The 83,146-nt window shown below is 69.5% G+C and carries 69 protein-coding genes and 5 pseudogenes; 37 read left to right on the forward strand and 37 right to left on the reverse strand.

All coding sequences use genetic code 11. The annotated features are described in order from the left end of the window. Positions 1-447, reverse strand: a pseudogene (locus tag E6W39_RS00865) (hypothetical protein); the annotation flags it as partial. Continuing rightward, on the reverse strand, positions 369-923 hold the full coding sequence (locus E6W39_RS00870; protein ID WP_141631789.1) for a hypothetical protein: 555 nt from the start codon (positions 921-923) through the stop codon (positions 369-371). The pseudogene E6W39_RS00865 and the gene E6W39_RS00870, both read right to left, overlap by 79 nt. Positions 924-977: 54 nt before the next feature. Between E6W39_RS00870 and E6W39_RS00875 the strand changes: the two are divergent. After that, positions 978-1,547 (forward strand): annotated as a pseudogene (locus tag E6W39_RS00875) (transposase); the annotation flags it as partial. Between the two features lie 219 nt (positions 1,548-1,766). On the opposite strand, the gene E6W39_RS00880 reads toward E6W39_RS00875, so the two are convergent. Continuing rightward, entirely contained in the window at positions 1,767-2,591 is an 825-nt protein-coding gene (locus E6W39_RS00880) for a CPBP family intramembrane glutamic endopeptidase (protein ID WP_141631790.1), read from the reverse strand. Between the two features lie 223 nt (positions 2,592-2,814). On the opposite strand from E6W39_RS00880, the gene E6W39_RS38925 reads away from it, so the two are divergent. Both E6W39_RS38925 and E6W39_RS00885 read left to right on the forward strand, forming a co-directional pair. After that, on the forward strand, positions 2,815-2,952 hold the full coding sequence (locus E6W39_RS38925) for a hypothetical protein (protein WP_181799020.1): 138 nt from the start codon (positions 2,815-2,817) through the stop codon (positions 2,950-2,952). Between the two features lie 155 nt (positions 2,953-3,107). After that, positions 3,108-3,512: a hypothetical protein gene (locus E6W39_RS00885; RefSeq protein WP_141631791.1), complete on the forward strand. Its 405-nt coding sequence runs from the start codon at positions 3,108-3,110 to the stop codon at positions 3,510-3,512. Positions 3,513-3,737: 225 nt separating this feature from the next. Here the strand turns inward: E6W39_RS00885 and E6W39_RS00890 are convergent. Next, positions 3,738-5,209, reverse strand: a pseudogene (locus E6W39_RS00890) (MFS transporter). A gap of 422 nt (positions 5,210-5,631) precedes the next feature. Then, positions 5,632-5,898, reverse strand: a complete 267-nt coding sequence (locus tag E6W39_RS00895; RefSeq protein ID WP_141631792.1) for a hypothetical protein — start codon at positions 5,896-5,898, stop codon at positions 5,632-5,634. Positions 5,899-6,016: 118 nt separating this feature from the next. Here E6W39_RS00895 and E6W39_RS00900 point away from each other — a divergent pair, with 118 nt between their 5' ends. Further along, positions 6,017-6,697: a hypothetical protein gene (locus E6W39_RS00900; RefSeq protein ID WP_141631793.1), complete on the forward strand. Its 681-nt coding sequence runs from the start codon at positions 6,017-6,019 to the stop codon at positions 6,695-6,697. A gap of 479 nt (positions 6,698-7,176) precedes the next feature. After that, positions 7,177-7,482, forward strand: a complete 306-nt coding sequence (locus E6W39_RS00905; protein ID WP_141631794.1) for a DUF4193 domain-containing protein — start codon at positions 7,177-7,179, stop codon at positions 7,480-7,482. A gap of 699 nt (positions 7,483-8,181) precedes the next feature. On the opposite strand, the gene E6W39_RS00910 is transcribed toward E6W39_RS00905, so the two are convergent. Continuing rightward, positions 8,182-9,435, reverse strand: a complete 1,254-nt coding sequence (locus tag E6W39_RS00910; protein ID WP_141631795.1) for a ParB/RepB/Spo0J family partition protein — start codon at positions 9,433-9,435, stop codon at positions 8,182-8,184. After that, complete coding sequence (locus E6W39_RS00915) at positions 9,432-10,580, reverse strand: ParA family protein (protein WP_141631796.1); 1,149 nt, start codon at positions 10,578-10,580, stop codon at positions 9,432-9,434. Before E6W39_RS00915 ends, E6W39_RS00910 begins: the two co-directional genes overlap by 4 nt. Positions 10,581-11,419: 839 nt before the next feature. Between E6W39_RS00915 and E6W39_RS00920 the strand changes: the two genes are divergently transcribed. Both E6W39_RS00920 and E6W39_RS00925 read left to right on the forward strand, forming a co-directional pair. Beyond that, positions 11,420-11,728: a hypothetical protein gene (locus E6W39_RS00920; protein WP_141631797.1), complete on the forward strand. Its 309-nt coding sequence runs from the start codon at positions 11,420-11,422 to the stop codon at positions 11,726-11,728. 322 nt (positions 11,729-12,050) lie between these two features. Further along, entirely contained in the window at positions 12,051-13,403 is a 1,353-nt protein-coding gene (locus E6W39_RS00925; RefSeq protein ID WP_141631798.1) for a hypothetical protein, read from the forward strand. A 68-nt stretch (positions 13,404-13,471) separates the two neighbouring features. On the opposite strand, the gene E6W39_RS38930 is transcribed toward E6W39_RS00925, so the two are convergent. Beyond that, positions 13,472-13,684: a hypothetical protein gene (locus E6W39_RS38930; protein ID WP_181799021.1), complete on the reverse strand. Its 213-nt coding sequence runs from the start codon at positions 13,682-13,684 to the stop codon at positions 13,472-13,474. Between the two features lie 624 nt (positions 13,685-14,308). Between E6W39_RS38930 and E6W39_RS00935 the strand changes: the two genes are divergently transcribed. Both E6W39_RS00935 and E6W39_RS38935 read left to right on the forward strand, forming a co-directional pair. Continuing rightward, positions 14,309-14,770, forward strand: a complete 462-nt coding sequence (locus tag E6W39_RS00935) for a serine hydrolase (RefSeq protein ID WP_228717874.1) — start codon at positions 14,309-14,311, stop codon at positions 14,768-14,770. Next, entirely contained in the window at positions 14,761-14,901 is a 141-nt protein-coding gene (locus E6W39_RS38935; protein WP_181799022.1) for a hypothetical protein, read from the forward strand. Before E6W39_RS00935 ends, E6W39_RS38935 begins: the two co-directional genes overlap by 10 nt. A 199-nt stretch (positions 14,902-15,100) precedes the next feature. Here the strand turns inward: E6W39_RS38935 and E6W39_RS42575 are convergent, their stop codons facing one another. From E6W39_RS42575 to E6W39_RS00945, 3 genes are all read right to left on the reverse strand, one after another. After that, positions 15,101-15,232, reverse strand: coding sequence for a hypothetical protein (locus E6W39_RS42575; RefSeq protein ID WP_267286662.1), 132 nt, complete (start codon positions 15,230-15,232; stop codon positions 15,101-15,103). Continuing rightward, positions 15,223-15,555, reverse strand: coding sequence for a hypothetical protein (locus E6W39_RS00940; RefSeq protein WP_141631800.1), 333 nt, complete (start codon positions 15,553-15,555; stop codon positions 15,223-15,225). Before E6W39_RS00940 ends, E6W39_RS42575 begins: the two co-directional genes overlap by 10 nt. Before the next feature lie 111 nt (positions 15,556-15,666). After that, entirely contained in the window at positions 15,667-16,107 is a 441-nt protein-coding gene (locus tag E6W39_RS00945) for a hypothetical protein (protein WP_141631801.1), read from the reverse strand. Positions 16,108-16,435: 328 nt separating this feature from the next. On the opposite strand from E6W39_RS00945, the gene E6W39_RS00950 reads away from it, so the two are divergent. Together E6W39_RS00950 and E6W39_RS00955 are read left to right on the forward strand one after the other, a co-directional pair. After that, positions 16,436-17,476, forward strand: a complete 1,041-nt coding sequence (locus E6W39_RS00950; RefSeq protein ID WP_228717876.1) for a hypothetical protein — start codon at positions 16,436-16,438, stop codon at positions 17,474-17,476. Between the two features lie 145 nt (positions 17,477-17,621). Then, positions 17,622-18,725 carry a hypothetical protein gene (locus E6W39_RS00955; RefSeq protein ID WP_141631803.1) on the forward strand — a complete coding sequence of 368 codons (1,104 nt, stop codon included), beginning with the start codon at positions 17,622-17,624 and terminating at the stop codon, positions 18,723-18,725. A 136-nt stretch (positions 18,726-18,861) separates the two neighbouring features. On the opposite strand, the gene E6W39_RS00960 is transcribed toward E6W39_RS00955, so the two are convergent. From E6W39_RS00960 to E6W39_RS01005, 10 genes are all read right to left on the reverse strand, one after another. Continuing rightward, positions 18,862-19,266, reverse strand: coding sequence for a DUF6009 family protein (locus E6W39_RS00960; protein ID WP_141631804.1), 405 nt, complete (start codon positions 19,264-19,266; stop codon positions 18,862-18,864). After that, positions 19,263-20,873 (reverse strand): DNA primase family protein, encoded by a 1,611-nt coding sequence (locus tag E6W39_RS00965; RefSeq protein ID WP_141631805.1) that lies wholly within the window; start codon positions 20,871-20,873, stop codon positions 19,263-19,265. Before E6W39_RS00965 ends, E6W39_RS00960 begins: the two co-directional genes overlap by 4 nt. After that, on the reverse strand, positions 20,870-21,910 hold the full coding sequence (locus E6W39_RS00970; RefSeq protein ID WP_228717888.1) for a bifunctional DNA primase/polymerase: 1,041 nt from the start codon (positions 21,908-21,910) through the stop codon (positions 20,870-20,872). Before E6W39_RS00970 ends, E6W39_RS00965 begins: the two co-directional genes overlap by 4 nt. Before the next feature lie 1,170 nt (positions 21,911-23,080). Further along, positions 23,081-23,539, reverse strand: a complete 459-nt coding sequence (locus E6W39_RS38940) for a hypothetical protein (RefSeq protein WP_181799024.1) — start codon at positions 23,537-23,539, stop codon at positions 23,081-23,083. A gap of 483 nt (positions 23,540-24,022) precedes the next feature. Beyond that, complete coding sequence (locus E6W39_RS00980; protein WP_228717889.1) at positions 24,023-25,804, reverse strand: DUF6895 family protein; 1,782 nt, start codon at positions 25,802-25,804, stop codon at positions 24,023-24,025. Between the two features lie 87 nt (positions 25,805-25,891). Further along, positions 25,892-26,089 (reverse strand): hypothetical protein, encoded by a 198-nt coding sequence (locus E6W39_RS00985; protein WP_141631807.1) that lies wholly within the window; start codon positions 26,087-26,089, stop codon positions 25,892-25,894. A gap of 529 nt (positions 26,090-26,618) precedes the next feature. Continuing rightward, a complete protein-coding gene (locus E6W39_RS00990; RefSeq protein WP_323808967.1) occupies positions 26,619-27,098 on the reverse strand; it encodes a ferric iron reductase in 480 nt (159 codons plus the stop codon). 73 nt (positions 27,099-27,171) lie between these two features. Next, entirely contained in the window at positions 27,172-27,594 is a 423-nt protein-coding gene (locus tag E6W39_RS00995) for a hypothetical protein (protein WP_141631809.1), read from the reverse strand. A 1,577-nt stretch (positions 27,595-29,171) separates the two neighbouring features. Next, positions 29,172-29,462: a hypothetical protein gene (locus tag E6W39_RS01000; protein WP_141631810.1), complete on the reverse strand. Its 291-nt coding sequence runs from the start codon at positions 29,460-29,462 to the stop codon at positions 29,172-29,174. Further along, positions 29,459-29,740 (reverse strand): hypothetical protein, encoded by a 282-nt coding sequence (locus tag E6W39_RS01005; protein WP_141631811.1) that lies wholly within the window; start codon positions 29,738-29,740, stop codon positions 29,459-29,461. The genes E6W39_RS01000 and E6W39_RS01005 overlap by 4 nt, the downstream gene beginning before the upstream one ends. Positions 29,741-30,145: 405 nt before the next feature. Between E6W39_RS01005 and E6W39_RS40225 the strand changes: the two genes are divergently transcribed. Together E6W39_RS40225 and E6W39_RS40230 are read left to right on the forward strand one after the other, a co-directional pair. Further along, entirely contained in the window at positions 30,146-31,213 is a 1,068-nt protein-coding gene (locus E6W39_RS40225) for an ANTAR domain-containing protein (protein WP_220140141.1), read from the forward strand. Then, on the forward strand, positions 31,189-31,344 hold the full coding sequence (locus E6W39_RS40230; RefSeq protein WP_220140142.1) for a helix-turn-helix domain-containing protein: 156 nt from the start codon (positions 31,189-31,191) through the stop codon (positions 31,342-31,344). The genes E6W39_RS40225 and E6W39_RS40230 overlap by 25 nt, the downstream gene beginning before the upstream one ends. A 99-nt stretch (positions 31,345-31,443) precedes the next feature. Here the strand turns inward: E6W39_RS40230 and E6W39_RS01015 are convergent, their stop codons facing one another. The 8 genes and pseudogenes from E6W39_RS01015 to E6W39_RS01050 form a co-directional block, all read right to left on the reverse strand. Then, positions 31,444-32,937 carry a beta strand repeat-containing protein gene (locus E6W39_RS01015; protein WP_228717878.1) on the reverse strand — a complete coding sequence of 498 codons (1,494 nt, stop codon included), beginning with the start codon at positions 32,935-32,937 and terminating at the stop codon, positions 31,444-31,446. Positions 32,938-33,099: 162 nt separating this feature from the next. Continuing rightward, positions 33,100-33,924, reverse strand: coding sequence for an IPT/TIG domain-containing protein (locus E6W39_RS01020; protein WP_141631812.1), 825 nt, complete (start codon positions 33,922-33,924; stop codon positions 33,100-33,102). A gap of 134 nt (positions 33,925-34,058) precedes the next feature. Continuing rightward, positions 34,059-34,730, reverse strand: coding sequence for a hypothetical protein (locus E6W39_RS01025; RefSeq protein ID WP_228717880.1), 672 nt, complete (start codon positions 34,728-34,730; stop codon positions 34,059-34,061). Between the two features lie 675 nt (positions 34,731-35,405). Beyond that, positions 35,406-36,862 (reverse strand): annotated as a pseudogene (locus E6W39_RS01030) (NF041680 family putative transposase). Between the two features lie 189 nt (positions 36,863-37,051). Further along, positions 37,052-37,324 carry a hypothetical protein gene (locus E6W39_RS01035; RefSeq protein ID WP_141631813.1) on the reverse strand — a complete coding sequence of 91 codons (273 nt, stop codon included), beginning with the start codon at positions 37,322-37,324 and terminating at the stop codon, positions 37,052-37,054. Further along, on the reverse strand, positions 37,321-37,926 hold the full coding sequence (locus tag E6W39_RS01040) for a hypothetical protein (RefSeq protein WP_141631814.1): 606 nt from the start codon (positions 37,924-37,926) through the stop codon (positions 37,321-37,323). The genes E6W39_RS01035 and E6W39_RS01040 overlap by 4 nt, the downstream gene beginning before the upstream one ends. Positions 37,927-37,965: 39 nt before the next feature. Beyond that, complete coding sequence (locus E6W39_RS01045) at positions 37,966-38,781, reverse strand: IPT/TIG domain-containing protein (protein WP_323808968.1); 816 nt, start codon at positions 38,779-38,781, stop codon at positions 37,966-37,968. Then, positions 38,745-39,566, reverse strand: coding sequence for a beta-propeller fold lactonase family protein (locus E6W39_RS01050; protein ID WP_220140143.1), 822 nt, complete (start codon positions 39,564-39,566; stop codon positions 38,745-38,747). The genes E6W39_RS01045 and E6W39_RS01050 overlap by 37 nt, the downstream gene beginning before the upstream one ends. A 1,712-nt stretch (positions 39,567-41,278) precedes the next feature. Between E6W39_RS01050 and E6W39_RS01055 the strand changes: the two genes are divergently transcribed. The 5 genes from E6W39_RS01055 (at position 41,279) to E6W39_RS01075 (ending at position 48,289) form a co-directional block, all read left to right on the forward strand. Beyond that, positions 41,279-41,890, forward strand: coding sequence for a hypothetical protein (locus tag E6W39_RS01055; protein ID WP_141631816.1), 612 nt, complete (start codon positions 41,279-41,281; stop codon positions 41,888-41,890). A 124-nt stretch (positions 41,891-42,014) separates the two neighbouring features. Beyond that, positions 42,015-42,533, forward strand: a complete 519-nt coding sequence (locus E6W39_RS01060) for a hypothetical protein (protein ID WP_141631817.1) — start codon at positions 42,015-42,017, stop codon at positions 42,531-42,533. Beyond that, positions 42,530-43,945 (forward strand): replicative DNA helicase, encoded by a 1,416-nt coding sequence (locus E6W39_RS01065; RefSeq protein ID WP_228717882.1) that lies wholly within the window; start codon positions 42,530-42,532, stop codon positions 43,943-43,945. Before E6W39_RS01060 ends, E6W39_RS01065 begins: the two co-directional genes overlap by 4 nt. A 1,596-nt stretch (positions 43,946-45,541) precedes the next feature. Continuing rightward, positions 45,542-46,285: an IPT/TIG domain-containing protein gene (locus tag E6W39_RS01070; RefSeq protein ID WP_141631818.1), complete on the forward strand. Its 744-nt coding sequence runs from the start codon at positions 45,542-45,544 to the stop codon at positions 46,283-46,285. A 273-nt stretch (positions 46,286-46,558) separates the two neighbouring features. Continuing rightward, positions 46,559-48,289 (forward strand): IPT/TIG domain-containing protein, encoded by a 1,731-nt coding sequence (locus tag E6W39_RS01075; protein ID WP_141631819.1) that lies wholly within the window; start codon positions 46,559-46,561, stop codon positions 48,287-48,289. 172 nt (positions 48,290-48,461) lie between these two features. On the opposite strand, the gene E6W39_RS01080 is transcribed toward E6W39_RS01075, so the two are convergent. Then, positions 48,462-48,965 carry an IPT/TIG domain-containing protein gene (locus E6W39_RS01080; protein ID WP_141631820.1) on the reverse strand — a complete coding sequence of 168 codons (504 nt, stop codon included), beginning with the start codon at positions 48,963-48,965 and terminating at the stop codon, positions 48,462-48,464. 772 nt (positions 48,966-49,737) lie between these two features. On the opposite strand from E6W39_RS01080, the gene E6W39_RS01085 reads away from it, so the two are divergent. The 7 genes from E6W39_RS01085 (at position 49,738) to E6W39_RS01110 (ending at position 61,321) form a co-directional block, all read left to right on the forward strand. Next, positions 49,738-49,947 (forward strand): DUF5988 family protein, encoded by a 210-nt coding sequence (locus tag E6W39_RS01085; RefSeq protein WP_141631843.1) that lies wholly within the window; start codon positions 49,738-49,740, stop codon positions 49,945-49,947. 318 nt (positions 49,948-50,265) lie between these two features. Continuing rightward, complete coding sequence (locus tag E6W39_RS43380; RefSeq protein ID WP_323808969.1) at positions 50,266-50,715, forward strand: hypothetical protein; 450 nt, start codon at positions 50,266-50,268, stop codon at positions 50,713-50,715. Beyond that, positions 50,715-51,551 (forward strand): beta-ketoacyl synthase N-terminal-like domain-containing protein, encoded by an 837-nt coding sequence (locus tag E6W39_RS01090; RefSeq protein ID WP_323808970.1) that lies wholly within the window; start codon positions 50,715-50,717, stop codon positions 51,549-51,551. Before E6W39_RS43380 ends, E6W39_RS01090 begins: the two co-directional genes overlap by 1 nt. Before the next feature lie 59 nt (positions 51,552-51,610). Continuing rightward, entirely contained in the window at positions 51,611-58,090 is a 6,480-nt protein-coding gene (locus tag E6W39_RS01095) for a type I polyketide synthase (protein WP_141631821.1), read from the forward strand. Between the two features lie 115 nt (positions 58,091-58,205). Continuing rightward, positions 58,206-58,604 carry an ATP-binding protein gene (locus tag E6W39_RS38945; RefSeq protein ID WP_181799025.1) on the forward strand — a complete coding sequence of 133 codons (399 nt, stop codon included), beginning with the start codon at positions 58,206-58,208 and terminating at the stop codon, positions 58,602-58,604. Between the two features lie 516 nt (positions 58,605-59,120). After that, positions 59,121-60,347, forward strand: a complete 1,227-nt coding sequence (locus E6W39_RS01105; protein ID WP_181799026.1) for a Mu transposase domain-containing protein — start codon at positions 59,121-59,123, stop codon at positions 60,345-60,347. Between the two features lie 506 nt (positions 60,348-60,853). After that, positions 60,854-61,321, forward strand: a complete 468-nt coding sequence (locus tag E6W39_RS01110) for a hypothetical protein (RefSeq protein ID WP_141631823.1) — start codon at positions 60,854-60,856, stop codon at positions 61,319-61,321. A gap of 65 nt (positions 61,322-61,386) precedes the next feature. On the opposite strand, the gene E6W39_RS01115 is transcribed toward E6W39_RS01110, so the two are convergent. Next, positions 61,387-61,728, reverse strand: a complete 342-nt coding sequence (locus tag E6W39_RS01115) for an NAD-dependent epimerase/dehydratase family protein (protein ID WP_141631824.1) — start codon at positions 61,726-61,728, stop codon at positions 61,387-61,389. Positions 61,729-62,296: 568 nt separating this feature from the next. Next, on the reverse strand, positions 62,297-64,021 hold the full coding sequence (locus E6W39_RS01120; RefSeq protein ID WP_228717884.1) for an arylsulfotransferase family protein: 1,725 nt from the start codon (positions 64,019-64,021) through the stop codon (positions 62,297-62,299). 858 nt (positions 64,022-64,879) lie between these two features. On the opposite strand from E6W39_RS01120, the gene E6W39_RS43385 reads away from it, so the two are divergent. The 5 genes from E6W39_RS43385 (at position 64,880) to E6W39_RS01150 (ending at position 71,997) form a co-directional block, all read left to right on the forward strand. Continuing rightward, complete coding sequence (locus tag E6W39_RS43385) at positions 64,880-67,069, forward strand: multicopper oxidase family protein (protein WP_181799028.1); 2,190 nt, start codon at positions 64,880-64,882, stop codon at positions 67,067-67,069. A 705-nt stretch (positions 67,070-67,774) separates the two neighbouring features. Next, positions 67,775-68,227: a hypothetical protein gene (locus tag E6W39_RS01135; RefSeq protein WP_141631826.1), complete on the forward strand. Its 453-nt coding sequence runs from the start codon at positions 67,775-67,777 to the stop codon at positions 68,225-68,227. A gap of 194 nt (positions 68,228-68,421) precedes the next feature. Next, positions 68,422-69,303, forward strand: a complete 882-nt coding sequence (locus E6W39_RS01140; protein ID WP_141631827.1) for a hypothetical protein — start codon at positions 68,422-68,424, stop codon at positions 69,301-69,303. Positions 69,304-70,009: 706 nt separating this feature from the next. Further along, entirely contained in the window at positions 70,010-71,425 is a 1,416-nt protein-coding gene (locus E6W39_RS01145) for a multicopper oxidase family protein (RefSeq protein ID WP_141631828.1), read from the forward strand. 266 nt (positions 71,426-71,691) lie between these two features. Then, entirely contained in the window at positions 71,692-71,997 is a 306-nt protein-coding gene (locus tag E6W39_RS01150; RefSeq protein WP_141631829.1) for a hypothetical protein, read from the forward strand. A 203-nt stretch (positions 71,998-72,200) separates the two neighbouring features. On the opposite strand, the gene E6W39_RS38950 is transcribed toward E6W39_RS01150, so the two are convergent. Next, complete coding sequence (locus E6W39_RS38950) at positions 72,201-72,338, reverse strand: hypothetical protein (protein WP_181799029.1); 138 nt, start codon at positions 72,336-72,338, stop codon at positions 72,201-72,203. Between the two features lie 294 nt (positions 72,339-72,632). Here E6W39_RS38950 and E6W39_RS01155 point away from each other — a divergent pair, with 294 nt between their 5' ends. Then, positions 72,633-73,070 (forward strand): ATP-binding protein, encoded by a 438-nt coding sequence (locus tag E6W39_RS01155; protein WP_141631830.1) that lies wholly within the window; start codon positions 72,633-72,635, stop codon positions 73,068-73,070. A gap of 152 nt (positions 73,071-73,222) precedes the next feature. On the opposite strand, the pseudogene E6W39_RS40770 reads toward E6W39_RS01155, so the two are convergent. Then, positions 73,223-73,859 (reverse strand): annotated as a pseudogene (locus E6W39_RS40770) (hypothetical protein). A gap of 168 nt (positions 73,860-74,027) precedes the next feature. On the opposite strand from E6W39_RS40770, the gene E6W39_RS40775 reads away from it, so the two are divergent. Continuing rightward, positions 74,028-74,927, forward strand: a complete 900-nt coding sequence (locus tag E6W39_RS40775; protein WP_141631831.1) for a tetratricopeptide repeat protein — start codon at positions 74,028-74,030, stop codon at positions 74,925-74,927. A 1,251-nt stretch (positions 74,928-76,178) separates the two neighbouring features. Here the strand turns inward: E6W39_RS40775 and E6W39_RS01175 are convergent. Continuing rightward, positions 76,179-76,361, reverse strand: a complete 183-nt coding sequence (locus E6W39_RS01175; protein ID WP_141631832.1) for a hypothetical protein — start codon at positions 76,359-76,361, stop codon at positions 76,179-76,181. 1,470 nt (positions 76,362-77,831) lie between these two features. On the opposite strand from E6W39_RS01175, the gene E6W39_RS40780 reads away from it, so the two are divergent. The 3 genes from E6W39_RS40780 (at position 77,832) to E6W39_RS01205 (ending at position 80,361) form a co-directional block, all read left to right on the forward strand. Next, positions 77,832-78,788 carry a hypothetical protein gene (locus tag E6W39_RS40780; RefSeq protein ID WP_228717885.1) on the forward strand — a complete coding sequence of 319 codons (957 nt, stop codon included), beginning with the start codon at positions 77,832-77,834 and terminating at the stop codon, positions 78,786-78,788. Positions 78,789-79,274: 486 nt separating this feature from the next. Then, positions 79,275-79,739, forward strand: a complete 465-nt coding sequence (locus tag E6W39_RS40785) for a hypothetical protein (protein ID WP_228717886.1) — start codon at positions 79,275-79,277, stop codon at positions 79,737-79,739. 1 nt (position 79,740) lies between these two features. Further along, on the forward strand, positions 79,741-80,361 hold the full coding sequence (locus E6W39_RS01205; protein WP_141631834.1) for a hypothetical protein: 621 nt from the start codon (positions 79,741-79,743) through the stop codon (positions 80,359-80,361). 100 nt (positions 80,362-80,461) lie between these two features. Here the strand turns inward: E6W39_RS01205 and E6W39_RS01210 are convergent. Beyond that, positions 80,462-81,279, reverse strand: a protein-coding gene (locus E6W39_RS01210) for an IS5 family transposase (RefSeq protein WP_141631835.1) whose coding sequence is annotated in 2 segments (ribosomal slippage) — positions 80,462-80,931 and positions 80,931-81,279 — 819 coding nt in all. Because the reading frame shifts where the segments join, the coding sequence is not laid out codon by codon here. A 427-nt stretch (positions 81,280-81,706) separates the two neighbouring features. Between E6W39_RS01210 and E6W39_RS01215 the strand changes: the two genes are divergently transcribed. Beyond that, on the forward strand, positions 81,707-82,117 hold the full coding sequence (locus tag E6W39_RS01215) for a hypothetical protein (protein WP_141631836.1): 411 nt from the start codon (positions 81,707-81,709) through the stop codon (positions 82,115-82,117). Positions 82,118-82,276: 159 nt separating this feature from the next. Continuing rightward, positions 82,277-82,690 (forward strand): hypothetical protein, encoded by a 414-nt coding sequence (locus E6W39_RS01220; RefSeq protein WP_141631837.1) that lies wholly within the window; start codon positions 82,277-82,279, stop codon positions 82,688-82,690. Positions 82,691-82,923: 233 nt separating this feature from the next. Here E6W39_RS01220 and E6W39_RS40235 read toward each other — a convergent pair. Next, on the reverse strand, positions 82,924-83,146 hold a 223-nt coding region (locus tag E6W39_RS40235), incomplete at its 5' end, for a hypothetical protein (RefSeq protein WP_220140144.1).

The following is an 83,146-nucleotide window of genomic DNA, read 5'->3' on the forward strand; positions in this document are numbered from 1 at the left end:
GCCGCTCTCGGCTGCCGCGACGAACCACGGGTCGTCCGCCTGCGCTATCTCGCGCAGGACGGCGAGCATGCCGTCAAAGTCGCCGGCGTGGCGCAGCTCCTCCGCGTGCAGGAGGTCGGCCATGAGGTCGCGGTCCAGGTCGGGACCGTATGTTCGGGCGGCCTGCACGCCCAACTCGCCTGCCGGATCGTCTTCAAGGCGGGCGGCGAGTTGTTCCAATTCGTCGCGTACGGCCAAGAGCCGGGCGGCGAGGTCCGGGTCGGCTACGGCGACCTCGCGCAGGTCCGAACGCGAGGCGAGGGCGCGCGACCACAGCACGGCACGGCCCTGTTCCAGGAACTCCACCGCCGCTTCTGGCTCACCCGCGTCTAGGGCGAGTCGGGCGGTCTCCGCGGTGATGCCGCCCTCTTGCGCGAGCCAGGACTCCTGCGCCTCGCGCTCGGGCACCACCAGATGCGGTTCGAGGCTGCCGCCTCCAGCACCGGTTCGGCGATGGTGTCCCAAAGCCAGCGCAGGTCGTCCAGCAGGCAAACGTCCAGCTCCTCCTCGGCCGTACGCAGTTCCTGCTTGGCGGTGCGGTGGTCCTGGAAGGCGGCGAAGGAGGGCCGGTCCTGGGCTCGCTGAGCGGTGCGCTGGACCCGTGCGCTCGCCGCCTCCACGCTGCGGAGGCGGCGGATGTGGGCGAGGACGCGCTCCGCCGTCTCGTCGGCGGACAACCGAGGAAGCGGTAGGGCGTGCACGCCGGACGCCTCAACCAGCAGGGCGTCGCAGCGCGTGCTGGTGACGTTGACCAGCACCATGGTGCCCGTGCCGACGGCGGGTATCAGCGAGCTCAGCCGCGGCGGCCGGAGGAAGTCCGCAAATCCGGGCCCGAGCGAGCGCACATGCCCCACCAGGTCGTCCCACTCGCGCGACAGCACCATCTGCCGGTCGACGATCTTACTGCGGCGGGTAGATGACTCACCTGACATAGCGTCCTCGGCTTGCGCCTGCACCGACTGGTGCGCGAGAAGGAGGGCCGGGCACCCGAGCCGACCGCGTGCGTGATCGACGCCCAGAGCGTCAAGACCGCACCCAGCGTGCCGACCGAGACTCAGGGCATCGATGCCGGCAAGAAGATCGTGGGCCGCAAGCGCAGCATCGTGACCGACACGCTCGGCCTCCTTCTGCTCGTCATGGTCACCGCGGCCAGCGTCTCCGACAACGATGCCGGCGAACAGCTCCTGACCCGGCTCGCCGAATCGCATCCCACAGTCACCAAGGCCTGGGTCGACACCGGCTACAAGACCCAGGCCGTCGAACACGGGGCAAGGCTCGGCATCGACGTCGACATCGTCCCGAGAAACACGCAGGTCAAGGGCTTCTCTGTCGTTCCGAGGAGATGGGCGGTCGAGCGAAGTTTCGGCTGGATCATGATGCACCGTCGACTCGCCCGCGACTACGAGACCAAGCCCGAGCACTCCGAAAGCATGATCCGCCTCGCGATGATCTCTAACTTCGCCAAGAGAGCGACGGGCGAAACCACCATAACCTGGCACAATCCGTGAACTATCCCGCATTCGAGCAGGACGTCCTCTCAGCCCACAACTTGCTCCGCCTTGGCGGTACCGGGGCTACTGACCTTGGTGCTTCAAGGCGATTGGCCTGCTTGTGTAGCTGACTGACCATCATTGGCGCGCTACGAGATTCAAACTCGTGAGGGTTGCCCCCAACACGCTTTCCAAGCGGCCGTCGGCCCCAGGCGCCGCACCGCAAGCAGCCGGGCCCTACCCGGCAGCAGGGGCGGCCGCCGAACGCCGCAGGCCGCGCGTCGTCGCGTAGGCGCACAGGGCCAGGGCGGGAACCGGGAGCAGTGTGAGCGCGAGGTCGCCCAGTCCGGTGCCGCTCAGCAGCTGGCTGACCAGCAGCGAAAGCACCATGTTGTTGCCCGCGTGAGCCAGTGCGGGCGGCCAGATGCTCCCGCTGCGGGCCCGCAGCCAGGCGAGCAGGCACTCCTGGCAGAGGAAGGTCGCGGTCCAGAGCGGCAACCCGGCGGCGAGGCTGCCGAGGTGGAGGTAGCCGAGCATCGCCAGCGGATAGTGCCAGCAGGCCCAGAGCAGCCCGGTGACCAGGACCGAGAGCATCGGCCGGCCGGGTAGTAGCCGCAGCCGCAGGTAGCCGCTCCAGCCGAACTCCTCGCCCCAGTACAGCGGAGTCAGCACGGTGGCGACCACGGCCAGCAGCAGTGGGGCCGACCAACTGGGCAGACCCGGTGCCAGCCCGGCGAGCCGGGTGAAGTCGGGACGGTGGCCCAGCAGCGCCGCCAGCCCGAGGGCCGCCGCGGTGAGCAGCAACGGGCCGAACCAGGCGGCCAGGTAGGACGGCCAGGCCCGGCGCCACCGCAGCGCCAGCCCGGCGTCCCGGAACCCCTCCCGGGTGACCCACCGGCGCACCACCACCGCGGCCACCGCCGGCAGCATCGCGAACGGCAGCTGCACCAGCGGGTTCACCAGCGAGAGCCGCAGCACCAGCCGTGCCAGCAGCAACCACCCCCAGCCGAAGCCGAAGGCCATGGCCAGGAAGACCGTTATGCCCTTGGTCCGATCATTCATCAACTGTCCTTCCACCACACGGTCGTTGCGGCACGATCATGGGTGTCCGGAGCCCGGCTCGGCATCGCGGGAAAGCGGGAGAATCCGGTCCCCCGATCGGGGGAGGTGGGTGGTGGGCGGCGTGGCGATACTGGTCCGCGGTCGCGGGGACCCCACCTCACGAGCCCCGGGCAGCCCGGGTCGCCTCTCAATGCCTGGCGACGGGTGACGCTACGGTACGCGCATGCAACTCATCAGTGCCGGTTTCCGCACGCTCATGTACGCGCTCATCAACGGAGATCCGCTGTGGCCGACGGTGACCATCTTCCTGGCGTCCATCCTGATCGCGATCGTCATCGCCACGGTTCGGGCGTCCCGGTAGGTACCGCGGCAGACCCGCTGAGCGGCCCCGCTGCCCGCCAGGCGTTGCGGCGGGCGAACTCGTGCCGAAGCCACAGCTGCCTCCCGGGCCCGGTCTGTGCAGGGGGATGAGCTGGTCCTCGGGGGATGTCGGCCGCCCGTGGCAGACTGCCCGCCGTGATCTCGACAGCTGAAGTGACCAGGCGCGCCGGCGAGTCGGGCGTGATGCCGCTCCTCACGCTGGAGGAGTTCTTCGAAGGCAACAACGACGAGGGGTCAATCGCCCCCAACCAGTGGGAGTTCGGCCGCCCACCGGTGGCCGACCTGGCCGCCCGGCTGTACGAGATCGAGCAGCGCCCCGACGTTGTCTGGGTCCGCGTGCAGCTGCACCCCGAGACGCTGGAGCTGGGGGAGAGACTCTGCGGCGAGGCCGTCGCCATCTGTACTACGGCGGACGCACCGACCTGCGAGTCGTGGATCAGCGGGTTCGAGTCCGACGGCGTGCTGGCGGGGCTCGTCGACGAGTACATCGACATCCCGGGACAGGCCGGGGGCAAGGTGTGGTCCGTCGTCTGGGACTAAGGGGTCGGCTCCGGAAGTCCCTCGGGGGTTGACTGGGGAGCCGACCATGCTCTGAGCGCTGGTCAGAGGTCGGAGCCGGCGCGGGGGTGACATCGCGCGAAGGCTTTGTCCGGCTGGGCCGGAAAGGCGGACGCTGAGCTGGACTTGAGCCCCCATCGGGTCCAAGTCCGGCCCGGCGTCAGTACGGTGTGACCTCAGCGGCAGCCTGGTCCGGCCGGCGGGCCGTCAGTCCAAGGTGCGCGGCAGTCGGGTCGACAGGGTGGCGACCACGGCGGCGCCCAGGACCTGGATCCCCAGCACCACCGCCAGCCCGTGCGCCATCCCGATGCTGGGCACCAGGGCCAGGAACAGCGTGCCCCAGGTCGCCACGCCCAGCGCCAGGCTGGACTGTTGGGCGGTGGCCAGGACCCCGCTGCCGACCCCGGCGCGCTCCAGTGGCACGGTGGACAGCACCGTCCGGAACAGGGCGTGCTAACCAGGCCGTTGCCACCGCCGATCAGCGCCATCGCGGGCAGCAGCGAGAGGACATCCAGGTGCTTGAAGTCCGTCAGCACGGTCACGATCAGCACGATCACGCCCAGCGGCTGGACCACCGATCCCGCCGTGATCACCCGGCTGCCGAAGCGGCTGATCAGGCGCGGGCTGGCGAGCGAGGAGCTGAAGTAGCCGACGGCGAGCGGAACCAGGGCACATCCGGAGCTGACGGGGCTCAGGTGCAGCCCCTGCTGCAGGGTGATCGCCAGGATGAACATCAGGGCGCCGGAGTTGCTGAAGTAGGCCAGGGCAATGCCCAGTCCACTGCGCATCTCGCGGATCCGCAGCAGGCTCGGCGGCACCAGCGGCACCCGCCCGGCGGCCTCCGCGCGCAGCTCGACGGCGATGAACGCCCAGGCGAAGAAGGGGAACAGGGCCATCGAGACCCAGGTCCACAGCGGCCAGCCGACCGCGCGCCCCTCCATCAGCGGCACGAACAGGCTGAGCAGCCCCGCGCACAGCAGCAGGGTGCCGGGCAGGTCGACGCGGTTGGCGGCGTCCGAACGGGTCTCGGGCATGGTCCGGGCCGCCAGCAGCGCGGCGGCCAGCGCGAGCGGCACGTTGAGCAGGAAGACCGAACGCCAGCTGCTGCCGAACAGGTCGGCCTGCACCAGCATGCCGCCGAGCACCTGGCCGATCACCACGGCGATGCCGCCGGCCGCACCGTAGACGCTGAGCGCACGGGCCCGGTGCGGGCCGCTGGTGGACGCGGTGATGGTGGCCAGCACCTGGGGAATCAGCAGCGCGGCCGCGCCACCCTGCGCGACCCGGGCGGCGACCAGGGCCCATGCGGTGGGCGCGAGGCCGCAGGCCAGTGAGGTCAGGGCGAACAGGGCCGCGCCCGCGATGAACAGCTTGCGACGGCCGAGGCTGTCGCCGAGTCGGCCACCGAGCACCAGCAGCACGGCGAAGGCGATGCCGTAGCCGGCGGCCACCAGTTCCAGCACGGCCGGACCGCCGGTCAGGTCGCGGTCGATGGTCGGCAGCGCGACATTGACGACGAAGAAGTCGAGCATCGACAGGAACGCGCCGAGCAGGATGGTGACCAGGCCGATGACCGAGAGCTTGCGGTGCTCGGTGACGGGGGCCGTGGTCGGTGAGGAGGGACGATCGGTGCGGACTGCCTGCGGACGTTCCAGTTGCTTGGTCACGACAGTGACCATCGACCTCGCAACAGCCTGGTACCAGAGTGTCTTTGTCCTGGTATCAGAACTACCCGGCACCAGGGTCGAGGGGAGGGCCTGGGTCGCTCGCGCGGTGGCTTCACCACCAAGGTTCATCTGAGCGCGGATCGCTCCGGTGTGAGAAGCGCGCGCCCTCGGGATGAGCCAGATCGTCGTCGCATCGCCGGCACAGACCTGGATCACTGCGGTGGCATCTGGCACGACGGGGCCGCCGCCAACCGGCGCCCCCGCCTCCCCCGCGCGTCTGCGACACGACACCGACTGCGACAACTTGACGATGATCGGGCGGAGCCGGTCGAGTTCGTGCTGTCCGCGCGCGTGGCGGATGGCTGGGGTGACCGCGGGCTCATCGGCGGAGCCTCTGAGCTGGCAGACGGCGGTGGCGGGGTTGAGGACGCAGGTCATGCCCTTGCTGTGGTGGATCTGCAGGAGGGGTTGCCGAGCAGGTCTCTGGCGTGGCGTTCGCTGGCGAGGACGCGGCCGGCGAACTCGCGGCCGGCTGCTTGGACGCGGTAGCGGTAGGCGTCCGCGGCAGGTCCGCTGACGTGCTCGCCAGCGAGGAGGCGTTGTTCGTCCTCGGCGATGCCCTCCAAGCGGAAGAGCCAGTCCTCGAACGCGTAGTCGTCCAGGAACCTGGCTTCGTAGGAGCCCGCGTAGCCCTGGAGCATCTGGGTGTAGGTGTGTTCGTATTGGATGGAGGCGGTGATCAGCCCGCGGGGCTGGCGTCGGATAAACCAGGCCAGGGTTCTACGGAAGCGACTGGGGGCGATCGGCCCGCCAGGCGGCATGCGCCGCACGGCGGGGCCCGAGGTCCGCCGCCTCTGCGGTGCGGCGCCCTCGTCGACCAACGGGCATGCCGACCATGGCGGTGTGGCCGTGCGCGCCGACCGCGCCCACGAGTGCCATGAGCTGGGCGGGGTCCTCGGGTATTTCGGTGGCGTTGCCGCGGCGCAGACCCGGCTCGGGCTGCCGGTTCGGTACGCGGCGACCTACGGTGGGGGCAGGTGGGGCTGGTCTCTCGAGGGCGGTGCTGCGATGGACAAGGAACGTGCCGAGCGGCTGGTGGCCGCGCTGCGGGCTCGAGAGGTGATGGCGCACCTGGCCGAGCTTGGTGTGTACGAGTACGCGGTACGTGTCGTGCTCCCCGATGACGGGGGTGAGGCGGTCTGGGACAGCAGCGATGCGCTCGGTCTGGAGGCGGAGGTCCTGCAGGACGGGGTGCTGATGGGGCTGGTTCCCCACGTGCCCGGGTCGGAGCGGATGACCGAGGACGAATGCGTCGAGGCGATCGCCACCACTGAGTACGACCGCGCGGGCCTGCACCCGCCAACCGACAGCGGTTCCCCTTCGTCCCCCGCCCCCGTACGGCCGTCCTCCCCGGTCCCCATCCGGCCGACCGCCGACGCCTCGACCTCGCAGGCCGGCCCCAAACCGAGGCGGCACTGGTGGTCGCGCCGATCCTCGTAACCCTGGGACGGCGCGGCGCCCCATCACGTCATGGTCCTCGACCCGCCAGCCGGCCTCGCCGACGCTCACGCTCCCAAGTGAACTCCAGTGCCTGACCGCCCATCAGCGCGGACCCGGGGTCAGCTTCTCTCAAGTGGCACTACCGCGACGCGAGGGCCTGACGCGCCCCCGAATGTCGATCGCCACGCCGACTCCCGCGTAGTCCGCCTCCGCCAGCTGCTCAGGGATCGCCGCTGGCGGGCCTCGGCTCCTTCCTGTGTCAGGCCGGACTGTGCGTCCTCGCCGACTCCCAGTTCGGCGGCGTGATCGTCACCGGCACCATGCCCCTGGAAGACGTCGAAGTCTCTTCTTGTGACAGGACGCCAGGACCGAACGGGAGCAGGGTGACAAGAGCGGACCCGCAGGTGCCGATACCGCGCCGACGAGGCATGCTGACGCTGTTCCTCTCCCCCGACCGCCCCTGACGAGAAGGCACCGCCTTGGCAACCGACTACGACGCTCCGCGCAACACCGGCGACGACTCCAACGACGACAGCATCGAAGAACTGAAGAGCCGGCGCGACGACAAGACAGGCTCTGCGGTCGACGTCGATACCGAAGCCGTCGAAGGCATCGAGCTTCCTGGCGCTGACCTGTCGGGTGAAGAACTCACCGTGCGGGTCGTGCCGCTCCAACAGGACGAGTTCACTTGTGCGACCTGCTTCCTGGTCCACCACCGCAGCCAGCTCGCCGGGGAGGACAAGAAGGGGCAGCCCAAATGCCGCGACTGCGCCTCCACGCTCTGACAGCGAGCCGAGCAGCCGGAGCGCGAGCCACGCACTGGCCGGGCCGCGGTCGCTGACGCCCGCGCGGCGAGGTGTTACGGCAGGAACGCGGCCGCGTTGTGGCTTGCGATGGCCCGGCCTCGATGCTGCAGGTCGGCGGTGTCGGATGTAGCCCATCGCAGATCGCGCACCACCAGGTTCTGGAAGCCGTCTGCGGAAACGACGCGGCATGGCCCTGGCCCACCACCTCAACGGCGGCCAGTGGGGCGCCGATCGCTGGAATCGGTCAGGCTACCCCAGTGGGTGTCCGGGTGACCGGGGCTGCTGCAAGCCTGTTCTGTCTCTGCGGCGGGCGCAGCTGGCTGGTGTGTTGTCCGCGGACAACAATCCGGCTAGGACCTCACCGGCCGTGGCTGACCTCTGATCAGCTACCACGGGTGGTGCCCGTCCGGCGCACCATCAGCAGTGCTCCGGACCTTGCGCGTTAGGCGGTTGGTGTGTTGTCCGCGGACAACACACCCCCTCCACGATCGGTTGGAGACTCTGAGGGGACGAGACGGTCATCCCGGGCTCAGAGCAGGCGGCCTCCAACCCAGCGATGGCCGTTCCCCGCCTCACGGGCACCTCCAACTCGTCGGTCACTCTCTGTCGCGGTGTCACGTCCCGTTCCGACGCCGCTGCCCGAGTTGGCGGGCAGGGTGCGGCTGCATTCCTAGCCGGTCAGCCCGCAGGTGTCGCGCTTGCACGCTGCTCAGCATCGGGGACCTTGAGCAGTACAGCCTCAGCCTCGGCAACCTTGGCCAGAACAGCCTCGGCCACAGCCTTGGCTTCCACAGGCGACAGGAACTTGCAGATCCAGCCGGCAACGCCATTCGGGTCTCGCCAGTCAGGGGTGTCCGGTGCGATCCGCTGTGGCTCTACGGCCGGGACACGAGGTGTCGGCAACTCAGCAGGCTCTTCCGTGGAAGTCCGGATGCTGCCCGCATCACCTCGACTCTCGGGAGGAGCTGTCGGGGCCGCACTCCCCCGGTTGTTGTCCGCGGACAACAACCGGGCCTGTGCCGCCTCGCTGACCGCGGGTGTCCGCTGCTCGGTTACTGCTGGAGTGCCATGGCTGTCCGGCACACCATCAGCTGGGCTCTGGGCCTGAGCTGCTGGGGCGGCTGGTGTGTTGTCCGCGGACAACACACCAGCCTTCGCGAGAGCACGCAGCTTGCGGTCCTCGTCGCGGCGGGCGCGCTCCTCTTCCTGGAGCTGGTCGGCCAGGGCGAGGAGGTCGTCGGTGCCAAGGCTCGGGTCGTCCTTGAGGGCACGGGCGAGGCGCCGGGCCCACCGCTCGGCAAGCTGGCCGCTGACGAGTCGTTCCTGGATGGCGCCGGGGAGGGTGAGGAGGGCCACCTGGTTGCCGACCCAGGAGCGGTCCTTTCCGCGGCGGCGGGCGACTTCGGCGGCGTTGCCCGCGCAGGCTTCGAGGAGCTGCTTGATGCCTTGGGCTCGCTCGATGATGTCGAAGTCGGTGCGGTCCTCGTTCTCCAGGAGGAGGTTGTCGAGGAAGTCTTCCGGGCTGCCCGCCAGATCGTCGCGGACGACGAAGTCGAGCGTGTCCAGGCCGACGTGGAGTGCCGAGCGGTAGCGGCGCTCACCGTTTAGGAGGACGTACTCGGCGCCGGCGGGGTCGAGGATCTGGTCGTGGTCGGGCCACAGCTTGAGGTAGGCGGCCCGGGTGACGGCGACGCACGCGGTGGTCTGGCGGGCGGCAAGGCTGGTGCCGAGGGTGTTCTTGTCCTCGTCGGTGCCGAAGTTCCGGCGGGGGTTCACCGGGCACGGCGCGACCGTGGCCAGGGGCAGGCGCACAAGATCGTATGCGGGAATGGTGCCTTCGGTGACGGCCTTTGCCCGGCCACGCTCGCTACGCGGGGGCCGGGCCGCGCCGAAGCTCCCGGCTCCAAGTCGGTCGGCTACGCGGCTGCTCATGCGATCCTCCGGGCGATGTCGCGCATCGCGTCGGCCTGCTCGCCGTCGGGGGCCCACACGAGCAGGGGCGTCTTGGTGCGGACGGCTTCCCGCTGGTCCTTGAGGTCGTTGACGACGGCGATTACCTCGGGCTTGCCGATACTCCTCCAGCTCTCGAGCGAGGACGTCAGGACATAGCCCTTGCGGACGTCGTAGAGGTTGACAATGAACCCGAGGTCGCAGATGTCGACGTCCAGGTCGTCGCACAGTGCGTCGATCTGCTCGCGCAGCAGAGCGTAGGCGTCGGCTGAGGAGTCCTCTGCCTGCACGGGGATGACCAGACCAGAGCTGCCGTCTTCCTCGCCCTCGCGGGTGCGCACGTAGTAGAGGGCGTTGTCCATGGCGTAGCCGAGGGACGGCGGGCAGTCGATCAGCATGAAGTCGAAGTCGCCGGCGAGGGGCTCGAGTGCCTTCTCGAGGGCGGTCTCCTTGATGCGGATCTCGCGGTAGGTCGCCAGCTTGGCGTCCAGGAGGAAGCCGTCGGTGCAGGCCGGCAAGAGGAAGAGCCGGCCTCCGAAGGCATCGCCGTTGACTGGAAGGACGAGGTCCGCGAGTTCCCCGTTCTTCTCGCCGGTCATGTGCTTGACGAGGCTGTCGCCCTTGAGGGCCAGGTGCTCGTGGCCGAGCTGCTTGGTGAGGTGGCCCTGAGGGTCGAAGTCGACCATGAGGACGCGGAAGCCCATTTCGGCGAGGGCCTGGCCGATCCCGGCGGTCAGCGCGGTCTTGCCGACGCCGCCCTTCTGGTTGCCGATCGCGATCCGGCGGGCCCCGGTGGCGCGGCGGGCGCGCTCGGGGAGGGGGTGGGCGTCCAACCAGAGCCGGATGGACTGGGCCACTCCCTGGTTGTAGGCGAGCTTCAACGCGGAGCAGTCGGCTCGGAAGTCCGCCAGCAAGGCGCTAGGGACGTAGGTCGAGAAGGACGTCGCGCCGGAGACGTCGATTGTGGGGAGAGGCTTGGTGGCTTCCTTCCATGCCTTGATGCCTTCGGTGACGGCGTCTTGGATGTCGACGCCTACGGTGGCGGCTCGAATCTTCAACTCGCGCCGCAGCTGCTGGGGGAGCTTGGTAACTACCTTGTCCCGCTCATCGGTGTCAGGGGTGGCCATGCGGGGAGTTTACTAACCGCTATGCATTGTTGAGTCACCGACACCCCGTGAGACTGCCTCAGGCCACCCGAATAGTGCCGGTGTTGTCCGCGGACAACACAACCTCGTTGGCTCCTCTCCTCAAGACCAGCTGACAAAGGCTCGTCCCGCAGGACCACTGGACACGAGCCCCTCGCATGCACCGTCGTGTTGTCCGCGGACAACATCCGCTCCCCCATCGTTGGAGCCACGGCCGGCGGACGCTGGCAGGAACGACGCACGGCTCGTGCCTCGGTAGCCCTGCCGAGGAACGAGCCCTGCGTCGAAGAGCGTCGAGGCGTGTTGTCCGCGGACAACATCCGCTCCCCCATCGTTGGAGCCACGGCCGGCGGACGCTGGCAGGAACGACGCACGGCTCGTGCCTCGGTAGCCCTGCCGAGGAACGAGCCCTGCGTCGAAGAGCGTCGAGGCGTGTTGTCCGCGGACAACACGTCCGGGCGAGTGACCACCACTACCTTCGTCACTGCCCAGCAGGAGCTGCCGTGCCGGATGTTGTCCGCGGACAACATCCGGCACGGCAGCCGGGGGCGGCAATAGTCGACGCGGGCCACTTCCCGCATGTGTTGTCCGCGGACAACATCGGGCCGGGCCCGCTGGCGTGCGGGCTGAGCCCAGGCGGGTCAAAGCGGGTTCCGGGGCTCGGACCTGGCGGGTGGTGAGGGCGCGGTAGGTGGTGAGGCCGGCGGCCGCGGCGGTGCGGGCCAGGCGGGTGCGCAGGGAGTCGCGAGGCGGCGTATCAATGGCACCGGACAGGGAAGTGTGTAGCTGTCGGCAGTATGTCCGCGAGGGGGGAGAGGTTTGTGGCAGTGGGAAGGGCAGCGCGTCAGGCAGCCCGCAGGCCGAGGGTCGAGGCGGTATTCGGAAAGGACGCGACCCCCGCGGCGCTCGACCTGCTTGAACTGGTCGAGTACGCGTGGCACGACGCCTATCACGAGATCACGCCGTCCGAGGCGCTGATCGACGACATCCTGACGTGCTCTCAGGGCGATCTCGGCCGGCTGATCCGTTTCGGCCTATTGGCAGTCGTGGACGCGCGGGACCTCTGGATGGCCGTCGAAGCTATAAGAGCTGCCGAGAGCGACTCCGGGACCGGTGAGCGAACCGGCTGAGGTGCCGTGATCGAGCGGTGCACGCCAGGTGAACCCGAGCCCACCGGCCCGTCCGCTGGTCATTCCAGTAGGCGCCCGGATCGATACATACGAACACGTCAGTCCCTGCTCGGCGTGATCGTGTTTCGTGCGACGATCCCGGCATGATCAACCTCGCTGCTGCCTCTCCATGGCGCCGTATAGGTACGGGTCGGCTGCGTGGGGCGGCGCCGGTCCAGCGGGGTTCCGCAGTCGCGGTGCTGGGGCACTGCTGGACCGCTCGCTGGTACAGATCGCCGACGCTTCCTCGGATGCCCGCTGCTTCGACCGGGAGAGCATCCGCGTGGCGGCGGACGTGTGGGACAACAACACCATCCCGCTGTTTCGGGCGGCGACAGCCAGCACTCGATGCGGGCGCGAACGTCGTGCGCGGGCGGCGTTGGAGTGGATGGCCGGCCTCGGCGAAGAGAGACGGGCCTGGATGCTGGACCAGGCCGCGGCCGCCGGACACTCGTTGGACGAGCTGCTTGCGACCACGAAGCCATACGTGCCAGGCCGTGACTATCTGGGACATGTGATGGCCCCGGTGATGGCGGTGACGCCGCAGATCGCAGAGAGCCTCGCCACCGACTACGACCTGCCGTCGGCAGAAGTCCGCTGTCTGCAGGTCGAGCGGACCGGTAGCCGTCTCATCGGCTATCTCGAACTCGCTGTCGCCCGTTCCTATCCCGTCGACGAGGGCACGTCTCCCGAGACCGCCACGCTGGGCATACGGCTGCGCGACATCACCGAGGTCCGCTTCGATTGCCAGAACACCCGGGGCGCCGCCCTTCGACCGGAAGCTGACGGAGTGTCGATCGGCATCGGATCCCACGGCACCCTCCGCGCGGCGACGGCCGACCTCCGCCCGGACGACCGCTGCTGGCACCTGTCCGCCGCAGGACACCTGGCCGACGCGACCACACCGCCCCGCGACAGCCAACCTGCCTGGCCCGCCCCTCCGCAGGAGGGACACCTAGGCACCAACGCCATGGCCGCCGCGACCCTCCTCCACCGCGCCATGCTGCACATCCGCATGGTCCGCTCTGCCGCAATCGCACACCGGGTCCCGGTGCGCGACTTCCACCGGGCCTTCGCCGGAGCGGGCGAGGCGATCCTCGCCGCCGGCGCCCACCACCTTCCCCACCGCCGTGAAGCCGCCTTCCGCCGACTGATCGAGACCTGGGCCCGACGCGGCGGCGCGGCCCTCGCCGAGTGGTTCGCCACGGTGCTGCCCGAGACGGCCCACCAACCGGACTTCCTCGCTGGGCTCCGCGACCAGGCCGGAGCACACCCGGCCGCCGACCCAGTGCTCCAGCCCGCTCCAGAACCCTCCGCGGTCCCCGGCCCGCCGCAGGCCGAGCTCCGCTTGGCCACGTACACCTCGGCACACACGCGCTACGGCACCCACCACAAGGCCTCCGCCCTTCTGCACCTGGCCGTGCCGCCTCACCCCGAGAGCGCTGACGGCGCCCCCTGGTGCCTGCGCGTCGTGCGGGGCGCCAGCCCCGCCCGCTTCCAGGTGCAGACCGAGGCGTTCCAGGGCGCCAGCCATCCCCGCGTCACCGTTGACGACAATGCGGCCCGTCACTTCGTCCTGCGCGATGGAGCCCTCACCATCACGAGCGGGGAAGACTGGCGCGACGATCAGTCGTGAGCACGTTCGTTTGCACGGGCCTGAGCACTTTGACCTTTACGCCGACATGGAGCCCGCGCTGGTGTAGTTCACGGTCCTGACTCCTCGACAACCCGTCCGTACGGGGGCTTGAAGAGATCGGTTGTTCGCCTGCTCTCGGAGACGGCCTGCATCGCCGCCAGATTCTCCATGGCCGAGGACAGGCTGACTTCGAGGCCGGCAACTTCACCGGTCCAGCCTTCACGTCGGGCCTCGGCGATGCGGGCATCGAGGTTGGTGATGATCTCGGTGAGGCGGGGCATCTGGGCGGCGGTGTCGGCGTCCTGCCGGAGCGTGGTAGGGCAGTAGTCGCGGCGAGCCGGGTCTTGCCGCCCCCGCCCGTCCCGGTCAGCACCTGGCACAGCACCGCCGTGCCCCCCGCCCCGTACGGCCGTGCGCAACCGGTCCGCCTCGGTGCGGAGCTGGAGGGACTGCGCGCGGGGCGGGATCGCGCCGACCTGATGCGGCCACGCGGCCGGCGCCTGCGGCCCGCTCTGATGCACGATCAGATTCCTGCCGGCGGCGCTCGCGCCGGACCGGTTCGCGATCGCCCGCGGTGTGCCGCTACACGAGGCGTTCAGCGACGACCGGCCGGACGTGGTGGTGGCCGCCCACCACGAGGACGACTTCTGTCCAGTGGGCCGAAGAGGTTCACCGGGCGGCGAGCGTGGGCCCAGCGCCACCGTGCACAAAGGGCGGCAAGGGACAGGACCGTTGAGGGACGGGGGACAACCCCCGCATCAACCCAGGTGCCAGCAGGACGGGCGACCAAAGCGTGGCCTTGGCACGCTGGGCGTGAACGGGGACGAACACCTGAAGAAGCAGGAGAGATTGATGAGGGCACCTGCGGGGCGGCAGCACTGTGGGCGGGAATGTGCGTAGTGGCCGTGTCGGGGTTCCTCCCGGCGGCGGCCGTTGCCGAGCGGGTGCCAGCCTCGCCGCCCGGCAGCGTCATGGAGGGCATCGAGCAGGCGGTCGCGGACGGATTCCCGGGTGCCGTGGCGTATGCCAGGCGCGGAGAGTCGCAGTCGCGGATGGCGGCCGGGCTCGCGGACACGGCGACCGGCGAGCGAGTCCGGCCAGACCAGCGGTTCCGGATCGCCGGCAACACCAAATCATTCGTGTCGACAGTGCTTCTGCAGTTGGAGGGCGAAGGACGGCTCTCGCTGGACGACAGCGTGGAGAAGTGGCTGCCCGGCACAGTTCAAGCGCCGCCAGCCGGGACGGCCAGAACGTGGTCGACGCAGCGGACGGTGGTCTCGCGGCGGGTCCAGGTGGCCACGGTGATCTCCTCAGGGGTTGGCCGGCCGCCCCGGTGGGCGGCCGGTAGGGTGCGCGCGTGCGATTGATCGGTTCGGGGTTGCGGGTCGTTGTGCTGGTGCTGGTCAACGGCGATCCGGTGTGGCCAGCAGTCGGGGTTGCTGCGGTGTCCGTGGTGGCGGCTGTCGTGGTGGGTGTGCTGCGGTATCGCAGCCGCTGACGGGCGTCAGGTGGTGGTCGACGGGGCGTCAGCGGCCCGGTCAAGGGCAGCGCGGAGTCGTCGCGCGTACTCGCCGGCCACACCGTCGCGGGCCTGTTCTGCGTCACTCCACGGGTTCGCGCTCGGCGGGCCGATGCTCCGCGGCGGGAGCGGGGTCGGCCGCGAGCAGGAGCAGGCCGCGCCGGAGCGCGGCGGCGGTTCACAGTGCATCGGTGAAGTCGAGCTCGACGCCGTCTCGGGCGGCGTCGGTGACCAGGCCGGCGGCGGTGGCGGTGTCGTGGGCCAGGTCTGTGTGGCCACGCTGGGGGCGGTAGTTCGGGGTCAGTCGCACTGATCGCCGTACTCCACGACCATCCAGCCCGCCGGCACCTTGCGGACCTCCCACCCGGGCACCAGCACCTGGTGGACGTAGGAGCGGTCGTCCCAGCTGACCAGGGTGTCGTGGACGGTCGAAATGATCGGCTCCTGCACGTTGTCGAAGAGCACCACCGGCTCCAGCGCCGAGCCAATGATCGAGCCGGTGCCCTCCGGGATCGACCGCCACCCGACCAGGGGCACCAGCATGATCAGACTCTCCCCTGGCGAGCCGATCGCCACCCGCCAACCGTTCGGGGCCGCCACGAACGGGGCCGACCCGCTGCTGTCATTCGTCATGGCCACCACCCTCGCCCGGCCACCCACGCGCCGTCAGGCCCTTGCCCACATTCACCCCGACCTCTACCCTCCCCCGACTGGCCGTGGCCTTCCTAGAGCAGGAGTGCGGCGTCACGCCCGCCAGCTGGCGGGTTTCGGCGTGGTGGTGGGGAACACCGCAGCGGCGAGGAGGCTGATGTCGTCCCTCGGCCGGTCGACACCATGGATCGCCGGTCCTGACCCGGCCCGCCGCACCCGCTGGGAGACTGTTCGCGCCGGTCGGTGGGCGAATGCCTCGGTGAGGCGCACGCTGTAGCCCTCGGACTCCATGTAGGCGGCGGTCGCGGCGAACGGGTCTGGATGGTTGAGCTGGAGCGGGGTGAAGGAGAACTCCACAGCGGCCTGGATGGGCGGGACCAGTTCACCACCGGGCTGCGGAGCGAGCGGAGCCTGCCAACGCAGCTCCACCGAGGCCCGGCCCTGCGCGTCACGGCTCAGCAGGTGCTCGGTGTAGGGGAACTGGTGGAGAACGTGCTCCTCTGCGGTGGCGCTGGCAGCCGGCCGCCCTGGCAAAAACGCAGGCCACCCGCCAACACGACGGTGCCCCCGGAGGGGGACTGTTTGCCGAGGCCGCTCAACTCGCATGGACGCACCACCGTTTTGGGACTCGGAGGCGGGCCTGCGCCGGCCGACCGCCGCCGTCGAGGGACTACTCCAGACGGAAGCAGGCAGTGACGTTGTGCCTGGGGCGAGCGTTGGACGTGGCGTGCCCTATCCCGCATCCAGCCCCAGCCATGCCAGCGCCGCCCCGCTGGGGAGCCCAGAGCCGTTGCCGTACCTGCTGACCGGCGCTCAAGGCCAGGCGGGTCGGAGGCTGTTGAGCTACGTGGTGTCGCTGCCCTTGCCCAACACCGATGCGCAGCTGCTGGCCGCGGTGCTGGCCATTCGGGCGGCGCGGGGCGGAGTCGGCAACGTCACCGGGACGGATCTGTCCACGCTGCGCCTCGAAGACGCCCGTGCGGCCGCCGCTGCCCTGCGCGGTCTGGGCTGGCAGATCGACGGGGTGCTGTTCGACGGCGACCCGACAGCTGCGGTCGCCGTCACGATCCCGGACCTGGCACGGGAGACGGGCCACCCGCTGCCGGTCGGGGAGAAGCTACGTTCGCGGGTGTCCGGGTGGGTCGCGAGGACCTTGACCGCCAAGCCGGTCAAGAAGCTCCCGCCCGCCGCACGCCTGGCCGGCCTGTTCCTCGCCGCCCACGGCACCTGCGACTCGGCCGGGCAGATCCCGGCCGACCTCCCCGAGGCGTGCCGGGCGGCGCTACCCGACCTACTGGCCAAGGGCTTCCTCGCCGAGCTGTCCCAGGACCGGTATCGTCTGGACGAGGCGGTGCGCCACCTGTCGGGTGTGCGCCCTCCCACCGGCGGGCAGGCGACGCGCCCCGGGGCCGTTCCATCGTCGTGGCCCCAGTTCAATGCCGACGCGTGGGCGCGGTGGAAGAGCGAAGCCACGCCCGCGCTGCGACGGCATGTGGAGGCCGTCGAGCACTGTGCCCTGTGCGCGCTGCCCGTTGACCGGGTCGCGCAGGCATTCATGGTTGCGCCGCGCCCCATGGTCATCGCCAAGGCGACCATGGGCGCCTACGGGAAGTGGAAGGGGCTGCACCCGGACCGCGGCTCGCTGGCGGCCGAGTTCACCGTGGCCTTCCGGGCCGAGCACGGCCACGGCCCCTCCTACTACCAGCTGACCTCAGGTCTGGGCTGGGGCCTGGACCGGTCGCTGGGCGCTTACGTTGTCACGCGCTTGGTGAAGAACGAGTGGCTCGTGACCACGGGGGCGGTGCCCTGGACCTTGCGGCCCGGACCGGCCGCCCAGGCCCAAGGCATCGCCCTGCCGAAGGCGCGCACTGAGGCGCCCGGCGACGTGCCGGCGGCGGTGTAGCCGGTCATCTGTCGCCGGTGCGCGTCAACCGGGCACCTGTAAGTGCGCCCATCGGGCTGCCGTCGCGCGTCCGGCCATGCCCTGGCCCGTGCCCGCTCGTTGGACGCCGGTGGTTGCGCTGCGTGGTGCGGCGCCGCGACGTTGCGTGGGGCCCGTATGCCTGGCATCTTCAGGCTGGTCCAGCAAGGAGTTCCAGATCGACGGGGTCTGGGACGGCCGCAGCCATGACGCGGTGCTGCGGCAGTTCAGGGCGGGCATCGGAGCAGGGCGCAGCACGGCAGCGGAGTCGGCGTTCGCGGCCCTGGGCGCGCTCGCGCCGGTGCTGACCGAGGTGATCATCGACCAGGTCCAGGCGATCCGGGACACTGTGGAGACCAACTCCGAGGCCTGGACCGTCACCCTCGACCTGGCCGCCAAGGAGGTCACCTTCCTCAACGCGGCATCCGGCGAGATCCGGGAGCTGCCGGTGAAGCCGGAAGGCGGCGAGCAGAGTGCCGGGGCCTTCACGCTGGAGCTGATGGGCATCCCCGCCGTGGAGACGGCCCAAGGCCGCGTCACCATCGACAGCGTCATGGCGCTGCTCTACCTCCAGCAAGCCCACGCGGGCCGGCGGCCCTTCGCTGCGGTGAACAGCCAGGACCTGGCCGTCACCATTGAGGTCGTCTTCGGGCTCCTGGACGACAAGGCCGTCAAGCTGAAGGCGCAGGCGTCGGCCGCCGGCCGGCGGGCGACCCGCGCGACGAGCCAGCTGGCCAAAGCGAACGAGCAGCGCCTGTCCTACGGGCTGCCCACTGCCGCCGACCTGGATGCCCAGGCCGCCGTGCACGCCAAGGCCGCGGACGAGGCATCAGCGCAGGTGCGGCGGTTCAACAGTGAGCTTGAGCAGCACCGCGCGGTGCTGGCCTGCCGGGAGACGGAGGCGGAACGGGCCCGGACGGGCATGATCTGTCGTTCGCCCAGTGCAGAGCGCACGGCGTCCATGTCCCGGGCGACGGTCTCGGTGTTCAGGTACCCGAACAGGGCACCGCCGCCCCGGGCGCAGGCGGTCCCGAGCCGTCGGTTGCTCCGTACGAGATTGGCGGCCGCCGTCCGGTCGGCAGGGAACCTGCTCACCGATAAGTCGATCGGCAACGGGCAGTTGAGCGGCGGATTGAGGCCCGTCCCGTGCGGCTGCACAGCGACGATGTCGAACCGGTCGCGCAGGCGGGCCGGAAATCAGTGCTCCCGCGCCTGCCGGTCGAGCAGATAGCCCACCTCGCCGTCTCCCGGGCCGCCGGAGTTGAAGAGAAGCGTGCCCACCCGGTGTCCTGGGTCCGCTCCGAGCTCCCGGGCCTGGACCAGTCGAGCGGCAAGGAGATCCGCCCGCACCGCACGGAGTGCGGCGGTCAGCTCTTCGGCAGCGTTATGCCCAGTTCGAGCATGGCGGGGGAGGCGGGACCGCCCTGGGAGCGCTCGGTCTTGTCGCCCTTCACCGTGGGCGCGATGGTGCGCGGGTCGACGGCCTCGGACGGCGAGCCGGTGGCGTACAGGCCGTCAGGCTCTTGGTCGCGGTCGTGGGGGAGCAGCCAGAAGACGCGGCGGCGGAAGGTGCCGGAGGCGCGGGAGGAGGGTGCTGCCGGGCCGAGGATGGCGTAGCCGACCATGCGGCCGTCGCGATGGTAGGGGGGTCTGCCCTTGCGGGAGTTGAGTCGTTCCAGGCTCTGGCGGACGTAGTCGAGTGGTTCTGGGTCCTCGAGCCAGCGGATCTCGATCTCGTGGGCGAGGTCGGCGGGGTCGATCAGGGCGCTCACGGCTGCGGCTCCTCGTCGGCCAGCAGGCCGATCCCTGGGTAGTACTTGCGGGAGTTGGACAGGACCATGTCCTTGGGGGAGGTCATACCCAGTGTTTCGCGCACGCGCGCGGCGAAGGCGCGGGCGGTGACGGGGTTGGCGCCTTCACCGCCGCACCAGCGGGTGTAGGCGCCGTACAGCAGAGCCTGTTCGGCGCGCAGACCGTCGGCGATCTTGCAGGCTTCGGTGAGGAAGCGTCCCACGCTGTCTTCGGTCTCGGCGTACGCGCTCGTGGCGGTCTGCACGCTCTGCGGTCCGGTGAGGTCCTTGTGCCCGTTGAAGTACCTGCTGGCGCCCGTGATGAGCCAGTTGAGGATGCCGGGGCCCTCCTCGGCGACCAGGACGTGGGCGAGGTTGTCGATCTTCCGGTCCTCGGCGACGACCCGCTCGAAGGGGATCAGCCGCATGCGTCGCCAGAATGCGGGGCCTCCGGTGCCGACCTCGGGGCGGTGGTTGCCCAGCAGCCAGAGCTTGTGGGTCGGGTTGAAGCTGAAGAAGTCCTGGCGCATCCGGCGGGCCTTGACCCTGTCGCCGCCGGTCAGCAGCTTCACCCGGGCCTCGTCGAAACGGTCGCCGGGCTTGAGTTCGGAGCACATGATGATCCGTCGGCCGTGCAGTTCGGCCAGGTCCGTGGGGTGGCCGTCGAAGGCCCGGGCCATGAGGAAGCCGGGCGGGGCCGCGTCGGCGTAGTCGCCGAGCAGCTGCAGCATCACGTCCAGCAGGACGGACTTGCCGTTCTTCCCGGTGCCGTACAGGAACGGCATGATCTGCGCCCCCACGTCCCCGGAGATCGAGTACCCCAGGCACAGGTGGAGGAAGTTGATCATCTCCTGGCCTTCGGGGCCTTCTCCGAAGGTGTCCTCCAGGAAGCGGAACCAGCGCGGTGTGGGCATGGCCTGCGGGGCGACCGTGGTGGAGCGCGAGTGGCTGTGGCGGGTGGGGTCCGGCGGGATGAGGAGTCCGGTGCGCAGGTCGACGACGCCGGCGGTGGTGCACAGGGCGTACGGGTCGGCGTCGAGTGTGGAGGCGTGCATCACCATGCCGGGGGCGGCCTTGGCTTGTTCCAGCATCGCGGTCATGCCGCTGGTGGACAGCGCACGGCGGCGGTGGCGCTTCAGCTCGCTGGTGGTGTAGGTGCCGCTCGGATCGTGGAGGACCAGGTGCTCGGCCATCTCGCCGGCGGCCCAGAGCACGGTGTCGGTTTCGTCGATCTGCCACCGGTGGCCGGCCCAGCTGTACCAGCCCAGGCCGGGCACGTAGCGGTAGTCGGCGCCGTACAGGCGCACGAACAGCTTGGCGTTGCCGCGGTCGCTGAGCGAGTCCGGCAGCAGCCCCTGCCGGGTGACGGCCGGTGACGGCTGCACCTCATGCACCATCACGGGCTGAGGGGCTTGGGGCGCCGCCGACGGTGTCAGGGTGAGCATGCTCTCCTGGACCGGCGTGAAGGGGCGGGCCGCCTGCCCGGGCACGGCGACCGTACCGGGTGTCGGTGTGTTGGCGGCGGTCAGGATCTGCCGCGCGGCGGCCAAGGCATCGAAGCCTCCTTCCGGTCCGTGCTCAGTGGTCATGCGCGTCCTCGCAGATGCAGGGGGCGGCGGGCGCCTGCGGCAAGGCCCGCGCGAACGATCGGTGCCCAACGGCGTTCTTGGCCCGGGCGAGCGGTGGAGGCGGCGTCCAACAGGACGGCTGCGGCGTCGGCCTCGCTGAGGTAGCCGGCTGCGGCCAATCCGCCGGCGGTGAACGCCGCGCGGTTGAGCTTGTCGCTGAAACCCATTCCTTCCGGGGCGGCCGTGCAGGCGACGACCTCAGCCAGCAGGCCCGCCAGGACGGCGGGCGTGCCGTCCTGGGCACCACCGGCTGCGATGACCGCCTGCCGGGCGCGGGACGGGGGACGGCGCGGTTCGAGCCGGTCCTGCGGGGGTTCCGCGTGGTGGGTGCGCTGCAGTTCTGCGGCCAGCCAGGACGGCAGGGGAGCGGGCCGCCGCACCGCGCCGACGGGCGTGTAGGAGCCGTCCGCGGTGACGGTCCCCGGCGCGATGATGAAGCCGCCGCGGGCGCGGACGTCCACCTGCCAAGCCAGCGCCCGGTTCTTCCCCGCCCCAGTGGAAGAGCGCAGCGGCAGGCTTGGGTGTGCTTGGTACCAGACGTGCAGGCCACCGGAGGGGGTTCTCACCCGCAAGGTGGTGGTGTCGTCGGCCGGGCTGGCGTGCCCGCGCAGGGCGGCCAGCAGGGCGAGGGTGTCGAACCCAGTGGCCAGACCTGCCAGGTCGACCGCGTCCGGGATCACGATGCCGGGGAGCAGCCGGTCTCGGGCGGGCAGGGGCTTGGCGTGCGCGTCGACGTCGATGACGACCAGGTGAGCAGGCCCGCAGGAGATGCCGACGCCCAGCTGCGAGTTGGCTTCCCACCAGGAGCGCAGCCTGTCGTGGTCGGTGGTCGCGGCCAGGTGCCCGTGACACCAGCGGCCGGTCACCAGGCAGCGGCACCCGGAGGCGCGGTGCCCGGTGGCCGCGCAGTCGGCGCAGTTGGCCACTGGGTGCTTGGTACCCGGGGCCAGCGGGTGCACCGGCCATCCCTGCGCGGCACACCACCTGGCGACCTGCAGCGGAGGCGCGGACGTAGTGGGGACGCCGACAGAGCTTGCCACCTTGATGTCCCTCCCGCTGTCTGCCTGCCGGCTCCGTCGTACGTCGCTGCCGAGTATGCGCAGGTCACAGCCCTGACAGCGACTGAAGCGACTCAGTTTCCAATATGGAGCCCACAGACTAGCGGAGTCGCCGTGGCACGGGTGTGCCGTGGCTGCGGTGGCTACAGCGACCGAGATGTGCTGGAAGCGACTGTGCAGTCTTCAGTCGCTCACCCCTGTAAGCAACGTTTTCCCAGGTCAGGGCTGTGGTGGTGGGGAATCAGCGACTGAAGCGACTGAAGGTCGGGTCTATGAACGCGTACGCGCACGCATGAATGTCGTTATAAGCCCAACCCAGAGTCGCTCCAGTCGCTGCCAGCGTCCTATAGGTGCTCTGACCTGGGAAAACACCAGCGACCGAACACCAGCGACCCAAGCGACCAACCACAACCGCCGGCACCTCCTGCGATGGGCGGCCGACCGGACCGATCGTTTGAGCGGGCTTCAGTGGGCTTCCTCGGTCGGGCGTGTCGCCCGCCTGCCCCAGCGACTCTGACTCCAGCCGCAGCGACCGAATGCGTTCAGTCGCTGATTCAGTCACTGTCACATCCCTGCTGGTCAGGGCTGTGGTGGTGGGGAATCAGCGACTGAAGCGACTGAAGGTCGGGTCTATGAACGCGTACGCGCACGCACGAATGTCGTTATAAGCCCAACCCAGAGTCGCTCCAGTCGCTGCCAGCGTCCTATAGGTGCTCTGACCTGGGAAAACACCAGCGACCGAACACCAGCGACCCAAGCGACCAACCACAACCCCTCCCGGGGATGCGACTGTGTTCGGCGTCGCTGGGCCGAACGGTGCCCACCCGCACTCCGCCATGACGCCACCGATCATCAGCAGCAGTGGACGCGCGACGGGGCTCCCAGGCCAGGAATGCCTCCAGCGCCGGCCCTACGTTGAAACCTGGCGCCTTGCAGCTGCCGAGGTGCGCAGCGCCCCATGCTTCACCTGCGGTGCCTTCCAGAAGGCCGCCGCGCGCCGGTTCGCCCCGTGCTGAGCCCAGCGGGATGGCAGAGGCGGCCCTCATGAGCGGGGCGGAAGCCTCCCCGTCGCAGTTTGTCGGTCAGGCCCCGCCTAAGCCAGGACGTGCATCATGCACACGGGACGGCCTGGGCCCGAATCCGGGCCGCATTGACAGGGTCGACCAGGTCAATGGCATCGATGAGTAGCGTCGGGAACATCATCTGCTCACCGAGCTGTACGCACATGATGTCCTCGTCGTCATCGCTGCTGGGCAGGTTGAGCCGCTTCTCCAGGAGGGCCCGACTTACCGTCTTCGGTACCAGGACCACGCCAACGCACCCGCCGCTTGGCCGCAACGACCGCGCGATCACGTCCACTGCCCGCGCTACGTCGGCTGATGACGTGGCCAGGATCGCATCGAGCCCCTGGTCCAGCAGCATCCGACACGGCAGTCCCTTCAGTTGCCGGCTGAGGACAGCCAGCGTTCCAGGGGGCAGGCAGACCAGGTAGTGCGACCTGTCCCTGTAGCCGGCGGCGATCTCGCGAACGGCTGTCTCGCGGTCAACGAACCCGTCGCCCGACTTCACTCTCGGCTTCTTCGCCTTCTCACGTCCCACACAGCGCCTAACGATCCCTACCCGGGGTGGTCGCGGACCTGCGTTGAGCATTCGGGCGCCGGCGCCCGGGTCCTTTGCCCAGGACGGTACGAGTCGGCACCCGACAGCTCTATCACCCAGCTGCCTGACCCGTTCGGCACAGCGATATGGATCGACGGCCCGTAGCGCCGGCCAGAACGCCGAGGCCCCCGCTGACGAACCGTGGGCGGTGCGGCGGGCGCCGACCACGTCACTCGTCTCGGTCACCACAGCGGGCGGCACCAGAGCTGCCACCAACGGCTTCACGTCCATCTGATCCGCCCTCCGGCCTCCCGCAGCCATCGCCGGGGACAGCCGCGCCTTGGCTGACTCGGCAGCGCGCAGGGCGCCCGGAAATGCGACCCGCTGCCCGGTCAGGTTCCAGTAGGCGCGGGGCAGGACGGTGCCGGTCAGAGGTTCAGTCCGGCTGGATGTTCAGGTGGCTGCGTGGCAGCGCAGGTGGGGTGCTCGCCCGTCGTACGAGCCGTACAGGCATGAGAGGGCGACGACACAACTCTGGGTCCAGATGCGTTGCGCCGTCGCCCGCTCCTGGTGGTCGTCGCGCGCCGGGTAGCCGAAGGCTCCGGTGGGGTGCTGCTGACAGAGCAGGAAGTCGACCCCGTCGCGGGTGATCCGGTGATCGGCCCAGCCGAGCAGCCCCAGCCCTTGAACGAGCGCGGCGGCTTCTTCGAGCCGATAGTTCTGGCAGGCGGCTGGCAGCGCGGCTGCGAACCGCTCCGCGACGGAATGCCAGGCGGAGGCGTCGCTGCCGAGGTGGAGCGGTTGGCCGTCGGCATACTGCGCCAAGGCCACGGCAGTGACCGCGGGCGCATGGTTCCCGGCGAACAGGTTCGCAGCGGTCGTGGAGGCGAGGAGGGAATCCGCCTGCTGCTCGGTGAGCCGGCCCAGGTCGCGCAGTCGTCTGACTCCGCCGGCGGCGGCCGTGGGAACGGCGGTGAGCCCGGTGAGTGCTGCTGCCGTGTCCGTCAGGAACTGGTCGAGGGATTCGCAGACCAGTCCGCAGGCCGACAGGCCTCGCGCGCACTCGGCTACCGCGTCGACGCCCTGCCCGCCCCAGGCCACCGGCTGGGAGAGGGTGTTGTCGGCACGCCGCACGAGACTGGTGAGGGCCCGGGCGGCGAGTCGTGGCTCTCCCACCGAGCGTGCGGCTCGCGCGGCTGCGCCCGCTGCCGGGACCGCGTCGTCGAACGGCACATCGAGGGCGGCCTCGGTCAGCCAGGCGGTGGCACACCGGATCGCGGCTTCAAGTCGTTCCTTGCCGGCGGACCGGGGAGGTGAGGGGCGCGGCTGCCGGATCACGGCCTCGTCACGGGCCAGGTGACCGGCCAGCGCTGCGACGATCGTGGTGTGATAGCCGGTGGCCCAGTCGCGGTAGTCCGCGTCGCCGTTCTCGAGTTCCGGGGGGAGGATGCCGTCCGGCCCGGCGACCCGCCCGTCGGGCTCCTGTGCATCGGCGAGGAAGGCCCAGGCCCGTTCCATCTCGGGTGAGTCCTGGATCCCCAGGCACAGCAGGCAGCAGAGCAGTTCGGCGACCAGGTCGGCGTTCTCCTTCTGGCGGCACAGAAGGCAGAGCGCCTCCAGTAGTTCTACGGCCTGGGGCAGACCGAATCCGGTGGGCCACCGGGGGATACGCCGGCCGAAATCGGTGGCGTAGAACACGGTATGCGTGACCGCGTAAATGTCGCTGTCGCTCAGCTTCACGACGGATGGATCAGCACAGAGCAGGGAGAAGGGCAGTACCGCACTGTCTGCCGGCATTCCGTGATCGACTCCGGCCAACTCCAGCGTGTGCAGCAGATCCAGCTGCCGGAATGGGACGCGCTCGAAGCAGGCCGCATAACGTCCGGCGACCGCTCGGCCGATGAGGCGCTCGAATTCGCTGTCGCGCCGCCCGCACAGCCGCTGTGACGCGTAGGTGCCCGCGTACAGGAGCAGGGCCCGCTCATCACGTGCGACGAGCTCACGGTAGGAAGCCCGGGCCGCTACGGCGCTGACCTGGTCGTACAGCATCCGATAGTCGGGGTCGCCGTCGAAGGACCCGAGCTCCGCCCGAGCACGGAGTCCGACCAGCAACGCGACCTCGACGAACGCCTTGCGGACGAACAGCGTACGCCGCTTGTCGGCGGCGTCGGGATCGAAGCGGGTGCGGTGCGCGGCCAGCCAGGCGACAGCTCCGCGTTCCACCGTGCGCCGCATGTCGGCCACAGCCGCCCTCCTGATGAGTCGATCCAACCCGGCCGTGCGTCCCGCCTGGCGCAGCCCCCCGTACGGCGCAGTCCGAAGCTAGGCCTGCGCGGCGTCCTCGGTCACGGACGGGACAACGAGCACGTACTTGTCCCACGCCAGCACATAGCCGGAGATTTCTCCGAGCGTGGTGGTCGCACCGACCAACTGCTCCAGTGTGGTGTTCATGTTTATCAGCCCGCTGTTCTGGAGGAAGGCGAGAGCGGCCCGGGCGTCGACAGCGGGGCAACTGGTCATGGCAAAACCTCCATCGAGGGCACGATTTCCGCGGATTCGCATCCCGCGAAATACTTGCCCGCGATTATGTCAGCGGTTTGCATGAGTGTCATCGGCGAATATTCATATTCACCCGAATGGACCATCTTAAATACAATATTTCTTTTGCTTCGGTTGTGGCGGATCCCCGTCCTCTTCTCGATCATTCTGCGGTCCAACGCCCAGCGGCTCGGGCCCCGGTACGCAGGAGCTGAGCGCGGGTGCGACACAATCCGCTACAGCGAGAGATCGGCGCCGACGGGCCCCTCCTGCCGACAGACGCCTCTGGCAGCGACGCGGGCCGCGCAGCTGCGGTCGGTCCTCACCGCACTGCAGGAATCGCGAACCAAGTACCCGAGGTGACCGCCGGATCAGCGCGCGGTGCTGTGCGGAGCACCCGGGCTGCCCGGACGGGCGGGGCGGCCAGGACCTCGGTGGCGGCCCGCTCGCCGGAGCGGACCGCGCCCTCCATGAGGCTAGTGACCCACGCTCCTGGTCCGGGCAGGATCGATCAGCCGCCCGCCGTCACCGGATTGGGCAGCAACGCCCACTGATCGGCGCCCGGAACCAGCCGCATCAGCGTCAGCGCCCTGGCCGGCAGCGGCTGCGTCCGAAGCGCGCTCAGATCGGCGGTCGGGGTGAGCTCCCGGGTGGCGGCCTCCAGCACTGTGCCCAGGGTCGGAGCGTCTCCGGCCAACGGACCCAGCGCGCCCGTGATCAGGCAGCTGAAGACTTGTCGGCGCAGGGCGGATGGGTCGTCGTCCAGCAGTTCGCGGGCCGGCGCCGGTACTGGCCGGCTGTGCCGGGCCAGCCTGGCCGGGCTGAAGCGGATGTCGTCGAGGTCGCGGTAGACGAGCCGTCGGACGCGGTCGTCCGCATCGATGACGGCAAGGAGGTTCTGCCCGTGTGTCTCCAGGGCCACCCCCAGGTCGAGCAGGTCCAGGCAGACACCCCCCGCCAGGGATGTGTTCTCGGCTGAGGAGTTGAGCACCTGCGGTCTCGCTCGGCGAAGCCCTCCGCGGCCGATTGCCGATCGTCTTCGGATTCTCGGGTGTTCACGGCCCTCAGGACTGATCGGCGGCGAGTTCGGTGAAGCCGACCATGCCGACTGCGGCGACGATCCCAATCAGCATGGACATCGGCACGGTACCGGTGCCCATCAGCGAGGCAGCGCCCTGGAGGCCGGCGAGGACGGCTCCGGTGACCCACAGGACGCCCATCGGCAGCAGGCTGGCGGTGAACTCCCACTCCATCAGCAGGCGCAGGGTCGCGATCACCAGGGCGATGGCAGCCATCAGCAGGGCCGACAGGAACCCCGCCGGTGCCGGCCAGTGCCGGTAGTGGACGAGCGTGAAGGTCATGGAGCCGAGGTAGAGCAGAGCGGCGCCGAGGACGGCGGCGAGCGCGATGACAGCGGCCATGCCCTCGGCGGATGGTGGTGTGGCCGCGGCCCTGCTGTCGGCCTGGGTGTGCGTCTCGGTGGTCATGGGCCACTCCGTCGACTGGTCGGGGACAAACGACCCGACCGTAGAGGACCCGCCGGCCTTTGCGCAGCCCGCTCCGGCTGCCGGTAGATGAGCCGCGCAGGTAGTGGAGGCACGGTTGTCCCTCCTTCGAGGCTCGACGGCCGCAGTGCGGCGTTGACGGCCGGCGGTGCGACGCCTCTTCCGCTGTTGCCCATGGCCGAGCGGCCGGACGGGCAGTTGCACGGCATGACGACCCCTCGGCTGTTCTCAAGGTCATCGTGAGTGCCGTCCGGCGCGGCCAGCAGCGACAGGCTGCGCACGAGGACCCGCCGACGGGAGGATGAGCGGACCGGATCCACCGCCGATGGCAGGGTAGGAGATGGAGGCCGGCCGCGGAGTCGCCTGCTCCCGGCGAAGCGAGGCACCGGCGGTGCGGAAACTCGGCGGTGTCGCGGCCGAGCTCTTCGAACAGGCCGCCAGGCAGGGAGTACCGGTGGCCAGGCGGGCACTAACGGTGGATCAGGCAGACCCGGCCGTCGTGAACCAGGACCACGCACACCCGGACCACGATGCCGTGCCGTCGGTGGTCACCGCTGGGCCCAGGTCGGGCAGGCGGGCTCGTGCCAGGTCGTACGGACGACCAGGCCGCCCTGGGTGACGTGCTCGCTGGACCAGGTTCGGCAGCACCCGCCGCCGCCCGACGGGACCGGGCCCGGCTGCCTCGCGACGCGGAGCCGAGCGGCGGGAGCGGGATGGGTGGGCGCGGCCGCACGGCGGCGACGATAACGGCGCCTGGTCATGGGAGTCGTCATGTCGCAAGCTCTGCCCGCCACGCCATCCCGCCGAACCCCGCCGCCCCCGGACGGAGCAGTCCCGGCCACCACCACCGGGCACTGAGCTGCACTGACACCCGAAAGGCACCAGCAGCCAACGCATCAGGTGGCCTCTCCGGGCCGGGAAGTGGGGCCGACATACGCAGCAGCCAGACTGCTCCGGCTGAAACGGGTGCGCGGAATGGGGCTGGGCGGGCGCCGGCATGCCCACGATCAGCCCGGAGAACTGAAATGACCCGCCAGCCGGGCTCCGGGGCGTCACGAAAAAGCAACCTTAATTCGGATGAAAGTTCGACCCCTAACTCATTCGAGTGAATCTGCACACGATCGAGTGATATTAGGTTTAGTCGGGGCAGTTAACCGGTCGGGGCTTTCGTGGGCTGCAGACCGCGACTGTTCCACTGGCCGGAGTTACTCCAGTCAGACCGTGGATCACCGTCCTACGATTGAAAGGAGAATCAGATGATCCTCAATCTGCTCGGTAATCTCGTCGCCGTTCTCGGCTGGGTGCTTTAGCCCGTGCCTTTCACCTGCGCAGGTGTCCGGAGCATGATCGGCAACACGAAAGTGCCTTCCAACCGGGATGATGAGGCTTGTCCAAGGTCTTTGTCAGTCCAGCAGGAAGGCACTTTCCATGTGCCTACTACCGGGCCAGGTCCCCGGCTGGCGGATCTCGCTGACGTGACTGCCGCTACCCGAGAGTGATCACCGCAGAGGACCGCCGCCGCCAGCCCCGAAAGCCCCGGGGCAGAGCTCCGTCCGACCTCAGTCCGCGCGCAGGATCCGGGAGACGTAGATGGCCGACGGCTCGGTGGCCTCGTCCACCACGTACTCCACCAGCCCGAGATCCCGGCGCAGCGGCGCCGAGTGCATGCCAGGACGGCCCGGGACCGGCATGCTCAGATGAGGAAAGGGATTCTCACGCAGCTCGACGACGAACGCGACGACGGCGGAGAACACGTCGGCCGACGTCCCCGGGTCGCCGAGGAACTCCTCCACCACCGGGGAGAAGGTGATCGGGTCGTCCTCATCCGGGTAGTCGATGTACTCGCTCACAGGGCCCCGAGACGCCGCAGGACGGCAGAAGCCGGGGTGCCGGGGGCGGTACCGGCCTGGACCGCGGCATGGATGCGGTCACCCTCCGGATCCCGGTAGAGCTCGGCCCGCAACCACCAGCGCCGCAGGACACCACCGATCGCCGCGTCGTCCGCCTCACCCATCTCCCGGTAGAACTCCATGCGCTGAGCCGACGGCAGCGCGGCCGCGACGGCGTCCTGCGTGCGCGGGATGGGCTGGCTGCCGTCGTGGTGGCCGTGCAGGGATGCGGCGCTCACCGTTCCTCCGGAAGTCTCGTGCGGGCGGGACCGATGCCAGTGTCCTCTCCCAGCGGCCCCAGCCGGTACCCGGGGCTGCGGTAGTCCGCGTTGCCATGGGTAATAGGGCGCTGTCTGCGGCAAGACTTCGAGCGGGCCCGGCCGCCGACTCTCCGTCAGCCGCCCAGCAGCACCGGCGCGGGCTTGGCGCCGGGGCGAAGGCGTGGGAGCAGGTGGTGTGGGCGTCGCGGGCGAGCATGCCCTCGGCGTGTCGCCGCCCGTGTGTCGGGTTGACGCCCCCACCAGGGGAAACCGCCCTCGACGGGTGACCGTCCAAGCGGACGGGGGCGTCAGCCGGCACCTGCCCGCATACGGTGGAACAGGCCCCGAGCAACAGGGCACGGGCAAGCAGCGGAGAAGGAGACCGTGGCCGAACAGGACACCTCACCCGCGTACTCGCACGCGCAACGCCCGCGCCGCCAACTGGCGGACACCAGGGTGGTCGAGCGCGCCACCGGCGTGGTCATGCACCAGACCGGCGCCACCGCGGACGCGGCACGCGCCCAACTAGCCCGCGACGCCGCCCGCACCGGCCGTACCCTGTCCCAGCACTGCGCCCACGTCCTGGCCGAAGTCACCGGCACCAGCGTGCGTACCGGCACGGCCGTCACCGGGCCCCCAGCCCGCCACCACCTGGTCACCACCGACCCCGAACACGCCCGCCACGAGCTCGCCGCCGCCTACCGCACCCCGATCCACATGACCGCACCTGAGCCCGGCACGGTGTTCCGCGTGGAGCAGACCGACGCCCACCTGTTCCAGGTCGGCGAGATCCAACTGCCAGGCAAGCTCTCGTTCACCTCCGAGCCACCACCCCAGGTCGTCGTCGCCCGCCTCATCGCCGGAACCATGAACCTGCCCACACCGGACGGCGAGGAACGCCTGGCAGCCGGAGACATCACCCTGATCGGCCCGGCCGCAACCGTGCACGTCACCACCACCGACGCCCGCGTGCGCACCACCACACTGCCGCTACCCCTGCTCCACAAGGTGGCAGGCCAACTCCCCAGGCAAGGCCGCCCCTTGCGGTTCACCGACCCGCGACCGGCCAGCCAGGCGCTGGCCGACCACTGGCGCGCCACCCGCGTCTACATCAACAACCTCCTCGACCACCCCGACCTCGACGCCGCAGCCCCCCTGCTGGTCGCCAATACCGCCCACCTGCTGGCCGCCACCGTCCTGGCCGTCTTCCCCAACACCGTCACCGCGGCACCGGACACGCCGGTCGACCGCACCGACGCCACCTCCGGCACCGTCCGCCGCGCCGCTGCGTTCATCAACGACCACGCCCACCGGGACATCACCCTCGCCGACATCGCCGCCGTCGCCTACGTCACCCCCCGCGCCCTGCAGTACGCCTTCCGCAACCACCTCGACACCACCCCCTGGCCTACCTGCGCGACGTACGGTTGCGCCGCGCACATCGCGACCTGATCGAGGCCGACCCCGCAATCGAGACCGTCGCCCGGATCGCCGCCCGCTGGGGATTCCTACGCCCCACCCGCTTCGCCGACCAGTACGAGCGCCTCTACCGATGCCCGCCCAGTACCACCCTCCATGCCTGAGCACCCCACCGCGCACGTCCCCACCGGGCGGCCTACAACTACTCGGTAGGGCGCCCCGGCTGCATGGAACTTCCGACCGGGTCCAGTGTCGGACATGTGCTACGGCTGGTATTGGAAGGCGGCGCCGTTGCTGGTGCCGCCCGGGGAGTGGACGGTGACGGTGACAGGGCCGACAGGGCCGGCTGGTGAGGTGGCGACGACCATGGTGTCGGAGAGCGCGGCGAAGGATGCCGGGGTGGTGCCGAAGAACACGGCGTCGGTGTAGGTCAGGTTGCTCCCTCTGATCAGGACGTCGTCGCCGCCGGATGCCGAACCCTGGGCGGGGCTGAGGGAGTTGATGACGGGCACTGCGACGTAGGTGTAGTAGGCGCTGCCCACCCCGATGGTGCTGGTGCCGCCTGGCGTGGTGGCCGTGACCAGGACGGTACCCGCGTTCGGGGGAGCCGTGACGGTGATCTGGCTGTCGGAGTTGACGGTGATGCTGGTGGCCGCGGCGGACGCGAAGTGCACCGCGCCGGTGAGGGCCAGCCCGGAGCCGAAGATGGTGACGGTGTTCCCGCCGCTGGTCGGCCCCTGGTTCGGGCTCAGGCCGGTGATGGCGGGGGCCGCGACGTAGAAGTACGGCAGCGGGTTGCTGGTACCCGCTCCGGTGGTGACCGTGACGTTGACCGACTGCGCGGCTCCCGCGGGTGCCGTGACGGTGATCTGCGTGCTGGTGTTGCCGGTGATGGTGGCGGCGTGGGCGCCGAACAGCACGGATATCGCGCCGGACAGGCCGCTGCCGGAGATGGTGACGGTGTTCCCGCCGCTGGTCGGCCCCTGGTTCGGGCTCAGGCCGGTGATCAACGGTGCGGTGACGTTGATGTAGCTGTAGGTGACGCTGCTGCTGGTGCCCGCCGATGTGGTGACGGTGACCGGGACCGAACCTGTGCCCGCAGGCGCTGTCGCCGTGATCTGGGTGTCGCTGACCACCGTGAACACGGCTGAGGCGGTGCCGAACTCCACTGCCGTCGCAGCGGTGAAGCCCGAGCCGCTGATCGTCACGGTGTTGCCGCCGCTCGTCGGTCCCGAGACCGGGTTCAGACCGGTGATCACCGGAGCCGCACTGTAGGTGTATGTGGTGCCGTTGCTGGTACCCACCGATGTGGTGACCGTGACCAGGACCGTTCCGGAGCCCGCCGGAGCCGTGGCCTGGACCTGCGAATCGCTCAGGACGACGAACGACGCCGAGGCGGTCCCGAAGTGCAGCGACGAGGCCCCGGTGAAGCCCGAGCCGCTGATCGTCACGGTGTTGCCGCCGCTCGTCGGTCCCGAGACCGGGTTCAGACCGGTGATCACCGGACCGGCGCTGTAGGTGTAGGTGACGCCGTTGCTGGTGCCGAGCGGTGAGGTGACGGTGACGGCGACCGACCCGGTGCCCGCGGGGGCGGTGGTGGTGATCTGACTGTTGCTGACCAGCATGAAGGAGGCCACCGGCACGGTTCCGAACTTCACGGAGGTGACACCGGTGAAGCCGCTGCCGTTGATCGTGACGGCGGTGCCTCCCGCAGCTGGCCCGTGGGTGGGGTTGAGACTGCTGATGACCGGAGCCATCGCGTAACTCCTTCATGAGAGTGGACCCGCTGTGCCCCGGCTGCCGACGAGAGGCCAGGGCACAGCGGGTCCACGGTCGCGGCCCGTCCACTCCCCGCCGGTGGCCGCGGTGACGGGCCGACCACGCCGCCTGCTCCTTGGGGCCCGGGCTCGGCCCGAGGCTCAGACGGTGACGGCGAACTGGTCGGCGGCGACGGCCGCGCTGGTGCCGCCGGTGGTGGTGACCTGGATGTCGTAGGTGGTGCCCGCCGTCAGGCCCGCGGGGACGTCGAGGGTGAGCGCGCCCAGTCCCGTGACGCTGACGCTGGCGGCCGGCACGGCCGTGCCACCGCCGACCGGGGTGAACGTCACGGCGCTGACGTCCACGAAGCAGGTACCAGCGACGATGACACCGGTGGGAGGGATGCTCGCCGATCCCGTGGCGGGGGTCACGCTGGTGACCGTCGGCAGCTGGTAGTAGGTGAACTGACCGGCCGCGCCGATAGGGCTGCTGGTGCCGCCGGTGGCGGTGACGCTCACGTTCGCCGAGTCGGTGCAGGTGGCGAAAGGTGCGGTGTGGGCCGGCGGGGTGACGGTCAGGTGGCTGTCGGAGAGCACGGTCGGCGTGACGGTGGCGCTGCCGGCCGACGAGGTGAAGACCACCCCGGTCGCGGTCGAGAAACCGCTGCCGAAGACGTCGATGGGGCCTGTGGGCGTGGCCGGGCCCGTGTTGGGGCTCACCGACGTGCACGTGGGGGCGGCGACGTAGAAGAAGGCGCTGCTGTTGCTGTTCACGCCGGAGACGGTCACGCTGACGTTGGCCTGACCGGCGCACCCTGACGGGATGGTGAAGGTGACGGAGGTGCTGCTGGCGGCGGTGGGGGTGACCGTCTTGCTGCCGATGTTCACCTTGGTGGTGCTCAGGTTGCCCAGACCAGTGCCGGTGATGGTCATGGTCTGGCCCGCGGTGCCTGAGGTCGGTGAGATGGAGCTGATCGAGGGTGCCACGGTTGCTCTCCTTTGCTGTGGCTGAGCGGTTGGATGCCACAGAGCTGCGGGGGTTGAGGCCGGCGATGTGGAGCAGCTCGCCGTCAACCTGCGGCTCTGTGGTCGAGTTGGGCGCGGAGGGTCGCTCGCAGACGTCAACAGGGCGTGGTCAGCGGCGGCGTGGCGGCGCAGTTGTCCGGAGTGTTGCCGGTCACGTTGCCGGCCAGCAGCGTGACCGAGCCCGCGTTGTTGAAGATGCCGCCGCCGTCAGAAGTGGCCGTGTTGCCGGTGACGCTGCTGGCGATCATCGTCAGCGCGGTGTCGGTGTAGATACCGCCGCCGAACGAGGCGCGGCTACCCCGGACCCCCCCGGCGGTCATGGTGACCGACCCACCGAGGTTGGCGATGCCACCGCCCACACCGATACCGGCGTCACCATTGCTGACGGTAATCGCGGTCAAGGTGAGCTGGCCGTTGTCAGCGGGGAGTTGAGAAGGCCCGTCCACCTCGATGATGCGGAAGGCAGGCGCGTTCGACGCACGGGTGATCTCGGTGGCCAGTCCGGTCATGGTGATCGGCGTGATGATGTTCGGCAGCCCCGCCGGTCCCCCAGCGCCCCCCGAACTGTGAGCGCTGGTGAGGGTGTAGGTGCAAAACGGTGACAGGATCAGGTCACCGCCCCCGGCGGCGTTGGCCCAGTTGACCGCGTTGACCAACGCGGTTTCACTGCACGGCACGATCACCGCCAGCGTCGGACCCACGGAATGCGCGTGCCCCACCGAAACCGTGAGCACGAGGGCTCCGACGGCACCGGTCCCGAGCAGCACTCGAAGCATGGTGATGGCTCGCAAGACGCCCCCTCGGACGCATGAGCCACCCTCGTCAGCTCTGACCGAACGAACACATCGGCCAACGGCTTCCTCCGATGGGCGCCCTCGCGAACCCTGCGGCAGGCACCCACCCACCAACGCGAATGGGCTGCCTTTCCCAACGGAGGGGATGGGCAGCCCACCTGATCGGACGCCACAAGTAAGTCATCTGAGTCGCCAAGCAGACAAGAGGGTTGACGGCAACTCACCCATCTGGCGGAGCGCACCATTTGGCGTGCGCCTGGGTGCCGGCTGGCTTCGCGTAAGGGGTCTAATTCGAAGCCGTCCGCGGCTGAATCGATGACGGTCAAACGGTGGCGGGGAACGTCGCGGTACCAGACCTCGACATCCTGCACGATATCGCGGAGCCTGTGGGCGAGTGCCCCGGCGACGGCAGGTGATGGGTGGACAGCTGCGCGCAGTCGTCGACGTGCGGCTGCGGGCTCAGCAACCCGCCCTCATCCAGCGGTGCCACCCCAAGACGTTCGTGCGGTCATCGGCCGCTCGACGACGTCGGTCTGCCAGCCGCCCATCGGTCGGCTCGACGACCGGCCTTTCCGTCTCGCCCATGGCCTGGCCGTTCCGGTCCGCCAGAGCCCAGCCGGGATCCCGGCCAGCCTCTCAGCTTGGCGTTTAACCTCGCTGGGCCTGGTGCTCCTTGATCGACTCGGCCCGTTTGACGGTCTTGCCGACGTCGTGGCGCTTGGCCCGGTGCTTGTTCTTCGAGCCGGGTGGCCGTCCCGGTCCGGGACGGGACGGTTTCGGTGCGGCGGCCGGGCGGGCCGTCATCGCGCGGACGTTGCGAAACCCCCGCCTCACCCGGGCGGGGGTGAGACGGCGCGGCTCGGCCGGGCGTTCCCAAGGGCGGCGAAGGTCCTCGGCGAGCGGTCGGGCGAGGCGGAGCTGGGTGTGGGCGGCGATGATGAGCCAGGTCCACAGGTCGGCACTATCCGCGTGGCGGACCTTCGGGGCGGTCCAACCGAGTGTCTGCTTCATCAGCCGGAACGTGTGCTCCAGGTCGAAGCGTCGAAGGAACGACTGCCACCAGCGGTCCACGGCCACGGCCGTCGCGCCGGCGGCCGAGCACCACAGCCAGACCGGCTTCGGTTCGCGGTCGCCCGGCAGGTACTCGACTTTCAGGCGGATCAACGTGCCGTGCAGGACGGGTAGTTCCTCCTCCGCGTGGTCGAGCCACGGGCCACGGTGGGCGAGCCTGGGGTGCATCCGGTCCCAGGCTGTCGCCTCGGCCTTGCCGTAGCGGGTGGTGTCCGTGGCCGTGGTGACGTCGGGTTCGTGCCAGGTGTCGGGCTTGGCGAAGGTGAGGACGCCGCCGTGCTTGCGGGGCCGGCCGCCCTTCGGGCCGGAGCGGGCGGGGCCGGCGTCGCGGAGCATGACGCGGTCCGAGCGCAGGCGTCCGACCAGCACCACGGGCAGGTCGGCCAGGGCGTGGGAGAGGTAGGCGACGTCGTAGCCGGCGTCCATCGTGATCAGGATCTCGGGATCGCCGTTGTGCCACTGCTTGCTTTCCATCAATCGCCCGACCACGTCGCGCAGTTGAATAGCGGTGACGCCGGTGGCGTCGTCTGCGGGACCAAGGCGAACGGCGTCCAGCAGCGCGACCCAGGAGGTGCGGCCGGACTCCAGGGCGGCGACGAAGGAGTACGGCCAGCCCGGCACGAACTGGTCCGTCGAGCGGTCGCCGCGGCCGTAGACATGGCAGAACAGCCGCTCGTTGCTGGTGGGGGCGTCGGGGCGCAGCCAGTTGCTGACGTCGACGGCCAGGACGATCCGCCCGTCGGCGGCCTTCGGCAGCGGCAAGTCGGTCAGGGCGCGGCGCAGGCGGGCCGGCTCGGCCCAGCCCCGGTCCAGCCCCGGTCCAGGGCCTGGTACAGGGCGCCGTGCCCGCGTCGGTGCTCTGCCGCGAGCGACAGCTCGACCAGTGTCTTCACCGGCCCGTCCGTGCACAGGACCGCGTCCGTGAGCTCGAAGAGCGCGTCCGGGCGGGCGTACAGGGATTCGTAGAACTCAACCCGAAAGCGGGACAGGACGTCCAATGCCTCGCCTGTGGCCGCGTGGACGGGGAGACTCATAGGCAGCGGCCGTTCTCTCGTGCTTCGTGACTCGACATCTCGAAGCGTGAAGAACGGCCGCGTCGCGTGCCCGCAGAACCCATGGATCTCAGCCGGTCGAGTGACCAGCGAGGTTAAACGCCAAGCTCAGGTCACGGACTTGCACGAACTGTAAGACATGCTCGGGCGAGCCGTGCGGGCTGGAGCGGATCAGTTCACGCAGTGGGCGACGGCCGTGGGGCTGCCCGCGCAGTTGGTGGGCTGGTTGGCGACGACGGTGGTGCGGTGGAGCAGGACGCGGGCGGTGTCGTCGTAGATGCCGCCGGGCGCGTTGGTTGCCGTGTTGTTGATGACGATGCTCTCGCGGAGCTCCGCCAGACCGCCGGCCGAGTTCGCGATCCCGCCGCCGACGCCGGACGGTCCGGAGGCGGTGTTCGATTCGATGGCGGTGCGGCTCACCGTCAGCGTCCCGTCATTGGTCACCCCACCCCCTGGTTCGCCGCGTCGTTGCCGGTGATGAAGCTCTCGCTGACGGTCATGGTGCCCTCGTTGGCCAGAGCGCCGCCTTCGAGGAGCGCCGTGTTGCCGCTGATGTAGCTGTGGCTGATCCGGGTGGTGGAGCCGGTGTTGCCGCCGATGCCGCCACCGTAGTCGGCCTGGCTGTCCCGGATGACGGAGCGTGTGACGGTGAGCGTGCCGTCGTTGCGGATGCCGCCGCCGAAGTCCCCGCTCACGTGGCCGTTGCTGACGATGGCTCGGTGCAACGAGAGGTTCCCGGTGTTGTCGACGGTGAGGATGCGGAAGGAGGGTGCAGCGAGCGCCCGGGTGATGGTGGCACCGTCGCCCTGGATGGCGATCGTGTTCTGGATGTGCGGCAGCGCGGTGGACAGCGAGTAGACGCAGGCGGGCGCGAGGACCAGCCTGCCGCCCGTGACGTTCGCGGTCGTGATGGCGTTCGCGAGCGCGGTCGGGTCGCAGGGGACGAAGCTCTGGGCGGCCGCGGGCGTGGCGGCCAGACCGGTGACCAGGAGGGCGGATCCGGCGGCGGTTCCCAGGACACGGACGGCCAGCTGGTTGAGTCGCATGATTGCTCCTTCGAGACGAGGGTGAGGCGGTGTCATCGCCTAGGTGTTGGGCGTGGGCAGGTAGGTGTAGGTGGCCGTGGCCGCGCCGGCGGAGGTGATGACGGTCAGGGTCGCGGCACCTGCCGTCCCAGGCGGGGCCTGGAGAGCGAGGGTGGTGTCCGAGATGACCTCGAACGCTGCGGGCACGCCGCCCAGGGTCACCTGGTCGGTGGTGGTGAGGCCGGTGCCGGTGAGGGTGATCGATGTACCGCCGGTGACCGGTCCGGAGCCGGGGCTGAGGGCCGTCACGGAGGGAGCGTCCAGATAGGTGTAGGTGAGGGTGCGGGCCGTCCCGCCGGCGGTGGTGACGCCGACGGGGACGGACCCTGCGGCGGTGCCGGGCGGGGCGGTGACGGTCAGTTGGGTGTCGGAGACCACGGTGGGACGCACCGTGCTTGCCCCGTAGGTGACCGAGGCGGCGGTCTGCAGGCCGATGCCGGAGATGGTCATGCTGGTGCCGCCGGCGGTCGGCCCGGATATCGGGTCGATGCCCGTCACTGTCGGAGGAGTGACGTACTGGAACAGCGCCTGGTTGCTGGTGCCCCCGGGCGTCACGACCGTGACCGGCACCGTGCCGGAACCAGGTGGGCTGATGACGGTGAGCTGGTTGGCCGTGTCAGCGATGGTGGTCGCCCGCCGGGGACCGAAGTTCACGGCGGTGGCGCCCGTCAGGTTGACCCCGGTGATGGTCACCACGGTGCCGCCATCGGTGGGGCCGGCATTCGGGCTGATGGCACGGAGCTTCTCGACCACGGTGACGGCGTTCGCGCCGTTGTCGGTCACATAACCGGACAGCCCGTTGGGAGTGATGGCCACCCGGGAGGGGAGGCGCCCACAGGGATGGTGGCAGTCACGGTGTTGGTGGCCGTGTCGATCACGCTCACCGAGTTCGAGGCGAAGTTGACCACCCAGATCTGGGAGCCGTCCGGGCTGCTCGCCGCACCGGCCGGGTTGGTGCCCACCGGGATGGGGGAGCCGACCACGGTATCGGTGGCCGTGTCGATCACACTCACGGTGCCGTCGGCGTTGTTCGCCACATAGACACGGCTCCCGTCCGGGGTGACCGCCACCCCGATCGGGTTGGTACCGACCGTGATGGTGGTGGTGACCGTGTTGGTGGCGGTGTCGATGACGCTGACGGTGCCGGAGCCTTGGTTGCTGATGTAGACCCGGCGCCCGTCGGGTGCGACGCCGACCCCGTTGGGGCTGTTGCCCAGCCCGATGGTGGTGGTGACCGTGTTGGTGGCGGTGTTGATGACGCTGGCGGTGCCGGAGCCGTGGTTGGCGACGTAGCCGAGCGTCCCGTCGGGTGTGATTGCCACCTCGAACGGACTGCTTCCCACCGTGACGGTGGCGGTGACCGTGTTGGTGCCGGTGCTGATGACGCTGACGGTGCCGGAGCCGGCGTTGGTCACGTAAGCGTTGGTTCCGCTGGGACCTATGGCCACACCTACCGGGCCGGCGAGACCGGGGATGGTGGCGACCGTGGTGAAGAACGCGGTGTCGATCACGCTCACGGTGCTGTCGCCGTTGTTGGCGACATACGCGTGCCGCCCGTTCGGTGTGACGGCGATTCCGATGGGACCAGCTCCCACACGCACGGTGGGATCTTCCACCAGGGGTCCCCGACTGAGGATCGCAGGCATGACGTTCCCCTTCGTTAACGGGGCCGTCGACCGCCGTCGACCGCCGCAGACGCGGCAGCCGACAACAGACCAGAAATCCTCACCGGGGGGCGCCCTCAGCTGCCGAACCGGGAATACCGACGTCTCCGGATGGTTCGACCATGTCCCCCGGCAAGGGATGGGCGGCCCACCGGGATGTACTTGCCCCAAGTAGCGCACCGGTGGCGACAGGTGGCTAGCAGAATGGTCGTACCTCATCCGTTTGGCCGAGGGCGCGCGTCCACCGCACGCTGTCCGTGCGCAACCGTGACATTCCTTCAGCTCCATCGGCTGCCCTACCCGCCTGCCGGTGCCGCTTCTTTGGTGGACTACGAAGAGTCCGTCAGTGAAAGGAATCCGGGCATCACCTCCCGACCGCCTCCAGCGTGAGCACTTTCCAGTGGATTGAGAATCCGGGCGGACGCAAACGGTGCGCAAGAGTCAAAGATAAATAACGTATTGCATATAACAACTCATCAGATAGTCTCTATGCGCCGGAGTGTGTACCCGCTTCGCGCCCCTGGGATGACGCAATGCGCGGACAAGGAGACTCGAGAAGCCCAACTGTGCTGTCATCAACTGGCAGTCCAGTACTGCCAGTGCGCCAATACCTCAAACCTACTGCTTCCGGCCGCCGGCCGGCTCGGGTGCAAACACCAAGGTGCGACTGCCGGGCCGGACAAGCCTCGCGCGCCTCGCTCAATGAGTTTCCCCACTTGCTCCAATTTCCAACTATCTGAGGAGGAAAGCTAAGCATGCTGTTGCGAATCAAACAGACTGGAGAGACGTTGAAAGGGGAGGTCGAGTCCGGTAAGGAGGCCGCGCGGAAAGGGACCTGCCACTGTCAGGCACCTCACCGCGTGGCCTCTCCGCTGCCTGGAGGCCCCGCTGAGGCCTGGACCGGGCGACGACGCGATCGGTGCGCAGCGCGTGACGCCTATCGCCCAACTGCTCGCTGTCACGGGGAGAGTGATGGCCGACGGCACGGTGATCGGCTCGCTGTCACTCCGGCAGTTCGGTCGGACCCCACCGGGTTGACGAAGACGTCGGCCGGTGTTACCAAACTTGCTGAATCGTCCAGCCGACACGCTGAAACGGAACGAAGCGAGAACTCCAAGAGACGAATAAGCTGAGCCGGTCGCCCATACGGGCGGCGTAGTACCCCGGAAAACAGCGAAGCGGCCCCCAGTCGCCAAACTTGGGCCGCTCGCTACGCATACTTCTTCCCCGAAGGTACCAGGCGTACCCGGTGCGGGCGAGGGACCCACGCCCAGTCGCTCTACATGAGTGATCACCCTGACGCGGCTGGACCGAGAAAGGCACGACTCCGCGTTGCGCGCCACCAGCATCCAGCCCGGTCTGTCCGCTGCGGACGCCGCAGGTCCGACCAGTTCTGTCCCCCAACCCCGCTGCCGACAGCGTCGGTTCACAGGCAGGCCGTCCCACCATGGGAGCCGTACCTCGCGCCCAGTCCCGAAGGGTGATCCGTGCGATCACGGGAATATCGAGACCGTCCTCGCTACCACAATCGGCAAGGCGTCACCCTTTGCTTCCGCAAAGACTCCTGAGGAACCAACCGGTTCGAATCGTGTCGCCCTGCCCTGCACAGGGCTGCTCCTGGTGCCCGGCGCCGGATCGGAGGTAGTCCGGTGAAGCAGATGACCGACGCCGAGTTCGGCAGCTCCTCGATCGAGCGGGCCTGGGAACCCCCGGAGGAGGTGGTGGTCCCGTACGCCTTGGCGTGCTCCCCTCACCTTCAGCCCGAGGACTACGGGGTGCTGATCCGGCTGCTGCTGCGAGACCCGGAGCAGCCGTCCGGCGTCCTCGCCCTGGCGGAGGAGTTCCAGGCGTCCGGCTGGCGGATGGGCGCCAGCCGCCTGCGGGGCGTCCTCGGGCGACTGCAGAAGGCCGGCCACGTCAGCCACGAGCGGGACGGCTACGACCAGGAGACCAGCCGCCCGAAGTGGCGGTTCCGGGTCTACCGGAACCCCGCCAACAACAGCGCCTACGTCAACCAGGGCACCGCAGCTGCGTCGCAGGTCAGCCCGATGGTGCGAAATCCAACACGTCAGGGTGCGCAGGTCGGTGCCGATGGTGCGATTTCCAACGTCTATGCAGGTCGGGCCGATGGTGCGGTTTCCGACACGTCGGGCTCCGACGGTGCGGTTTCCGACACGTCGGAAACCAACATCTATGCAGGTCAGGCCGATGGTGCGATTTCCAGCGCGTCGGCCCCGTCCCCCCACACCCCCCGGTGGTAGGAACTACCCCCCCTATCCCCCGCTCCCGTCGGGCCCGGCCGCCTCGGCTGATGCCGGGACGGGGGCCACGGGGACCGACTCCGCGAGGAAGTCCGGCCCTGCAGAGTTGCCGGAGGAGCTCCGGGTGGTGCTGCAGTTCCTGATGGAGCTGCCGGCGCCGTACGCGTGTGGGCTGCGGGACGCGCGCAGGTTCGCGCCGAAGCTGCTGGAGGCGTTGCCGCTACTGGGCTACACGTCGCCGGACGAGGTGCTGGTGTACGACCTGACGCACCGTCCGGCCAGCGGCCTCAACGATCCGGCGGCCGCGATCGGCGCCCGGATCGACAGGTTGCGGCCGAGGCACATCGTGCTGCGCGACCGTGACACCCCGAGCGTTGCGCGCCCGCGCACCGCACCGGACATGCTCGCCCCGACCCCGCACTGCGGCGACGCGGACTGCGACCCGATCTCGCGGATGCGCGAAAGACGGGACGGTGCGGGCTTCCTACGGCTCCAGCCGTGCTCGCAGTGCAGCCCGTTGGCGGCCCGCAAGAAAACCGGTTGCCGGCTGACTCGACAGCGAAGCGGGCAACCAGACCATGCCGGCTCCAACCACCCTGCGGAACCGCACCACCCATTGAGCGACGAGGAGTTCCCTACTTGACCATCGCAGGCACCGGCATCGCCACCGAGTACGGTCCAGAACCCGAGGACGACCACCTGCCGCTGCCGGTGGCCCGCCAGGCCCTGGAGCGCGAGCAGCCGCACGACCTGGACGCCGAGCAGGCCGTACTGGGCGCGATGATGCTGTCCACCGCGGCGATCAGCGACGTCGTCGCCGCGCTGAACGGCCCTGGCGACTTCTACCGCCCGGCGCACCAGGTGATCTACCGGGCGATCCTCGACCTGCACGACCGCTCCGGCGGCGAGACCACCCCGGACCCGATCCTGGTGACCGGCGAGCTGGCCACCCGTGGCGAGCTCCAGAAGGCCGGCGGTCCCACCTACCTGCACACCTGCGTCAACGCCGTTCCGACGGCCGTCAACGCCGAGCACTACGCCGAGGCGGTCCGCGATCTGGCCGCGTTCCGCAAGGTCGTCGAGACCGGCACCCGGCTCACCTCCCAGGGCTACGCCGCCGTCGGCGAGGCCCGCGAGGTCGTCCAGGTCGCCATGGCCCAGCTGCAGGCGCTGGTGGCCGGCACCGCGGAGGCCGCCCCGAAGCTGTCGGTCGCCGACCGGTGGCAGGAGTTCATCGACGACCAGGAGCACGGCATCGACCCGCGCGCCCTGGACACCCCGTGGCCGGACATCAACGAGGTGGTCCAGCTGCTGCCCGGCCACCTGGTGACGGTCGGCGCGGCGACCGCCGGCGGCAAGTCGCTGTTCGGCATGAACCTGGCCGCGCACGTCGCCCTGCACCGCAACCGGCCGGTGCTCGTGGCCAGCATGGAGATGGGCGGCAAGGAGCTGATGGCCCGTCTGACCGCTGCCGAGTCAGGGGTTTACCTGGAACGCCTGGTCAAACACAAGCTCGACGACAACGACTGGGACAAGATCGCCCGCGTCTCCGACGTGATGCGCAACGCCCACAACTTCTACCTGGACGACTCCGCCACCCAGACGCTGTCCAGGCTGCGGGCGCGGCTGCGCTGTATGGCCTCGCGCGGTCACCCGCCCGCGATGCTCGTGTGCGACTACCTGCAGCTGGTGACCCCGGAGAACACCAAGGCCAACGCCAACCGTGCCCAGGAGGTCGGTGAGATCAGCCGCGGGTTGAAGAGGCTCGCGGGCGAGTTCGGGATCCCGGTGGTGGCGCTCGCCCAGTTCAACCGCGGGGCGGCGGGCCGGCGCCCGCTCGTCAGCGACTTCAAGGAGTCGTCCGCGATCGAGCAGGACAGCAATGTGATCATCCTGCTGTACCGCGAGCTCGCCGAGGACGGTAACGACACCGGACCGGTCGCCGGCACGGTCGAGGCCATCATCAGCAAGAACCGGTCGGGCCCCAGCGGCCGGGTCGTGCCGCTGGCATTCCAAGGACACATGGCGCGCCTGTCCTCCATGGCCTGGCTCTAGAACACCCCGAGAACGGCCCTGACGGCCCCTCAGACGGCCTCGCACGCCTCTGGACTATCCGGCCCGCCGGTCCCTTCCCCTCGATGCCATGTCACACGACGTCACACGACGCACCGCCTCCGACGGACAGACATGATCGCGAGCGGTGGCCGGATGATCGGGTCGGTGAGGGCAGGGCGGTCGGTCCTGCTCCGCGATCGTGCGGAATCCATGGCGGACCGTGTGCGCTCCGATCGGCTCCCCAGGACGGTCAGGGAATTGCACGGAGATCTTCGTGGGGAAATCTTGTGAGCGAGGACGGTGATATGCGCGGCGAGCGGGTGGGGAATTCTGGAAGCAGGCTCAGGGGAGCCAATCGGTATCGGAACTTCGGGGTGAGCGGAGAGCGACTGGACTTGCGATTCTGAGCGTTCGGCCATGCGGGTGAGACCCCGTGTCCTTGAATGGCTCCGGTGGATTACTGATTCAGGTTGCCGGCACGGTCACCGCACTGGGGGCGGCAACTTTCGAGGGAGGCCTCCTCCTCGCGCCGACTCCTGGCGCGATCGCGGTTCCGCCGGGCATGAGGCACGCGAGGAGGAGCGCCCCGTCCGCGGCGCGGGGGAGTAGCACGGGCCCTGCGGGTCGACCCTGAGCATGGTCGGCAGGCCGCGTGGCACGGCCTCGCCAGTCCTGCACTTCAGTCGGCCCAGTGGAGCCCGCTGTGCTGGGGAATTTTGGATCCTCGAGATGGGGAATTAGCGAGAAAATTCCCCAACGGACCGATCTGTTTCGGCTGGCTGGCCCCGGTCCGCTTTCGCTGCGCTGGCCGTTTTGAGTGATCCCGGAGCCCGGGCACGGCATTCCGCCAAGCGGGTGAAACGCTGTCGGGGGCCTTGTCATCGATTTCGACCATCTGGGTTACTTCTCTGTATCCAACCGGTGGGCCGCCCATCCCTCCTGGGGGAATGAGCAGCCCGTGCCCGCTGGTTTCTGGTGGCGGTCAGGCACGGACTTGCGATGGGCGCCCCTGCGGAGGATTTGGATCCATTGGGTGGTGCCGCTATAGCGGCACCACCCAATGCGGCGGCTCACATACGCCAGGAGGCGTCATGCGAGCAATCCAGAAGGCATGCAACGCGTGGATCCGTGCGATGGCCACCTGGTCCGCCCGACACGTTCCACCGCACTCCCAGATAGGCAGCGCGATGTTGGCCTGGGCGTTCCCCCTGACGTGGTACGTGCCGCGGTTGCGAGCGAACGGGCAGCACCCGAGCGGAGCTTCGACGCAGGCTCTGGCAACTGCGCCACCTGTTGAGCCTTCCGTTCCGCCGCCGAGGCGTGCGCGCTGTGCGCTGGGCTCCTCGCCGGCCGTGCGCGGACGGCACAAGCGGCGCCGCAAGCGGATCGGCCGGGGAAAGCGCTGCAACTCGGCGGACGACTGAGCCGCACGGCAAACGGCGGCCGACGGGCCCGGGCGTGGCCGGCTTCGCCTCGGAGGAAGCCGGCCGGGCTCCGCCTCCGCAGCCGCAGGCTCGGCCGACCGCGGGCCCGCTGTGCGCCAAGGCGCCAGGGTCCTTGCACCACGGCCACCCACCAAGTCGAAAGGAAAGCACCGTGCCCATCAGTCCGAACCAGGGTTCCACCGCAGGCGGAACGACGGTGACCATCACCGGCGTCAACCTCGCCGGCGCCACTGCCGTGCACTTCGGCTCCAAGACCGCCACGATTACCGCCAACACGCCCACATCGGTCACCGTCACCTCCCCGTCCGGCACCGGCGTGGTGAACGTGACCGTCACCACCGCGGGAGGCACCAGCAACCCGCTGTCGTTCTACTACATCGGTCCCCCGTTCAAGTTCTCGATCAGCAGCACCTCCGGCGCCACTGCGGGCGGCAACACCGTGACGATCCAGGGGACCGGCCTGTCCACGGCGACCGCCGTGAACTTCGGTGCCAACAGCGCCACGCCGACCGTGATCAACGACGGCCAGCTGAGCGTCGTCGTGCCCGCCGGCACGGCAGCCGGCCCCGTCAGCGTGAGCGTCACCACCGCGGGAGGCACCAACAACGGCCTGACGTACACCTACGTCGACGCCCCCACCGCCGTCAGCGTGTCGCCGACTTCGGGCCCGACTTCGGGAGGCACCGTGGTCACGCTGACCGGGACGAACCTGACGACCACCCAGTCGGTGACGGTCGGCGGCACGGTCGCACCGTTCTCGGTCGACTCCGACACCCAGGTGGTCTTCACCACCCCGCCCGGCACCGCCGGCGCGGCGGACGTCGTGGTGGTCACCACCGGCGGCACCGCCACGCTGGTGGGTGGCTTCACCTACGTCGCCGGGCCCGGTATCTGATCCACAGCGGCTCGCGCTGTAGCACCGGGGTCGGGTGACCGCGAGCCGATCCGATCCGTCCGGCGGGCGCGGGCCCCCGCCGGACGTGACGAGCCCCGGTCGGCGCCCCAACTTTCGCCGACCGGGGCTCACTTCGCTCGGCCGGGCGGCGTGCCTGCTACGGCACGCCGCCCGGCCGAGCGCCCTGGCATGGTGGCGGGTCACCCCGCCACCATGCAGGCGCATCCCATCAGTCGCAGCCTCCGAGGCTGCCCCATCGCACGGGATAGGTCCATGGACGAGCACAACAGTTCCCTGATCTTCTCGATCAGTCCGGCGTCGGGCCCGGTCGGGTCGACGGTGACGCTGACAGGGGTCGGCTTCTTGGGCGTGACGGCGGTGTACTTCGGTGCCGTCGCCGCGCCCACCTTTGACGTCGTGTCGCTGACGGAGATCACTGCCACCGTGCCGGCCGGATCCGGCACGGTGGAGGTGACCGTGGAAGGGCTGCTGGGCCCGTCGCTCAACGGGGTGGCTTTCACCTATACGCCGGTGGCGCCGGTGCTTGCCGTGGTTTCTCCGGCGTCGGGTCCGGTGGGGAGCACGGTGACGTTGACCGGTAGCGGCTTCAGCGGGGCGACGGCGGTTCACTTCGGTGCTGCGGCGTCGTCGTTCACGGTGGTGTCGGCGACGCAGATCACTGCGACGGTGCCGGCGGGTTCGGGCACGGTGCTGGTGACGGTGACGACGCCGGGTGGGACCAGCAACGGGGTGGCTTTCACCTATACGCCGGTGGCGCCGGTGCTTGCCGTGGTTTCTCCGGCGTCGGGTCCGGCGGGGAGCACGGTGACGTTGACCGGTAGCGGCTTCAGCGGGGCGACGGCGGTTCACTTCGGTGCTGCGGCGTCGTCGTTCACGGTGGTGTCGGCGACGCAGATCACTGCGACGGTGCCGGCGGGTTCGGGCACGGTGCTGGTGACGGTGACGACGCCGGGTGGGACCAGCAACGGGGTGGCTTTCACCTACGTGGCGGTTCCGGTCCTGACGAGCATCGTTCCCTTGGCGGGGCCGAGCTCGGGCGGGACTGCGGTCACCCTGAGCGGGACGGGGCTGAGCGGCACCACCGCGGTCTCCTTCGGAGGTACGCCCGCCGCCTTCACCGTTGTGTCCGACACTTCCGTGGTCGCCACCGCGCCGGCCGGTTCCGGCACGGTACCGGTCACCGTCACCACCCCCGGCGGCACCAGCAACAGCCTCGCCTACACCTACGCCACCCCGCCGGTGGTGGCCTCGATCGCCCCGGACCAGGGCCCGGCATCCGGAGGCAACACGGTCACGGTGACCGGTAGCGGCTTCAGCGGGGCGACGGCGGTCCACTTCGGTACCGCGGCCGCGTCGTCGTTCACGGTGGTGTCGGCGACGCAGATCACCGCCACCGTGCCCGCCGGGAGCCCCGGCCCGGCTCAGGTCACCGTCACCGCCCCCGGCGGCACCAGCTCTCCGGTGCTCTACTACTACCTGAGCGCCCCTCAGCTGTCAGCGGTCGTGCCCGACGAGGGGCCCGTCGCCGGGGGAACCACCGTCACCATCACGGGAAGCAATCTGCTGGAGGCGACGGCGGTTCATTTCGGTGCTGCGGCGTCGTCGTTCACGGTGGTGTCGGCGACGCAGATCACTGCGACGGTGCCGGCGGGTTCGGGCACGGTGCTGGTGACGGTGACGACGCCGGGTGGGACCAGCAACGGGGTGGCTTTCACCTACGTGGCGGTTCCGGTCCTGACGAGCATCGTTCCCTTGGCGGGGCCGAGCTCGGGCGGGACTGCGGTCACCCTGAGCGGGACGGGGCTGAGCGGCACCACCGCGGTCTCCTTCGGAGGTACGCCCGCCGCCTTCACCGTCGTGTCCGACACTTCCGTGGTCGCCACCGCGCCGGCCGGTTCCGGCACGGTACCGGTCACCGTCACCACCCCCGGCGGCACCAGCAACAGCCTCGCCTACACCTACATCGCCCCGCCGGCGATCTAGGCGTGCGCTTGTAGGGGGGCGGCCTTCACCGCCCCTGCAGCGCGGAACGGACAGCGGGGACTCGGGTCGCCGGGGCGGGACCGCAAGAAGTGGGCTCCGACAGCTTCTGCTGTCGGAGCCCACTTCCGTCATCCCGTCGGTCTTGCCCGTGGAACCGACGGGCCGGGCCGTCCTACAGGTAGGTGTAGGTGGCGCCGTTGCTGGTGCCGGCCCCGGTGGTCACGGTGACCTGGACGGTACCGGTTCCGGGCGGGGAGATGGCCAGGATGGCGCCGTCGCCCAGCGAGGTGACGTTGAGCGCCGGAGTAGTGCCGAACAGGACCGCCGTGGCGCCGGTCAGGCCGTGGCCGACGATCAGGACCGGCAGGCCACCCCTTGCCAGGCCGATCGGCGGCACCAGCGCGAGGATGGTCGGCGGGGCGGCCTCCTGGTAGGTGTAGGTGGCCGCGTTGCTGGTGCCGGAGGGGGTGGTGACCGTGACCGAGACGGGCCCGGCGGTACCGGGCGGGGCGATGGCGGTGATGGCGCCGTCGAAGTCGACGGTGAAGCTGCTTGCGGGGGTGCCGCCGAACATGACCTGAGTGGCGCCAGTCAGGCCGGTACCGATCAGGAGCACGGGGTTGCTCCCGGTCGTCGGACCGCTCGTGGGGACGATGGCGAGGAGAATCGGAGACATTCGCTTCCTCTTTCCTGAACGCCGCACAAGCCGTTATTGGCCGAGTCGACGCGGCGTTTTCCTCACAGTAGGTTCAAGAGCTTCGGGGCAGCAATAGGTGATTCGCAAACTGCCGAAGCACTCGCCCTTGCCGGGGGCGCTCCAATCCTTACGGCGCCCGGTTGTGCGCAACCGATAGTGAATTTCCAGCCTGCGCCTTGGCCGTTATCGGTGAGCACGGCCTGAGATGCGATATTACTAGTTAACAGCCGTCATTGACGCAGCGTAATCGACTTCGCCGAATATTGATCAAGAAAATCTGGCGACAGTCGCTGAACGGTGATCGGGATGGCCTCGCCGCAGCCCGTGGCCGAGCTGGAGCAGAAGGTCGAGAGCTGAGCCGGCTTCGGATCCTGTTGGTCCGTGGCCGTCTAGAAGAGATGGCGGGTTGGGGAGACATGCTAAGGAAAATGGCGCGCGTCACGGCTCTGACCAGCTACTATCGACTCGCCTGGCTGAGATGTGGTGAGCATCGCGAATTCCTCCTACTTATTCCGCAGATAGATTTTCAGTTGCGAGCTATTGTGATTTTTCAATGGCTGTCAGGAGTTTTTCGCAAGTCCTTCAAGTGGATCGATGTTCACAGAAGAAGTGCGCCCCCGACTCGCTTCATGCGCTGTCAAGCACCGCTGGGGTGGGTTGGCTGACCTGGCTTCGGGTATTCAAGGCGTGCGCAAACCGTTCTGATCAAGCGCGTAATTTCCAGGTGTCTCGACTGGACATGGTGAGTGTCATGCCACGCTGCCTGCTCGTCTTTCTCAGGGGCGGTCCGAGTGATCTTTCCGGTGTCCGGGAAGTGGAATTCGAAGGCCCGGAAGATCGGTTGAAAATCCCGCGCTGGAACGGCTATGAGCACTTCGAGTCCACGCACGAGCTAGAGGATTTCGGGGAAGGCCCCGTGCCCGTCTACCAGTGGCTGTACCGAACTGCGGTTGCCGAGTAGCGCCGGTCGGTCCCGCACCACCGGCGCACCACTGACTCCGCAGTCATACCGGCCGAACCCGCAGCCCAGGTGCTGCTCGAGCGCAGATCCGACGGCCGGATCCAGGCCGTCACGGCTCGCGCTCTGCTGCGGGCGCCCTACCCCACTGGCGCCGCCCCCACGGCGCCGATCCGCACCACCCCCACAGATTCCGAGGTGAGCAGTGATCAGCGACCTTCACACGCCGGCACAGACCGGATATTCGCCGCGCCCGCGGGGGCGGGCCTCGTGAGCGGGCCGTTCGCCGGCCGCCCGAAAGGCGACAGGGAGCGGGACACCATGGTCACGGGCCTCGGCTTCTGCCTGCCGGGCGTGGAACAGCCACTGTTCACCGCAGGCGAGGTCTGGGAGCTGGCCTCCAACGGCCAGTCGGCCCTCAAGCACCACGGCGTCTACTACGGCTCCGTCGACCTGTCGGACGACGCCTTCGCCGAGCGCCTGCCCGAGCTGCCCGGTATCTTCTCCCGGCACTACACCAACGCCCACCGCTTCGGGTTGGTTTCGCTCGTGGAGGCCTGCGCGGACGCGGAACTGAGCATCCGCAGCGGAGAGCTCACCGACGCCGCGGTCCTGGTCGGACGTGGCGGGATCGACGCCAACATCTCCAGCTACCTCGAAGTCCTGCACGCCGACGCCAGCACCACCACGCCGCACCAGGCGATGGAGCTGTTCGTCCGGGGCCAGCAGGCACTCACCCCCTCCGACGTGGCCCTCGTCCAGGGGCGCTGATGCGCACCACCGGACCTTGCTTCACCGTCTCCTGCGGCTGCGCCTCCTCGGCCGTCCAGATCGGCAACGCCCGACGCATGATCGCCGACGGAGATGTCGACCTTGCCATCGTCACCGGCGTCGACGTCTTCAGCGTGGACGTCATCCAGAACGTCCAGCGCCTGCTCCACGGCGCCCAGCGCACCTACGACTCCATCCGCGTCGACGGGATGCCCGAACTCCTGCCTGCCTTCGACCGCGTCATGCGGCCCTACGACCGGCGGGCCGACTGCGTGAACCACGGGGAGGGGTCAGTGACCGTGGTCCTGGAGAGCCGCGACCGCGCCCAGCGCCGCGGAGCCCACACCTACGGCCAGGTCCTCTCGCACGGCATGACCCGTGACGGCCTGTCCAACCCGCTGGCCAGCGACCAGAGCGGGGCCTCCCTCGTCTCCGCCATCCGCACGTGCCTCGGCGACCGGTGGGACATCGGCCAGATCCCCTACATCCACGGCGGCAGCGACGGCGACGTCGTCGTGACCGCCTTCGAGGCGAACGCCGTCCAGCAGCTCTACGGCGACGCGGTCGGCGACCTCCTGATGACCTCCCAGGAAGCCTGTTTCGGTCACAACGGCGCCCCGGCCGGCGCCCTGGGCGTCGCCCTGACCCTCCTGATGATCGAGCAGGACGAGGTGTGCCCCACCGCGAACTGCGAGGAGCCGGCCGACAACATCTGCTTCGACCCCGTGCCCGGCACCCACACCCGGCACGTGGAACTCGACTACGCGCTCACCTGCAACTACCAGATCGGCGGCGTCAAGAGCGCCATCCTGCTCGGCAGCTCCGAGGCCGACTGACCGCGCCGACCGCCCGGCACCCTTAACCCACCCCGCGCCAGCGCGTAGGAGACCTTCCGATGGACCACGCACACAGCCTGAGAGCCGCTGATCCGCAGATCGCCATCGTCGGCATGGGATGCCGCCTGCCCAGCGACATCGACTCGCCCAGCGCCCTGTGGCGGCTGCTCGAGGCCGGCCGGGACGCGATCAGCGGACCGCCAGTGGGCCGTACACCCGCAGCCCCGGTCCAGGTAGCCACCCGGATGCCGCGTTGGGGAGGCTTCCTGCGCGACGTCGCCGGATTCGACGCCGACTTCTTCGGCGTCTCGGGCAAGGAAGCCGACGTTCTGGACCCCCAACACCGGCTGCTGCTCGAGGTCACCTGGGAGGCGCTCGAACACGCCGGTCTCCCACCCGAGAAGCTCGCCGGAACCGCCACCGGACTCTTCTCGGGCCTGAGCTACACCGACTACATGGAGTCCCTCGCCGGCCAGCCCGCCGAACTGGAGGGCGCGATCCTCACGAACGGCCACTGCGTGGCAGCAGGCCGCATCTCCTACCTGCTGGGCCTACAGGGCCCGTGCGTCGCGCTGGACACCGCCTGCTCCTCCTCGCTCGTCGCCCTACACCTGGCCTGCCAGGCGCTGCGCAACGAGGAGTGCGACCTCGCCCTGGCCGGTGGCGTCACCCTCATGCTCGGAACCAGAACCACGATGTCCTTCGCCCGCATGGGAATGCTTTCGCCCACCGGCCGCTGCCGGACCTTCGACGCGGCCGCAGACGGCTTCGTCCGAGGCGAGGGCTGCGGCGTCGTCGTCCTCAAGCGCCTGGCCGACGCGTTGCGCGACGACGACCGCATCCTCGCACTCGTCCGAGGCTCGGCCGTCAACCAGGACGGCCGCTCCGACGTGCTGGCCTCGCCCTCTGTCGAAGCTCAAAAGGCCCTCTACCACCAGGCCCTCGATCGGGCCGGCACCGATCCCCGCGAGCTGGGCCTGGTGGAGACGCACGGCACCGGCACACCCGTCGGCGATCCCGTCGAGTTCTCCAGCGTCGCCGCGGTCTACGGCCTGGGCCAAGGGCGCTGCGCACTGGGCTCGGTGAAGACGAACGTCGGACACCTGGAGCCCGCCGCCGGAGTCATCGGCCTCATCAAGACCGTGCTCTGCCTCCAGCGCGGGCTCATCCCGCCCAACCTGCACTTCACCCGGTGGAACCCCGCCATCACCGCCGAAGGCACCCGCCTGTTCGTCCCCACCGAACTCAACCCCTGGCCCACCCAGACCGGATCGCGCCTGGCAGCCGTCTCCTCGTTCGGCTTCTCCGGGACCAACGCGCACGTCGTCCTTGAACAGGCACCAACCCGCACCTGCGCCGCCGCCCTTCCCGGCCCCCGCAAGCTGCCGAACACGGTCGCCGTCGACTCCGTGCCACCCCAGCCGCCCGCGGCCCCCATCGCGGACCAGCCGGTCCAGCGCATCGCACCGCCGGAAGTGTTCCTCCTCGCCGCAGGCTCCGCGGACGCCCTGCCCGCGGCCGCGGCACGTCTGGCCGACTGGCTGGAGACCGAGAACACCGGCGCATACCCGCACGACATCGCCCACACCCTCGCCATGCGGCGCTCCCCGGGCCGTGGCCGACTCGGCGTGGTGGCCGGCTCCCGCCGCGAGCTGACCCATGCCCTGCGTTTCTTCGAGGCGGGCCGCGCCCACCCGGGCGTCGTGCACGGCCACGTGGGCGCGGGCGTCAGCCGCCGCCCCGTGTGGGTGTTCTCCGGCCAAGGATCGCAATGGCAGGGCATGGGACATGACCTGCTCCACCACGAGCGGGCCTTCGCCGACGCCCTGGCCGAGGCCGACGCACTGATCGAGACGGAGACCGGGTTCTCCGTCCTACAGGCCGTCCGCGACCGCCGGCACATCAGCGGCTGCGGCCGGGTACAGCCCGCGCTGTTCGCCATGCAGGTCGCCCTGGCCGCGGCCTGGCGCGACCACGGAGTCGAACCGGCCGCCGTCATCGGCCACTCCATGGGCGAGGTCGCAGCCGCAGTCATCGCCGGTGCCCTCAGCCTGACCGACGGTGTGCGCGTCATCTGCCGGCGGTCCGCCCTCCTCACCCGCATCGCCGGCGCCGGCGCCATGGCGAGCATCGGCCTCGACAGCGCGACCATCGAGGCCGAACTCGCCGCCAGCAGAGCCGACGGCGTGTCCGTGGCGGTCATCGCCGCGCCCGACTCGACCGTCGTCGCCGGCACGGCGGGCGCGGTCCGCCAGCTGACCACGACCTGGCAGACCCGCGGAATCACGGCCCGCATGATCGATGTCGACGTCGCCTCGCACTGCCCCCAGGTCGACCCGCTGCTCGCCGACCTCGCCACCGCCCTCGCCGAGCTGACTCCCCACCAGCCTGCCATCCCGTTCTACTCCACCGTCCTCGACAACCCCCGTGACACCCCGCTGTTCGACGCCGCCTACTGGTGCGCCAACCTCCGCCGCCCCGTCCGTTTCTCCGCCGCCGTCGCCGCCGCGGCCGCCGACCGCCACCAGGTGTACGTCGAGCTCTCCCCTCAACCCGTCGTCACCCACCCCATCGCGCTGAACCTCACCGGCCTGCTCCACGACCCCGTCATCCTGCCGACCCTGCGCAAGAAGGAAGACGAGCCCACCACCTTCCGCACCCAGCTCGCCGCCCTGCACTGCGCGGGAGTCGCCATCGACTGGTCCCGCCTCTACGCCGATGGCCGGCTGACCGACGTTCCCCCGCTCACCTTCGACCGTCGGCCTCACTGGACCGACACTGCCCCCTCCCAGGCCGCCCCGCGCCGCCCGGAGGACGCGGCCGCCGCCCTGCCGGGAACGCGCACGGACGTGCCCGGCACCCCACCGCGCCACACCTGGCACGCCGACGCCGGCACTGAGGCCTTGCCGTGGATGGCCGACCACCAGGTCCACGGCCAGCCGGTCATGCCCGGCGCCGGATACTGCGCCCTGGCCCTCACCGTCGCCGACGACACCCTCCACCACCCCGCGGTCGAAGTCACCGACATCCACTTCCGCGAACTGCTGCACCTGGACGCCCACACCCCCATCAGCACCACCGTCACCCAGCACAGCGCCGACCGCGCCGACTGCGAGATCTTCAGTCTGAACAAGGACGGAACCTGGGTACGCCAGGCCACCGCCGTCCTGCGCGGCACCGACACTGCATTCCAACCAGCACAACGGCCCATCGCCGAGCTCGCCGCCGACCACCCCGTCGCCCTGGACCCGCACGCCCTCTACACCGGCCTGCGCGCCCGTGGCCTCGAACACGGCCCAGCCTTCAACGGCATCACCGACCTGCACACCTCCACCCGAGGCGACAGCTTCTTGGCCCGCGTGACCCTCCCGGCCCCCGCCCGCACCACCCACCACGGCCTGCGGATCCACCCAGTTCTCCTGGACCTGTGCGCCCAACTCGTCGTCACCAGCCTGATCGACGAACAAGATCACGGCCTCGTGCTTCCCATCCACGCAGACGCCCTACGGCTCCTCGGCGACCCGCAAACGGCCCACTACGCCCATGCACAGATCACCCGCATCGCCGGTGACACCATCACCGGAGACGTCCAACTGCTGGACGAGGCCGGCCACCTGCTCGTCGAGATCGACGCACTGAGCTTCCTGCACAACGGCGCACTCGCCGACAAGGCCCCCGATCGCTGGTTCCTCGAGACCCGCTGGCGCCCGGCCCCACGCTCCGAAGACACCACGCCGACCAGTACAGGCCGCTGGCTCCTCATCGGCGAAGCGGACGGATCGGCTCGAACCCTGGCCGCCGCTCTTCGTCAAGCCGGAGCCTCCAGCGACATCCTCGACCTCCCCGTCGACGCCGCGACCCTCCCAGACCTCCAGCAAGCCATCGCCGCCCACCTGGACGCCTCGGCCGCATCAGCAGTGGTTCTCCTGTGCGCACCACCCGCACCCGACGACGACATCGACGCGACAGCCCTGCGTCGCACGCGTCGCCTGCTCGCCATCGCCCAGAGCGCGATCGCGCACACCACCTCCCCACGCTTGTACACCGTCACCTGCAGCGCCCACGGCCCAGAACCCGGGCAACCCGCCGACCCCGCCCAAGGCGCCCTGCGCGGCCTCGTACGCGTCCTGACCCACGAGCACCCGGAGCTGCGAGCGACCCTCATCGACACCGACTCCACCGACGCCGATCTCCACCACCTCGCAGCCGAACTCCTCCGCGACCCAGCCGAGGACGAGATCGCCCTGCGCCGCGCCACCCGCTACGCCGCCCACCTCACCTACATCCCGCTGACCGACGCCGAACGCACCACCGCCACCACCCGCCCCGTCCACTACGGCACCGACCGCATCCAACTGCACGCCGCACGATTCGGCGACCTCGACGGCCTGCGCCTGACCACCACCCCACGACGCAGCCCCGGGCCCGGAGAGGTCGAAGTACGCCTGCACGCCGTCGGGGTGAACTTCCGCGACGTCCTCACCACCATGGGCATGCTCGCGACCGACGACGAGGCCGGCTACCGGATCGGCTTCGAGGCCACCGGCGTGGTCACCTCCGTCGGACCCGACGTCAAACACCTCTGCCCCGGCGACAGCGTCCTCGTCGTCGACCTGCGCGGCGGCCTGTTCACCACCTTCACCACCGTGCCCGCCGCCGCCGTCGCCCCCGTCCCGACCGGAATCCCCACCGAAGCCGCCGCCGCGATCCCCATCGCCTACCTCACCGCCTGGTACGCCCTTCGCCACGTCGCCCGGCTCACCGCCGGCGAGCACGTCCTCATCCACAGCGCCAGTGGCGGAACCGGCTTGGCCGCCGTCACCGTCGCCCAGCGCCTGGGCGCCGAGGTGTACGCCACCGCCGGCAGCGAGGAGAAGCGCCGCTACCTCCGCACGATGGGCATCCGGCACGTCATGGACTCCCGCTCGCTGGACTTCGCCGAGCAGACCCGCACCGCCACCGACGGCCAAGGCGTAGACGTGGTCCTCAATTCCCTCGCCGGACCAGCCATCAGAGCCGGACTCGAGACCCTGCGCCCCTTCGGCCGGTTCGTCGAGCTCGGTGTACGCGACATCCTGGCCGACACCCCACTCGGCCTGGCACCCCTGCGTCACAACATCACCATGGCAGCGGTCGACCTCATCGAGCTCCAGCAGAACCGCGCCGACGCCTTCGCCGAGCTGATGAGCGAGGTCCTCACCGAGTTCCAGTGCGGCACCCTCGCCGAACTGCCCCACCGCACATACCCGTTCGCACAGGCCGCCGACGCCTTCCGCCTCATGGCCGGCGCCGGCCACATCGGCAAACTCGTCCTCACCATCCCCAGCGACGGCTACACCACGGCCCGCCTGGACGAGAAGCCCTCGCCGGTCAGGCCGAACAGCGCCTACCTCATCACCGGCGGCCTGCGCGGGGTCGGCCTCGCCACCGCCCGCTGGCTCGCCGCCCAAGGCGCCGCCCATCTCGTCCTCAACGGGCGGACCCCGCCCTCCGAAGACACCGAGCGCACCCTCGCCGCACTGCGCGACGCAGGAACCCGCGTGAGCGTGGTCCTCGGCGACATCGCCGAACCCGGCATCGCCGAGCTGCTGGTGGCCGAAGCCACCGCTGACGGCGGAACGCTGCGCGGCGTCATCCACGCCGCGATGGTCCTCGACGACGCCGCCGTCACCAACGTCACCGACGACCAGCTCGAACGGGTCTGGCACCCCAAGGCCACTGGTGCCTGGCGCCTCCACCAGGCCACCGCCCAGCTGCCCCTCGACTGGTTCGTCCTGTACTCATCCATGGCCTCCCTGTTCGGCAACCCCGGTCAGGGCGCCTACTCGGCGGCCAATGCCTGGCTCGACGCGTTCGCCACCTGGCGCACGGGCACGGGCCAGCACACACTGGCCGTGAACTGGGGCCCCTGGGGCGAGACCGGAGTCGCCACCGACTTCGCGGCCCGCGGCTACCAGACCATCCCCACCGCAGAAGGACTAGAGGCCCTCGGCGCGCTCCTGACCCACCACCGCGTGCGCACCGGTGTCATCCCCGGCCCGCCGGACACCTGGATTCCTCCGGCCGGCCGGGCGTCCTCCCTCTTCGCCCTCCTCACGCCTGACGCCCCCGCACCAACTGCCGGCCGGGACACGGGGCACGACATCCGACGCGAGCTGCAAGCCGCAGAACCCGGCCTCGCCCGCCGCACGATCCTTGAGGAGTACCTGGCCGACCACATCCGTACCGTGCTCCGGCTGGGAACCAGCACCCTGGACCCGCAGACCCCCCTGAGCGCCCTCGGATTCGACTCCCTGCTCCGCATCGAGCTGCGCACCCGCCTGGAGTCCTCGCTCGGCATCCGCCTCACCAGCGACTTCGTGTCCTGCCATCCCACACTGGCCGCCCTCGCCGATGGTCTCGCGCAACACACGGGCCTGAGCCTGACCACCGATGAAGCACCCACCCCCGGCGGCAGCGAAGCGACCGCCACCGTCGTCGGCCCCCGCACATCGCAGCGGACCACCGCTGACACCAGACCGTCGGGGGAGGAAGCATGAGCCTTTGTCAGCACCTCAGGGCGACCCGGTGCCGCCGCAACACCAAGAACGGGATATCGGCTTGGCCGACCGAGTGGACCAAGGAGCGGCTGTGACCTCCATAGAGTTGCCGGGTGTGGACGCCTACGACTGGAGAGGTCGACGCATCATGGTGTTGGTACTGCCGGAGCCCCAGAGCGTCGGGTCCGTTCGCCACACGGTCAAAGCGGTTCTCAGGTTCTGGAAGCTCACCCGACTCAGCGAAATCGCCGAACTCCTGACCAGCGAGCTGGTGACAAACGCGATCCAGCACGCCGGCGGCGAGCAGTGGATCAAGGTCACGGTCTGGCACGATCAGCAGTCGCTCTCGATCGACGTGCGGGACCGCTCAACGATCGTCCCGCGGTCACGCCAGGCCACCAGTGACCGGGAGAACGGCCGCGGACTGCTCCTGGTCGAGCACCTGTCAGACTCCTGGGCCTGCCGCATCCACCCCGACGGTACCAAGACGGTCTCCTGCCGACTGAATCTGTGAGACCGCCCACGGCCAGGCAGGCGGCCACAACGGAACGTGGCCGGCGACGCCAGCCGTCGGGCGCCACACCCGGCACTGCGACCGGCCGATCGGCGCGGGCCGCTCTGCCCACCCTCCCGAAGCGCCCGTCGTCCAATATGGAATTCTCGCCGTGCTCGGCAAAATTCCCCGGGGCCAATGGTCCGGCGAATTTCTGCAACTCTCCATTGAAGTACCGAGGGTTCGCGGCGCTCCGCAAAATTACTCACAGAATCTTCGTGGAGAAACATTTCTGCTCGTCGGGCGGGCCCGATGCGTGCTATATTCTTCGACCATGCCTGACGGCCATCACTAATCCGGGCCTTGTGAAGGTGACACCTGCTTAGGGGTTGAATGCTTAGCGCAGAGGAATACAGTGAGGTTTGCGTCCTGTGGCGCCAGGGGTGGTCGATTTCGGCGATCGCCAGACACCTGGACCGCGATCGGAAGACGATCAGGGCCTACCTCAGCGGAGACCGGACCGTAGGGGTGCGGGTCGTGCCCCATGACGACTTCCTGCGGTTCATCCCCTACTGTCAGCAACGCCTCGATGACGATCCGCACCTTCAGGCGAGCACCCTCCACGCCGAGATCCTCGAACTCGGATACCAGCGCGCCTACTCGACCTTCACCCGCGCGCTGCGACGACATGTGATGCGCCCGCACTGCGCGGTGTGCTCCCGCGACAGCGCGCGCAACAGCCACGGCCCACTCGAAGAAGTGCATTTTGACTGGGTCCAGCTCCCCAATCCGCCGGCCGACTGGGATTGCGGGCGCAAGGCGGACCTGCTCATGGGCGCGCTCACGCGCTCCGGTCACTGGCGAGCGGCCATCGTCGCCGTCAAGGATCTCCCGCACACCGTCCAGGCGGTGGACCAAGTGCTGCGCCGGCTGGGTGGTACCGGTCAGCGCTGGCTGTTCGACCGGACCCCGCCCGTCTGCTCTCCAACCGGGAAGCTGACCACCGGCTTCCAGGAAGTCGCCACCTACTACGGCGCCACACTGGCGATCCGCCCGAAGGCCCACCCGCCCAGCCCCGTCGTCCGCGCCCACCGCTCTGTGCTCCACCACTGGTGGGCCACCGCGGCCAGCGATCTCGGCATGCTGGCAGCCCAAGGCAGTCTGGACCGCCTGGCCGAGCGGTCGGACGGTCGGCGTCAACGGACGGGCTGCGAGGTCCCTACCCTCCTGCCCCTTCCCTCCAAGCCCTTCCCGGCCCGCACCTGCACCCAGCGAAGGGTCGATCCCGACGGGCTCATCCAGCTCGAAGGCAACTTCTACGCACTTCCCGCAGAACTCGCGGGTGCCGCGGTGAAGATCCGCAGACGGCTGGACGAACCTCATCTGTCGGTCACCACTACCCGCGGGGCCGTGATCGCCTGCTTCGACAGGGCGCCCGAGGGAGCAGGCCACACGGTCACCGCCAGCGGTCACAGGATCACCATTGAGCGGCCCGCCCGTGCCACCGACACCGGGCCGCACGCCTGCCCAGCCGGCAAGGTCCGCCGCCCGCCGTCCCAGGCGGCCTTGACGAAGGCTCAGGCCCTGGCCCGGTACGGCGGCGAGCACCCCTTGGAGCACCCACCGCACGCTGGGGCGAATCAGCAGCCCCGGGGCGGAGCGGGTCCCACCCTTGCGCACCCGTCCCAGTCGGAGCGGCCCGCCGACGGGTGCCGCGCACGCCACTGCCACCTCTCGGCCCGGACGTGCCACGACCGTGGGTGAATCCAGCACCTGCGACCACCGTAGGAGAGCGGGGTGTTCGGTCGGCCGGAGCGCACGCGCCCCCGAGCCCCAAAAACTCGGCCCCACGGAACCGGAAAGAGTCGGGAACCCCATGCAATGCATCGCTGTGTACGGCGAAAAAACGGCCGTTGTTAGTTGCTGAAATAAAGCGCGAGTGCTGGTTACGGCAGAGCGTGATATTGCGAGTGCTGGTTACAGCAGAGCGTAATATTGCGACGACCTGCTCACTCCTACGGGTGAGGCCAGGTGCGATATGTCGGAGAACAAGCAATACTGGGCCCTTCTTGCTTCGTCCCAGCCTGTCGCCTGTAAAGGCGACAGGCTGGGACGACCATGCCGGTTGAAAGGAGCCGGATACCGTCATGCGCCCAGGTGCCATCGAGCAGACTGCCGCTACCATGCCCCGAAGCCTCTGGTTGAGTAGCGCACTCGGCCGCTATCGAAGAGATTATCCCGTTATCAGATGGGCCTCGGAGCCACATCGCTTGCTCAAGCTGCCGACAGGCGTTCGGTGGGACGTCGTCGCTCTTCCCTGCGCCACCGGCATCCCGCTGCTCAAGTGTCTCGCCGGCGGTCCCAACCAGGACGAGCTCGGACCGGTCCTGGTGGACGTACGAACGGAACTCACCTACTGGCTGATGCCTCCCGGCGCGCCGGCGAAAATCTCAGCCCGCCAAAACCTGCTGAGTCTCCCGGCGGGATGGCTGCTATCGGTTTCCGACCCGGACCATGCCTGCACAGTCGACTGCGGTGCTCGCCAGGTAGTGATCTGGGCGCACTGGCCCTCGGTCAACGGGATCCTCACCCCGCCCGAGCTGCTGGCCTCGAGGATTCCCGCCAAGCATGAAGGGGCCGCCCGTTGCCTCGCGATGACGCGCGCCGTCCCGTCCTACCCAAGCCGGCTACTGCGTTCTGCCAGGGTCCCCCGGCAACGGCGCGATCACCCGGAATGAGCCGCCCTTGGTGGCCGTGGCGCCACGATCGAGGCCGCCGGGTTGTCGGCCCACGCAACGGCGCATCACGGAAGGTCACCGACTTCACAGAATAGGACCGGCATGGAGATGAATTTCCGCCGCCCGCCATGTAGCACATAGCCGCTGAACCGTACTTCACTCACGGCATTCGTATCCGAACTTATCTCCGGATTTGTGCATTCGAAGATCGCCACAATATCAGGGTGCTCGGCGAAGATGACGTCGATAAGATGCTTGTCGCACGCCTCTCCGATATAGCGTATGTACTCCACGGACGGCGTCGAAGTGGATGTATCGAGAATGATCGGATCGATGCCGCGAGCGGCGCACGCCCTGGCGATGGCGCTGCTCACGAATCCGGATCCACCAGCGATGAGGACTTTCATTCGAAAACCTCTGGTAGGCGCTCGTGAAATGAATCGCGCCTGGCGGAAGCCGATGATGGGCGACCGTGCAGTCGGACGAGCCACTATACCGGTTCCGCAAGAGCAGAGTTTTCCCTACTGATCACCAAAGGCGTTGAGCTGACATTTGAGAAGGGCTCGGCCGGATTACTCGCACAAAGTGTTCGAGAACGGTCCGTCTGAGCCCCGCGCTCGCCGCGCCCACCGGGGCCGCTCGTTGCCGTCCTTCGCCTGCAGCGTGGGCCAGACCTGGGGCGCAGGCAAGGACTTCTTGGTCGATTGGGTGCTCACCGCACCCCTCCCTTCGGCGGCGGTTGTGACTCCAGCGCCACGTCACCGGATGGTGAACCGCCTGGATATTTCGGAAATCCCCGCATGCCAGACGCTCGGCGCGCAACCGGCCAGAGCCGTGAATTCGCGGTCGAATTGGGACTGGGCGGCGTAGCGCGGTGGGCCCCTGCCAGGGGCGCCCGTTACCGGTTCGCAGCGCGGGCAGTTCACTCTGCATGACGCTCTCCCCGCTTCTGCCCGCCACCAGCGACCACGTCGGTCAGCGGTCCTGCCTGACGGCCTGCCGGGGGCGAACGCATCCCGACGTCCCGGCAACGGTGCCGTCCCCGGAACCGTCGCGGTCGAGTTCGACGACGCAGGAAGTCCCAATGACCTTCCCGTTCTCGTCCAGCGCCCTCACCTGGAAGTAAGGTCCTCGGCTGTCCGTCGAAACCGCCGTTTCGAATCCGGACCGGTCGGCGCGCTCGACGACCACCGACAGGGCATCCGGGCGCCTTCCGGCGAGCACTTGCCACGCTCTCGTCAGCGTCGAGCCGTTCCACGAGGCGTAGACCGTGTTCTTGCCCGGCCGGCCCCGCACGGCCGCACTCGGGGGGTACCAGGGCTTTCCGACCCACTCGTCGCGAAACGCTCGGTACGAGATGTTGGAGCCGGGCATCTTCGCGTCGTAGAGCAGATTCCGCAGACCGTCGCCCTCGGTGTTTCCCGCGCCCGCGTACTCGGAGTAGTACTGATTCTGGCCCCAGCCGATGAACTCATCTCCGTTGGAGAGCGCCTGGGCGTTCCCCTGACTCTGCGAGTACAGGGTCGGCTGATGGTAGTAGGTCCTCACGGCGGTCGCCTTGTGGCTCTGGAAATCGAGGCTGAGAACCAGTCCGTGTGACTGCTGTTCAGCTGGGGTGTCCGTGTTGCAGCAGCCGTCGTCGAACATGCTGATCAGGTTCCCCGGCCGGAACCTGGCATCGTGCTGCCAGTAGAAGTCCGCGTTCTGGCCGAGGGTGAAGTCACTCTTCTTGCCACCGAGTTGCCACACCGTCTGCCCGCTGGCCCTGGAGATGTCGTAGATCGCCCACATGTTCCGAGCCGAGATCAACAGCTGACCGTCGGGACCCTCGTCGATCGAGTTCATGTGGAAGGCGTCCCACACACCGCCGGACGAGGACGCGTCGGAGGCCGGCACCTCGGAATCAGCGGGATTCACGTGCTCCAGCATGTCCCACGAGTAGACGAGCCTCCCCGTGGCGAGGTCGACCTCCTGGACTTCGCTGTCCTCGATGGCGCCGTCCTCCGCACCCCCGTAGGGGCGCAGGTCCATGGGAACCGCTTTGGAAGCGATGAACAGTGCGGTTCCCCTGGCGGTCAGAAGGAACTCGTGCTCGTCGGCGTTGAAGCCGTGCCGGGCCAGAACGGTCCTGAGCAGACGGTAGTGGCTGTCGTAGATGTAGTAGCACCCGCCCGGTTCGGGCGACCCGGCCGGCAGGTTGGTGTACGTCGGCGGAATGGCGATGGTTCCCTGCCACCAGGTCAGTACCGGCTCTGCCGTTCCGGTCCGGGTGTCGTGATAGGTCTGGACTTTGAAGTCGGCGTTCTGGAGGTGCGAGGAGGAGAGCGGACGGAACCAGACCGGGTCACCGGAGTTCGCGACCATCAGCGCTCCGGTCTGACCGACCGTCTGGCCCACGCTGTACGGTCCCAGGAAGATCTGACCGGGAGCGGTACCCGGCTCTTGGGTGGTCACCGCAACCCGCATGGGGTGAAGCTTCGGCGCCGAGACGAAGTTCCACACGTCGCTTCCTGACGCGCTGGCCGTCGACGTGTTCGAGCCGCTCGACGTGCCGGAACCTCCGGCTGCAGGTGCGGGTTGAGTCGCGCACAGGCGGCGCCCGCCCCGCTCCGCATCCGCATCCGCATCCGCGACGGAGGTCGCGCAGCTCGTGGCCACGATGCCCACGACGAGCGCGCAGCTGATCACGGCACGGCCCACTGTTCTTCCTGCGCCACGCGCCCACGGCGCTAGCTCTGCCATCGACTTCCTCCCTATGCAGCCCGGATGCCCCGGTTCGGTCAACGGCCTCGCACCAAATCCGCCTGAACCGCTTTCAGCTCACTTTGTCACCAGACGGACTTGCCTGATTTTTCGGACACGCTGGTCCTCGTCATGAGTTAGGAGTACTTTGCCGGCTTGCCCTGGTCCCGGTACCTCGTGACAGCCCGCCGGTCCATGTCGGTGGCTCCTGGGCGCCTCGCAGCGGGTGCTGGCAGCGGGCCTACTACGGCGCGAACTACGACCGCTCGGTCCGTGCGAAGCGGACGTACGAAGTCAGCCGGGTCGCGGCGAGATGGCCGCAGTCCCATCTCGACGCGCCCTGAGAGACCAACATGTCACGAATTTTGGTGATTTGATGCTTTTGTGATTACCCGGTGATCGCCGATGGTGCCGTCAGGTGCGGCGTCGTTCCTTCGCTCCGATCAGGAAGGCGGCGGGTCTCGCTACGAGGTGAGGCGCCTTCATGATGGCCAATGATGCTTGCCGGCTCGCCGTTCCCTGTGGGGACACGGCACGTAGACGCCGAGCGTGGCTCTTGCCCGGTCCGCTGATGGTTCCTCACCGGACCGCCAAGTCCATCGAGTGCGACGGGTGGGACGGGTGGGACGCGAGGGATGAGTGGGAGGTGCGCTGCGACCACCACGAGCACTGGTAGACCGATCGAGCCCAGGGCGGCACGGGCGAGCCAAGCTGTCGCAGTTGCGACTCCGGCTTCCGAGCAATGGGCACTGCGGCCATGGAGAGTGGCTGGAAGGGATGGCAATGAAACCTACGCTGGCTTTTCACAGCAGATGGGTGCGTATGCGCACCATTGGAATCGGTCTACTGGTGACCGTGGCGAGTCTCGCAGCGACCACTCCCGAGGCGCTCGGAGCAGTACGCGAGATCTCGCAGACGCCCCTGCCGGGAGATTGCGTTCCCCGGTTCGCCACCGCCTTGCCGGTCTTCGGCCCGGCGGGTTCGACACCCCGAGTCGATGCGGCGCGCCACAGGGACCTCACCGTCACGATGGCGGAAACCGATCAGGCGGTGCTCCCGCAAGGTCGGCATGACACGTGCGGCCTCGGCGTGACGTTCGGCAAGACCCGGGTATGGGCATACGAAACCTCGGACACCGTCAGCAAGCAGGTCCTGGGGCCGGCGAACTGGCCCGCGGTGACGATCGATGCGAAGGGGGGCGTTCCGACGCGGGTCACCTATGCGAACAAGCTGCCGAGTTTCGATCCTTCCCATCCGTATGGCCCCGGGCTGGTGCAGGACCTCGTGAAGGTGGATCAGACCGTCCACTGGGCCAACCCCCTGGGAACGCCGGGCGCGGGACACCCCATGGACTGCAGTGCATCGGAGAACGCGAACAACCCGGTCTGCCAGCGCTACACCGGACCGCAGCCCGCCGTGCCACACCTGCACGGCGCCGAGATCAGCGCCTGCTACGACGGCGGCCCCGACGCGTGGTTCACCCCGGACGGCAGGAAGGGACCTCAGTACTGTTCGGACGGCGATCCTCGTCCGGGCACCGCCGTCTACACCTATCAGAACTCCCAGGAGCCCGGGACGCTGTGGTTCCACGACCACACTCTCGGCGCGACCCGCAACAACGTCTACGGCGGGCTGGCGGGCTTCTACCTCCTCAGGCAGCCGAGCGAGGAACCCAAGGGCCTGCCGAGCGGTCCCTATGAGATCGAGATGGCCCTGCAGGACCGTGTCTTCGACACCCACAGTCAACTGCTCACCATTCCGCCGTCCAATCCGCATTACCATCCCTACTGGGGTGTCCGTGAGTTCGGAGACGTGGCGACCGTGAACGGGGCGGCCTGGCCGTACCTCGACGTGCAGCCCAGGCGGTACCGCTTCCGCCTCCTCAACGGTGCCAACGGGAGGCGCTTCTCCCTGCACTTCGGCGGCGCTCCCGTCTACCAGATCGGCGCGGACGACGCTTACTTCGACCGGCCCGTTCGGGTCAACGACACGGCGTGCGCGGGAGGCGCCTCCACAACCGAGTGCAGCGACGTGGACTTCATGCCCGGCGAGCGCGCCGACATCATCGTCGACTTCACGAAGCTGGCGGGGAAGACGATCACGGTGACCAACGACGGCTCGCTCGACACCTCACTGCCGAACATCATGCAGTTCCGGGTCGGCGAACAACTGAACGGCCCCGACAGCAGTTGCGATCCCGCTCGGCCCGACCGGGACAGGGGGATTTGCTCCCGCCCGACACCGGTGGTCCGCCTGGCCGGGCCGGACGGCAGGCCGCGCGTCAAGGTCGACAAGGCCAGGCAGTTCGTCCTCAACGAGCTCAACACCTCGAGCACGGAGCCGGAAGGGGGGAACATCGAGGAGTATCTCAACAACACCCCCTACGACGGGCTGGAGTCACCCGGCATCAGGAAGGAGTTCCCCAAGGACGGCATCAGCGAGCTGCCGGTCGTGGGATCGACCGAGCTGTGGCAGTTCATCAACGCCGAGGATCCGGCGCAGGCCTACCACCCCATCCACACCCACCTGGTCCAGTTCCAGATCGTCAGCCGTCAGAACATCGACTACACGAAGTACGAGAAGGCGTGGAGCGCGGGCTACCCGACGTCCTGCAAGCCCTCCGGTGTCGACTTCTGTCCAGGGTTCGGGCCGCCGAACCCGTACCGAATTCCCAATGACGACAGAGCGGTCGGTGGGAATCCGGCGGTCAGTCCGTTCCTCGACGGCGCACCACAACCGCCGGATCCGGGGGAGACGGGGTGGAAGGACACGGTCAGGTCGTTCCCCCACGAGGTGCTCACCGTCCTGGTGCGCTTCGCTCCGACCGGTGTCCCACTCCACCGATCGAAGCCCGGACGCAATTTGTTCCCCTTCGATCCGACCGTGGGCCAGTACGTCTGGCACTGCCACGTCCTCGGTCACGAGGACAACGAGATGATGCGACCGTATCGAGTGGTCAACGGTCGGCATCATGACCACGATTGGGAAGAACGACTGCGGCGGTAGGCCGGGTTGCGCTGGGGAGCCGATTCGAGGAGCTGGGGATCGACTTCGTCGGTCCCCAGCGAGCGTCCGTGGTCTGAGTCGCGGTAACCCAGGCCTCGCGTAGCACCCAGCCGGGCGAAGACGTCGCCGGCCGGGTTCCAGGGATTGTTCGGGGTTCGGATCATGTGGCTGAGCTTCCTCACCTCAATGTCCCCGCGGAAGCGTTTCGGGTCGAGCGCGCTCGGCCGTTCGGGTGAGAAGTGGGCGTTCTGGTAGCCGCATTCTGTGTCCGAATGAGTTACTCGTTGCGATTACACCCGGTGGGCCGCCCATCCCTTGGCCGGGGGCATCGGACCGCTGGGAGACATGTGCTTCCGGTCCGGCTGCTGTTGGGCGCCCCCGGCGAAGAGAATCAGCGTCATGTCGGCTGTCGTGAATGCGATGGTCTTCGGTCGTCGACGGTCCCGGGTCTGACCGGAGGGGACTCATGACGACAGCGACTGACCACGCTCGCCCGACACCGGTGCCGGCGGCCAAGGACCCTACCGTGCCGCTCGGGGCAGGGCCCATCGGCGACTCGATCAGACCAGGTGGATGCCCCGCGCGCGTCGCGTACAACGGTGACGGCACGGTGTGTGTGATCGACACCGTGGTCGGCGCTCTTCCGGTCGGCATCGCCCCGAGCAGGGTCGCGGTCAGGTCAGTCCCACCGGGCCGTCGTCCTCCATGAGCGACGACAGCGCGAACGCGGTGAGCGTCATGACGAGCCTGCGGTCCGTCAGCACGAACCAGGGGCCCACCAGGGGCGGCACCGTCGTCGCCGGGGTCAACCTGGCCGGCGCCATCGCCGTGCGCTTCGGCTCCCGGCCGCCCGTCGTCATCGACAGCACCCGCAATCAGGTCACCGGCATCAGCCCAGCGGGCGCGGGGACCGCCGCCCCCCGTCTCGGGGCCGGCCTGCGGCGGCCCACCCGCCACGATCACGGGTACGGGCCCGGCCACTTCTCCCACTTCGCTCCGGGCGGGGCCGCCGCGCGGTTCACCGTCGTCTCGGCCACCATTCCCGCCTTCACCGCGCCTGCCCTGACCCCGGGCCCTGTGGACCCGGCGGTCACCACCGACACCGGCACCATCACCCTCCCTGGCGCCTACACCTGCCTGGCCGTACCCGCCGCGTAGACGGCAGCCCGGCGAGCGCCCATCGACCTGCTCACCTACTCGGCAACCACCGGCCGGACGCCCGAGCAGGTGCGACAAGACCACACCCGAGGACTCAGGCCGCGACGGGCCTGAGCCAAGCACGCCCCAAACCCGTTCCCGGACACGCCGCACGCGGGTCCCGTGAACGATCCCCTCAACACCAAGGAGCAGCAATGAACCACGGCAAGCTGGCGATCCGCACGTTGAGCGCCCTCGGAGCGGCCGCCCTCATCGTCACCGGCGTGGCCGCCACCCCGGCGGTCGCGCACACGTTCGTCCCGTGCAGTTCCAGCGCGCTGGCGACCGCGATCACCAACGCGAACACCTCCGGCGGCACGCTCACCCTGACCCCGGGCTGTATCTACACCCTGACCACCGCGTTGCCGTCCATCCAGAACACGATCACCATCGAGGGCGACGGCGCCACCATCACCCGCGACGTGTCGGCCCCCGCCTTCCGCATCCTCACGGTCGCCGCGACTGGAAGCCTGGACCTCCGCGACGCCATCATCACCAACGGTGACGCGGCCGGGGACTTCGGAGGCGGTATCCGCAACGACGGCGTCCTCAAAGTCAGGCAGAGCATCATCCGCGACAACAACGCCGACTTCTCGGGTGGAATCGGCGGCAACACCGGGTCCACCACGCACGTCTACCGGAGCCTCATCAGCGGCAACACCGCGCTCCACGACGGTGGCGGCCTGGCCAACGACGGCGATATGACCATCGCCGAGACCACCGTCGTCAACAACACGGCGCTCGAGATGGGCGGTGGAGTGGCCAACGACGCGACGCTAAACGTCCTGCGAAGCACCGTCGTCGACAACGCGGCCTCCGGACCCACGGGTGTGGGCGCTGGAGTCGCCAACTTCGGCGGTGCCGGCGCCACCACCACGCTCACCCGGAGCAAGGTCGTCAGCAACACCGCGACCAACGCCCCCGGCGGTGTCTTCAACGACAGCGGCAGCGTCACGCTCGACTTCACCGCCGTGCTCGCCAACAACCCCACCAACTGCTTCGGCAGCCCCACCGCGGTTCCCGGCTGCGTGGGCTGACCTGAGCCTCCGCCGCGGCAGGCTTCCACACCTCGACGGCGGCCAGGTCCTGGCCGCCGTCACGGGGGGCGGTGTGGCCGCCAGCGGTCCCTAGTGCGGCCTGCGGCCCGGGAAAGCCCGCCGACCTGATCGAAGACCGCCGCCGCACCCGGATCCTCCTCGAGTGCGATGACTGGGCCGGTGCCGAGTACGGGGAGAACGACCGGGAGATCCCGGGACCGTTCCCGGACCCGGCCGAGAAGTGCGTCCGGGGCGAGGCCGGGAGTGTGTCGACCCGTCGGTCGAGTCCCGTCGGCGGCTCGGCGAGTTCGGGCAGGCCGCCGGCGCCCGGTTCGCATGGGCCGCCGACGGTCCGGTCGACGCGGCCGACCAGGCCCACACCCAGGTCGACGCGTACACCGGGGACATATCCGTGGCGTGGCTGCTCTCACGAGCTGACGGGAGAACAAGCCGTTTCCTCGGCCGACGCTCGATGGATGCCGCGCCATGTGGAACCTCGTGTCGTACGACATGAAACGGAGCACCGATGTCCGACGACCCCGGGAGAACGCCCCGCCCCGAATGTCTCCTGCCACCACGAAGACGCCTGATCCGCGCGCTGACGGCGGTGATCCTGCTGATGTCGGCGACCTTTTGCACCGGGACCGTCGCGGTATCGACAGCGGCGGCCGACTCGCCGCCGTCCACCGCCGCCCAGGAAAAGGGGATGACGGCTGGAGCGCCCTTCCGCGACCCCGCCGACGCCGAAACCCACCAGGATCTGACCATCACCCTGGACGCGGCCTCGACGCGGTTCGACCTGTCCGGACGCAAGGTGTGGGGCCAGTCGTACAACGGCGCGTTCGTCGCTCCCACCATCCGCGTGACACCCGGTTCGATCGTCGCCGTCCATCTGGTCAACCACCTGCCGGTCGCCACCAACCTGCACTTCCACGGCCTGCACGTCTCACCGTCGGACCACTCGGACAACCCCTTCCTCTGCGTGTCCCCGGGCAGCTCCACCACCTACTCGCTGGCCATCCCGGCCGAGCATCCACTCGGCACGTACTGGTACCACAGCCACGCCATGGGCACCGCCTGTCCGCCGTCCGGCTCACCGGCCGCGCAGGACACGGTTGCCTCGAACTTCGTCCCGGGCGACGTGGAGAACCAGATCTTCGCGGGTCTGTCCGGTGCGCTGATCGTCGGTGACGACCGCACACTGCTCCCCCCGGGGTTGCGTCACATCTGTGCACACACCTTCGTGCTGAAAGACGCGCAGATCGACGCCACCGGTCACATCGTCCAGAACACCGCCACCACGTCGATCAACTCGAACGACCCGACGGTGCGGCTGGTCAACGGACAGCTGCGACCGGTCCTGTCCATGAGGCCGGGGCAGACACAGCTGTGGCGCCTCGTCAACGCGGGAGCCGACATCATCTACCAGCTGCAGCTGGACGGCCATCACTTCACCGTCATCGGCGAGGACGGCACTCCCGTAGCGCGGACGACCACCGCCGACACGCTCCTGCTGCCCCCGGGCAAGCGCTACGACGTGCTCGTCACCGCGGACGGTCGCCCGCGCGAAACGGTCCTGCGCACCACCGCGTACAGCAACGGCCCGCAGGGGGACTCCTACCCCGATGTGGCCCTGGCCGACATCGCGGTGACCGGACACCCCGTGGACCGGCTGCCCACCGTCTCCGGCGCCATGCCCACCGCTCCGAGGGACCTCTCCACCGCGCCGATCGCCCGGCATCGCTCCCTGGACCTGTCCGAGAACGCCGCGGGGACCGTCTTCTACATCAACGGCGCACAGTTCTCGATGGACAGCTCCGTCTTCGACACACCCGCCCGCCTCGGCACCGTCGAGGAGTGGACCGTCCGCAATCTCAGCGGCGAGGACCACCCCTTCCACCTGCACACCAACCACTTCCAGGTGACGTCGGTAAACGACGTGCCCCAGCCCTACACCGATCAGCAGGACATCGTCATGGTGCCGCACATCGTGAACGGCGTGCCCGGACAGGTGGTGCTGCGAGTGCCCTTTGCCGACTACACCGGCAGATGGCTGTTCCACTGCCACATCGCGGCCCATGAGGACAACGGCATGATGAGCTTTATCAACGTCGTCTCCTGAGCAGGGCCGGTGGCCGGTGGCGCGCGAGAGAGCATGCCTCGCGGCGGCCAACCCGAGGCCCGGGGCGGAGAGCCGGCTCCGGCCCACCACCCCCCATCGACAGACTGCGGGCTCGGCACCGCACCCGCCCTGCAGGTGCTTGGCCGCCCAGAATCGCCACTCGGTGACCAGCAGGGGCCGGACGTTGGCCGGGCGGCCGAGCCCTCGGCGCGCCGCCGGCGAAAGCGGGCCCGGATCTTCTCGATGCTGCTGTCCGGGGCGGGCAGTTGCCGCAGCTGTTCGGCGGTGGCGATGCGGTCCTGGAACACGGAAACGAGCAGGTCCAGGTGGTCTCCGCCTTCCGCGTCTCGCCATCCGGCCCTGCGCCGGTCCTCGCCCTCGTCCTGGTGCTGCCGTTCTCGTTGTTACCGGGGCTCTTCTTCTCGGCTCGGTGCAGAACCCGGGTGCTCCGCGCGGCCGCCGAACCACGGGAAGCGCTGGACGAACGGGCCGTCCAGCTGGTCGCGGTAGGTGTCGGCATGGACGGTGATCAGCAGCTGGCGCTGGCCCTCGGACGGGCACCTTGCTGGTAGCGGCGCAGCTCTATCGTCACGGGCGGGTCGTCCCTTCGGTGGCGCGTATGGGCGGCCGGCGGGACGACGGGGCGGGCGCGATGGTGATGCTGCGGCGAAGCATGGGGCCTCGGTGGGACGAGGCGCGCAGCGCCCGGGAGAGTGAAGCCGGGCTCTTCGCTCGTACAGCCGAATACTGCCTCCAACGCGGCCCTGGTCCTCTGCTACGGCCAACGGGTGGCCCCGGTCAGCAGGTTGTAGACCGTGCGCTCGGAGTGTGCGCCCAGCGTGCCGGTGGTCCGGGCGACGTGATCGTTCATCAGCCGCACCAGCTCGCCTTGGCGCAGCCCTCGTTCAGCCATCCGCTGCTGGAGACGGACATTCACCCCATGCACTCACCGTAGCGCTGACGTCACGCCTGGCGTAAACCGGTCGGATTATCCTGAGGGCAGTTTTCCGGTCCCTTGCAGGCAGATTCCCTAACTTCTTCCTGCCCTACTTGGCACTGACGGTCGTTCACTGGTTAGAAGCCGCTGGCGCTAGGCCCGCACCCCGAGGGCCCGCGCGAAGCCCGGCGGTACGAGCGGCGGTCCCGCCCCCATGTCCCCCGTGCGGGGCCGGGGCCGCTCAACCACCCGCAGAAAGCCCCGGATCCCATGACATCAGCAGCAGTGGCCGAGACCTCCCCGGACGCGGACGCCGAGTGGCAGGACATGCCCTGCCGGCCGGAGTCGGCGGCCCTCGCCCGCCGGACCGTGCGGGCTCGCCTCAATGCGTGGGGGCTCGGGCAGCTGAGCGAGAGCGCCGAGCTGCTGGTGACAGAGCTGATCAGCAACGCCGCCCGTCACACCGGCTGCCAGACAATCCGGCTCTACACCACCTTTGACGGCCTGGTCGTCCGCGTCGCCGTGCGGGACTCCAGCCGCACCATGCCCGTGCGGATCCACACCGACCGCGACGCCGAGAGCGGCCGCGGCCTGCACCTGGTCCACCGGCTCTCCCACCGCTGGGGAGCCGACCTCCAACCACTCGGCAAAGTGGTCTGGTTCGAGCTGCGCCGCCCGGGCTCGAAGAAGCCCGCCAGGCTTCCATAGGAAGCCCCTGAACTCCCTGGCGCCCGCCCCGCTGACCTGCCTGGGCGCGCCGCCGAGGCCTTGGCCCCGGACCTGGCGCCTATCGCGATCGCCCGCGACATGCGGGAGGACCTGGCGCACCTGATGCGCCTGCTCAGCGGGTCAGTCCCGGCTCAGGACGGCCAGGCACAAGAGCTGCTGGCTGCCTCGCAGCAAGGGTGTAGCGCAGTTCCTCCGCCAGCTGCCCCTCGCCGTCGGGGATGATCTCGCGGCGCAGCACCTGCGCGATGCCTGGCGTTTTCCGGCGTCCTCGTCAGTCCTGGGGGAGCGTCGGTCTCGTGGTCCGGGCCCTGTGCGCGCAGCCGCCGCACTTGCTCCAGTGACTCGCGCAACTCTCCTAGCCAGTCCTGCGAGTGACGCTGGACCAGCTTGACGCACCAGCCGAGCGCTTCGCTGCGGCTGCGCGCCACGCCGGCTTCCACCAGGGTGTCGAGCACCTGCCGTTCGGGCTGGCGCAGCCGGGTCATCACCGGCGCCGCGACGGTGGTGAACAGTGCCTTGGTCCCCTCGTCTTCGGCGTCCCAGGAGACCTTGCGCCCGAAGCGGTGCTCGGCCTGGCGTGCGACGGCCTTCCGCTGGGCCCTGGTGCGCTCGCAGGCCATCGGCGAGTCGTCCCTCCACCGTGGCTGCGCGCTCCGCGTGCGACACCTCGGCATCGATCCCCGGTCCCGGGATCCGGCCGACGACGGTGATCTCCTCATGGTCCACGGCCACCTCGACCAGTTTGGTGAAGAGCCCGTCCGCGTTCAGGCAGAGTACGGCGAGGCACGGCTGCTGGCCGAACTGCTGATGAGCAGACTTGACGAGCGGGGCAGGGCGGTGGTCGGCGGCATCGTGGGTGTGGTCCGTGTTCAGGCAGGTGGCGTCACCGGTGTCCGGGTCGCACTGGAGACAGCGCTCCACGGGCCCACTGCCGGCGTGACGGCCATCGGTCTGGGAGATCTCCTCCTGTGTGAATTCACCGTCGAGGAGGCCTGTGTCGCCTACGAGCGGGGCGTGACCGGGCAGATGGCCGCGTCGGCCCGATCCCGCTTGAAGCTGCTGGCATCGTCCGAAGCGGCTTCCGGTGCTCAGCCATCGCTTTATGACTACGGCTGCCACGTCGCCTGTAAGACGCCGGCCCGCAAGGGTATTGCCACCCTCCAGGCTGCTATCGCTGCGGGCGACACACGGGCCCGCACCCACTTCTACCTCGCACAACTCTTGGCGCCCGCGCAGAAGGCCGGCACCTACCGGCGGGCCGTCGTGCTGGCGGGTCCGGGCGTCGATGCCTTGGTCCTGGTCTGCCGGGGCTGGCTCGGCTGGGCGCGCTGCGATCACGCCGGAGCCCGCGCAGCCTTCGACTCCGCCTCGCGCAAGGCCTTCGACTCCGTCGACGTGGAACTGGCCGTCGTGGCGGCGGTCAGTCTGGCCCAAAGCCACGAGGACGAGGGCAACGTGACAGCGGCTCGGGACGCCTACCATCGCGCCCTTCGGGCGGGGTACCCTCAACACTCGGCTGCCGCCGGCTTTGACTGCGCACAGTTCCTTGCCGAGCACGGTGACACCGCGGGCGCCGCAGACGTCTACCGCTCCGTCATGGCGACGGGGCACCCTGTCCAGTGCAGCGTGGCCGCCATCAACCTCGGCAGCATCCTGCGTGATTCCGGCGATCTCGCGGGCGCCTGCCAGGCGTACACCCACGCGCTCAACGGTTTATGGCCCGATGCCACTGCGCGTGCCCGTGCGGCCCTCGCCCGACTCCTCTCCTCGGGTGCCGTTACGAACATGTCGCCAGCTGCAGGTGGGGAGTACCGACGTGGGGGAGTTCACGAGTAGGAACGATCAGGGCGTGAGGGTGGGAGCTAAAGATCGCTTCCCGTCCGGTTGTAGATCGTTTCCCGACATCACGGCCGCCGCCGCCCCGCACACTCGCGTGGGGTGGCTGCCCTCCGCCGTCAGTGGGGCTCCGAGGCCGCTTCTGCGAAACGCGTCTCAAGGGTGGCCGCGACAACGGCGGTGGAGATGGCCAGGATGCCCACGGCGAGCGGCAGCCGTACGTTCAGGCCCGTCAGGGAGCCGGCCAGCGCGGTTCCCGCGGATCCGTCGAGGGGCGTAATGATCTGGCCCGGACAGGAGCAGGAACACGGTGCGCGACAACACCTTCCTGGGTTCGGTGGCCCTGCAAGTCGGTGATGGCAGCCGGATGGGATCCGCCCAGCCGCCGAACGCATCGGCGGACGGCGGCCCGGCGCCGAGCACCTCTGAACCGGTGAACGAGCCCGGTCAGTCGGGCCTGCCCACCGCAGCGCTCCCATTGGGCCGGACCACCCCGGACTCCAACGGTGGCCGGCGGCCGGCGGCCGGCACGGCCGACAGGTCCACCGCAGCACAACCTCAGCCGCAACCCACCATGGCGTAGCCCGCGGCATCACAGCCGGCCGTGCCGAACCTGCAGCAGGCTTCCAGCGACACCCCGGCCCCGAGCGAGTACCGCTACACGTATGCCCTCGACCAGGGCGTGGCCATCGACCTCGGCTCGCACAGCCCCGACCACGACAGGGTCACCTCAGGTACCTGGACCACCCAGATTCGCCTGGGGCGGCAAGGACAACAACGGCAACGACCAACTGGGGATCAGCAACTGGGGTGCCGGCACCTCCACGCTGGCGGCCCCGGCCACTCACGAGGCCTGCCAGGGCTCGCTCCGGGACGGCGGCGACCCGACGGTCGGCGGCCTCCAGCCCGGCACCCGGATCTGCGTCTTCACGGGAACGTCGACGCGCTGGTCAGCATCGTCTCGGACACCGCCGCTCCCGGTGGCAGCGGCGGTCAGCTCACTGTGGACGTCCGCGTCTGGAGCTGACCGCGCGGCCATCGGCGCGTCCGTCACCCGGGCAGTCCAGGTCGCCTTGAGGATTCCTTTTGCGGAGCTGAGGGTGGGAGCATTCCGATCCGTGACGTCGGCGGTATGAAGCCGGGGCTGGGCCCTGGGCGGCCGTCGGCGGCACTCCCATTGCGGCGCACACCCCGAGGGACCCAGGGCGTTGACCAGAGACCGTGGAGCAGCCGGGGGTCGTGCGCCGGGCCTCAGCAGTCGCCGAGCGAGTCGCAGTCCTCGGCGAGCCCGTCGACCGAGAGCCCCACCAGCGAGTCCCCGTCCACCCCGAGCGGGACCGAGTGCCCCCCGCCCGAGCGGGGTCCGAACTCGTCAGGCCCCGTTACCGACAGGCCCTTCAACTCCCGTGTCCCCACCACAACACCGAGGACCACGAGTACGAGACCACTCGCGGCGCCGAGGAGGGCCACCGCGTCGGGCCGCTGAGCGATCCGAGGCAGGCCGTCGAGCGAAGCCCACGCCCATCGCCACGTGGCCCCACCCACCGAGCCGGGCGTCCGAGTACCGCGCCTCGCCGTCGGGCGGTCCTACGTTGTTGGTGGGTTGGATGGGCCGTCGTATGGTCCAGAGATCCAGAGACACCGGGTTGCCCGGGGCGGCAATCCGGAGTACCAGGGCCGGCGGGTGCGGCAGAACGTGGTCCTCGCGGAGATAGGCGTTGCGCGGCCGGTCGGGCTCGGTGCGATCAGGCCACTGAAATGATCAATCTCGGTGCAGGCGCGTGCTGTTCGAGCTCCGGCAGGCCGCCGGAGCATGCTCACCCTATCGCCGCACTGGCCATGATCACGCCGCTCGTCCCAAGCGCGGCGGCATCGGCAAGGAGAAGGCTCAGAAGGTTGAGGATGCTGTCCGCGAACGCTGGCAGCCTGGTATGGGGTGGGGGTGCGGGTTGGGGTGGCTTTTGCCTTGTGCGTCGACGGCGATGGCGAGGGCGTCGAGGAGCTGGGGCAGGCTCTGGCGGTAGGCGTGTGCCAGGCGGGTGAGGTAGGAGGCGGTGCTTTCGCGCGGTAGGGGCCGTACGCGCTGGCAGCCGGGGGTGACGGGCGGCGCGTAGAACATGACCGTCATCGCCGGGCGGTGGTGCGTGCCGGGGTGCGGGGGCGGTACTGGGCTTCTGCGCCTCGACGATCTCCGGCAGGCCGCGCACGTCCAGGAACTCCGGCGCCTGGTCCGCGTCCAGCAGCCACCGCCCGTGCCGCACGCAGGCCCGCTCCCACCGCTGCGCGTACCGCATAACCCGTACCGGCGCTTTGGTCCGCCGAGCCGTGCACGACCGGCACCCGAACGCCACCGGCCCCACCACCGAACCGCCCACCCGCCACACCGTCCCAGGGCCACTCCCGGCCGCCCGCGAGGCCAGCTTCTCGTTGTCCAGCCCCCACGCCGGCAACGCCCGCTGCAGCACGTCCTCGCCGACCCCGCACAGCCCCGCCGGTACGCGTCGCCCCGTGCCGTCGAGCAGCACCTCGGCGTCCGCCCGCAGCGCCCCGCTCTCGTGCCGCGGGCGGTGGCCGCGCCACGGCCAGCGCGCGAGCAGGGCGGCATCGTCCAGCCCGTAGCGGGCAGCGATCCGGCACAGGAAGGAGAAGGTCGTCTCCCCGGCGAGAGGAGACACGCGGAAGATCCCAAGAGCCGTCCCCCCAGCCTCCCGGACCGGCGCGCCGCATGACGGCTGTTCACCTCTTCCCACCGGCAGCCGGGTCCTGCGCCGCCGCTTCTGCCCCGCTTCAGCCACCGCCCTTGTCGGTCGGTGCTGTGCCAGGGGCCTCGATCTGATCACTCAAACCAGCGACTCTTTCCATGCTTAATGCAGAAATTCCATACGTCATTGATAGAATGCCTTCATGACGCTCAGTACGTTGGAGGCGCTGCGGTTGACCGTGGCCGCGATCAGGCAGCGGACCGGTGAGAGTCAGCGCGAGTTGGCCGCCGCGGTCGATCTGACGCAGGACAAGGTCAGCCGCCGTCAGTCCGGTGCGCAGCCCTGGTCCCTGGACGAGGTGGACACACTGGCCCGGCACTGGGGGATGGGCCCGCTGGACCTGCTGGCCGGCCCCACGCACGCCGTCCAGTGCCTGACCTGGCCTCCCGGCACCACGCCCCCCGAACCCCTGCCCCTGCCCCTGCCCCTGCCCCTGCCCCTGCCGGTACCGGCCGCGTTCACCGCTGCCCCCGCCCCTGCCGCCACGCTCGTGGCACGGCCGGCTTCCCCCGCCCGGCCGGCGGTGCGCCGCCGCGGGCCGGAGCCCTACGTCCCGGTGGCCCCCGTTCCCGAGTACTGGGTGCGCCCCGGCCAGCGGCCCGCCGCGAAGGCCCCCACCGCCGGCCCGGGCGGGGACCAGGCCGACGCCGCCGCGCCGGCCCCCGGCTCCGCCCACGGCCATGGCGCGTCGACGGGTGGTCGGCCGGCCGATGCGGCCGCGGACTACGACCGGGGCCCGAACGGTGAGCCGGTCCTGGGCGATCCGGCGCCGTGCGAATGGTGCGGCCGGCCGGTGGCCTACCGAGTTGGCGGGCGCCCGCTGCACCTGGGCGGCTTCTGCGCCCCCGCCCCACCGCCGTGCCGCAGGCCCCCGCCGCCACCCGCCCCGCCCGGGGCCAGCTTGCCCCGGCCGCGCCCGCCGTCCAGCAGCCGGCCGCGCCCGCCCCAGCCTCGGCGGCGCCCAGGTCGGCCCGTACCAACTCCCCATCTGCTGCGCCCAGTTCGGCCGTCCGTCAGGCCACCAAGACGACGCCCGACACCAAGTCCCGCACAGAGTACGCGAGTTCGGGCCGCGACCTCGGCTACTACCTCGACATGATCACCTCGGCGGTCGAGCAGGCCCTGGAAGAGCACGGCGGCGATGTCGAAGCCGCGAGCGACGCACTGGAGAAGAAAGCGATTCCGAACAGCATGGCCCTGTTCGATGCGACCCGGGTCGGCGCAGCGTACGAGCACACGGCCTATCCGGAACGCCTGGAATTCCTCTCCAAGAAGAGCCGGAACGGCGCCGACGAAATCTGGGAAGGTCGCCACAAGTGGGAGAACGGCCCACTCATGGCCGCTCTCAAGGCCGGCACTGTGGACCCTGTGGACGTGGACGTCCTGGACACCAACGCCGCCTACTGCAGTGCGTTGAAGACGCACCTGCCGATCGGCGCACTCCAGCACCGCCCCGAAGGGGGCTTCGACCCCAAGCGCTCCGGCGTCTACCTGCTCCCGGCCCGCCCCGCCTGGGAGCACCCCACCTACCCGACCCATCGGCAACCGCCACGAGACCGGCCCGGTCCTCCTGGACGACGCCACGGTGCGCCTGCTGATCCGCTGCCACAAGCTCGGCCTGTGCGAGGCCCCGCACATCACCGAGGCCTGGACCTCCGGCGCCTCCGAAGGCCTGCTGGAAAAATTCCGACGCGTCCTCACCCAAGCCCGCGAGAACGCCATCACCGACGGCGACACCGCCACCGAGAAATACGTCAAGGCCCTCTATGCGAAATTCGCGTCCACGATCGGCGAGTCCACCTACAATCGCGAGATCCGCCGACCCGACTGGATGCACATCATCCGCTCCCAGGCGTTCGCTAATCTCTGGTACAAGGCCCACCGCGCCCACAAAGCCGGACTGACCATCGTCCGACTGCGCGGCACCGACGAACTCCACGTCACCGGAGAAACCGACTGGCGGAGCGTTTTCACCGAGGGCCGCCTCACCACACAGCTGAAACTCAAGGACCAATACGCCCTGCCCCAGAGCCGGAAGCGGAGCGCCTGAAGTGTCAACTGACGGATGGAAGAACTTCGGCCGCTACGGCGCCGACCGCGACCCCGGCAACGTCCACGGGAAAATCGCCCTCGGCCGCGCCCTCGAAGACGCCGTGGAACGCATGATCCTCGAAGGCGGCATCAAGTCCCCCGCCACCACCCGCCGCGGCCTCAAAGCCCGGATGAACTACCTCACCACCCACAAGGGCGGCGCCCAAGCCCTCGCCGACGCCGGCATCACCGCCAACCCCGCCACCATCCGCGCCTGGCGCAAGGGCACCCAGCGCCCCCGCCCCGCCAACCTCGAAGCCATCGACACCGCCTACTGGAACCTGCGCGCCCACAACGTCCTGGCTAACCCCGCCCTGCTCAAGGCACACCTGAACAACGGCGGCCGCGGCACCCGCATCGAGATCCACCCCATCAACCAGGACGTCGTGGAGGAGCCCCGTAGACGGGACAACCTGAGGGTGCGCTCCTTCCAGGCCCGCTACATCTGGGACGACGCCGTGGACGCCCTCACCGCCGGCGACGCCGACAAACTGGCGGAGATCTGGGACGACGTCATCAGCGAGTTGGACAGCGACTACGGGGCCTATCAGTACGTCAGTTCCGTGGGTTTGGGTGCTTGATGCGCGGCGCCGGCTACCACCTGCTCACCCGGCTGCTGACGGACGCCGGCCATTCCCCGGAGCAGGCCGCGGCGGCCATCGCCCGGGCTAAGACCGTGTCCTATGTGGTGAGGCGGATGAGGCGCTTGTAGCAGCAAAGAGCTGCGGCTAGGCCGAGAAAGGCCAGGTAGTTGCCGGGATCGCGTTCGTAGCGGTGGTTGAGCCGGCGATAGCCGGACAGCCACGACATCGTCCGCTCGATGACCCACCTGCGACGCCCGAGACGCTCGCTGGACTCGATGCCCTTGCGGGCGATACGGACGCCAATCCGCTTGCCACGCAACCACTTTCGCAGATGGGGTACGTCGTACGCTTTGTCGGCGTGCAGGCGCCCGGGCTTGCGGCTGGGACCGCGGCCTGGGGCGCGTCTCACCTGGTAGCCCTCCAGCATGGGCTTCAGGGCTTTGCTGTCATGGGTGTTGGCCGCGCTCACACCAACGACCAGGGGCAGCCCTCCCGCGTCCGACAGGACGTACATCTTGGAACCCGGCTTGCCTCTGTCCACGGGGCTCGGACCTGTGAGTTCGCCCCTTTTTTGGCCCGCACCCGAGCCGAGTCGAGAACGACGCGCGAGACGTCGACCAGACCGGCATCGTCCATGCGCTGCAGGACCGCCTCGTGCAGCCGTGCCCACACCCCGGCGAGCGACCAGATGACAAACCGGCGGTGGGCGGTGGACTTGGAGACCCCGAAGCAGGGCGGCAATGCCCGCCAGGAACACCCGCTGACCAGTACGTACACGATCGCCGCGAACAGCGTCTCGTCAGGCGTGTTCGCCGTCCCGCCGCCCTGCGGCCGCACCCGATCCGGCGGGATCAGCGGCCTCGCGATCTCCCACAGCCCGTCCGGAACAATCCAACTCCACGTACCCCGCCCCATGCACAGACCAACGAGCCAACACCACATAGGACACGGTCTAAGTTCGACATCCTGGACTGGGCGCAGAGCAACGTCACCAGCACCGGCTGGCGGTGCCCCGACGGCCGGACCGGCGACTACGACCAGGGCTGGCTGGACGCCACCGCCGCCGCGAGCGACCGCCTGGCCGAGTACGCCGAGCGCGCCCGCGTCGAAGCCCAACACGGCGGCCTCGGCGTTCCTCCGGGGTCGACACCGCCCGGGCCCGCACCCGTCACACCCACGGTCCCCACGGAGGCCGAGTCCTTGAAACGCTGACCGACCAACTGCCCGCCCGCCGGCCGCCACCACCCACCGGCCGCCACCACCCACCGGCCGCCACCACCCACCGGCCGCCACCACCCGGCGGCGGCCGCCGTTGAACCGCACAGCCAACGAGGGGAGAGGCATGATGACCATCACGCCCAAATCCGCGAACCCGCTGGCCGGGCACACCGTGCCCGCCACCCTGGCCCGGCCGCCGCTGTGCCTGACCGACGAGCCGCTCGACCGCCCGGGTACACAGGCGCTTGACCAACTGGTCGAGCGGGCCTGCGAGTCGTACGGGATCGCCCGGCACTACCACCCCGGAGGCGACCCAGCGGCCCTGGAGGAGGCGATGCGCCACACTCTGGCCTCGGCTGCCGGGAGCCTGGTCGCCGCCGCGCTGCACCGCCTTGCCGACGATCCGCGGCCGGACCTGACCATCGATCAGCGGCTCTACCTGGATGGCTTGGTCGTCGACCTCGACCTGGAGACGGCCGAGTACCTGTCCGGCGCGTTCGGCGACCAACCGCCCGTACCCGCCCCTGGGGCGTGAACGCGCCCACCGCCCGCCGGCCGCCACCGCCCGCCGGCCGCCACCACCCGCCGCCCGCCGGCCGCCACCGCCCGCCGGCCGCCACCGCCCGCCGGCCGCCACCACCCGGCGGCGGCCGCCGTTGAACCGTCGCACCGTCACCAGCAAAAAGGGAGAAGCGTGGAACCCGAGTACACCTGGTGGGGCGAGGTCCCCCACCACTACGCCACCCGCACCCGCCTGGCCGCCCTCGACCTGCCCCGCCAGGCCGCCGGCCCGGTCCGCGCCACCATCACCACCCGCAGTGCCACCAGCCGCAAGGACACCCTCGAGCTGTCCGACGTGCGCGAGCCCGTGCCCACCACGGCCACCGCCGCCCAGCTCGCCGCGGCCGCCACCCGCCGCACCAGCACCCACACCTGCCAGGACTGCGACGCCCGCCCGAAACCCCGTGTATCCCAGCCGCCGACGACCGGCTGCTGTGCAGCGCCTGCGCCCACATCCACCGCCTGCGCACCCGCCGGTAGGACGCCACCCAGCGCGCCCAGGCCGTCGCCGCCCGCGCCGCCGAGCTCCTGGCCGTCGAAGACCTAGCCGTCCTCGACGTCACCTACACCCCCGGCCTGCCCACCACAGCCGACACCCCGCGCCCGCCAGCCGCCGCCCGCATCACCGTCCTGGACCCCGCGACGCCCAGGCCCTGTACGACCGCACGGTCCGCCTGACCGGTCCCCGCACCCCGACACGCCCGCCGACGCCATCGACCCCGCCCCGGCCCTGGCCGACCTGCTCACCACGCGCACCGTCGTGCTCTGGACCCGAGCACCCTAGAACCCCTGCAGAACGCCGCACGCCAGCTGAAGCTCGACGTCGGCGAACTGCTGCCGACCAGGCACGGCCGGGTCAACCACCTGGCCCACGCGGCCTCCACCTGGCGGGCCGACCTCGACCCACACACCGGCGAACTGCGCCGCCACACCCCGCCCGGCACCGCCGACCGCCTCCTCTACCTGCTGCGCAAGATGGCCGACACCGCACCACCAGTCAGCA

The organism is Kitasatospora acidiphila (assembly GCF_006636205.1).
Lineage (GTDB): Bacteria > Actinomycetota > Actinomycetes > Streptomycetales > Streptomycetaceae > Kitasatospora > Kitasatospora acidiphila.

What these genes read in the sequence shown, in the direction of transcription:
- E6W39_RS00900 (WP_141631793.1), top strand. Translation starts at nt 6,017, where the DNA reads ATGCGCCGCACGGCGGGGCCCGAGGTCCGCCGCCTCTGCGGTGCGGCG.
- E6W39_RS00895 (WP_141631792.1), bottom strand. Translation starts at nt 5,898, where the DNA reads ATGCTCCAGGGCTACGCGGGCTCCTACGAAGCCAGGTTCCTGGACGAC.
- E6W39_RS01075 (WP_141631819.1), top strand. Translation starts at nt 46,559, where the DNA reads ATGGACGAGCACAACAGTTCCCTGATCTTCTCGATCAGTCCGGCGTCG.
- E6W39_RS01155 (WP_141631830.1), top strand. Translation starts at nt 72,633, where the DNA reads ATGACATCAGCAGCAGTGGCCGAGACCTCCCCGGACGCGGACGCCGAG.
- E6W39_RS00995 (WP_141631809.1), bottom strand. Translation starts at nt 27,594, where the DNA reads ATGACCACCGAGACGCACACCCAGGCCGACAGCAGGGCCGCGGCCACA.
- E6W39_RS38930 (WP_181799021.1), bottom strand. Translation starts at nt 13,684, where the DNA reads ATGCCCCGCCTCACCGAGATCATCACCAACCTCGATGCCCGCATCGCC.
- E6W39_RS43380 (WP_323808969.1), top strand. Translation starts at nt 50,266, where the DNA reads ATGGTCACGGGCCTCGGCTTCTGCCTGCCGGGCGTGGAACAGCCACTG.
- E6W39_RS01095 (WP_141631821.1), top strand. Translation starts at nt 51,611, where the DNA reads ATGGACCACGCACACAGCCTGAGAGCCGCTGATCCGCAGATCGCCATC.
- E6W39_RS38950 (WP_181799029.1), bottom strand. Translation starts at nt 72,338, where the DNA reads ATGGCTGAACGAGGGCTGCGCCAAGGCGAGCTGGTGCGGCTGATGAAC.
- E6W39_RS01140 (WP_141631827.1), top strand. Translation starts at nt 68,422, where the DNA reads ATGAACCACGGCAAGCTGGCGATCCGCACGTTGAGCGCCCTCGGAGCG.
- E6W39_RS00985 (WP_141631807.1), bottom strand. Translation starts at nt 26,089, where the DNA reads ATGACCAGTTGCCCCGCTGTCGACGCCCGGGCCGCTCTCGCCTTCCTC.
- E6W39_RS00910 (WP_141631795.1), bottom strand. Translation starts at nt 9,435, where the DNA reads ATGAGCAGCCGCGTAGCCGACCGACTTGGAGCCGGGAGCTTCGGCGCG.
- E6W39_RS01080 (WP_141631820.1), bottom strand. Translation starts at nt 48,965, where the DNA reads ATGTCTCCGATTCTCCTCGCCATCGTCCCCACGAGCGGTCCGACGACC.
- E6W39_RS00980 (WP_228717889.1), bottom strand. Translation starts at nt 25,804, where the DNA reads ATGCGGCGCACGGTGGAACGCGGAGCTGTCGCCTGGCTGGCCGCGCAC.
- E6W39_RS01090 (WP_323808970.1), top strand. Translation starts at nt 50,715, where the DNA reads ATGCGCACCACCGGACCTTGCTTCACCGTCTCCTGCGGCTGCGCCTCC.
- E6W39_RS38925 (WP_181799020.1), top strand. Translation starts at nt 2,815, where the DNA reads ATGCAACTCATCAGTGCCGGTTTCCGCACGCTCATGTACGCGCTCATC.
- E6W39_RS00940 (WP_141631800.1), bottom strand. Translation starts at nt 15,555, where the DNA reads ATGACGAATGACAGCAGCGGGTCGGCCCCGTTCGTGGCGGCCCCGAAC.
- E6W39_RS01145 (WP_141631828.1), top strand. Translation starts at nt 70,010, where the DNA reads ATGACGGCTGGAGCGCCCTTCCGCGACCCCGCCGACGCCGAAACCCAC.
- E6W39_RS01135 (WP_141631826.1), top strand. Translation starts at nt 67,775, where the DNA reads ATGAGCGACGACAGCGCGAACGCGGTGAGCGTCATGACGAGCCTGCGG.
- E6W39_RS01115 (WP_141631824.1), bottom strand. Translation starts at nt 61,728, where the DNA reads ATGAAAGTCCTCATCGCTGGTGGATCCGGATTCGTGAGCAGCGCCATC.
- E6W39_RS01040 (WP_141631814.1), bottom strand. Translation starts at nt 37,926, where the DNA reads ATGCGACTCAACCAGCTGGCCGTCCGTGTCCTGGGAACCGCCGCCGGA.
- E6W39_RS01015 (WP_228717878.1), bottom strand. Translation starts at nt 32,937, where the DNA reads ATGGCTCCGGTCATCAGCAGTCTCAACCCCACCCACGGGCCAGCTGCG.
- E6W39_RS00915 (WP_141631796.1), bottom strand. Translation starts at nt 10,580, where the DNA reads ATGGCCACCCCTGACACCGATGAGCGGGACAAGGTAGTTACCAAGCTC.
- E6W39_RS40780 (WP_228717885.1), top strand. Translation starts at nt 77,832, where the DNA reads ATGACGCTCAGTACGTTGGAGGCGCTGCGGTTGACCGTGGCCGCGATC.
- E6W39_RS00880 (WP_141631790.1), bottom strand. Translation starts at nt 2,591, where the DNA reads ATGAATGATCGGACCAAGGGCATAACGGTCTTCCTGGCCATGGCCTTC.
- E6W39_RS00965 (WP_141631805.1), bottom strand. Translation starts at nt 20,873, where the DNA reads ATGACCACTGAGCACGGACCGGAAGGAGGCTTCGATGCCTTGGCCGCC.
- E6W39_RS00870 (WP_141631789.1), bottom strand. Translation starts at nt 923, where the DNA reads ATGGTGCTGTCGCGCGAGTGGGACGACCTGGTGGGGCATGTGCGCTCG.
- E6W39_RS01085 (WP_141631843.1), top strand. Translation starts at nt 49,738, where the DNA reads ATGCCACGCTGCCTGCTCGTCTTTCTCAGGGGCGGTCCGAGTGATCTT.
- E6W39_RS01215 (WP_141631836.1), top strand. Translation starts at nt 81,707, where the DNA reads ATGATGACCATCACGCCCAAATCCGCGAACCCGCTGGCCGGGCACACC.